Source organism: Clostridioides sp. GD02377 (assembly GCF_045899875.1).
GTDB lineage: Bacteria > Bacillota > Clostridia > Peptostreptococcales > Peptostreptococcaceae > Clostridioides > Clostridioides difficile_A.
The window spans coordinates 57672-173014 of record NZ_JBJODA010000007.1 but is presented as its reverse complement, the minus strand read 5'-3'; the positions used below and the strand labels follow the sequence as shown (position 1 = coordinate 173014).

The 115343-nt window shown below is 28.6% G+C and carries 103 protein-coding genes, 1 pseudogene and 4 riboswitches (2 of these 108 cut by a window edge); of the genes and pseudogenes, 94 read left to right on the top strand and 10 right to left on the bottom strand.

What is annotated here, in order from left to right:
- From Q3304_RS08055 to Q3304_RS07970, 18 genes are all read left to right on the top strand, one after another.
- Positions 1–103, top strand: the final stretch of a protein-coding gene (locus Q3304_RS08055) for a N(4)-(beta-N-acetylglucosaminyl)-L-asparaginase (protein WP_054268716.1). Its footprint begins 857 nt before the window's first position; only the last 103 of its 960 coding nucleotides appear in the window; its start codon lies off the left edge, out of view; its stop codon occupies positions 101–103.
- A gap of 46 nt (positions 104–149) precedes the next feature.
- Positions 150–1202 (top strand): Sapep family Mn(2+)-dependent dipeptidase, encoded by a 1053-nt coding sequence (locus tag Q3304_RS08050; protein ID WP_074179935.1) that lies wholly within the window; start codon positions 150–152, stop codon positions 1200–1202.
- Positions 1203–1204: 2 nt separating this feature from the next.
- Positions 1205–1879, top strand: a complete 675-nt coding sequence (locus Q3304_RS08045; RefSeq protein ID WP_054275590.1) for a copper homeostasis protein CutC — start codon at positions 1205–1207, stop codon at positions 1877–1879.
- 550 nt (positions 1880–2429) lie between these two features.
- Positions 2430–2981: a ribosome hibernation-promoting factor, HPF/YfiA family gene (gene hpf, locus Q3304_RS08040; RefSeq protein WP_054268719.1), complete on the top strand. Its 552-nt coding sequence runs from the start codon at positions 2430–2432 to the stop codon at positions 2979–2981.
- Between the two features lie 131 nt (positions 2982–3112).
- On the top strand, positions 3113–5788 hold the full coding sequence (gene secA / locus Q3304_RS08035) for a preprotein translocase subunit SecA (RefSeq protein ID WP_407814234.1): 2676 nt from the start codon (positions 3113–3115) through the stop codon (positions 5786–5788).
- Between the two features lie 14 nt (positions 5789–5802).
- Positions 5803–6910 (top strand): peptide chain release factor 2 gene (gene prfB, locus Q3304_RS08030; RefSeq protein ID WP_407814233.1). Its coding sequence is split into 2 segments (ribosomal slippage): positions 5803–5877 and positions 5879–6910, totalling 1107 coding nucleotides; the frame shifts between segments, so codons are not numbered across the junction.
- 146 nt (positions 6911–7056) lie between these two features.
- A complete protein-coding gene (locus Q3304_RS08025; protein ID WP_407814232.1) occupies positions 7057–9198 on the top strand; it encodes a Tex family protein in 2142 nt (713 codons plus the stop codon).
- A 144-nt stretch (positions 9199–9342) separates the two neighbouring features.
- The gene (locus tag Q3304_RS08020) at positions 9343–10509 is read left to right on the top strand and encodes an amidohydrolase (RefSeq protein ID WP_407814231.1); all 1167 of its coding nucleotides are present in this window, start codon (positions 9343–9345) and stop codon (positions 10507–10509) included.
- Positions 10510–10568: 59 nt separating this feature from the next.
- Positions 10569–10686, top strand: a riboswitch (FMN riboswitch).
- Between the two features lie 123 nt (positions 10687–10809).
- The gene (locus tag Q3304_RS08015; protein ID WP_054268724.1) at positions 10810–11415 is read left to right on the top strand and encodes an ECF transporter S component; all 606 of its coding nucleotides are present in this window, start codon (positions 10810–10812) and stop codon (positions 11413–11415) included.
- A 336-nt stretch (positions 11416–11751) separates the two neighbouring features.
- The gene (locus Q3304_RS08010; RefSeq protein WP_407814230.1) at positions 11752–12792 is read left to right on the top strand and encodes a DUF4116 domain-containing protein; all 1041 of its coding nucleotides are present in this window, start codon (positions 11752–11754) and stop codon (positions 12790–12792) included.
- A 137-nt stretch (positions 12793–12929) separates the two neighbouring features.
- The gene (gene tsaE, locus Q3304_RS08005) at positions 12930–13382 is read left to right on the top strand and encodes a tRNA (adenosine(37)-N6)-threonylcarbamoyltransferase complex ATPase subunit type 1 TsaE (RefSeq protein ID WP_054268726.1); all 453 of its coding nucleotides are present in this window, start codon (positions 12930–12932) and stop codon (positions 13380–13382) included.
- Positions 13382–14098: a tRNA (adenosine(37)-N6)-threonylcarbamoyltransferase complex dimerization subunit type 1 TsaB gene (gene tsaB, locus Q3304_RS08000; RefSeq protein WP_054275593.1), complete on the top strand. Its 717-nt coding sequence runs from the start codon at positions 13382–13384 to the stop codon at positions 14096–14098. The genes tsaE and tsaB overlap by 1 nt, the downstream gene beginning before the upstream one ends.
- Positions 14088–14564: a ribosomal protein S18-alanine N-acetyltransferase gene (gene rimI / locus Q3304_RS07995; RefSeq protein ID WP_054268728.1), complete on the top strand. Its 477-nt coding sequence runs from the start codon at positions 14088–14090 to the stop codon at positions 14562–14564. The genes tsaB and rimI overlap by 11 nt, the downstream gene beginning before the upstream one ends.
- Before the next feature lie 5 nt (positions 14565–14569).
- Positions 14570–15586: a tRNA (adenosine(37)-N6)-threonylcarbamoyltransferase complex transferase subunit TsaD gene (gene tsaD / locus Q3304_RS07990; protein ID WP_054268729.1), complete on the top strand. Its 1017-nt coding sequence runs from the start codon at positions 14570–14572 to the stop codon at positions 15584–15586.
- A 296-nt stretch (positions 15587–15882) separates the two neighbouring features.
- Positions 15883–18591 (top strand): 4-hydroxyphenylacetate decarboxylase large subunit, encoded by a 2709-nt coding sequence (gene hpdB, locus Q3304_RS07985; RefSeq protein ID WP_407814229.1) that lies wholly within the window; start codon positions 15883–15885, stop codon positions 18589–18591.
- Positions 18592–18594: 3 nt separating this feature from the next.
- Positions 18595–18852, top strand: a complete 258-nt coding sequence (gene hpdC, locus Q3304_RS07980) for a 4-hydroxyphenylacetate decarboxylase small subunit (RefSeq protein WP_054268731.1) — start codon at positions 18595–18597, stop codon at positions 18850–18852.
- Positions 18845–19795, top strand: a complete 951-nt coding sequence (gene hpdA, locus Q3304_RS07975; RefSeq protein WP_407814228.1) for a 4-hydroxyphenylacetate decarboxylase activase — start codon at positions 18845–18847, stop codon at positions 19793–19795. Before hpdC ends, hpdA begins: the two co-directional genes overlap by 8 nt.
- A gap of 391 nt (positions 19796–20186) precedes the next feature.
- Entirely contained in the window at positions 20187–20654 is a 468-nt protein-coding gene (locus tag Q3304_RS07970) for a VOC family protein (protein ID WP_054268733.1), read from the top strand.
- 85 nt (positions 20655–20739) lie between these two features.
- Here Q3304_RS07970 and Q3304_RS07965 read toward each other — a convergent pair whose 3' ends face one another.
- The 3 genes from Q3304_RS07965 to Q3304_RS07955 form a co-directional block, all read right to left on the bottom strand.
- On the bottom strand, positions 20740–22089 hold the full coding sequence (locus Q3304_RS07965) for an APC family permease (protein WP_054268734.1): 1350 nt from the start codon (positions 22087–22089) through the stop codon (positions 20740–20742).
- 36 nt (positions 22090–22125) lie between these two features.
- Positions 22126–23346, bottom strand: a complete 1221-nt coding sequence (locus tag Q3304_RS07960) for a M20 family metallopeptidase (protein ID WP_407814227.1) — start codon at positions 23344–23346, stop codon at positions 22126–22128.
- Between the two features lie 367 nt (positions 23347–23713).
- Positions 23714–25726, bottom strand: coding sequence for a sigma 54-interacting transcriptional regulator (locus tag Q3304_RS07955; RefSeq protein WP_167640133.1), 2013 nt, complete (start codon positions 25724–25726; stop codon positions 23714–23716).
- 466 nt (positions 25727–26192) lie between these two features.
- Between Q3304_RS07955 and Q3304_RS07950 the strand changes: the two genes are divergently transcribed.
- Complete coding sequence (locus Q3304_RS07950) at positions 26193–26843, top strand: Crp/Fnr family transcriptional regulator (RefSeq protein WP_407814226.1); 651 nt, start codon at positions 26193–26195, stop codon at positions 26841–26843.
- A gap of 99 nt (positions 26844–26942) precedes the next feature.
- Here Q3304_RS07950 and Q3304_RS07945 read toward each other — a convergent pair whose 3' ends face one another.
- Together Q3304_RS07945 and Q3304_RS07940 are read right to left on the bottom strand one after the other, a co-directional pair.
- Positions 26943–28319 carry an MATE family efflux transporter gene (locus Q3304_RS07945; protein WP_407814225.1) on the bottom strand — a complete coding sequence of 459 codons (1377 nt, stop codon included), beginning with the start codon at positions 28317–28319 and terminating at the stop codon, positions 26943–26945.
- Between the two features lie 15 nt (positions 28320–28334).
- Positions 28335–30248 (bottom strand): ABC-F family ATP-binding cassette domain-containing protein, encoded by a 1914-nt coding sequence (locus tag Q3304_RS07940; protein ID WP_054275603.1) that lies wholly within the window; start codon positions 30246–30248, stop codon positions 28335–28337.
- A gap of 135 nt (positions 30249–30383) precedes the next feature.
- Here Q3304_RS07940 and Q3304_RS07935 point away from each other — a divergent pair, with 135 nt between their 5' ends.
- A complete protein-coding gene (locus Q3304_RS07935; protein ID WP_021382595.1) occupies positions 30384–31016 on the top strand; it encodes a redox-sensing transcriptional repressor Rex in 633 nt (210 codons plus the stop codon).
- A gap of 140 nt (positions 31017–31156) precedes the next feature.
- The gene (locus Q3304_RS07930; protein ID WP_407814224.1) at positions 31157–31696 is read left to right on the top strand and encodes an FmdE family protein; all 540 of its coding nucleotides are present in this window, start codon (positions 31157–31159) and stop codon (positions 31694–31696) included.
- A 170-nt stretch (positions 31697–31866) separates the two neighbouring features.
- On the opposite strand, the gene Q3304_RS07925 is transcribed toward Q3304_RS07930, so the two are convergent.
- Complete coding sequence (locus Q3304_RS07925) at positions 31867–32037, bottom strand: DUF362 domain-containing protein (RefSeq protein ID WP_009888017.1); 171 nt, start codon at positions 32035–32037, stop codon at positions 31867–31869.
- Between the two features lie 284 nt (positions 32038–32321).
- On the opposite strand from Q3304_RS07925, the gene Q3304_RS07920 reads away from it, so the two are divergent.
- The 4 genes from Q3304_RS07920 (at position 32322) to Q3304_RS07905 (ending at position 37124) form a co-directional block, all read left to right on the top strand.
- A complete protein-coding gene (locus Q3304_RS07920) occupies positions 32322–33386 on the top strand; it encodes a CapA family protein (RefSeq protein ID WP_407814223.1) in 1065 nt (354 codons plus the stop codon).
- Positions 33387–33555: 169 nt separating this feature from the next.
- A complete protein-coding gene (cooS, locus tag Q3304_RS07915; RefSeq protein WP_407814222.1) occupies positions 33556–35457 on the top strand; it encodes an anaerobic carbon-monoxide dehydrogenase catalytic subunit in 1902 nt (633 codons plus the stop codon).
- Complete coding sequence (locus Q3304_RS07910; RefSeq protein WP_054268743.1) at positions 35450–35923, top strand: 4Fe-4S dicluster domain-containing protein; 474 nt, start codon at positions 35450–35452, stop codon at positions 35921–35923. The genes cooS and Q3304_RS07910 overlap by 8 nt, the downstream gene beginning before the upstream one ends.
- Positions 35898–37124, top strand: a complete 1227-nt coding sequence (locus Q3304_RS07905; RefSeq protein WP_054275606.1) for an NAD(P)/FAD-dependent oxidoreductase — start codon at positions 35898–35900, stop codon at positions 37122–37124. The genes Q3304_RS07910 and Q3304_RS07905 overlap by 26 nt, the downstream gene beginning before the upstream one ends.
- Before the next feature lie 130 nt (positions 37125–37254).
- Here Q3304_RS07905 and Q3304_RS07900 read toward each other — a convergent pair whose 3' ends face one another.
- Positions 37255–38442, bottom strand: a complete 1188-nt coding sequence (locus tag Q3304_RS07900) for a class I SAM-dependent methyltransferase (protein WP_407814221.1) — start codon at positions 38440–38442, stop codon at positions 37255–37257.
- Positions 38443–38718: 276 nt separating this feature from the next.
- Here Q3304_RS07900 and Q3304_RS07895 point away from each other — a divergent pair, with 276 nt between their 5' ends.
- The 10 genes from Q3304_RS07895 (at position 38719) to Q3304_RS07850 (ending at position 49925) form a co-directional block, all read left to right on the top strand.
- Complete coding sequence (locus tag Q3304_RS07895) at positions 38719–39543, top strand: hypothetical protein (protein ID WP_054268746.1); 825 nt, start codon at positions 38719–38721, stop codon at positions 39541–39543.
- A gap of 127 nt (positions 39544–39670) precedes the next feature.
- Entirely contained in the window at positions 39671–40936 is a 1266-nt protein-coding gene (gene gluD, locus Q3304_RS07890) for an NAD-specific glutamate dehydrogenase (protein ID WP_054268747.1), read from the top strand.
- 548 nt (positions 40937–41484) lie between these two features.
- A complete protein-coding gene (locus Q3304_RS07885) occupies positions 41485–42477 on the top strand; it encodes a M56 family metallopeptidase (RefSeq protein WP_407815419.1) in 993 nt (330 codons plus the stop codon).
- A gap of 85 nt (positions 42478–42562) precedes the next feature.
- Positions 42563–43702 (top strand): M56 family metallopeptidase, encoded by a 1140-nt coding sequence (locus Q3304_RS07880; RefSeq protein WP_407815418.1) that lies wholly within the window; start codon positions 42563–42565, stop codon positions 43700–43702.
- 557 nt (positions 43703–44259) lie between these two features.
- Positions 44260–45282: an NlpC/P60 family protein gene (locus tag Q3304_RS07875; protein WP_054268749.1), complete on the top strand. Its 1023-nt coding sequence runs from the start codon at positions 44260–44262 to the stop codon at positions 45280–45282.
- 290 nt (positions 45283–45572) lie between these two features.
- Positions 45573–46493, top strand: a complete 921-nt coding sequence (pyrB, locus tag Q3304_RS07870; RefSeq protein ID WP_407815200.1) for an aspartate carbamoyltransferase — start codon at positions 45573–45575, stop codon at positions 46491–46493.
- Between the two features lie 38 nt (positions 46494–46531).
- Positions 46532–47224: a dihydroorotate dehydrogenase electron transfer subunit gene (locus Q3304_RS07865; protein WP_074178105.1), complete on the top strand. Its 693-nt coding sequence runs from the start codon at positions 46532–46534 to the stop codon at positions 47222–47224.
- Positions 47217–48119, top strand: coding sequence for a dihydroorotate dehydrogenase (locus tag Q3304_RS07860; RefSeq protein WP_054275610.1), 903 nt, complete (start codon positions 47217–47219; stop codon positions 48117–48119). Before Q3304_RS07865 ends, Q3304_RS07860 begins: the two co-directional genes overlap by 8 nt.
- An 84-nt stretch (positions 48120–48203) precedes the next feature.
- A complete protein-coding gene (gene pyrE, locus Q3304_RS07855; RefSeq protein ID WP_054268753.1) occupies positions 48204–48788 on the top strand; it encodes an orotate phosphoribosyltransferase in 585 nt (194 codons plus the stop codon).
- A 210-nt stretch (positions 48789–48998) separates the two neighbouring features.
- Entirely contained in the window at positions 48999–49925 is a 927-nt protein-coding gene (locus tag Q3304_RS07850) for a ketopantoate reductase family protein (protein ID WP_054275611.1), read from the top strand.
- 51 nt (positions 49926–49976) lie between these two features.
- On the opposite strand, the gene Q3304_RS07845 is transcribed toward Q3304_RS07850, so the two are convergent.
- Positions 49977–50867, bottom strand: a complete 891-nt coding sequence (locus Q3304_RS07845) for a LysR family transcriptional regulator (RefSeq protein WP_054275612.1) — start codon at positions 50865–50867, stop codon at positions 49977–49979.
- Between the two features lie 187 nt (positions 50868–51054).
- Between Q3304_RS07845 and Q3304_RS07840 the strand changes: the two genes are divergently transcribed.
- From Q3304_RS07840 to guaA, 8 genes and pseudogenes are all read left to right on the top strand, one after another.
- On the top strand, positions 51055–52086 hold the full coding sequence (locus Q3304_RS07840) for a YeiH family protein (RefSeq protein ID WP_054268756.1): 1032 nt from the start codon (positions 51055–51057) through the stop codon (positions 52084–52086).
- 290 nt (positions 52087–52376) lie between these two features.
- On the top strand, positions 52377–53252 hold the full coding sequence (locus Q3304_RS07835; RefSeq protein ID WP_054275613.1) for a DNA-3-methyladenine glycosylase: 876 nt from the start codon (positions 52377–52379) through the stop codon (positions 53250–53252).
- Positions 53253–53270: 18 nt separating this feature from the next.
- A complete protein-coding gene (gene cls / locus Q3304_RS07830; protein ID WP_054268758.1) occupies positions 53271–54761 on the top strand; it encodes a cardiolipin synthase in 1491 nt (496 codons plus the stop codon).
- A gap of 192 nt (positions 54762–54953) precedes the next feature.
- Positions 54954–55238, top strand: a complete 285-nt coding sequence (groES, locus tag Q3304_RS07825) for a co-chaperone GroES (RefSeq protein WP_003420907.1) — start codon at positions 54954–54956, stop codon at positions 55236–55238.
- A gap of 32 nt (positions 55239–55270) precedes the next feature.
- A complete protein-coding gene (gene groL, locus Q3304_RS07820) occupies positions 55271–56899 on the top strand; it encodes a chaperonin GroEL (protein WP_054275615.1) in 1629 nt (542 codons plus the stop codon).
- A gap of 164 nt (positions 56900–57063) precedes the next feature.
- A complete protein-coding gene (larB, locus tag Q3304_RS07815) occupies positions 57064–57804 on the top strand; it encodes a nickel pincer cofactor biosynthesis protein LarB (RefSeq protein ID WP_054268761.1) in 741 nt (246 codons plus the stop codon).
- 91 nt (positions 57805–57895) lie between these two features.
- Positions 57896–59079: pseudogene (gene larC, locus Q3304_RS07810) on the top strand (nickel pincer cofactor biosynthesis protein LarC).
- Positions 59080–59138: 59 nt separating this feature from the next.
- Positions 59139–59240: riboswitch (purine riboswitch) on the top strand.
- Between the two features lie 221 nt (positions 59241–59461).
- Positions 59462–60997 carry a glutamine-hydrolyzing GMP synthase gene (gene guaA / locus Q3304_RS07805; protein WP_407813950.1) on the top strand — a complete coding sequence of 512 codons (1536 nt, stop codon included), beginning with the start codon at positions 59462–59464 and terminating at the stop codon, positions 60995–60997.
- Positions 60998–61302: 305 nt separating this feature from the next.
- Here the strand turns inward: guaA and Q3304_RS07800 are convergent, their stop codons facing one another.
- On the bottom strand, positions 61303–61479 hold the full coding sequence (locus Q3304_RS07800; RefSeq protein WP_021382611.1) for a hypothetical protein: 177 nt from the start codon (positions 61477–61479) through the stop codon (positions 61303–61305).
- 53 nt (positions 61480–61532) lie between these two features.
- A riboswitch (cyclic di-GMP riboswitch) is annotated at positions 61533–61629 on the bottom strand.
- 470 nt (positions 61630–62099) lie between these two features.
- Here Q3304_RS07800 and Q3304_RS07795 point away from each other — a divergent pair.
- Positions 62100–63491, top strand: a complete 1392-nt coding sequence (locus Q3304_RS07795; RefSeq protein WP_407813949.1) for a metallophosphoesterase — start codon at positions 62100–62102, stop codon at positions 63489–63491.
- A gap of 152 nt (positions 63492–63643) precedes the next feature.
- Here Q3304_RS07795 and Q3304_RS07790 read toward each other — a convergent pair whose 3' ends face one another.
- Positions 63644–64516, bottom strand: a complete 873-nt coding sequence (locus Q3304_RS07790) for a LysR family transcriptional regulator (protein WP_407813948.1) — start codon at positions 64514–64516, stop codon at positions 63644–63646.
- Positions 64517–64632: 116 nt separating this feature from the next.
- Between Q3304_RS07790 and Q3304_RS07785 the strand changes: the two genes are divergently transcribed.
- The 50 genes from Q3304_RS07785 to fliI form a co-directional block, all read left to right on the top strand.
- On the top strand, positions 64633–65199 hold the full coding sequence (locus Q3304_RS07785) for a chromate transporter (protein WP_407813951.1): 567 nt from the start codon (positions 64633–64635) through the stop codon (positions 65197–65199).
- Positions 65196–65762 (top strand): chromate transporter, encoded by a 567-nt coding sequence (locus tag Q3304_RS07780; RefSeq protein ID WP_407813947.1) that lies wholly within the window; start codon positions 65196–65198, stop codon positions 65760–65762. The genes Q3304_RS07785 and Q3304_RS07780 overlap by 4 nt, the downstream gene beginning before the upstream one ends.
- Before the next feature lie 489 nt (positions 65763–66251).
- Positions 66252–66833: a sugar O-acetyltransferase gene (locus tag Q3304_RS07775; RefSeq protein WP_407813946.1), complete on the top strand. Its 582-nt coding sequence runs from the start codon at positions 66252–66254 to the stop codon at positions 66831–66833.
- A 510-nt stretch (positions 66834–67343) separates the two neighbouring features.
- Complete coding sequence (locus Q3304_RS07770) at positions 67344–69422, top strand: EAL domain-containing protein (protein ID WP_407813945.1); 2079 nt, start codon at positions 67344–67346, stop codon at positions 69420–69422.
- Positions 69423–69681: 259 nt separating this feature from the next.
- On the top strand, positions 69682–71682 hold the full coding sequence (locus tag Q3304_RS07765) for a BglG family transcription antiterminator (RefSeq protein ID WP_407813944.1): 2001 nt from the start codon (positions 69682–69684) through the stop codon (positions 71680–71682).
- A complete protein-coding gene (locus Q3304_RS07760) occupies positions 71679–72131 on the top strand; it encodes a PTS sugar transporter subunit IIA (RefSeq protein ID WP_407813943.1) in 453 nt (150 codons plus the stop codon). The genes Q3304_RS07765 and Q3304_RS07760 overlap by 4 nt, the downstream gene beginning before the upstream one ends.
- Before the next feature lies 1 nt (position 72132).
- A complete protein-coding gene (locus Q3304_RS07755; RefSeq protein WP_407813942.1) occupies positions 72133–73188 on the top strand; it encodes a PTS fructose transporter subunit EIIC in 1056 nt (351 codons plus the stop codon).
- Between the two features lie 83 nt (positions 73189–73271).
- Entirely contained in the window at positions 73272–73580 is a 309-nt protein-coding gene (locus tag Q3304_RS07750; RefSeq protein ID WP_054268773.1) for a PTS fructose-like transporter subunit IIB, read from the top strand.
- Between the two features lie 91 nt (positions 73581–73671).
- Positions 73672–74937 carry a class II D-tagatose-bisphosphate aldolase non-catalytic subunit gene (locus Q3304_RS07745; RefSeq protein ID WP_407813941.1) on the top strand — a complete coding sequence of 422 codons (1266 nt, stop codon included), beginning with the start codon at positions 73672–73674 and terminating at the stop codon, positions 74935–74937.
- Between the two features lie 87 nt (positions 74938–75024).
- Positions 75025–75732, top strand: coding sequence for an HAD family hydrolase (locus Q3304_RS07740; protein ID WP_407813940.1), 708 nt, complete (start codon positions 75025–75027; stop codon positions 75730–75732).
- Positions 75733–76101: 369 nt separating this feature from the next.
- The gene (locus Q3304_RS07735) at positions 76102–76827 is read left to right on the top strand and encodes a sugar phosphate nucleotidyltransferase (protein WP_407813939.1); all 726 of its coding nucleotides are present in this window, start codon (positions 76102–76104) and stop codon (positions 76825–76827) included.
- A 17-nt stretch (positions 76828–76844) separates the two neighbouring features.
- Complete coding sequence (locus Q3304_RS07730; RefSeq protein ID WP_407813938.1) at positions 76845–78908, top strand: sulfatase-like hydrolase/transferase; 2064 nt, start codon at positions 76845–76847, stop codon at positions 78906–78908.
- Positions 78909–79278: 370 nt separating this feature from the next.
- A complete protein-coding gene (gene purE / locus Q3304_RS07725) occupies positions 79279–79755 on the top strand; it encodes a 5-(carboxyamino)imidazole ribonucleotide mutase (protein ID WP_003425290.1) in 477 nt (158 codons plus the stop codon).
- Positions 79756–79758: 3 nt separating this feature from the next.
- Positions 79759–80457, top strand: coding sequence for a phosphoribosylaminoimidazolesuccinocarboxamide synthase (gene purC, locus Q3304_RS07720; protein ID WP_054268779.1), 699 nt, complete (start codon positions 79759–79761; stop codon positions 80455–80457).
- A gap of 11 nt (positions 80458–80468) precedes the next feature.
- A complete protein-coding gene (gene purF / locus Q3304_RS07715; RefSeq protein ID WP_054268780.1) occupies positions 80469–81836 on the top strand; it encodes an amidophosphoribosyltransferase in 1368 nt (455 codons plus the stop codon).
- Positions 81830–82906 carry a phosphoribosylformylglycinamidine cyclo-ligase gene (gene purM / locus Q3304_RS07710; RefSeq protein WP_054268781.1) on the top strand — a complete coding sequence of 359 codons (1077 nt, stop codon included), beginning with the start codon at positions 81830–81832 and terminating at the stop codon, positions 82904–82906. Before purF ends, purM begins: the two co-directional genes overlap by 7 nt.
- A complete protein-coding gene (gene purN, locus Q3304_RS07705; RefSeq protein ID WP_054268782.1) occupies positions 82900–83493 on the top strand; it encodes a phosphoribosylglycinamide formyltransferase in 594 nt (197 codons plus the stop codon). Before purM ends, purN begins: the two co-directional genes overlap by 7 nt.
- Entirely contained in the window at positions 83486–85018 is a 1533-nt protein-coding gene (gene purH, locus Q3304_RS07700) for a bifunctional phosphoribosylaminoimidazolecarboxamide formyltransferase/IMP cyclohydrolase (protein ID WP_407813937.1), read from the top strand. The genes purN and purH overlap by 8 nt, the downstream gene beginning before the upstream one ends.
- Before the next feature lie 10 nt (positions 85019–85028).
- The gene (gene purD / locus Q3304_RS07695) at positions 85029–86279 is read left to right on the top strand and encodes a phosphoribosylamine--glycine ligase (RefSeq protein WP_074178090.1); all 1251 of its coding nucleotides are present in this window, start codon (positions 85029–85031) and stop codon (positions 86277–86279) included.
- Between the two features lie 24 nt (positions 86280–86303).
- Complete coding sequence (locus Q3304_RS07690) at positions 86304–90110, top strand: phosphoribosylformylglycinamidine synthase (protein WP_407813936.1); 3807 nt, start codon at positions 86304–86306, stop codon at positions 90108–90110.
- A gap of 204 nt (positions 90111–90314) precedes the next feature.
- Positions 90315–91187, top strand: coding sequence for a dTDP-4-dehydrorhamnose reductase (gene rfbD, locus Q3304_RS07685; protein WP_407813935.1), 873 nt, complete (start codon positions 90315–90317; stop codon positions 91185–91187).
- A 111-nt stretch (positions 91188–91298) separates the two neighbouring features.
- Positions 91299–92168 (top strand): glucose-1-phosphate thymidylyltransferase RfbA, encoded by an 870-nt coding sequence (gene rfbA, locus Q3304_RS07680; RefSeq protein WP_243193842.1) that lies wholly within the window; start codon positions 91299–91301, stop codon positions 92166–92168.
- 49 nt (positions 92169–92217) lie between these two features.
- The gene (gene rfbC / locus Q3304_RS07675; RefSeq protein WP_243193843.1) at positions 92218–92778 is read left to right on the top strand and encodes a dTDP-4-dehydrorhamnose 3,5-epimerase; all 561 of its coding nucleotides are present in this window, start codon (positions 92218–92220) and stop codon (positions 92776–92778) included.
- Positions 92779–92800: 22 nt separating this feature from the next.
- On the top strand, positions 92801–93784 hold the full coding sequence (rfbB, locus tag Q3304_RS07670) for a dTDP-glucose 4,6-dehydratase (RefSeq protein WP_407813934.1): 984 nt from the start codon (positions 92801–92803) through the stop codon (positions 93782–93784).
- 38 nt (positions 93785–93822) lie between these two features.
- Entirely contained in the window at positions 93823–94491 is a 669-nt protein-coding gene (locus Q3304_RS07665) for a lytic transglycosylase domain-containing protein (RefSeq protein WP_407813933.1), read from the top strand.
- 8 nt (positions 94492–94499) lie between these two features.
- A complete protein-coding gene (locus tag Q3304_RS07660; protein ID WP_054268786.1) occupies positions 94500–94928 on the top strand; it encodes a YaaR family protein in 429 nt (142 codons plus the stop codon).
- Between the two features lie 25 nt (positions 94929–94953).
- The gene (locus Q3304_RS07655) at positions 94954–95268 is read left to right on the top strand and encodes a FliM/FliN family flagellar motor switch protein (RefSeq protein ID WP_054268787.1); all 315 of its coding nucleotides are present in this window, start codon (positions 94954–94956) and stop codon (positions 95266–95268) included.
- Positions 95269–95420: 152 nt separating this feature from the next.
- The gene (gene flgM / locus Q3304_RS07650) at positions 95421–95696 is read left to right on the top strand and encodes a flagellar biosynthesis anti-sigma factor FlgM (protein ID WP_407813932.1); all 276 of its coding nucleotides are present in this window, start codon (positions 95421–95423) and stop codon (positions 95694–95696) included.
- Between the two features lie 4 nt (positions 95697–95700).
- Complete coding sequence (locus tag Q3304_RS07645; protein WP_054268789.1) at positions 95701–96117, top strand: flagellar protein FlgN; 417 nt, start codon at positions 95701–95703, stop codon at positions 96115–96117.
- A gap of 17 nt (positions 96118–96134) precedes the next feature.
- Positions 96135–97445 carry a flagellar hook-associated protein FlgK gene (flgK, locus tag Q3304_RS07640; RefSeq protein WP_407813931.1) on the top strand — a complete coding sequence of 437 codons (1311 nt, stop codon included), beginning with the start codon at positions 96135–96137 and terminating at the stop codon, positions 97443–97445.
- Positions 97446–97463: 18 nt separating this feature from the next.
- The gene (gene flgL, locus Q3304_RS07635) at positions 97464–98396 is read left to right on the top strand and encodes a flagellar hook-associated protein FlgL (RefSeq protein ID WP_074178085.1); all 933 of its coding nucleotides are present in this window, start codon (positions 97464–97466) and stop codon (positions 98394–98396) included.
- 15 nt (positions 98397–98411) lie between these two features.
- Positions 98412–98804, top strand: a complete 393-nt coding sequence (locus tag Q3304_RS07630; RefSeq protein ID WP_074178084.1) for a flagellar assembly protein FliW — start codon at positions 98412–98414, stop codon at positions 98802–98804.
- The gene (gene csrA, locus Q3304_RS07625) at positions 98798–99010 is read left to right on the top strand and encodes a carbon storage regulator CsrA (RefSeq protein WP_054268793.1); all 213 of its coding nucleotides are present in this window, start codon (positions 98798–98800) and stop codon (positions 99008–99010) included. The genes Q3304_RS07630 and csrA overlap by 7 nt, the downstream gene beginning before the upstream one ends.
- 21 nt (positions 99011–99031) lie before the next feature.
- On the top strand, positions 99032–99427 hold the full coding sequence (gene fliS, locus Q3304_RS07620) for a flagellar export chaperone FliS (protein ID WP_054268794.1): 396 nt from the start codon (positions 99032–99034) through the stop codon (positions 99425–99427).
- Entirely contained in the window at positions 99427–99783 is a 357-nt protein-coding gene (gene fliS / locus Q3304_RS07615) for a flagellar export chaperone FliS (RefSeq protein ID WP_054268795.1), read from the top strand. The genes fliS (Q3304_RS07620) and fliS (Q3304_RS07615) overlap by 1 nt, the downstream gene beginning before the upstream one ends.
- A 21-nt stretch (positions 99784–99804) precedes the next feature.
- Positions 99805–101328, top strand: coding sequence for a flagellar filament capping protein FliD (gene fliD / locus Q3304_RS07610; protein WP_074178082.1), 1524 nt, complete (start codon positions 99805–99807; stop codon positions 101326–101328).
- A 2-nt stretch (positions 101329–101330) separates the two neighbouring features.
- A complete protein-coding gene (locus Q3304_RS07605; protein WP_074178081.1) occupies positions 101331–101666 on the top strand; it encodes a flagellar protein FliT in 336 nt (111 codons plus the stop codon).
- 86 nt (positions 101667–101752) lie between these two features.
- Positions 101753–102625 (top strand): flagellin, encoded by an 873-nt coding sequence (locus tag Q3304_RS07600; RefSeq protein ID WP_074178080.1) that lies wholly within the window; start codon positions 101753–101755, stop codon positions 102623–102625.
- Between the two features lie 69 nt (positions 102626–102694).
- Positions 102695–104857 (top strand): glycosyltransferase, encoded by a 2163-nt coding sequence (locus Q3304_RS07595; RefSeq protein WP_227832365.1) that lies wholly within the window; start codon positions 102695–102697, stop codon positions 104855–104857.
- 712 nt (positions 104858–105569) lie between these two features.
- Complete coding sequence (locus Q3304_RS07590) at positions 105570–106172, top strand: HAD-IB family phosphatase (RefSeq protein WP_074178128.1); 603 nt, start codon at positions 105570–105572, stop codon at positions 106170–106172.
- Positions 106145–106789 (top strand): NTP transferase domain-containing protein, encoded by a 645-nt coding sequence (locus Q3304_RS07585; RefSeq protein ID WP_407813930.1) that lies wholly within the window; start codon positions 106145–106147, stop codon positions 106787–106789. Before Q3304_RS07590 ends, Q3304_RS07585 begins: the two co-directional genes overlap by 28 nt.
- 12 nt (positions 106790–106801) lie before the next feature.
- Positions 106802–107542 (top strand): class I SAM-dependent methyltransferase, encoded by a 741-nt coding sequence (locus Q3304_RS07580; RefSeq protein WP_407813929.1) that lies wholly within the window; start codon positions 106802–106804, stop codon positions 107540–107542.
- 37 nt (positions 107543–107579) lie between these two features.
- The gene (locus Q3304_RS07575; protein ID WP_407813928.1) at positions 107580–109055 is read left to right on the top strand and encodes a CDP-glycerol glycerophosphotransferase family protein; all 1476 of its coding nucleotides are present in this window, start codon (positions 107580–107582) and stop codon (positions 109053–109055) included.
- Between the two features lie 463 nt (positions 109056–109518).
- A riboswitch (cyclic di-GMP riboswitch) is annotated at positions 109519–109609 on the top strand.
- 402 nt (positions 109610–110011) lie between these two features.
- Positions 110012–110329: a flagellar basal body rod protein FlgB gene (flgB, locus tag Q3304_RS07570; RefSeq protein ID WP_054268805.1), complete on the top strand. Its 318-nt coding sequence runs from the start codon at positions 110012–110014 to the stop codon at positions 110327–110329.
- 7 nt (positions 110330–110336) lie between these two features.
- Positions 110337–110741 carry a flagellar basal body rod protein FlgC gene (gene flgC / locus Q3304_RS07565; RefSeq protein WP_021382740.1) on the top strand — a complete coding sequence of 135 codons (405 nt, stop codon included), beginning with the start codon at positions 110337–110339 and terminating at the stop codon, positions 110739–110741.
- 9 nt (positions 110742–110750) lie between these two features.
- Positions 110751–111068 (top strand): flagellar hook-basal body complex protein FliE, encoded by a 318-nt coding sequence (gene fliE / locus Q3304_RS07560; RefSeq protein WP_407813927.1) that lies wholly within the window; start codon positions 110751–110753, stop codon positions 111066–111068.
- A gap of 24 nt (positions 111069–111092) precedes the next feature.
- On the top strand, positions 111093–112643 hold the full coding sequence (gene fliF, locus Q3304_RS07555) for a flagellar basal-body MS-ring/collar protein FliF (protein ID WP_407813926.1): 1551 nt from the start codon (positions 111093–111095) through the stop codon (positions 112641–112643).
- 12 nt (positions 112644–112655) lie between these two features.
- A complete protein-coding gene (gene fliG / locus Q3304_RS07550) occupies positions 112656–113726 on the top strand; it encodes a flagellar motor switch protein FliG (protein WP_074178075.1) in 1071 nt (356 codons plus the stop codon).
- Positions 113710–114450: a FliH/SctL family protein gene (locus tag Q3304_RS07545; protein WP_407811994.1), complete on the top strand. Its 741-nt coding sequence runs from the start codon at positions 113710–113712 to the stop codon at positions 114448–114450. Before fliG ends, Q3304_RS07545 begins: the two co-directional genes overlap by 17 nt.
- Before the next feature lie 3 nt (positions 114451–114453).
- A protein-coding gene (gene fliI / locus Q3304_RS07540; protein WP_074178073.1) for a flagellar protein export ATPase FliI crosses the window boundary here: on the top strand, positions 114454–115343 show its 5' portion. The gene runs 430 nt beyond the window's last position; 890 of the gene's 1320 nt are visible here — the first part of the coding sequence; the start codon lies at positions 114454–114456; the stop codon falls past the right edge of the window.

The following is a 115343-nucleotide window of genomic DNA, read 5'->3' as shown; positions in this document are numbered from 1 at the left end:
TTCAAATAGAGTAAATGGGAAAACTATACATAAGGTTATATCAAATGAATGGATGGAAGCATATGAAGCTAGAATAAAAGCTCCAATAGAAGTGAAAGAATAAATCAGTCATATAATAATGTAGAGTTTTTTATAATAAGGAGATTTTTATGAATATCATAAATAATAAAGTAGATGAATTAAGAGAAGACTTATTAAGTGATATTATAGATATTGTAAAAATACCTAGTGTTAAAGGGGAGTCAGAAAATGGCTTCCCTTTTGGCGAAAAAGTAGGTAAAGCACTTAATAAAGCATTAGAAATATCAAAAAAATTGGGATTTAAGGTTAGAAACTTAGATAATTATATTGGTTACGCAGAATATGGAGAGAGTGAAGATTACATTTGCGTGATTGGTCATGTAGATGTTGTACATGAAGGTGAAGGTTGGGAGTATCAACCTTATAAAGGAGAAAAAGCCGATGGAAGAATTTATGGTAGAGGAGTATTAGATAATAAAGGACCTATAATATCTGCTTTATATGGATTGTATGCTATTAAAGAATTGGCTTTAGATTTAGATAAAAAAGTTAGAATAATCTTTGGTACAAACGAAGAGAGTGGATTTGAAGATATACCATATTATTTAGAAAAAGAAAAAGCTCCTCTTATGGGATTTACACCAGATTGCAAGTATCCTGTTGTATATGGTGAAAAAGGAATGGCAAAGATTAGAATCAAAAGCAAAAATACCTATGAAGAAGACACATTTTTAGGTTTTATAGAAAACATGTCTGAAAATGTGCTTGTTATATATAAAGAGTTAAATAAAGAGAATAGTGATATTATATTGGATATAAAGGTAAAATACGATTTTAGTTATAAACTAAAAAATGTATTAGATGAAATAAAATTTAGTTTTCCAAATAGTATTGAAGTAGAAGTAATTTCTAATTTTAATCCTGTATATTTTGATAAAGAGAGTGAGCTTATTAAAAAACTTCAGATAGCATATGAAAGAGTTACATTATTAGATGGAACTCCAGTAACAACCAATGGAGGTACATATGCAAAAGTAATGCCAAATATAGTTCCATTTGGACCTTCATTTCCAGGACAAAAAGGAATAGCTCATAATCCTGATGAATACATGGATATAGAAGATATAATTTTAAATGCAAAGATATTTGCAAATGCAATATATGAATTGGCGAAGGAGTAATTATGTTAGAGATAATAGGAATGACAGTAGAAGACGCTAAAATTATAGAAGATTGTGGCGCAGATAGAATAGAGCTGGTTAGTGCTTTAACTGAAGGTGGATTGACACCAAGTTTTGGTCTTATAGAAAGAGTTGTTAACAGTGTAAAGATACCTGTGAATGTAATGATAAGACATCATGCAAAAAGTTTTACTTATAGTGAAGAAGATATAACAATCATGCAAAAAGATATAAGCATAATTAAAGATATTGGTGCTAATGGAGTTGTATTTGGTATGTTAGATAAAAACAATAACATAGATGAAAAAAATTTAAATGTTTTGTTAGAATGTTGTGATAATCTTGATGTTACATTTCATAGAGCTATAGATGAATCAAGTATAATGGATAGTATTAAAATTTTGAAGGATTATAATAAAATTACAAATATATTAACATCAGGTGGAAAGGGCAATATAGTTGATAACATACAAACAATAAATAATATGATACTTAATTCTAATCATATAAAAATTCTTTTAGGTGGAGGACTTAATTTCAGCAATATAGAGAAGATAAAGGAATTAACTAAAGCAAGCAATTTTCATTTTGGTACAGCTATTAGAATAAATAACAGTCCTTTTGAAGATATAGATAAACAAAAACTTAAACAGCTTGTAAATATAATTTCAAAATAATACAAACATTAAATATTTAATCTAAATAATGAGTGTGAGTTAATTATAATTTGGGTATATGCATGATAATAGGTATTAAGTATGAAATTATTGTTGGAGGTGCTTTACTACTTTTATATAGTCTTGAATACTAATAATGAAAGAAAAAATAAAATATGGAGGTTTTAGAGGGTTTATATTTATAAAAGATTTATAAAAGTCGAACGGCATATAATACATATAATTTCCTAAAATTACCAACTTATGACATGAATTCACATATTAATAAACAATTAATGGAGATATTTGTGGATATAAACAGTAGCAAAAATAGCTTTAAATAAACAAATACAAGAGTTATTAACAATTTTATCCACATTATCCACAGGTAGTTGTAATAATATTAATCCACATAAGTTTTTAAATAACTAAAAATGATAAATAATTCTATCAATTGAATATAAAAAATCATAAAAGTTAATAATAAAAAGAGGATTATGAAAGTTCGTGTAGAATATATTATTAAAGTATAAATTTTCTTATACTGGCATAATTGAAGGGAGATGTACTTATGAACATAATTATATCTGGAAAACAAATCGAATTAACTGATGCAATAAAAAGTAAAATCGAAAACAAACTAAGTAAGTTAGATAATTACATTCATCCAGACACTGATGTAAAAGTTACAGTAAGTGCTAAAAAAGCAAGACAAAAAATAGAGGTAACAATAGCTACTGTAAATGGTCCTATAATTAGAGCAGAAGATATGCAGGAAAATTTATACACAGCTATAGATGTTGTATATGATAAATTAAGTAAACAATTAAAAAAATATAAAAAGAGATTACAAGATAAACATAAAGACAACAAGAGCATAAGATTCCAAGATGCAGAAATAAATCTAGCTGATGAGCAAGAAGATTATGGGGATGAAAATCAAGAATTAGTAATTCAAAGACGTAAAAAATTTAGTGTTAAACCAATGAGCGAAGAAGAAGCTGTATTACAAATGGAGTTAATAGGACATGACTTTTATATGTTCAAGAATATAGATTCAGATGAAATAGCAGTAGTTTATAAGCGTCATAATGGTGGATATGGTATAATAGAACATGAATAAAGCAATTTAGATTTAATCATATTAGCTATCGATAAATAAATTATCGATAGCTTTTTAAATTAATATTAAAAGTATAGTTTTTATGGTAAAATGAATAATAGTACAATAAAGAACGAGGAGAGATGTAAAATATGAGCTTTATGGATAATTTATTCAACATGGCAGATAAAAAAGAATTAAAAAAGTTCAATAAAACTGTTGATATAATAGATTCATTAGAACCTAAATTTGAATCTATGGCAGACTCGGAACTTAAAAATATGACAAATATATTTAAAGAAAGATTAGCAAATAATGAAAGTATAGATGATATACTTCCAGAAGCTTTTGCAGTAGTTAGAGAAGTTTCTAAGAGAGTGTTAGGACTTAGACACTATAGAGTCCAAATGGTTGGAGGTATAGTGTTACATCAAGGAAGAATAGCCGAAATGAAAACAGGTGAAGGTAAAACTTTGGTTGCAACTGCTCCTGTTTATTTGAATGCCCTTACAGGAAAAGGTGTACATGTTGTAACAGTAAATGATTACCTTGCAAAACGTGATAGAGACCAAATGGCAAAAATATATGAATTTTTAGGAATGAGTGTAGGTGTTATTATACATGGTCAAAATCCAAAAGTTAGAAAAGAGCAATATGATTGTGATATAACTTATGGTACAAATAATGAGTACGGATTTGACTACTTAAAGGACAATATGGTAATACACAAAGAGCAAAGAGTTCAAAGAGGATTAAATTATGCTATAGTGGATGAGGTTGACTCTATACTAATAGATGAAGCTAGAACACCACTTATCATATCTGGGCCTGGCGACAAATCAACTCACTTATATTCAGATGCAAATACATTTGTGTTAACTCTAAGACCAGATGATTACGAATTAGAAGAAAAAGACAAGGCAGTATCTCTAACAGCATCAGGTATACAAAAGGCAGAAGTATATTTTAATGTTGATAATATAACTGATATATCTCATACAGAGTTATACCATCATATAAATCAGGCTTTAAGAGCGCATGTAATAATGAAGAAAGATGTTGACTATGTTGCTAAAGATGGAGAAATAGTAATAGTTGATGAGTTTACTGGTAGACTTATGTTTGGTAGAAGATATTCAGAAGGTTTACACCAAGCAATAGAAGCTAAAGAAGGTCTTAAAATACAAAGAGAATCTAAAACACTAGCTACTGTAACATTCCAAAACTACTTTAGAATGTATAAAAAACTTTCTGGTATGACTGGTACAGCAAAAACAGAAGAAGAAGAGTTTAAAGCAATTTATAAAATGGACGTTTTCCAAGTACCTACCAATAAGCTTATGGTAAGAGAAGATTTACCAGATTCTGTATACAAAAGTGAAATAGGTAAATTTAATGCTGTAGCACAAGAAATAATTGAAAGACATAAAGTTAATCAGCCAATACTTGTAGGTACAGTATCGATAGAAAAATCAGAATTATTATCACAAATATTAAAGAAAAAAGGCATTAAACATGAAGTATTAAATGCTAAGCATCATGATAAAGAGGCAGAGATAATAGCACAGGCTGGTAGATTAGGCGCTGTTACAATAGCTACAAATATGGCTGGTCGTGGTACAGATATAGTTTTAGGTGGAAACCCAGATTTCTTAACTAAGAGAGAAATGAGAAGAAATGGATTTAAAGAGGAAATAGTAAATAGGGTAGATACTCCAATAGAAGGTATACCTGTAAAAGGTAATGAGACTCTATTTGAAGCTAGAGCGGAGTATGAAAGACTATTTGAAAAGTTTAAACAACAAACACAAGAAGAACAAAAACAAGTTGTAGAAGCAGGTGGACTTGCTATAATTGGTACAGAGAGACATGAATCTCGAAGAATAGATAACCAGTTGAGAGGTCGTGCTGGTCGTCAAGGTGACCCAGGTAGTTCAAGATTTTATATAGGTCTTGATGATGACCTTATGAGATTGTTTGGAAGTGATAGGATATCTGGAATTGTAGATAAAATAGGTCTTGAAGAAGATATGCCAATAGAACATAGAATATTATCTAAATCTATTGAAGGAGCACAAAAGAAAGTTGAAGGTAAAAACTTTGGAATAAGAAAGCATGTACTTCAATACGATGATGTTATGAATAAACAAAGAGAAATAATATATGCAGAAAGAAAGCGTGTATTAGAAGGCGAAGATTTACAAGAGCAAATACAGTCAATGACTCATTCTATAATAGAGGAAGCTGTGACTCTTTATACACAAGATAAAGGGTTTGATGAAGATGGATTTAAAGAGCATATGTATAATCTGTTCTTACCAAAAGGTAGCATAGAGATACCAGAAATAGAAAAACTTAATCCAGTTGAAATAACAGAAAAAGTTTATGAAATAGCTATGAAGATATACACTTCAAAAGAAGAACAAGTAGGCTATGAAAGAATGAGAGAGGTTGAGAGAGTAATCTTACTTCAAGCTGTTGATAACCATTGGATAGACCATATAGATGCTATGGACCAATTACGTCAAGGTATCGGTCTTCGTGCTGTAGGTCAACAGGACCCAGTTATTGCTTATAAAATGGAAGGTTTTGACATGTTTGATGAAATGAATAAACATATCAAAGAAGATACTGTAAGATATTTATTTAATATAACAATAGAAACTCCAGTGGAAAGAAAAGCAGTTGTAGATGTTGAAAATCTATCTTCACCGTCAGATGGGACACTTCCAACAAGTAAAACAGTTAAAAAAGATGAAAAAGTTGGAAGAAATGACTTATGCCCTTGTGGAAGTGGTAAAAAATATAAAAACTGTTGTGGTAGATAATCTTGGAGGATTAAATGTTAAAGATACAAGAGTATAGACATAGCGTGGAGCAAATAGCTTCAAATTTAGAAGAATTGAGGGTTTCTCTTTGACATAGCTTCATTGATGGAAAAGATGCAGATTAATGAAGAAAAGATGAACAAACAGGATTTTTGGAATGATAATGAGTTTGCTCAAAGAGTACTTCAAGAAAATAAATCTTTAAAAGAGACACTAGAAGAATATGAAAGCTTAAAAAATTTATTAGAAGATATAGAAGTATTAATTGAAATAGGTCTAGAAGAAGAGGATGATTCTGTAGAAAAGGATATAGAAAAGTCCATAGAATCAATAGAAGAAAAATTATCTGAAATTAAAATAAAAACTCTTCTAAGTGGAGAGTATGACAAAAATAATGCCATATTATCTATAAACGCTGGAACAGGTGGATTAGATGCCCAAGATTGGGCTCAGATGCTTTTGAGAATGTATATAAGATGGTCAGAAGGCAAGGGCTATAAAGTTAAGCTTTTAGATATAATATCAGACACTGAAGCAGGAATAAAGACAGCTACAATTCTTGTAGAGGGAACAAATGCTTATGGATACTTAAAGAGTGAAAAAGGTGTTCATAGGTTGGTAAGAATATCTCCTTTTGACCCATCAGGAAAAAGACATACTTCATTTGCATCTATAGATGTAACACCAGAGCTAGATGAGAACATAGAAGTAGAAATTAATCCATCAGATTTAAAGATAGACACATATAGAGCATCTGGAGCTGGAGGGCAACATGTAAATACAACTGATTCAGCAGTTAGAATAACACATATCCCTACAGGTGTAGTAGTTCAGTGTCAAAATGAGAGGTCTCAACATCTAAATAAAGATAGAGCTATGAGATTTTTGATGGCAAAATTGATAGAATTAAAAGAATTGGAACAAAAAGAAAAAATAGAAGACATACAAGGGAAATATTCACAAATAACATGGGGTAGTCAAATTAGGTCATATGTTTTTCAACCATATAAATTGGTTAAAGACCATAGAACAAATGCTGAGTTTGGAAATGTAGATAGTGTAATGAATGGAAATATAGACCTATTTATTAATGAATACTTAAAAATGAATAAAACAGTTTAATAAATATGCACTGTAATTAAGAGATATGTATAAGAAGGTTAGTGCTTACTATGCACTTACAGCACTTAGGCTGAGGACGACAACCCTCAGCCTTCGTTCTGTTTATTATTATACTTATGAAAAAAATAACATTAGGAGTGAAAAAATTGGATATAAATCAAATCTTAAAAAAAGAATTTAATCTTAGAGATGAGCAAATAAACAATACATTAAAACTTATTGATGAGGGTAATACAATACCATTTATAGCTAGGTACAGAAAAGAAATGACTGGTGAGATGAGTGATGTCACACTAAGAGAATTTCATGAAAAATTGATGTATTTAAGAAACCTTCAAAGTAGAAAAGATGATGTAGTTAGACTAATAGATGAGCAAGGAAAGCTAACAGATGAAATAACAAAAAATATAGAAAAAGCAAAGACATTACAAGAAGTAGAAGATATCTATGCTCCATATAAACAAAAGAAAAGAACTAGAGCAATAATAGCTAAGGAAAAGGGATTAGAAAACTTAGCATTGTCAATACTAGAGAATAGTCTAGATAGTATAGAAATAGAAGCAAAGAATTATATTGATGAGAAGAAAGAAGTTCTCTCTGTTGAAGATGCATTAAAAGGTGCGAGAGATATAATTGCAGAATTAGTTTCAGATGATGCTAAGATTAGAAAATATATAAGAGAATTAGCTTTAAGAGAAGGCATGATAGTTAGCAAAAGTTCTACTGATGAGAAATCAGTTTATGATATGTATTATGATTATAATGAAGCAGTAAAGAGTATGGCTCCACATAGAGTTTTGGCGATAAATCGAGGAGAAAAAGAGAACTTCCTAAAAGTTAAGTTAGAAATAAATAATGATAAAGTTTTAAATTACATAATAAATGAATATGTAAATGATAAAAATTTCAAAAATAAAGAAGAAATCGTAAGCTCAATAGAAGATTCTTATAAAAGATTAATTTTTCCATCAATAGAAAGAGAAATAAGAAATCATTTAACAGAAATAGCTCAAGAAAGAGCTATAAGTGTATTTGGAAAAAATGTTAAAAGTTTATTGCTTCAACCACCAGTTAAAGACAAGGTAGTTATGGGATTTGACCCCGCATTTAGAACTGGATGTAAAATAGCTATAGTAGATAAAAATGGTAAACTATTAGATTATACAACAGTATACCCAACAGACCCACAAAATGATGTAGAGGGAGCAAAGAGAGTTTTAAAAGGATTGATTGAAAAATACGATATAGATATAATCTCAATAGGTAATGGGACTGCATCTAGAGAATCAGAAACTTTTGTATCAGAAATGATAAAAGAGATAGATAGGGAAGTGCAATATGTTATAGTTAGTGAAGCCGGAGCCTCTGTTTATTCGGCATCTGAACTTGCGAACGAAGAACATCCAGATATAAATGTATCAATAAGGGGAGCTATATCTATAGCTAGAAGATTACAAGACCCATTAGCAGAGCTTGTAAAAATAGACCCTAAAAGTATAGGTGTAGGTCAATATCAGCATGATTTAAATAAAAAGAGACTAGAAGAAGTACTAGATGGTGTTGTTGAAGATTCTGTAAACAGTGTTGGAGTAGATTTAAATACAGCATCATACTCTCTACTAGAGCATATTGCAGGAATAAGTAAGGCCATTGCAAAAAATATAATAGCATATAGAGAAGAAAATGGAGACTTCACATCAAGAGTACAACTTAAAAAAGTAAAAAGACTTGGACCTCAAGCATTTACTCAATGTGCTGGATTTATGAGAATCTTAGATGGTAAAAACCCACTAGATAATACAGGTGTGCATCCTGAAAGTTATGATATATGCAAAAAAATGATTGAGATAATAGGATACTCTTTAAATGATATAAAAAATAAAAATATAGAAGAAATAGATGAGAAAATAAAAGAGATTGGATTGAGAGAATTAAGTGAAAAACTGGAAGTAGGTCAAGTCACTTTAAGAGATATTATATCTGAAATTAAAAAGCCAGGAAGAGACCCAAGAGAAGAAGGAATAAAACCTATTCTTAGAACTGATGTCTTAAAAATTGAAGACATACAAGAAGGAATGTCTTTAAAAGGTACAATAAGAAATGTTGTAGATTTTGGTGCATTTGTAGATATCGGAATAAAAAATGATGGATTAGTCCATAAATCAGAAATGAGTAATAGCTTTGTAAAAGACCCTATGAGTATTGTTACAGTAGGAGATATAGTCGATGTAAAAGTTATTGGAATTGACTTAAATAAAAAGAGAGTAGCTCTATCAATGAAAAAATAAATAAGCTTATGTATGTTTGTTTTTGATACTATATTTGTAAGTATGATTTATAGAATATATAAGTATTAAAAAAGTGTAAAATTATATTGTAAAAAACAATGTTAGAAAGAAGTACGAGAGTCTTGAAAATCAGGAGGAAAATGAATGATTTTTATAAAAAATGGTAAAATAAATACCGTAACAAATGGAATAATTCAAGGAGATATCCTTATAGATGAAGGAAAAATAATAGAAATAGGGGAAAATCTAATAGCACCTTTAGATGTTGATATAATAGATGCAAGTAATAAACTTGTGTTCCCTGGATTTATAGATGCTCATACTCATTTGGGGCTATGGGAAGATGGCATAGGTTTTGAAGGGGCAGATGGAAATGAAGAAACTGACCCAATAACACCACAACTAAATCCTATAGATGGTATTAATCCAATGGATAGAACATTTAAAGAAGCTTTTGAAGGTGGTATAACTTCTGTATGTACAACACCTGGAAGTGCAAATGTTATGGGCGGTCAATGTATAGCCATAAAAACATATGGAAGAAGAATTGACAAAATGGTAATAAAAAATCCAGTTGCATCTAAAATAGCATTTGGAGAAAATCCAAAAAGTTGTTATGGTCAAGATGATAAATCTCCACAGACTAGAATGGCTATAGCGGCTTTGCTTAGAGAGAACTTAAAAAAAGCAGAAGAATATCTAGAGGATATTGATGTATATGAGAACCATGATGATGAAGACTGTGAAAAGCCTGAATATGATATAAAAATGGAAAGCTTAATACCTGTATTGAGGAGAGATATTCCATTTAAGGCACATGCTCATAGAGCTGATGATATGTTTACAGCAATAAGAATTGCAAAAGAATTTAACTTAAAACTTACATTAGACCATTGTACAGAAGGTCATCTTGTTGTAGAAGAATTAGTAGAAGAAGGATTTCCTGTAATAGTAGGCCCATCTTTATCAGAAAGGTCTAAGTTTGAACTTAGAAACTTGACATTTAATACAGCTGGAATACTTTCAAATGCAGGTCTTGATGTATGTATAATGACAGACCATCCAGTGATACCAGTTCAATATCTTCCAATATGTGCAGGCATAGCTGTTAAACATGGTATGAAAGAAGAAAAGGCAATAGAATCAATTACAATAAATCCAGCTAAGACTTTAGGAATAGAAGATAAAGTAGGTTCTATAGAAGTTGGTAAAGATGCAGACATAGTAATATGGGATAATTCCCCACTAGAGATTCAAAGTAATGTGCTTTACACTATAATAAATGGAAAAATAGTATATGAGAAAAAATAACTTGACAATTATTAAAAAATTAACTAATATAAGAGTGTAAGGAAAATTAAAAAATCAAAGAAGATCTTCGGGGCAGGGCGAAATTCCCTACCGGCGGTATAGCCCGCGAACTACTTAGGTGGTTGATTTGGTGAGATTCCAAAGCCGACAGTAAAGTCTGGATGAGAGAAGATATTTATGGAATATAAATAAGTTTATTTTAGTTTGTTTAAACTATGTCCATAAAAACTCGAAGATAGGATCTTCGAGTTTTTTGTTTTTCCTAAAAAATATAAACTATTGATTAGGAGGAAAGTAGTTATGCAAAATACAGTAAAAAGAGGAAATATGATTTCAACAAGAACTTTGGTGGTTATGTCAATTTTATCTGCAATATCTTATTTATTGATGTTTATTCAAGCACCAATACCAGGTATTTTTCCAGATTTCTTAAAAATTGACTTATCAGATATCCCAGCAATATTTGGCGGAATGTCTTTAGGACCATTAGTTGGATTTGGTGTAGTTGTAGTAAAAAATATACTACAAATGATAACAGCGACAACAACTGGAGGAGTAGGAGAATTTGCAAATATATTAATTGGTGGCTCTTATGTACTTATACTTTGTTATTCATATAAGAGAAGTAAAGATTTAAAAGGTGTAGTAATTGGATTTGTATTAGGGACAATAACTATGACTATAATTGGTTCATTGGTGAATTATTTTGTAATGTTACCACTTTATGGGCAATTAATGGGACTAGATGCTATAATAGGTTTAGGTTCAGCTATAAACCCTCAAGTTCATGATTTATTTACTTTTGTAATTTGGATGATAGCTCCATTTAATGTATTAAAGGCTGTTGTAATATCCTTAGTAACGTTACCACTTTACAAAAAAATGGGTAATGTAATAAAAAAATAATTAGACAAGAAAATATAAAATTTTAAAATTAAACGCATTGAATAGCCATAATTTATTTGTAACTTCAGTCCTACGCTGTGATTGATATATTAAATATATTATGGCTTTATTAATTTATCAAAAATTGTATATAAAATAAGAAATATTTAGACAAGTTTAATTTTTGAAATAAAGGAAGAATTAAAACGATTAACTATTAAAATACTAAAAAGGTATCTATAATACACAGAGCGAATTTATAATAAACAAAAAATAAAGATATTATTAAAAATAAATAAAGATTTATGCTTTATTTTTTAATAATATCTAATTTAATAATGATAGGGGTGTATATAGATGAACATATCTAAAAAATTGAAAAATTTATTTTTAGATGATAAAGGGTATTATTTTAATAGTAATTGGGAAAATATTCATATAGGTATTGATAACTCAAAATTGGAAAAGTCTTTAAAGTATATTACAAATGAATATATTGAAAATATGGAAAGTGTAAAGTATGATTATCGTGAATTAAAAAATATAAAAAATCAAACTGATGGGATGTGTATACTAGCAATAAGGCAGAATTATAAAGCACTAGAGTATATAAAAGAACAAACAGAAGAATTATGTTTAGAGGCGATAAGATATAACTATAAAGCACTAGAATATGTAAAAGAACAGACAGAGTATATATGTCTTGAAGCCATAAAAAAGGACTGTAAAGCACTTAAATATGTAAGAAATAAAACTGATGAGCTTATTATAAAAGTAATAAGGTGTTCTTCTAATATAGATGTTGTAAGTATTTTAAAAGCTTTAGAAGTTCAAACAAGAAGTATATGTTTAGAAGCAATTAAAAAAGATGGTAGATGTCTTGCATATGTTAGAGAGCAGGGTGAAGAATTATGTATGGAAGCGATTAGGCAAAATTATAAAGCACTACAATATGTAAAAAAGCAAACAGATAAAATGTGTATAGAAGCTGTAAATCAAAATGGTATGGCATTGCAATATGTAAATAAGCAAACAGATAATATATGTATGGAAGCTGTCAAACAAGATGGAAGAAGTCTACAGTTTGTTAATAATAAGACAGAAGCAATATGTATAAAAGCCATAAGATATTTAGATAAAAGATATAATATTAAAGATGTGTTAAGTTACATAGATAACTATACAGAAGATATATGTATAGAAATTGTAAGGCTAAATGGAAAGATGTTAATGTATATAAAAAATCAAACAGAGAGAATGTGCATTGAAGCAGTAAAGGAAAATTATAAATCTCTCAAATATGTAAAAGAACAATCTGAGAAAATATGTAGAGAAGCCTTAAAGCAGAATTGCAAGGCAAAGGAATATGTGAAGATTTATATTGAAGAATGTATATAAGATTTAGATAGGATTATTAATATTGAAAGATAAAAAAGATAAATAGAAGTACTTTATAATAATTGAGGCTTATACTATAATTAATTAAGCAGTGATATAAATTCACATGACGATTATATCAAAATGGAGATGAATTAATGGCAAAAATATATTTGGAAAATGAAAGCAAAACTAGAGAAATAGGATATAAATTAGGTAAACTCTTAAAAGAAGGTAGTGTTATCTGTTTAGTAGGAGATTTAGGGGCTGGGAAAACTACAATGACACAAAGTTTGGCAGATTCATTAGGCATAAAAGACTATATAACAAGTCCAACTTTTACTATAATAAATGAATATGAAGGCAAAGTACCTTTGTATCATTTTGATGTATATAGAATAGGTAGCAGTGATGAAATGTATGATATTGGATATGAGGAATATGTAAATTCAAATGGAATTTGCATAATTGAATGGGCTAATCTAATAGAAGATATACTTCCAAAAGAATATTTAAATATAGAATTAAAATATAAAGATGAAGGAAGAGAAATGATATTAACTCCAAAGGGAGAGTTTTACAAAGAAATAGTTGAGGAGTTGATTAAATAATGAAAATACTAGGTATGGATACATCTTCTATGGCAGCAAGTGTGTCAGTTGTAGAAGATGATAGCTTAATATGTGGGTTTACAGTAAATAACAAAAAAACTCATTCGCAAAAACTTATGCCAATGATAGAAAGTATGTTGAACATGAGTGATTTAAGTATAAAAGATATAGATTTATTAGCTATATGTATAGGTCCTGGCTCATTTACAGGTCTTAGAATAGGTATGGCTACAGTAAAAGCTATGGCTCATGTAAATAATATACCAATAATAGCAGTGAATTCTTTGGAATCCCTAGCAAATAACATGAATCTATGTGAGAGGAAGATATGTTGTATATTAGATGCACAGAAGAATCAAGTCTATTCAGCTAAATATAAACTTGAGAATGGAGAGCTAATAGAATTAGAGGGTGTTAATGTTGTAGAATTTGATACTTTATTAGAGGAAATAGTATCAAGTGATGAAGAATTTATAGTAGTTGGAGAAGCTGTATATAAATATAAAGATAGGTTAGAGAATGTAAAAAATATAAAAATACCTTCGCCAGTTAACAATGTGTCTAATGCAGGAAGTTTATGTTCTTTGGCATTAAGTAAATATAATAAAAATATAGATGTACATACTTGTTATACAATAAATCCTATGTATATCAGAAAATCTCAAGCTGAAGTACAATATGATGAAAAAATGAAGAGGCTAAATGATGAAAGATAATACAAAACTAATAGTAGACGATATAAAAATAGAAGAAATGACTATTAAAGATATAGATGAAGTTTTTGAAGTAGAAAAAAATTGTTTTGAAGATTATTGGTCAAAAGAATCTTTTAGAAAAGAGTTATCTAATGAAGTAGCAAGGTATATAGTAGCTAAACTAGATGGAAAAGTTGTTGGATATGTGGGAATTTGGCTTATACTTGATGAAGGGCATATAAATAATGTGGCTGTTCATAGTGACTACAGAGGCAAAAAAATAGGAGACAAGTTGATAAAAGGTATAGTTGATTTGTGCAAAGACAATAATATTGTGTCTATGACATTAGAAGTTAGAGCATCAAATAAAATAGCACAAAATCTATATAGAAAATATGGATTTAAAATGGGTGGAATAAGAAAAGAATACTACAGTGATAATAAAGAAGATGCAATTATAATGTGGAACCAATTAAAGGAGGTGTAGAGTTTATGAGTGATATAATAACATTAGCTATAGAAAGTAGTTGTGATGAAACAGCTGCATCAGTTTTAAAAAATGGTAGAGAAGTACTTTCAAACATAATCTCTACCCAAATAGAAACACATAAAAAGTTTGGTGGTGTAGTGCCAGAAGTAGCCTCAAGAAAACATGTGGAAAATATTGATATAGTTGTCCAGGAGGCTTTAGATAAAGCAAATATAGGATTTAATGATATAGACCATATTGCAGTTACATATGGACCTGGGTTGGTAGGAGCTTTACTAGTAGGCTTATCTTATGCTAAAGCACTTGCATATACTTTGAATATACCACTTGTAGGAGTAAATCACATAGAAGGTCATCTAAGTGCAAACTATATAGAGCATAAGGATTTGAAACCTCCTTTTATAACATTAATAGTATCTGGAGGTCATACCCACTTGGTTGAGGTCAAAGACTATGGTAAGTATGAAATCTTAGGAAAAACTAGAGATGATGCATCTGGAGAAGCATTTGATAAGATTTCAAGAGCGATGAATCTAGGTTATCCAGGAGGACCTATTATTGATAATCTCGCCAAAAAAGGAAATAAGCATGCTATAGAATTTCCAAGAGCATATTTAGAAGAAGATAGCTATGATTTTAGTTTTAGTGGATTAAAATCTTCTGTGTTAAACTATCTAAATGGAAAAAGAATGAAAAATGAGGAAATAGTAGTTGAAGATGTAGCAGCATCTTTTCAAGAGGCTGTGGTAGAAGTTTTATCTACTAAAGCACTAAAAGCAGCAAGAGATAAAGGCTACAATATTATAACTCTTTCTGGTGGAGTTGCTTCTAATTCAGGGCTCAGAGCTAAAATAACAGAGATTGCAAAAGATAGTGGTATCACTGTTAAATATCCGCCTTTAATTTTATGCACAGATAATGCAGCGATGATTGGGTGTGCAGGATATTATAATTTTATAAATGGTAAAACACATGATATGAGTTTAAATGCAGTTCCAAATTTAAAAATAAATCAGTAATATGAAATAAATTTATAAATATATTAAAGAATTGTTTCAGAAAAATAAATATAAGTAAAAATAAATACAATCAAAATAAATATAGTATATGTTAAAACTTGAAGTAAAACGATGTATAACCTTTATATTCTAATGAATTGCAATACATTTAGGATATAAAGTTTATCTTTGGTGTGAATTTACTTCAAGTTTAATTTTTTTGTAGAAAGATTATTTTAAAAAGTGGGTAATATACCCTTTTTTTTCCTTATTAAAAAGTTTTATACTAATTATAGAAAGATTAAGGAGGGGAAGAAATGAGTCAAAGTAAAGAAGACAAAATAAGAAGTATTTTAGAAGCAAAAAATATTAAGGCAAATTTTCAAGATAAAGAAAATTTAGATGAATTTAGTGAAAAAAAAGCAAGTAAAAGGGCTGATGATTTATTAAATGTATATTATAATACATTGTCTACAGCTGATATGGAATTTCCATATTGGTATAATAGAGAATATAGAAAATCAGATGGTGATATACCTGTAGTTAGAAGAGCTAAAGCTCTTAAATCTGCTTTTTCTCATATGACACCAAATATAATACCAGGCGAGAAGATAGTAATGCAAAAAACACGCCACTATAGAGGGTCATTCCCAATGCCTTGGGTAAGTGAGAGTTTCTTCGTAGCTCAAGGGGAACAAATGAAAGAAGAAGTAAATAAGTTAGCTAGTAACACAGCAGATGAACTTACAAAATTTGGTTCTGGTGGGGGAAATGTAACTGAGAGTTTTGGAAATGTTGTTTCAATAGCTGGTAAATTTGGAATGAGAAAAGAAGAAGTACCTGTACTTGTAAAAATGGCTAAGGAATGGGTTGGAAGATCAGTTGAAGATTTAGGCTTTCATTATGAGAAAATGATGCCAGATTATGATTTAAAAGAAAAATTAATGAGTACACTTATTTGTATGTTTGATTCAGGATATACACTTCCTCAAGGTAGAGAAGTTATAAACTATTTTTATCCTTTGAATTATGGGCTAGATGGAATCATAGAAATGGCAAAAGAATGTAAGAAAGCAGTTGCAGGAAACGCATCTGGAGATGGACTTATTGGAATGGACCGTCTATATTTCTATGAAGCAGTTGTTCAAGTTATTGAGGGTCTACAAACTTGGATTTTAAATTATGCAAAACATGCAAAATATTTAGAAAGTATAGAGAAAGATTTAGAAGCTAAAAAAGAATATTCAGATTTAGTGGAGATATTAGAGCACATTGCACACAAACAACCTCGTACATTTAGGGAAGCGCTTCAATTGACTTATACAATCCATATAGCATCAGTAAACGAAGATGCTATATCTGGTATGTCTATAGGGCGCTTTGGTCAAATCTTATATCCTTGGTATGAGCAAGATATAGAAAAAGGAATAATCACAAAAGAAGAAGTAATTGAATTATTAGAACTTTATAGAATAAAGATTACTTGTATTGACTGTTTTGCTTCAGCAGGAGTAAATGGAGGAGTATTATCAGGAAATACATTTAACACATTATCTATAGGCGGACTAAGAGAAGATGGCTCTACAGGAGCAAATGAATTAGAAGAATTACTATTAGAAGCAAGTATGAGATGTAGAACTCCTCAACCTAGTTTAACTATGTTGTATGATGAAAAACTTCCAGAAGATTTCTTGATGAAGGCTGTTGAATGTACAAAGCTTGGTTCTGGTTATCCAGCATGGGTAAACAACTCAAATGGGACGACTTTCATGATGAGACAATTTGGCGATGAGGGTATGACTGTTGAAGAAGCTAGAGCTTTTGCATTAGGCGGATGTCTAGAAACATCTCCAGGATGTTGGAAACAATTAACTTTAAATGGGAAAACATATTCTATAGCAGGTGGAGCAGGTCAAACAGCTGGTTCTGGAGTGCATTTTTTAGCTAATCCTAAAATATTAGAACTTGTTCTTATGAATGGTAAAGACCATCGTATGAATGTGCAAGTATTTGAACCTCATAATAAACCTCTAAATACATATGAAGAGGTCGTAGAAGTATTTAAAGATTATTATAAACAAGCAATAAATGTCCTTGAAAGAGCAAATAATATTGAATTAGATATATGGAGAAAGTTTGATACTTCTGTAATAAATTCGCTATTAAAACCAGATTGTTTAGACAAGGGTCAACATATAGGAAATATGGGATACCGTTATAATGCGACATTAAATGTAGAAACTTGTGGTACTGTTACTATGGTTAATTCATTTGCTGCACTTAAAAAACTTGTATATGATGATAAAGAATTTACACTTGAAGAAATGAAAGAGGCTATTTTGAATAACTTTGGATTTAAAGATGCTTTAGAGGTTGGAAACTATTCTATGGCAGACCAAGTAAAAGTAGATAAAACTGGTAAATATGATGCTATCTACAAGGCCTGTCTTGATGCACCTAAATACGGAAATAATGATTTATATGCAGATAGCATTCTTAAAAACTATGAAGTATGGCTAGCAAAAGTGTGCGAAGAAGCACAATCTTTATATGCTAAAAAAATGTATCCTTGTCAAATATCTGTTTCTACACATGGACCACAAGGTGCTGCCACTTTAGCTACTCCAGATGGGAGACTAAGTGGAACAACATATTCAGATGGTTCAGTCTCTGCATATGCAGGAACTGATAAAAATGGTGTCTATGCATTATTTGAGTCTGCAACTATTTGGGACCAAGCAGTAGTTCAAAATTCTCAGATGAATTTAAAACTTCATCCAACAACAATTAAAGGACAACAAGGTACTAAAAAATTATTAGATTTAACAAGAAGTTATTTAAGAAAAGGTGGTTTCCATATTCAATACAATGTCGTGGATTCTAAAACATTAAAAGAGGCACAGAAAAATCCTGATAATTATCGTCAATTGATGGTGCGTGTTGCTGGATTTACTCAATACTGGTGTGAATTAGGAAAACCAATACAGGATGAAGTAATTGCTAGAACAGAGTATGAAGGGGTGTAAAATATGAAAAAACATAGTGATTGTATGAATTTTTGTGCAGTAGATGCTACAAAAGGAATTTGTAGACTATCAAAACAAATGCTTAACTTAGATGATGAAGCTTGTGAAGAATTAAAAGTGATGCCAAAATGTAAAAATTGTAAAAATTTCGTTGATATTAATGATGAAGGTATAGGTAAATGTGTTGGTCTTGAAAAGGAAGACTGGGTATATTCAACATTAAATGCAATTACTTGTGAAGGACATATGTTTAATGAGTAGACAAAATCAACTAGCAGGTATGATTTTTGATGTACAAAGCTTTTCAGTTCATGATGGACCAGGTTGCAGAACAACTGTATTTTTAAATGGATGTCCACTTAGTTGTAAATGGTGTGCAAATCCTGAAAGTTGGACTGTAAGACCCCATATGATGTTTAGTGAGTTATCTTGTAAATATGAAGATGGGTGTACTGTATGTCATGGTAAATGTAAAAAAGGTGCATTGAGTTTTAATCTTGATAATAAGCCAATTATAGATTGGAACATATGTAAAGACTGTGAAAGCTTTGAATGTGTCAACTCATGTTATTACAATGCGTTTAAGTTATGTGCAAAGCCTTATACTGTAGATGAACTTATAAGAGTAATTAAACGTGATTCTAATAATTGGAGAAGTAATGGAGGAGTAACATTTAGTGGGGGAGAACCACTACTTCAACATGAATTTTTACATGAAGTATTATTGAAATGTCATGAGATAAATGTACACACTGCTATTGAGACGAGTGCATGTGTTTCCAATGAAATTTTTAATAAAATATTTAAAGATATTGATTTTGCATTTATTGATATAAAGCATATGGATAGAGAAAAACACAAAGAGCAAACAGGTGTGTATAATGATTTAATATTGGAAAACGTATCAAATCTTGTTAACTCTGACTGGAAAGGAAGATTGGTACTTAGAGTTCCAGTTATAGCAGGATTTAATGATAGTACTGAAAATATAAGTGATATTATATCTTTTATGCACAAAAACAATTTGGTAGAGATTAACTTATTACCATTTCATAGGCTAGGAGAATCAAAGTGGATTCAATTAGGTAAGGAGTATGAGTATTCTGATAAGGGAGATGTTGATGAAGAGCATCTTGAAGAGTTACAAGATATATTTTTGGATAATGGTATAGCTTGTTATGTTGGTCATGAGACAGCTTTCTAAAAGTAAATAATATAAGGTTAATTAAAAAGGATGTTACACTAAAAGCTAGAGTGACATCCTTTTTATATAGTTTAAATTATGATTAGAAGATATATTACGTTTACTTTATTGTAGTAAATGTAATATGGTAAAGCATGAATATGAAAAAATTTAATAGAATCTATTTTATAAACAACTAAAATAAATTATCAATGAAAGGTACAAAAAGTATAGAGAGTATTATAGATGTCCGTTTTTTACAAGATTAAAATATGTACTATATGATACAATCAACTATACTATTTCAATAAGGTTTGTAATTTCTTTATTTATATAATATCCTATTGAAATCTATATAGTTTAATTTTATTTATAAGATATAAATAAAATATATGTATATCAAGGAGGTAATATGAAGTTTGTAAATGCTTTAATAGTGGTTAAAGATATTGAGAAATCAAAAAAGTTTTATTATGATGTTTTAGGATTAAATGTAACCTGTGATTTTGGAGAAAATGTTGTGTTAGAAGGTAATATATCATTACAAGAAAAAAAACTTTGGTTAGAGTTTATTAATAAGAGTGATAATGAAGTACAATTCAATGGAAATGATGCAGAGTTATATTTTGAAGAAGAATATTTTGATACTTTTGTTGAAAGATTGAGTACAATGAAAGATATAAATTATATTCATCTGGTTGTAGAACATAGTTGGGGTCAAAGAGCAATTAGATTTTATGATTTAGATGGTCATATTATTGAGGTTGGGGAAACTATATCATCTGTATGTAGACGTTTTTTAGATAGTGGACTTTCAATGAATGAGGTGGCTAAAAGAATGGATGTAACTATTGAATATATTGAATCAGTTTTAAACTAGGTGATAGATTATATTAAAATAAAGGCGTTAGCAAATCTATGCTTTCGCCTTTATTTATTATATTCTCTAAATAATCTATAAAATGTTATTGAATTTTTTCTCTAGAAATATATAATTTTGAATTCTCTGTTTTATCTTCAAACTCAATTCCCTTGTTTTTTTTCATAAATATGTATAGAGGGGCTATTAATAACATTGCTCCTAATCCTATTAAAACTCTATTTTGAGTTATAGGTTTTGCCATATCTTCTGCCCAAGCTTGTTGTAACAGCCATAAACTACCTAAAATAGCTACTATTGGTATAACTGGACCAAATGGAATCTTAAAAGAGCCTTGAATATCTGTTCTTTTTCTTAAAACTATTACTGACAAACAAGTTGGGATATACTGAGCAAATCTTGCAATTACGCTCATTACTGCAAGTTGTTCAAAACTTCCAGTCAATACAAGTGGTATACAACAAATTAAAGATATAATTATTGCTACATACGGAGCATCATATTTATTTGTTTTTCCTATAAATGCTGGAAGAGAACCTTCTTCTGCTAGAGAAGAACCACATTTAGGAGTTACTATTGAAGAACCTATATTTATACCAAATATAGATATTAATGTAGCTACAGATATAAATACTTTACCATAGTTACCTAAAAACACACTTGAAGCATCTGCAATTGGAATACTATTTTCAAATAGTTTATCTCCAAGTATACCCATACAGACAACTTGAATTAAAATATAAATTATTGCACATATAAATATTGTAGTTATTAAGGCAATTGGAAGATTTTTTTTAGGGTTTTCCATTTCTCCACTTGCTACGATAAATGATTCAAATCCAGTAAATGCGTAAAATACCAATATGATAGCTGGTCCCATGCTAGAGTTAACTACGTTACCTGAAGGGGCAATATTTTCAAATTTTATAAAGAATATTCCGACTATTACAAAAACTATTAGTGGTACTAATTTAGCTATAGTTATTACATTATTCATTATCTTTGTACTTTTAATTCCAAATAAGCTATTTATAGAAAGTAGTGTTACTAATACTGCTGCTATATAGCCCTTGTATTCAGTTGCAGCTTCTGGCCAAAATGAACCTAAAGCTGTTGCAAATCCTACTGCTAGAGTAGACCATGATATAATTCTTATAACCCAAGACATGGTACCAACTTCAAAGCCTATAAAATCTCCAAATGCTTTTTTGGAATATAGATATGCACCACCATTTTTATCAAACATACTTCCAACTTCTGCAAAACATAAAAGTATTGATAGAACTAAAATTGTAGCAAAAATGTATATAAATATACTGTTTTGACTTGCTAGGTTATAAACTTTACCTGGTAGTAAGAATATACCTGAACCTATTATACTATTAATTCCTAATAATATCATACTAAATAACCCTAATTTTTTAGCCTTTTCCATATTAATTTATCTCCTATTCTTTTATTAATTACTGTATTAATTAAAATATAAAGTATTCATTACATGCATCATAACACCTATTGGAAGACAATTCTCATCTATATTAAAGCTAGATGTATGTAGAGGTGAAATTAATCCCTTTTCTTCATTTTTACAGCCTAAATGAAAGAATGCCCCCTTGCAATGTTCTGTATAAAAAGAAAAATCCTCACCACCTAAAGAAGGGTTTGGTCTTAATATAAATTTTTCTTCTCCAAATAATTCTTTAGTACTTGAGATAACAGTATTTACTAATTCCTTTTCATTTATAACAGCTGGATAATTTTCATCACTTACATGCAATGTTCCAACACATCCAAATGCAGATGCAGTGTCTTCAACAATCTTAGATATCTTATCAATCATAAAGTTTCTTGTTTTGCCATTTAAAGTTCTTAAAGTGCCTTCTAGTTTTACATCTTCACATATTACATTGTGTGCATCACCACCATATATTTTACCTATAGTTAAAACAGCAGCATTATTTGGTTCTAAGTTTCTACTTATTATAGTTTGTAAGGATGTAACAATTTGTGATGCTGTAACTATTGCGTCAATACCATTTTCAGGGTATGCACCATGAGCTCTTTTGCCTTTAACATTTATCGTTATAGTGTCAACACTAGCATTTAATGTGTCATACTTTGTCTCAATAAATCCTGTCTCAATATGTGGCATAACATGAAGTCCAAATATATAATCAGCTTTAGGATTTTCTAGACATCCATCTTCAACTAAGAATTTTGCTCCTCCAAAGCCTTCTTCTGCTGGTTGAAATAAGAACTTTACATTTACGTTTAATCTATCTTTTATTGAATTTAAAACTTTACACGCTCCAAGTAGCATAGTTGTATGTGCATCATGACCACAAGCATGCATTTTTCCAGAATGTATTGATTTATAAGGTATATTATTTTCTTCTTCTATAGGAAGGGCATCCATATCCGCTCTTATACAAATAGTTTTATCTGCATTTTCTTTTAAAATATATGCCATAATCCCATTGTGTTTTGTAAATTCAATATAATCAATTCCTATTTCTTCTAAATAAGAAATGACTTTTTGCTTGGTAAGGTTTTCTTCAAGAGCCAATTCTGGAATTTTGTGCAATTCTCTTCTTACATTTATTAGCCAAGGTTTTATAGAATTACAATTTTCTATTACAAAATCTTTTTCTAATTCTTTAGTTTGATATTCTAATTTTAAAGCCTGTTGCATTTTTATTCCTCCAATTACTTTTTATTGTTTGGTTAATTATAGTAGCAATTATTGTGCCATAATTTTTAAGGAATAAATTTTGTTTTTTATAAGAATTTTGCAATAAAATAATCATTTATTTATTGGCAAAATATAAAAATGATTATTTTATTGCAATTTTCCAAAAAAAGTATTGTTTTAAATAAGAATAAGCTTATATATTAGCCTATATAAAAATAATAGGAACTATTAAATTTATCCTATTCCTATTAATTCCTATTGATTACACATGAAATAATGTACTATATTTACACATTTGAAAAATAAAAAATCTATTGAGGAAGCGTCTTGCACCTGAATAGATTTCTTTGTTTAATATATTATACGTTTATAAACTTTCATATTTTAATTTATTGTAAAAGTCTTCTCCTTGTTGAGTTATTTTACTCCCATATCTCCCTGAACCACAAATTATAAGTTCTTCTTTTTTCAGATATTCAAATATTTTTTTAATTTTACCTTCTGTGATTTGGATATTTTTATCTAGTAATGTCTTTAAAATTAGTCCTCTACCAATTCCAACATCTGATTCCTTATTTAAAATTAATATCTCAAGTATATTTAATATATCATTTTTATTATATTTTAATTTTAATGATGAATTTTTGTTATTTAAAGTTCTTAAATTTGGGGGTAAATCTTTTTCTAGTATAATATCATCACACATAATATTTAAATAAGATGTTACGTTTTGGAGTTCTCTTATATTACCTTTCCACGTATAGTTTTGTATAAGCTTTTTGGCCTCTGGTGTAATTACTAATTTCTTATTAATTAAATCTTCCATGATAATTAATATATCTTCTTTTCTTTCTCTTAGAGGAGGGATGTTTATTGGAATTGTATTTAATCTATAATATAAATCCTCCCTAAACTGGCTCTTATCAATCATTTGTTCTAAGTTCTTGTTTGTAGCAGATATAATTCTAACATCTATATTAATTACATTGTGAGAGCCAACTGGCATTATTTGTTTTTCTTGAAGAACTCTAAGTAGTTTTGTTTGTAATTCTAAAGGCATATCGCCTATTTCATCTAAGAAAATTGTCCCATTATTAGCAAGTTCGAATAATCCTTGCTTTCCATCTTTTAGACCTCCAGTAAAAGTTCCCTTATCATATCCAAATAACTGACTTTCTAGTAAATTCTCAGGGACGGCCGCACAATTTACTGCTATAAAGGGCTGATTTTTTCTATTTGAATTATTATGAATAGATTGAGCTATTAGTTCTTTACCAGTTCCACTTTCGCCTCTGATAAGTATACTTAGGTCAGACTTAGAAACTTTCTTAGCTAAATCTATGCATTCAATCATCTTAGGGCTATCTGTTTTTATATCTTTAAATGTATATTTTGCTATTTGTCCCTTTTCCCTTAATTTCTTAGTAAGATTTTGTTCTAATTTTTTTATATATGTTATTTCTTGCAAACTATAGTATGTACCCATCTTTTCATCTCTATTGTATATATTTTTTTTATTTACATTTATATATTTTTTATTGAATATAATAACTTTGTCCAGTATTTCTTTTTCATTTAATAAAACCTTTAAACTATCTGTAAATATTTCTTCAATATGCTTTCCATATATATCTTCTTTTATGTCTAAGATGTCTTTTACTTTACTATTATATGTATTTATTTCACCATCTTTTGAAGTAAATAGTATGCCATCCTTTGACAAGTTTAATATTGTATCTAATTCTTCTATTTTTAAGAACAGTTCTTTATATTTATCTTTTATACCAGTATCCAGACTTATTATCTCCTCTGAATATTTTACTAGCTTAGATTGTATTTCTTTTGAATCAATTTGTAATAAGTTTATTATTTCTATAAAAGTTGATATATCTATATATCTATGGCCTAAATCAAATATATCTGAGATAAAGCTAGGTACTTTTTCTGGAACTCCTGGAGTTATAGCTATCTTTATATCTTTATAAGTATTGTCATTCATATATGGGATTGGTCTGATATTAGTTACTCCGATTTTATAAAATAAACTTATAGTTTCTAGAGTAGTTTCATCGGAATCATTTACGATTAGAGCATTTGTTCCCTGTGGTAAAGATAATAAATTATATATTTTATCTTCCTTAAAAGTTCTTCTTATCACAATAACTTTTTTCTTATCTAATATATTATTTATGATTTTATCTAATCTTTCTACTGACATTACTAATATCACATCATCATTTATAATGTCATTATCATTTATTTCATCTATAAAGTATCTGTTAATATTTATATAATCTCCAAAAACTAATTTTAAATTATTTTCTAAAAAATCTATTAAATCTTTTCTACTATCATTTACCAACGCAACTGATTTTTTCATTAACTTCTCCTTATATAATAGATAGCCTCTAATAAAATGCTTGTATAGGGCTATATAATTTTTATAATTTAAATTTATCAAATAAAAAAGAAAGTGTCTATCCATGACTTTATAAAAGTCACCTTAAGACACTTTCTTACTTATAATTAAATCTTGTCACCAAATCCCCCTAATTGTTGCTTAAAATTAAAACTGTATGTATATTTTTCATTTCTATTCGATTAAATTATAATATACACCTAAAAAATTTATTTTAATAAATTCTATTGATAAAATAATTTCATAAATATAGAATTGTATTAAAATAAATAATGTATGAAAATATATATGTATAAGTTTATTCTGCGTGAGTAGAATAGATTTGTCAAGATTAATTTAATAGTAATAGTGTCTTTTATTAAAAATAATATAAATTTAAATATATAAATAAAACGTTTTATACAATATACTATAAAGGAGAACTTTAATGAAAGCAGAAAAAACAAGCATATACCCAATTATTAAAAATAATTTAAATCAAGTATCAATTGTTGAATATAAAAAAGGTCAGAGATTTGTAGCATCAGATAAAGATTTACAAGAAGTATTTTTCATAATAGAGGGAGTTGCTTTAGTAGAATGTACGACTAGAGGGGGAAATAAATTTCTTGTTGACATTGTACCTGAAAATGAATTTATAGGTAAAATTAGTTATATATATGAACATAATTTGAAATGCGATATATTTGCAAAGACCAATATAAAATTATTTCGATTTGAGAAACATATCTTTGAAGAATTTTATCTTAAACCAGATTTTATTGCACTATTTCATAACAAATGTACAAGAAGGATATATGAGCTATATAAAACTAGAATGGTAAGAGAGTTATTTTCTTGCACAGAAGTTATTGCATATTGTATTTTTAAAAAACAAGAAAATAGTGTCTGCAATATAAAAGCTATTCGCCATTTTAGTGAAATATATTCTATTAGTAGAAAAAGTAGGTATTATTCGCTATTAAAATTAACTGAGAAGGGGATAATAAAAAAAATAAGCAATACATATGAGATTTTAAATTATGATGAATTACATAGGTTGTCATTTGAAGTAAAAGAGTTTTTGGAAGATGAATAGAGGATATAGAAATAGTCTCATTGAAAATAAAAAATATCTTAATTGTTTTCAATGAGACTGTTTATAAATATTATATACTTATAAGGTATAGTATCGTTATTAGTCAATTTCCTTTACTATATTAATAGCCCACTTTTTAGATAAGGCTCTAGGAACACCAAATATAAATTTAACTACTTCTTCACTATAAGTGAGTAGAACAAGAATAAATATAGGAGCTCCTTTAAATGCAGCTATAAAAGTTAAAGGGATAGAAGCTAACCACATACATCCTAATTCTAAAAATAGAGCATATTTAGTGTCTCCACCACTTCTTAAAATACCAATTATGACTAATGTATTAAAGGATTTAAGAGCCATTAGTACTCCCATTATGAAGAATATCTTAGTTATATCAGAAGATAAACTATCAGAGACACTAAACATCTTTAATAATAATGGTATATTTAAAATTAAAATAATTCCAAGTATTAAGCCAGCTAAAAATACCAGTATAGAAAACTTTTTAGCATACTCAATAGCTCTTTTAATATGGTCAGCCCCAAGTTCATTTCCAAGCATAATAGATGCACCAGATGCAATACATACAGCTGTCATTATGAAAAAATTACCTGTGCTGGTTGCTATTTGACTTGCTGCTATGGCTGATGTACCTGCTCTTGCATATGCAACAGAATACAGAACAGTTCCAACTGCCCATACAGAGTCATTTACAAATATAGGAAAGCTTTTTGATGAAAAAGATTTTATAAAAATCTTATCAATAGCTTTTAAATTTTTCAAACCGAATTTTAATATATAGTCCTTTTTGTAAAAATAAACGTAAGTAATCATTAAAATTAGTTCACATATTCTAGCAATAACAGTTGCTAATGCTGCACCTTTTACACCCAATGCAGGAAGACCAAAATTACCAAATATAAATCCATAATTTAAAACAACATTTGTTACAAGAGCAAATGCGCTACAAATCATACCTAACTTAGGATTTCTAACACCTCTGGAACCAGTACTAAATACTGTACTTATAGCTATTAATGGATAGCTAAATACTGCAATACTAAAGTAATCTATACAAAGTTTTACAACTTCTGAATCATAAGAAAATATGTGTATAATTGGTTCTGGTGTTAGTAAAGCAGGAATAACAAATACAAAACTTAGGACAATGGCCAATACACAAGTAAGACCTGTAACTTTTCTTATATTACTGATATCTTTCTTTCCATAAAATTGTGAAATAAAAACTCCAGCTCCTCCTGTAATACCAGATAAGGACATATTAAAAAGAAAGAAAAACTGGTTTGCAACTCCAACTGAAGCTACAGATACCTCCCCCAAACTACTTATCATAACTGTATCTATTACATTTACAGAAGTAGAAATTAAGTTCTGTATGATAATAGGTATACATAAAGATAGAAGTATTTTATAAAATCTTTTATTTTCGTCTTTTAAAGAAAATAGTTCTTGCAAATAATCCTCTCCTTTTTACATAAATTCTTCCCACTCATCATATAGAGAGGCAAGGTTATTTTCTAAATTAATTTTTTCTTGGCTAACTTCCTTAGCCTTATCTGGATTAGAGTATACTTCTTCTTGACATAAAAGTATATCTAATTCTTCAATTTTAAGTTCTAACTTTTCAATTTCTTTTTCTATATTTTGTCTTTTTATTCTATTCTTTTTTTCTACTTCTCTTTGTTCTCTTTCTTTTCTTTTTTCATCTTTTATTTGAGTTCTAGTTTTTTCTTCTTTTTCTTCTATAAGACTCATCTCTTGGATTTGCCTTTTTTTATCAATATAATAATCATAATTTCCTAGGTACTCAGTAACTCCATTTTCATCTAAAACTAAAATCTTATCAACAACTGTATTTAGAAAATATCTATCATGTGATATTGTAAATATGGTCCCATCATAATTAGTTAATGCCTCTTCAAGAACTTCTTTAGAATCAATATCTAGGTGGTTAGTAGGTTCATCTAATAATAATAGATTTGCATTTGATAATATAAGTTTAAGTATGGCAACTCTAGCTCTTTCTCCACCACTTAATGTAGAAATCTTTTTAAAAACTTCTTCATCAACAAATAAAAATGCTCCTAACATATTTCTCAAAGTAGTTTGAGTAAGATGCGTATTATTTTCCCAAATCTCATCAATTATTGTGTTATCTAAATTAAGGGTTTTTTGTTCCTGATGGAAGTAAGAAACGTGTACATTAGTCCCAAATTTAATATTACCACTAAGAGGTTGTAATTCGTTAGTTATTATTTTAAATAATGTAGATTTACCAATACCATTTGCACCAATAAGAGCTACCTTTTCTCCTCTATATATATCTAAATCCAAATCTTTAAAAAGTATTCTTTCTCCATAACCCATGGATACATCTCTGATTTGAAGAACATCATTACCACTCTGGACAGAAGGCGTAAATTGTATACGAGCTTTTTTTCTATAAGCTTCTGGCTTATCTAGAACATCTACTTTATCCAATGCTTTTTCTTTACTTCTTGCACGTTTTAGATGTTTTTCTCTACCATAAGCTTTAAGTCTTTCTATTGATTCTTCCTGCTTTTTTATTTCTTTTTGCTGGTCTTCAAATTTTTTAAGTTCTAATTCTTTTTCTACTTTAGATAACTCAACAAATTTAGAGTAGTTACCATTATATACTTTAAGTCTTTTATTATGAACCTCAAAAATTCTATTTACAGATTGGTCTAGGAAATATCTATCATGAGATATTAACATAACAGTACCTTTATATTGTTTTAGAAATACTTCCAACCATTCTATAGCTTCGGAATCTAAGTGGTTAGTCGGTTCATCAAGTAACAATAAAGTTGGTTTTTTAAGAAGTAATTTTCCTAAAAGAACTCTAGTTTTTTCACCACCAGAAAGTATACTTATTGGTTTATCCATATCATTTTCACTAAATCCTAATCCTTTTAAAACACCTTTGGCTTCAGATTTATAACCATATCCATTTAAATCTGAAAATAATTCCAGTTTATGTGAATATTCATCCATTATTTTTTCTAGAATTGGAGAGTCTGTCTTTGTGCTTTCTTCTGAGATTTTGACCTCTAATTCTCTTAGATAAGATTCCATTTCTATCAAATTTTTAAAAACTTCTAACACTTCTTCTAAAATAGTATTATCCGAATAAAAATTGGTATTTTGTTCTAAATATCCGATTTCACAATCTTTAGAAGTGTAAATATCTCCGCTATCATAACCATAAATTCCTGAAATTATTTTAAATAAAGTAGTTTTTCCAGTACCATTAACCCCGATTATACCAATTTTATCGCCTTCATTTACTGTAAAACTAATATTTTCTAATATAGAATCTATACCAAAACTTTTATTTAAGTTATTACATGACAAAACAATCATAAATTTCTACCTCCTTGAACTATCTAAAATTATAATGTTTTGATATAATATAATCAAGGTTATATGTATTAGTTTTGAAAAAGAAATATTTTATTGTGAATCAAACAAAAAAGAGGACACTTTTAGGAGGTGAAGATGTTGGGAAATAAAAATATATCAATGGCAGTTATAAGAAGGCTCCCAAAATATCATAGATATCTTGGAGACTTATTAGATAGGGATATACAAAGAATATCTTCTAAAGAATTGAGTGATATAATAGGTTTTACTGCTTCTCAAATAAGACAAGACCTAAACAACTTTGGTGGATTTGGACAACAAGGATATGGTTATAACGTGGAGGCTCTTCATACTGAGATAGGTAAAATTCTTGGATTGGATCGACCATACAACGCAGTTCTTGTAGGAGCAGGTAACTTAGGACAAGCCATAGCCAATTATGCAGGATTTAGAAAAGCTGGATTCGAGATAAAAGCTTTATTTGATGCAAATCCTAGAATGATAGGTTTAAAGATAAGAGAATTTGAAGTATTAGATTCAGATACTTTAGAAGACTTTATAAAAAATAATGATATAGATATTGCTGTATTATGTATACCTAAAAATGGAGCGCAGGAAGTTATTAATAGAGTTGTAAAAGCTGGAATAAAAGGGGTGTGGAATTTCGCGCCATTAGACTTAGAAGTTCCGAAAGGTGTTATAGTTGAAAATGTAAACCTAACAGAAAGCTTATTTACCTTATCATATTTAATGAAAGAAGGAAAGTAGACAACTTAAACATATTAATAATCAGTAGTTATGAGAAGTATTGAGAAAGTCAGACGATTTAATATTAAATCCTCTGGCTTTTTGAAGTATTAGGATAAAATAAAGATTTAAATAATTTATATAAATAATATTTAAGGAGAGTGATTTTAGTGGAGGAATTATGGTCAAAGGCTATTGAATTTCATGGGCATGAATGTCCAGGTTTGGCTATAGGATTTAAAGCAGCACTTGCAGCAAGAGAATACTTAGGATGTAAACAATCAGGAGATGAGGAAATTGTATGCATTTCTGAAAATGATGCCTGTGGGGTAGATGGTATACAAGTAGTGCTAAGCTGTACAATGGGCAAAGGAAATTTACTACTTAGGCTGACTGGAAAATCGGTATATCATTTCTTTAATAGAGAAAATGGAAAATCTATAAGAATATATGTAAAAACTAAACCGTTTGACATGGACAGAGAAGCGTATAAAAAATACTTATTAGAAAGTGATTTTGAAGATATCTTTGAGATTACAGATACAAAGCTAAAACTTCCTGAAAAAGCAAGAATATTTAAATCTCTTAAATGTGAAGTATGTGGTGAATTTGCACCTGAGCAGTATATAAGGATTCAAGAAAATAAAAAAGTATGCCTTGATTGCTTTGATAAATATGAAAGATTTTATGAAGAGGATTAAATTTATATTAAATTAAAAGTATCTAAATGTAGATTAATAGTATATGTAAGAAGAGAAATATATAGAATATAACAAATTATATAAATTATGATACTTGAATTATACATAATTAAAAAGAGACTGATTAATATTGATAAAATAAAATCAGTCTCTTTATGAATAACGAATTATTATTCTGGTTGAGGTGCATCTACAGGACAAGCTCCTGCACAAGAACCACAGTCTATACAAGAACCAGCATCTATAACATATGCGTCGTCTCCAGCTGATATACAGCTAACAGGGCATTCAGCCTCACAAGCACCACAGCTTATACAAGCGTCAGTAATTTTATATGCCATTTTGAAATCCTCCCTTTTATATGTATTGTAATTCAATAACATTATAACAAATATTATTGAATATAACAATTAAATTAATTCTACAACAAAAACTTTATTGTGATATTCTTGTTTGAAAGTTTTACAATAAAGTTTAATCTGCTTATATTTTTATTTATCTTAAAGGGGATTATTTTAAAAATAAAATTAAAGTTAAAGAATAGGGTATCGATTCTATTTAAAAATGTTATACTCTAAAAAAGTATATTTTATCTTAAAAACTATTAATACAAAGGGGGTTTAATATGAAAAATAAATTAGTTTACATATGTATTATGAGTATAGTGTTATTTGTAGTAGGATGTTCTAATAATCCAAATAAGGAAAGCAATATTAAAAAGGATTCTGAGAATAGCCAAAGTAAGGTTGAAGAAAAAAAAGAGCCTGTAAAAAAAGACATAACTATAAGTTTTGCTGGTGATGTAACTATGGGAAACTATAAAGGGTCATCTTATTATGGTAGTTTCGACCATGAATTTAAAAGACAAGGAGAAGATTATGATTATTTTCTTAAAAATGTAAAACCTGTATTTGAAAAAGATGATTTAACAGTAGTTAATTTGGAAGGACCACTTACTACTGCATCAAATGCAAAAGAAAAGAAATTTGCATTTAAAGGGACTCCAGGGTATGTAAATATTTTAAAATCTGGAAGTGTAGAGGCAGTAAGTATCGCAAATAACCATTCAGAAGATTATTTTGAAGAAGGAATGAAAGATACACAGTTTATATTAGATGAAAATAAAATAAACTATTTTGGTCTGGGTAAAGATGCTGTTATAGATGTTAAAGGAATTAGGGTAGGCTTATTAGGATATAATGGATTATCAACTGAATATAATGAAAAGAATTTAAAACAAATGGAAGATGATATTAAAGCACTAAAGAAAAAATCAGATGTTGTTGTGGTGTATTTTCACTGGGGTATAGAATTAGATTATTATCCAGATAAGAAACAAAAAGATTTTGCCCATTATGTAATAGATAAGGGAGCTGATTTAGTTATGGGTTCTCATCCACATGTCATTCAAGGTATAGAAAAATATAAAGATAAGTACATAGCTTATAGTTTAGGAAATTTTTGTTTTGGAGGAAATAAGAATCCTTCTGATACAGATAGCTATATATATCAACAGACTTTTTCTTTTTCAGATGACAAATTAATTTCAATTAAAGAGCCAAATATAATACCAACATCAATAACATCTATTAGTTCTAGAAACAATTATCAACCAAAAGTGCTGGATGGAAGTGAGAAAGATAGAGTTTTAAATAAATTAGAAAAAATAAGTAAAGATTTGAATAAATAAAATGTAAAAAAAAATAAATACATATATTTATTTTAATAATTTATATTTTGTTTAGGATATGGTAAAACGTGGTATTAAATAAGTAGATTTTAATAGTTAAATTATAATCAATTATAATAAAGCTATCTAATCTACTTTTTTAATATAAAAATATAAGGGGGAATTTGTAATGGCTTGTAACACTTGTAAAATGTGCGAAAGCGCAGACAAGAAATTAGAAAGTTTTGTAGCTTCAAAGGATGTTGAAACAGCATTTCATAGAACAGAAGATCAAAAAGTTAAATGTGGTTTTGGACTTCAGGGGGTTTGTTGTAGACTCTGTTCAAATGGACCATGTAGAGTAACTCCTAAATCTCCAAGAGGTATATGTGGAGCAGATGCAGACACTATAGTAGCAAGAAACTTTTTAAGAGCTGTAGCATCAGGAGCAGCTTGTTATTTACATGTGGTAGAAAATACAGCTAAGAATTTAAAGAATGTTGGAATAACTAAAGGTGTTATTAAAGGAGAAAAAACATTAAATCAATTAGCAGAGATGTTTGGAATTGAAAGTGATGAAAAATATGATAAATGTATAAAAGTTGCTGATAAAGTTATTAATGATTTATATAAATCAAGAGATGACAAAATGGAATTGGTAGAAAAAATAGCTTATGCACCTAGAGTGAAGAAATGGAAAGAGTTAGGTATAATGCCTGGTGGTGCAAAGTCAGAAGTTTTTGATGCAATAGTAAAATCATCAACAAATTTAAATAGTGATCCAGTAGATATGTTAGTTAACTGTTTAAATCTAGGTATATCAACAGGATTATATGGTCTTACACTAACTAATCTTTTAAATGATGTTATGTTAGGGGAACCAGTTATAAGAATGGCTCCTGTAGGATTTAATGTAATAGACCCAGACTACATAAATATAATGATAACAGGTCATCAACATTCAACATTTGCAAATTTCCAAGATAGATTAAAAGATGAAGATGTTATAAAATTAGCTCAAGCTGCCGGAGCAAAAGGCTTTAAGTTAGTAGGATGTACTTGCGTTGGTCAAGATTTACAATTAAGAGGAGAACATTATCAAGAAGTATTTGCTGGACATGCAGGTAACAATTTTACAAGTGAAGCAGTTTTATCAACTGGAGCAATAGATATAGTTCTTTCAGAGTTTAACTGTACTATACCAGGTCTTGAGCCAATAGCAGATAAATATAAAGTGAAAATGGTTTGCTTAGATGATGTTGCCAAAAAAGCAAATGCAGAATATATAGGATTAGACAGAAGTAAATTAGATGAACTTAGTAATACATTGATAGAAAAAGCATTAGAATCTTATAAGGAGAGAAGAGGAAGTGTTGAAATAGACATACCAAAAGACCATGGATTCGAACAATCTTTAACTGGTGTAAGTGAAAAGAACTTGAAAGCGTTTTTAGGAAATTCATGGAAACCCCTTATTAATTTAATTGCAGAAGGAAAAATTAAAGGTGTTGCAGCTGTTGTAGGATGTTCAAATATGACAGCAGGAGGACATGATGTAAATACTGTTGAGCTTACTAAAGAATTGATTAAAAAAGATATCATAGTACTTTCTGCAGGATGTTCTACTGGAGGATTAGAAAATGTTGGTCTTATGTCACCTGGAGCAGAAGAATTAGCAGGGGAAAACTTAAAAGAAGTATGTAAGACTCTAGGGATACCACCAGTATTAAACTTTGGTCCATGTCTAGCTATAGGAAGACTAGAAATAGTAGCAACTGAATTAGCAGCTGAGCTTGGAATAGACTTACCACAATTACCATTGGTACTTTCAGCTCCACAATGGTTGGAAGAACAAGCATTAGCTGATGGGGCTTTTGGTCTTGCTCTTGGTTTACCTCTTCATTTAGCTTTACCTCCATTTATAACAGGAGGAAAATTAGTAACAGAAGTATTAACAGAAAAATTAAAAGACTTAACAGGAGGACATGTTATAGTGAATCCAGACCCTAAATCTTCAGCTAATCAATTAGAAGAAATAATAATAGACAGAAGAAAAAATTTAGGGTTAAAGGATGTGGAATGTAATGCATAGAATTTTTATAAATAAAGATTTATGTACAGGATGCAAGAGTTGTGTATTAGCATGTATGCTAAAACACAATAAAGACTATGATATGTATACTCTTGATTTAGAAAATATAGATAATGATAGTAGAGGACATATAGAGTTAGATAGCAAGCATAATAATCCAGTTCCAATTCTTTGTAGACACTGTGATGAACCTGAATGTGTATTAGCATGTATGAGTGGTGCAATGCATAAAGATAGCGAAAGTGGAATCGTTTCTTATGATGAAGAAAAATGTGGTTCATGTTATATGTGTGTAATGTCTTGTCCATATGGATTATTAAAGCCAGATGACAGAAGCAAGCAAAACATACTTAAATGTGATTTATGTAAAGATGAGGAGTATCCTAGATGTGTAGCTAATTGCCCAAGTGGAGCAATTGAATTACAGAAGGAGGAAAACGATGAATTATGTAGTATTAGGAGCTAGTGCTGCTGGTATCAATGCAGTAAAAACATTAAGAGAATTAGATAAAGATTCAAATATAGTAGTAATTTCTAAAGATGAAAATATATACTCAAGATGTATGTTACATCATGTTATATCTGAACACAGAACTTTAAAACAAATAAATTTTGTTGATGAAGATTTTATGGAGAAAAATAATGTAAATTGGATTTCAGGTGAAACTGTTAAAGGTATAGATATAAATAAAAAGGTAGTTCAGACAGAAGATATTACTGTAAATTATGATAAGCTTTTAATAGCTACAGGTGCGTCTTCTGCTATTCCTCCAATAAAAAATTTAAGAGATGGAAATTTTGTATATTCTGTGAGAAACATAGATGATATTTATAAAATAAAAGAAAAAGCAGCAAACTCTAAAAATGTAGTTATAATAGGTGCTGGGCTAGTTGGTATAGATGCATTAGTTGGATTATTTAAATATGAGCAGTTAAATATTTCTGTAGCATTTATGGAAAAGTACATTTTAGATAGACAATTAGATGAATATACAGCTTCAGTATATGAAAACAAGTTTAAAGAAAAGGGCGTGAAATTTTACCCAAGTGCATCAATCCAAGAAATTGTCTTGGATGATAATAAAAATGTTAAAGGTGTTGCATTTTCAAATGGAGAGATTCTTGATGCTGATATGGTAATTGTGGCTACAGGAGTTAAACCAAATGCTGATTTTCTAGATGGAACAGGAATAGAATATGATAGAGGTATAGTAATAGATGATATGTGCCAAACAACACAAAAAGATATATATGCAGCTGGTGATGTTGTTGGTAAAAATGCTATTTGGCCTTTAGCAGTAAAGCAAGGAATTGTAGCTGCGTACAATATGGTTGGAAAAGATAAAAAGATAGAAGATGAATTTGCTTTTAAAAATAGCATGAATTTCATGGATATACCAACCATTTCTATAGGTATGAATACACCAGTAGATAATAGCTATAAAGTATTAACTAGAGATGGGATTAATGATTATAAAAAATTTGTTTTTAAGGACAATATAATTTATGGAGCTGTTGTACAAGGCGATATTTCATATGTTGGTGTATTAACGTATTTGATAAAAAACAAAGTTGAAATATCTGATTTAGAAAATAGGATATTTGATGTATGTTATGCAGACTTTTTTAATATAAAAGAAAATGGAGAGTTTTGCTATAGTGTATAAAGATATATGTAGAGCAATGCTTACAATATAATGAATTAATCAATAGAGCTATTCTAGAATAAGTAATCTTGTTTAGAAATAGCTCTATTTTTATAACTAAGTTTAGATTATGTTATAGTTTGTAAAGATATTATTTTGAACAAGTATACATATATTCTCTAGTAAGAGGTAAATCGTTTTTTATACCTTTGGTGAAAAGTATCTGATGTATGTCTATAATACCAGTGTTGAAAGCAGCAGCACAAGAACAAAGGTATAAGTCCCACATTCTTATAAACTTATCATCAAACATCTCTTTAATCTTTGGAAGATTTTCATAGAAATTTCTTTGCCAGTATAATAAGGTTTTTACATAATGTAATCTTAAATTTTCTACATCTATAGTATGATATTTGTAATCACTACAGATATGTATCATTTCTCTTAGACTAGGAATAACCCCTCCTGGGAAAATGTATTTTTTTATCCAAGGGTCTCCATAAGACTCTTTAAGACCACTTATATAGTGAAGTAAAAATAATCCCCCATCCTTTAGAACAGCATTTACATTTTTAATAAAAAGCTCATAATTTTCTCTACCAACATGTTCAAGCATACCAACACTTACAACTCTATCAAACATAAGGTCTGAGTTTTTAAGCTCTCTATAGTCCATAAGCTTTACTTCGAGATAATCTTGAAGATTTTCTTCCTGAATTCTTTTATTAAATTCTTTATATTGTTCTTCACTAAGTGTAATTCCAACACCATGAATCTTATATTTCTTTGCTGCTTCTATTAGTAAGAATCCCCAACCACAACCAATATCAAGAAGACTCATACCTTCTTTTAAATTTAGTTTAGTTAATATGTGGTGAACTTTATTGACTTGAGCCTCATAAAGAGTATCATTATCATTTCTAAAATATGCACAAGAATAACTAAGTGTATTGTCTAACCATAAACTATAAAAATCATTACCAATATCGTAGTGAGCATGTATTTCTTTCTTTTGATGTCTCATTGAATTTGATGAGTGTAATAGATGTTTTACAGCTGAATTATCAATATTGAATTTGTCTATTTGTCTTAAAAGTAGATTTAAAGTTAAGAATAAATCTCCTTCAATTTCAATATCTCTATTTATGTAGGCTTCTCCAAGTGCTAAAGATGTACTTTTTAGTAGTTCAGATTTGCTAATATCATTATTTACAATAACTTTAAACTGAGGAGAGCCATCTCCAATTAGAAATTCTTCTCCATCTTTAAGCCTAACTAGAAATGGTGTTTCGCCAAATCTTTCTAAATAGTCTCTTAAAAAATTTTTTGTAATATTCATATTACCAGCTCCTTCTAATGTAAATCCAGTAAGTTTTTCTTGCTTTAAAATATATTATATTCCTTTTTTTAAAAAAGTAAAATTTTTTCAATAAATTTTTTGTTTGAAGGAAATCTGTCTTTTGTAAGAGAATTTCATATTGTGGTATATTTTTTGCTTATAAAATTTCGTATTGGATATAATATTCAACTGTTAATGATATAATAATTTTAATCAATAAAGTGTAATAAAATTTTGAGTAAATAGCTTAAAGCTGTTTTATGAAGGAGATGTAAAATGGAAGTATATGCCTTGGTTGGGTCAAGTGGTACAGGAAAGAGTTTTAAGGCTTTAGAGTTTGCATATGAAAATGATATAGATTATATAATTGATGATGGAATTTTAATATATAAAAACAAGGTTTTAGCTGGAATATCAGCAAAACAAGCAAATACTACTATAGAAGCAGTTAAAAGAGCTATTTTTTATAATTTGGAGCATAGGAAAGAAGTTAGAGATACAATTAAAAATGAAAATATAAGCAAGATTCTTATTATTGGTACATCAAAAAAAATGGTTAATCAGATTGTAGATAGATTGTCAATTGAAGGAATCGATAAGTTTATAAATATTCAAGATATAAGCACTAAATATGAAATAGAAATAGCAAAACAATCTAGAAAAGAAGGAAATCATGTAATTCCTGTTCCAGCAGTTGAGATAAAAAGTATGGCAAGTGGTCTTAGTATAAATCCATTAAAGAGGCTTTTTAGAAAAGGAAATAATAGAAGTATGGTAGTTTTAGAAAAAACAATAATAAGACCAACCTTTAGCTATATTGGAAAATTTTATATCAATGAAGATGTAATTAAACAGATTATTGAATATGAAGTATACAACTTTGAAAGCATTGATAGAATAAATAAAATCAATATAGAGAATTGCAATAATTTTATGAATATTTTTGTAAGTATAAATATCAATGATTTAGAATTTATAAAAAAAATTGAAGGTATGCAACAGATAATAAAAAAGTCTATTGAGAAAATGACTTTAGTTAATGTACAAAAAATAGATATTAACATTCATAAAATTAAAAAAATAAACTTCCTCCCATGTTAAAAAATAAACTGAAAAAATGATATACTAATTTGCAATAAAGTGTGCTATAATTAAACTGTAAATTTAGGAAATGGTTTTTCTAAATGGAGTATACATAATTATAACGTATTTATAAGGGGGCTTTCAAATGTCAGGAAAAGATGTAAATGTCTTCGAGATGGCGCAATCTCAAGTAAAAAATGCATGTGATAAATTAGGTATGGAACCAGCAGTTTATGAATTATTAAAAGAACCTATGAGAGTTATAGAAGTTTCAATTCCAGTTAAAATGGATGATGGATCTATAAAAACTTTTAAAGGATTTAGATCACAACATAATGATGCAGTAGGGCCAACAAAAGGTGGAATAAGATTCCATCAAAATGTTTCAAGAGACGAAGTAAAAGCTTTATCTATATGGATGACTTTCAAGTGTTCTGTAACAGGTATACCATATGGTGGAGGTAAAGGTGGAATAATAGTAGATCCATCAACTTTATCTCAAGGTGAATTAGAAAGATTAAGTAGAGGATACATAGATGGAATATATAAATTAATAGGTGAGAAAGTTGACGTTCCTGCACCAGACGTAAACACTAATGGACAAATAATGTCTTGGATGGTTGATGAGTACAATAAATTAACTGGACAAAGTGCTATAGGTGTTTTAACTGGTAAGCCAGTTGAATTTGGTGGTTCTTTAGGAAGAACAGCTGCTACTGGATTTGGTGTTGCTGTTACTGCAAGAGAAGCTGCTGCTAAATTAGGAATAGATATGAAAAAAGCTAAATTAGCTATCCAAGGTATAGGAAACGTTGGTTCTTACACAGTTCTTAACTGTGAGAAACTTGGTGGAACTGTTGTAGCTATGGCTGAATGGTGTAAATCAGAAGGTTCTTATGCTATATACAATGAAAATGGATTAGATGGTCAAGCAATGTTAGATCATATAAAAGAGCATGGTAACTTATTAAACTTCCCAGGAGCTAAGAGAATATCTTTAGAAGAGTTCTGGGCTTCAGATGTTGATATAGTAATACCAGCTGCATTAGAAAACTCTATAACTAAAGAAGTTGCTGAATCTATAAAAGCTAAATTAGTTTGTGAAGCTGCTAATGGTCCAACTACTCCAGAAGCTGATGAAGTATTTGCTGAAAGAGGAATAGTTCTTACTCCAGACATATTAACTAATGCTGGTGGAGTTACAGTTTCTTACTTCGAGTGGGTACAAAACTTATACGGATACTACTGGTCAGAAGAAGAAGTAGAGCAAAAAGAAGAAGTAGCTATGGTTAAAGCATTTGAATCTATTTGGAAAATCAAAGAAGAGTACAATGTTACAATGAGAGAAGCTGCTTACATGCATTCAATTAAGAAAGTTGCTGAAGCTATGAAGTTAAGAGGATGGTACTAAGATTTACTCTTAATAAATAATAGGATATAATTATTTAAGATATAAAGGGGCTGTACATAGTACAGCCCTTAAATTATGTGGCTCAGATAATATGGGCCATTTTTTATTTTAATTTATAAATAACTTTATAAATTGTGCAATATAAAAATTAAAGTGTCATAAGTAAGATGGGTGAGAATTTATGGTTGATTTAATTTTAAAGGGATTTTTTAGAACTCTTATAGTAAATAGCTTATGTATTTTTTAATATTAGCTTTTAAGAAAAGTATTTTTGTTCTATTATAACTTCGACTTTATATATTTCTAACTGTCAAATTTATAGATGATTAAATTAATTAATTATGTTTAATGCACAGTAATCATTACTAAGCTATAATTAAATATAAGGATGTCTCAATAAATTATACTTTAAAATAACTATAAGATAATAAAACATAGTTATTTATTAAAGAAAATATATATTTTAATTAATAAATATGATATGAAAGTATTAAGAGATAACTAAAATTAGCTATAAAACACTATTAAATAAGATAGGGGAAAAATATATGTCTAGTTTTATTCTAAATGGGATTTTTAGAACTGTTATAGTGAGTAGTTTAAGTATCCTTCTAATATTAATATTCAAGAAAAGTGTATTTAAAAGATTTAGCAAAAAATTTAACTACTATATATGGATGATAGTTGTTGTTAAATTATTTTTACCATTTACATATTATACTTTTACAATAAATATATTGAGAAGCAAAAAAGACATTAATATTGATAACATAAACTTAGAGGGGTTTAATAATATCTCAACTATAATTAGTAGTATTTTACTGTATACTTGGATTACATTTGTAGTAATATATTTAATTTATACTATATTCAAATATATAAAACTTAAAAATTTAATAAGTGATTTATCTTATGAAGTTTATGATAAAGAGATAGTAAATCTTTATAAAAATATATTGAAAGAATTTGATATAACAAAAGATATAAAGCTCAAGTACTCATATGAAGTTGAAACACCAGCATTTTTTAATTCATGTGTGCTTTTGCCCCCACATGATTATAAATTGGAAGAATTAGATTGGATTTTTAGGCATGAACTTATGCATTTTAAGAGTAGAGACCTTTATTTAAAATATGTAATGTTACTTTTAAAAATAGTATATTGGTTTAATCCATTTGTATATATAATGGATAAATTAATAGACCTGGATTGTGAATTTTATTGTGATGAAAGAGTTTTAAAAAACTGTACTACCCAACAAAAACAAGAGTATGCATTAACAATTATAAATGCGATGAAAAAGAGTTCACATTTTTCAAATAAATTTATAGCTGGACTATATAAACAATCTGATATTAGAAAAAGAGTAACGAATATGTTTAATGAAAAATATAAAAATGGTGTATTGATAGCTTTAGTTTTGTGTATATTATCATTAGTTACTTTCATAAAATTTGATTCATCTAGCATTATTGAGAGTAGTATTTCTTTAGATAGACCTGGAAGTGCATTTGAAATAATGAAAAGAATAATGCACTAAGTTAAAATCTAAAATATATTATTGAAAACTCAAAATAATTAAATTAAGGTGCAAAATAATATTAAATAGGTTAAGGAGGGAATATATGTCTAACTTCATTCTAAATGGGATTTTCAGAACTGTTATAGTGAGTAGTTTAAGTATCCTTCTAATATTAATATTCAAGAAAAGTGTATTTAAAAGATTTAGCAAAAAATTTAACTACTATATATGGATGATAGTTGTTGTTAAATTATTTTTACCATTTACATATTATACTTTTACAATAAATATCTTGAGAAGTAAAAAAAATATTAATATCAACAACATAAATTTAGAGGGATTTAATAATGTCTCAACTATAATTAGTAGTATTTTACTATACTTTTGGCTTGTATCTGTAATGATATATTTAATTTATACTACATTCAAATATATAAAACTTAAAAACTTAATAGGTGATTTATCTTATGAAGTTGATGACGAAGAGATAGTAAATCTTTATAAAAGTGTATTAAACGAATTTGATATAACAAAAAATATAAAGCTCAAGTACTCATATGAAGTTGAAACACCAGCATTTTTTAATTCATGTGTGCTTTTACCAGCACATGATTATAAGCTAAAAGAACTAGATTGGATTTTTAGGCATGAACTTATGCATTTTAAGAGTAGAGACCTTTATTTAAAATATGTAATTTTATTTTTAAAAATAGTATATTGGTTTAATCCATTTGTATATATAATGGATAAACATATAGATTTAGATTGTGAACTTTATTGTGATGAAAGAGTTTTAAAAAATCGTAGTTCAGAGGAAAAGAAGGATTATGCATTAACAATTCTAAATGCGATGAGAAAGGGTTCAAATACTTCAAATAAATTTATAGCTGGTCTACATAAGCAATCTGACATTAAAAAAAGAGTGAAGAATATGTTTAATGAGAAGTATAAGAATGGTATATTAATGGCATTAACTTTATGTCTATTATCTTCTATTACTTTTTTGAAAGTTAATGCAACTAGTATTGTCAATTTTAATGTACTGCCTAAGTATGATATGGAGAAGCTACACCTTTTTAGAGGAAACGTTACACTTTTAGAATTTACATATGCAGATGCTCCTAAAAGTGTGAGAGAACAATATAAAAGAAATTGTGAAGAAGTAGGTACGATTCCAAAAGATTCTGATAAAATAGGCTTTGGTGTAAAATTTTATGACAAGTTGGATAGTTTGGCAAGATGATTAAGGTATGGGTATTTTACTTAATTGTAATTTATAACAATCCTAAATAGCTACCTATTTTTAGATAAATATATTTTTATCAAGATAGATGCTCATATAATAACAAATAGCTGAAATCTAAAAGAATTTAGAAGTAAACATTTACAAAATTCCTAAAGAAAGCATTAATGATTATATTCGATTGTAAAAAAATTCACAAAATGACCAACTTTGTATTTATTCCCTCAAAAAATATATGCCACATAGAAACGCATAAAAAAACACATAAAACAATATTTATGCGTACTTTAGCCTCTAAGGGTACAAAATTCTTTACTTTTACAGACTCGTATTATATAATTAAGTAAATAATGTATATTTAGGTGACATATTGGATAAACTAATTGATTTATTTTATTAATATAATGATACTATAAAAGTTATATAAAGTGGTTTACAAAAAAGTTACAGATAGAGCTTTTATTAATGTATTGTGTATTAATATTTTATCCTTAGGTACACTTCACCTACAAAATAGAATCATAAGATAATTATGGGAAAATTTTAGGAGGTTTATCGTGAAGAAAAAGATATTAATACCAGTATTTGCATCAGTTATGGCATTATCAGTAAGTTCAATTGTAAATGCGGATGAAGTAAATGATTCATCTCAAAATAAGGATGATAAAACAAATACTGAATTAAATTTAGGCGAATATAAAGAAGTAAAATATAAAGTTGCAAAGATAAAAGATGGAGTAGCTATAAAGATAAGAGAAGAAGGTCAAGTTCAAAACATAGCTTATTCTGGAGATGAATTTACTGTTCTAGGAATTCAAGGGGAATGGGTTAAGGTTAAAGTTGAAGATGGAGAAGGTTGGTTAGCTACTAGATATGTAGATATATCTGAAGGTGTAGGATATACTAACGCTGATAAAGTAAATTTAAGAAAAGATAAGAGCGAAAGTTCAGAAGTAATCGAAGAGCTAGAAAAAGGAAGCTCTTTATTGGTGTTGGAAGAAAGTGGAGAATGGTTGAAAGTTAAAGATGGAGGAACCGAAGGGTATGTAAAAGCATCTTATATATCAGATAAAGCTCCAGTAATAGAAGAACCAGAAGTAAATCCAAGTGTTAATCAAAATGGAAATTCTACAAATAACAATCAACAAAATAATGCAAATGACACTCAACAAAACAATAATTCAAATGTGCCAACAGCTAACTCTAATGCAGTTCAAGCTGTACTTAACTTGGCTTATTCTAAGCAAGGTTGCCCATATGTTTGGGGAGCAGAAGGACCAAACACTTTTGACTGTTCTGGATTTACACAATATGTATATAGAAATGCAGTAGGAAAGAAAATACCAAGAACATCTAAAGCACAATCTAATTATGGACAAACTGTAAGTAAAGCAAATTTACAGCCAGGAGACTTAGTATTCTTCACAACTAATGGTTCTGGTTCTGTTAGCCATGTTGGTATATATGTAGGTGGAGGTAATATGATACATTCTCCATCAACAGGGAAAACAGTTCGTGTGACTAGTATAAATTCAGCATACTATACAGCAAGATTTGTTACAGCAAAAAGAATATTATAATCAACTTGTAATATGACAAATTGATAAATACATAAATATAAACGCTCTATACTATATTTAATTTAATCAGGTAACAAAAAATGATTATATTTTAAATGTAATATAGAGCGTTTTTGTATTGGTTTACATTTGACCAATATTAAGGCTGATATTACTATTAAATAGTAGTCTTTCCATATAATGATTATTTGTGCAATCCCTTGACAGGATAAGGCAAAGGTGGTAAGCTACTAACAGTACAAAAATACTTTTAATTTTAGTTCAGAGAGGCTAAAAAAGGAGGACGAAAGATGTTAAAATCAAGAAATTTAATCCAACCAGAAGACTTTTCAATAGAAGAAATAGATAAAATATTAGAATTAGCTCAAAAAATAATTGACAATCCGTCAAAATATTCTCGTATATGTGAAGGCAAACTATTAGCTACATTATTTTATGAACCATCAACAAGAACAAGATTAAGCTTTGAATCTGCAATGAACAGACTTGGAGGTCGTGTTGTAGGTTTTTCAGAGCCTAGTTCATCATCTGCATCAAAAGGTGAAACTTTAGGTGATACGATGAGAATAGTATCTGGTTATGTTGATATAATAGCTATGAGACATCCTCAATCAGGTGCAGCTTCAGAGGCTGCTAGATTTACGGAAGTGCCATTTATCAATGCAGGAGATGGCGGGAATCAACATCCAACCCAAACACTTACAGATTTACTTACTATAAAATCATTAAAAGGAACTTTAGAAAACCATACAATAGGATTATGTGGTGATTTAAAATATGGAAGAACTGTGCATTCTTTGGTTAAGGCTATGGCCAGATATAAAAATACAAAGTTTGTATTTATAGCGCCTGAAGAATTGAAAATGCCAGACTATATAAAAGAAGCTATAAAAGGACATGCATATTATGAGACTAATAATTTAGATGATGTTATAGGAAGTTTGGATGTTTTATATATGACTAGAGTTCAACAAGAAAGATTTGAAGATAAATCAGAATATGAAAGACTTAAAAACTATTATATTTTAAATAAATCTAAATTAGAAAAAGCATCTAAAGACATGTTAGTAATGCATCCATTACCAAGGGTAAATGAAATAGATATAGATGTAGATGATGATGATAGAGCTGTATATTTTAAACAAGCTAAATATGGAATGTATGTTAGAATGGCTTTAATAATAAAGCTTTTAGGTATAAATGAAGATTAATAACTCTCATATAATAGTAAAATAAAGGAGATTTTGGGATGTATAAAATTCTGGAGAATATATACATAGGCGAAGATATGTATAGAATGAAAGTAAAAGGTAATTTTGAAGGTAAGATGGGACAGTTTTATATGCTAAGAGCATGGGATACTTATCCAGTACTTTCAAGACCTATAAGTATACATGATATAGATGAAGAAGGAATAACTTTTCTTTATAAAGTAGTAGGAGAAGGAACTCAAATTTTAAGTAACCTAAAAGTAAATGATACTATAAAGTTAGAAGGACCTTATGGTAATGGATATACTAAGGTTGATGGAAAAGTAGCTTTAGTAGGAGGCGGAATCGGTGTGGCCCCACTATACTTAGTTGCTAAAAATATAAAAAACTGTGACGCATATCTTGGATTTAGAGAAGATGTTATATTAGAAGATGAGTATAAGCAAGTGTGTAACGAAGTCCATACAACAGTAGGTAATACTTTTGTAACAGATATAATTGATGTGGAGAAATATGATTACATATTAACATGTGGTCCAACTCCAATGATGGAAAAATTAGTTAAGATGGTAGAAGGTACTAAAACAAGAATTATGGTATCTCTTGAAAACCATATGGCATGTGGAATCGGTGCTTGTTTAGTATGTACATGTAAAACTAATGAAGGAAATAAAAAGACTTGTAAAGATGGTCCAGTGTTCTGGGGAGAGGACGTGATTTTTAATGGCTAATTTAAGTGTAAAATTTGGAAATATAGAATTTAAAAATCCAGTAATAATGGCGTCTGGAACTTTTGGATTTGGAAGAGAATATAATGACATTTATGATATACAAAAACTTGGTGGTATAAGCAGTAAAGGACTAACTTTAAATAAAAAGCCTGGAAACAATGGTATGAGAGTTCATGAAACACCATCTGGCATGATGAATAGTGTTGGACTTGAAAATCCTGGAGTTCAAGGATTTATAGATAATGAATTACCTTTCTTTAGTGAATTAGACTTGGTTAGAATAGCTAATGTTGGAGGTGGAACATTAGAAGACTATTTATTAGGTGTTCAAATGTTAAATGACAAACCTATAGATATTATTGAATTGAATATATCTTGCCCAAATGTTAAAGCTGGGGGGATGGCTTTTGGTATAAAAAATGAAGTAGCAAGAGAAGTTGTTCGTGAGGTAAGAAACATAACGAAACTACCTTTAGTAATAAAACTATCACCCAATGCAGAAGATATTGTAGGAATGGCAAAAGTTTGTGAAGAAGAGGGTGCTGATGGAGTATCTCTAGTGAATACTTTTAAGGCGATGGCAATTGATATAAAAAATAGAAGACCAGTATTTGAGAATGTCTATGCAGGATTATCTGGACCAGCTATAAAACCTATAGCTCTAAGAATGGTACATGAAGTGTGTAAAAATGTAAATATACCTGTAATGGGAATGGGCGGAATAACTAAGGCTACAGATGCTATAGAATTTATAATGGCAGGAGCTACTTGTATTCAAGTTGGAACTGCAAACTTTATGAATCCTAAAATCGGTCTTGAAATAATAGATGGAATTAATGACTTTATGGAAAAAGAAGGAATAAAGAGTTTGAAAGAAATCAAAGGAATTATATAATATAGTATAAATAGTACTTAAAAAATAAAAGATATAGATTAAATAAACAATAATTTTATAACATTAATATGGAGGAAAAATAATATGAGTAAAGTAGATGTAGTAGATATATTAAAGAAGAGTGATGCATTATTAGAAGGACATTTTTTATTATCTTCAGGAAAGCATAGCAATAGATATGTACAATGTGCAAAGGTATTAAGATTTCCAGAGTATGCTGCTGAAGTACTAAGTACAGTTGTTGAACAAATAAAAGACTTAGATATAGACTTAGTAGTAGGGCCAGCAATGGGAGGAGTAATAGTTTCTTATGAGTTAGGAAGACAGTTAGGAAAAGAAGCTGTATTTACTGAGAGAAAAGACAATACAATGGAGTTAAGAAGAGGATTTGAAGTTAAAAAAGGTGCAAAGATAATAATTGCTGAAGATGTTGTAACTACTGGTAAATCAACTATAGAAACAAAAAGAGTATTGGAAGCATTAGGTGGAGAAGTTATAGGTGTTGCATGTATAGCAGATAGAACTAATCATGATATAGGTATGCCTATATATAGTGCTATAAAGCTTGATATACAAGTTTATGAATCTGATGAATGTCCTTTATGCAAAGAAGGAAAATTACCAGTTGTTAAACCTGGAAGTAGAGAATTTAAAGAATTAGGGATGTAATAACTCAATTAAGTTTAGTGGTATTTAAAGAATGTAAATTTTTTAGAGTAAAACTAATATTATATAATATAAATCAAAGATAAAAACAGTTAGCCTTGCAAATAAGGCTAACTGTTTTTTTGTTAAAAATATATTTACAAAAAAAGAGATAATAGCAGTACAATATAAGTATAATATAAAAAAATTATTATATATTGAGGAGGGGTAAGTATGAAAAATCAATTGAATGAAACTCAGAAAAAGGTTGTATTTTTTGGAGTAGGGGCTGTAGGAGCTACTTTCGCAGAACAATTTTTAAATTCTAAATATGATTTTAAAATTCTTTGTGATGAGAAAAGAAAGAAAAGATATTTAGAAGATGGATTCATAATAAATGAGAAAAGGTATGATTTTGATTATGTAACTAGGGATGAGTATAAACAAGAGGCTGATTTTATAATTATAGGCTTGAAATATAATAATTTAAGGGAAAATATAAGAGAATTAGACGGATTAGTTGGAAAAAATACAGTAATAATGTCTTTATTAAATGGAGTTGATAGTGAAGATATAATAGGAGAAAGATTTGGAATTGAAAAAATGGTATATTCATATGTCACTAATATAGATGCTAAGAAAATTAATAATAATATTATACATACTACTAATGGAATAATTGTATTTGGGAACAAAGATAATAGTGAAGATAGAAAAACTAATATAATAACAGAAGTCTTTAATAGTGTAAATATAGAATATGTTTTATCAAAAGATATTCAAAGAGATATGTGGTGGAAATACATGGTTAACATTGGTGTAAATCAAACCTCAGCTATACTTGGCGCATCTTATGGGGTATTCCAAAGCTCTGAGCATCTAAGAGAATTGGCAAAATCTGCAATGAGAGAAGTAGTTGCTATAGCTCAGGCAAAAGGGATAGGTCTTACAGAAGATGATGTGGAAAATTCGTTACATAGAATACTGGAACATTCAAAAGAAGGAAGAACATCAATGCTTCAAGATGTAGAAGCTCATAGACTTACAGAAGTAGATATGTTTTCTAAGAATATTTGTGAACTTGGAAAGAAATACAACATATCTACACCTATAAATCAGACTTTTTTTTATATGATAAAAGTAATTGAAAGTAGATTTTAAATAGTCTTTATAAATAACTTTGGTAATTGTTGATTTTAAATCTAGATAATATTATAAACTATTTAAATTACTAAATATTTTTAATTCATCAATAAAAATATTTGCTGCTTTTGATAAAGTTATATCCTTTGGATATATATATGAGAAGTGTCTGTTGTAGTTGCTTCCAAGCTCTATGACAGACAGTTCATTATTTAAAACTGGTAAGCTTGTCACTAGATTAGATACTATTGTAATTCCTAAATTATTTCTAACAGATTCTTTGACAGCATAGTTACTTCCAAAGACCATCATACTTTTTGGAATAATCTCTTTAACACTTAAAAACATATCTAAATAATCTCTAGTGCCAGAGCCATCTTCTCTAACTATCCACTTCTGGTCTTGTAGCTTTTCAAAGCTGAAGTCTTTTAACAAAGGGCTATTATATGGAAGTGCTAAAACCATCTTATCTTCAAAAAAATATTCTTGAATAAATGAAGGTGAAGAGCAAGTGCCTTCAATAAGTCCAATATCTAAAACATAATCTTTAACATGAGAAGACACAATTGATGTATTTTCTATGAAAATTTCTACATCTATGTCAGGATATTTTTGTGAAAATAATGCTAAGAAATTAGGCAGAATATACTCACCAATAGTTAAACTTGCACCAATCTTTAAGCGACCAGTTATAGCATCTGAAACCTGACTTACATCATGATAGGTAATGTTTAAAAGATTTAATATTTCCTTAGCTCTTTTATACAATATTTGTCCACTTTCTGTTATAAAAATAGTCTTTTGTTTAATAGACCTGTTTATAAGTACGACTTTAAAATAATTTTCTAGATTTTTAATGTGTTTACTTACACTTGGCTGAGATAAATTTAAGTATTCACCAGCTTTAGTAAAATTTTTATATTCAACAACAGCCACAAATGTTTTTAATTCTTCAAACAATTTTATACCTCCCTTACTTAATGAAAGTTTACATTTTTTATATGTTTTCTACAAATAATTATACTAGATGTAATAACCATCAAAAATATTAATCATTACGATATTATATATTTATTTTACTTATGGTTATTACAATTATATACTATTATTGTAAAGAAAACTATATTAATTATAAGGTAGGTATATTATGTTAAAGAATAAAAGCTGTCTAACATTAAAAAATATAAAAGAAATATTACCAGGGCTATTTGTATCAGTATTAGTAGGTTATATTAGTATATTTATTTCTACTCTAATTCCTAAAGTAGGAGCCGCATCAATTTCTATATTTTTGGGTATGTTTGTAGGAAATTTATTCTTAAATCAAAAGGTGTTTCAAAAAGGTTATAAATTTTCAGAGACAGATTTGCTATCATATTCAATAGTACTATTAGGAGCGACACTCAGTGTATCTACTCTAATAGACTTAAAAGTTTCAGGAATCTTATTTATAATGTTACAAATGACAATAACAATAGTAGCAGCACTTTATATAGGTAAAAAATTAGGTTTTGAAGAAAATTTTAGATTTCTAATGGCAAGTGGAAACGCAGTATGTGGTTCTTCTGCTATAGGAGCAACAGTTCCAGTAGTTAATGCTACAGACAAAGAGAAGGGAATTGCAATAACTATTGTAAATGTTACTGGTATATTTCTTATGTTTTTACTTCCAATAATATCTCAATTTTTATATAGCCATGAGCTAGTAAAAACATCAGCAATGATAGGAGGAACTTTGCAGTCAATTGGTCAAGTTGTAGCAAGTGGGGCGATAGTTGGAGAAAATGTAAAAGATTTGGCAACTATTTTTAAAATAGTAAGAGTAATATTTTTGGTTGTTGTAGTATTAGTATTTGGGCATATGAAAAATCAGTCTAATAGTGAAATATTTGAAGAAGAAAAGGATGAGATAAAAAAGAAAAAAGTAAATATACCATGGTATGTAATTGGATTTTTTATAACTTGTGCACTTTTCTCAATGAATATTATACCAAAAGATATATCTGTATTATGCAAAGAAATAAGTAACAAATTTGAAATAATAGCTTTAGCAGCAATTGGTTTAAAGGTTAATGTAAAAGACTTAGTGAAACAAGGTAAAGAAGTTTCTTTATATGGTTTATTTGTAGGTATAGTGCAAGTTGTATCAGCTATAGTTTTAATAAAAATATTTATATAATATAAAAAACATTTTTAATATTAGCTTGATTAATTAAAATAATATGATACTAATAATTTATAATATAAATAAAAAATGAATTTCTATAAGTTTAGATGGGTATAAACTTATAGAAATTCATTTTTTATTTTAAGTGAAAATTTAAAGTAAAATATTATTTTACATAATAATAACATTATAAATTTTGAAATTGCTTATCTTTGTGTTAAAATAAGTAAAATACACATATTAAAGTTAAGTTTTTAAATAAATAGACAAAGCAAAAATATAAATATTAAGGAGATTTAGTTATGAATGTTTATGAAAAGGATAATGGAGTTATACTAGAAGGGGTAACAGATTTTGATCCAAAACATATATTTGAGTGTGGTCAATGTTTTAGATGGCACAAACAAGAAGATGACTCATACACTGGCGTTGCAAAGGGTAGAATATTAAATGTAAAAAAAGAAAATGATAAGATATATTTAAATAATACAAATTTAGAGGAGTTTAATAGTATTTGGTATAATTACTTTGATTTAGGAACTGATTATACAGAAATAAAAAATAAGCTAAAAAATATGGATGAATATTTAAATAAGGCTACTGAGTTTGGATGTGGAATAAGAATACTAAGACAAGATGGATGGGAAATGCTTATATCATTTATAATTTCTTCTAATAATAGAATTCCTATGATACAAAGAGCTATAGAAAATTTATCAAAAAAATTTGGCAAGTACATAGGTGAGTACGAAGGTAATGAATACTACGCATTCCCAACACCAGAAGAGCTAAATAAGGCTTCACAAGAGGAAATAAGAGCATGTCAAACAGGCTTTAGAGATAAGTACATAAAAAGTACTACAGAGGCGGTTATAGAAAATAATGATAAGGTATCTGAATATACAAATTTAACTACAGATGACTGTAGAAAAGAACTTTTAAAATTCAATGGAGTAGGACCAAAAGTATGTGATTGTATTGCATTATTTGGCATGCAAAAATATGATTCTTTTCCAGTTGATGTTTGGGTTAAGAGGGTTATGCAAGAGTTCTACATAGATGAAGATATGAGTCTACCTAAAATGAGAACTTATGGCATTGATAAATTCGGAGATATGTCTGGATTTGCTCAACAGTATTTATTTTACTATGCAAGAGAACTTGGTATAGGAAAATAAAATTAAGGGGGAGGAATTATGGGAGTAATAGGCACAATATTTCTGTTCTATTTAATTATATCATATCTAGCTGGAGCCATAATTTCTGTGATTATATTACTTGAAAATAGAGATCCTGCAAAAACCATGTCCTGGTTATTGATGTTTATTATATTTCCAGGAATCGGTCTAATTGTATATGCTATTTCAGGTAGAAATATTAGAAAGCGAAAATTATTTAAGACTCAAAAACTAGCTAACAATATAAAAGAAAAGAAACTTTTTGATACGTTAGAAAAGATAACAGAAATCGTTGAACTAGAAAAAGAATCTATAAAGCAAAATAAGCTTTTAAGAGACGAAGAAGATGGTAGTTACAGAAAAAGAGTAATAAATATGCTTTTAAAGACTGGTATGTTTCCATTTACTAAAAATAATAAAGTAGATGTCTTTGTAGATGGAAATGAAAAGTTTAAAAGGCTTATAGAAGATATAAGAGAAGCAAAAGACCATATCCATCTAGAGTACTTTATTATCAAAGATAGTGATATAGGTAGGGTGTTAAAAGAAGAGCTTATAAAAAAAGCCAAAGAAGGAGTCAAAATAAGAATTTTATATGATGATGTAGGATGTTGGAGATTTTGGTTTAATAGAAAATTCTTCCGAGAAATGAGAGAAGTTGGTATAGAAATAGCAGCATTTTTACCTACAAAATTTCCTATAATAGGAGGAAAATTGAACTATAGAAATCATAGAAAAATTGTTGTTATTGATGGAATAATTGGATATACAGGTGGAATAAATATAGGAGACGAATATTTAGGCAAAGATGATAAGTTTGGGTATTGGAGAGATACTCACATTAGAATTAAAGGTATTTCTGTATATATGCTTCAAATGACATTCTTGATTGACTGGTATTATACAACAAAAGAAGTTTTAGTAACTAAAAATTATTTTCCAAGTGTTGGAAATGTAGGCGAAAGTATGATACAAGTTGTTGCAAGTGGTCCAGATAGTGATTGGGAAGATATTCATTATGCTTATTTTTCTGCAATATGCCAAGCTAGGCAAAATGTTTATATAGAAACACCGTACTTTATCCCAGATGAGAGTTTACTAAAAGCTATAAAAAGTGCTGCACTTAGTGGAGTAGATGTTAGAATAATATTTCCAAAAATTGCAGACCACAAGATAGTAAACATAGCATCCTATTCCTATTTTGAAGAAATATTAAGAGCAGGTGGTAAGGTTTATTTGTATAATAAAGGATTTATACATTCTAAAGTCGTAATAATAGATGATAAAATTGCTTCTGCAGGGACAGCTAATATGGATTTAAGAAGTTTTATGCTTAACTTTGAAGTAAATGCATTTATCTATGATGAAGAAGTTATTGGAGTAATGACAGATGATTTCTTTGAAGATTTAAGTCACTGTGAAGAACTTAATCTGGAGGTATTTAAGAATAGAAGTATTATACAAAAAATTAAAGAATCTGTAGCCAGATTATTTTCACCAATATTATAAAAAATTATTAAAAAAGGTATTGAAAATTATGTGTGATTGGTATATTATAATAATTGTTAGCACTCTATTGAATAGAGTGATAATAAATAAAAAGTATATATATAAATCTACATATAAAAGTAGTATTAATTTAAAAATAACTAAAAACATAGGCGAACTAGTCTATACTTAATATTTTAGGAGGCGTAAAGAATGAAAATAAGACCATTAGCTGACAGAGTAGTAATTAAAAAAGTAGAAGCAGAAGAAAAAACTGCAAGTGGAATAGTTTTACCAGGAGCAGCTAAAGAGCAACCTCAAATAGCTGAAGTTGTAGAAGTTGGACCAGGTGGAATAGTTGAAGGAAAAGAAATAAAAATGGAATTAACAGTAGGAGATAAAGTTATATTCCAAAAATATTCTGGAACAGAAGTTAAGATAGAAGGACAAGAGTATACAATACTAAGACAAAGTGATGTATTAGCTGTTATTGAATAAATATAGAATAAGTTTATTAGGAGGGGTTTAAAATGGCTAAAGAAATTAAATTTTCAGAGGAAACAAGAAGAGCTTTAGAAGCTGGTGTAAATAAATTAGCAGATACAGTAAAAGTAACATTAGGACCAAAAGGAAGAAATGTTATATTAGATAAAAAATTTGGTTCTCCACTTATAACTAATGATGGTGTAACTATAGCAAAAGAGATAGAGTTAGAAGATAGATTTGAAAATATGGGTGCTCAATTAGTTAAAGAAGTTGCAACAAAAACTAATGATGTAGCTGGAGATGGTACTACAACTGCTACAGTTTTAGCACAAGCTATAATAAGAGAAGGTTTAAAAAATGTAACAGCAGGGGCTAACCCAATATTATTAAGAAAAGGGATACAAAAAGCAGTAATAGTAGCAGTAGAAGAATTAAAAAATCAATCAAGAATAGTGGAAACACAAGAAGCTATATCTCAAGTTGCTTCTATATCTGCTGGAGATGAAGAAGTTGGAAAATTAATAGCAGAGGCTATGGAAATAGTAGGGAAAGATGGAGTTATAACTGTTGAAGAATCTCAAACTATGAATACTGAATTAGATGCTGTTGAAGGTATGCAGTTTGATAGAGGATTTGTTTCTGCATATATGGTTACAGATGTAGATAAGATGGAAGCAGTTTTAAATGACCCATATATATTAATTACTGATAAAAAGATATCTAACATACAAGAATTACTACCAGTTCTTGAGCAAATAGTTCAACAAGGTAAAAAATTATTGATAATAGCTGAAGATGTAGAAGGTGAAGCATTGTCTACATTAGTAGTTAATAAATTAAGAGGAACATTTGATGTAGTAGCAGTTAAAGCTCCAGGATTTGGAGATAGAAGAAAAGAAATGCTTCAAGATATAGCAATACTTACAGGTGCTCAAGTAATATCAGAAGAATTAGGTTATGATTTAAAAGAAGCTGATTTATCTATGTTAGGTAGAGCTTCATCTGTTAAAGTAACTAAAGAAAACACTACAATAGTAGATGGTTCTGGAGATAAAAAAGCTATAGAAGATAGAGTAGCTCAAATTAAACATCAAGTAGAGCAAACTACTTCAGATTTTGATAGAGAAAAACTAATGGAAAGATTAGCTAAGCTTGCTGGAGGAGTAGCGGTTATAAAAGTTGGGGCTGCTACAGAAGTGGAGTTAAAAGAAAGAAAGCTAAGAATAGAAGATGCTCTTAATGCAACTAGAGCAGCAGTAGAAGAAGGAATAGTAGCTGGTGGAGGAACTGCTTTTGTTAGTGTTATACCAGCAATAGGCACACTAGTTGATAGTTTAGAAGGAGAAGTTAAACTAGGTGCTCAAATAGTTAAAAAAGCATTAGAGGAGCCATTGAGACAAATAGCTATAAATGCTGGTCTTGAAGGTGCTGTAATTGTACAAAATGTTGTTAATTCTGAAGCAGAAACTGGATTTGACGCATTAAATGAAAAATATGTAAATATGATAGAAGCTGGTATAGTTGACCCAACTAAAGTTAGTAGAAGTGCTTTACAAAATGCTGCATCAATAGCAGGTACTTTCTTAACTACTGAAGCTGCTGTTGCTGACCTTCCTGAGAAAGAAGATGCAGGAATGCCAGGAATGGGTGGCGGAATGCCAGGAATGATGTAATTTAAAAAATTTAGAACATAAATCTTAATATAAAGAACTATTCTGACTTAGTTTTAATTTCTAAGTTGGAATAGTTCTTTTATGTATAAGTAATGTTACATAAATACTAATTGAGGTATAATTGTTATTAGATAAAAAATCAAAATTAAAAAGGATGCGAGATTATGGACTTAAGAAAGTTGCTTGAAGAAGTTAAAAATGAGAACATAGATATAGATGTTGCATTAGATAGATTAAAAGATTTACCATATGAAGACCTTGGCTATGCAAACATAGACCATCATAGAGAACTAAGAAATGGATATCCAGAAGTTATTTATTGTGAAGGAAAGAGTGACGAACATATTTTAGGAATTATTGATAAAATGAATCAAAAAGGCTCTAATATATTGGGGACAAGATGTAGAAAAGAAACCTTTATAAAAATTAAAGAAATATATAATCATGCTGAATATGAAGAGTTATCTAAAATTCTCAAAATTCAAAATCATGCTATAGAGAATATAGGAAAGGGCAAAATTGTGATTGCTACAGGAGGAACTTCTGATATACCAGTAGCAGATGAAGCATATTATACAGCTAAATTTCTGGGTAATGATGTTGATAGAATCTATGATGTAGGCGTGGCAGGCATACATAGGCTTTTAAATAAAAGACATAAAATAGATAGTGCTAGAGTAATAGTGGCTGTTGCAGGAATGGAAGGCGCTCTTGCAAGTGTAGTTGGAGGATTGGTTGATGTCCCAGTAATAGCTGTCCCAACTTCTGTTGGATATGGAGCAAATTTTGGAGGGTTAGCAGCATTGCTGGCTATGTTAAATAGCTGTGCATCTGGAATATCTGTTGTAAATATTGATAATGGATTTGGCGCAGGATATTTAGCGGCAATGATAAATAAGCTATAATAAATAAAATATATTGATATAAATTAAACATAAATTATATAATAAAATCTAATTTCTATTATATTTTACTATTAAAATTGAGGAGACATATATGAGTGAAAAAATACTTTATTTTGATATAATAAGCGGTATATCAGGGGATATGACCCTTGCAAGTTTATTAAATTTAGGTGTGCCTAAGGAAATTTTTTTGGAGGAAATTCATAAACTAAAAATGAGCGATGAATTTAACATAAACATCAGCTCAAAAAATGAGAATGGAATAGTAGGTACAAAAGTAGAAGTAATTACAAAAGAAACACACACACATAGAAATTTAGTGGATATATTTGAGATTATAGATGAAAGTGGTCTAAATGAAAATGTAAAATCTAATGCAAAAAAAATATTTATGGTAATTGGCGAAGCAGAGGCTAAAGTTCATGGAACTACAATAGATAAGATACATTTTCATGAGGTAGGGGCTATAGATTCAATTGTGGATATAGTAGGAGCTTCTATATTAGTTGATTTACTTTGTATAGATAAAGTTTGTGCTAGTACAGTGACTGTTGGTTCAGGTTTTGCAAAATGTGAGCATGGAATTATACCTATACCTGCACCTGCAACTATGGAAATTTTAAAAGGTGTGCCAATTAAATTAAATAATGTAAAAGGAGAATGTACAACTCCAACAGGAGCTGCAATCATAAAAGTTTTATGTGATGAGTTTGTAGATGAGTTTGAATTTTCTCCAAAACAAATTGGATATGGTATAGGTCATAAGAAATTTGAAGTACCAAATATGTTGAGAACTGTATTAGGTGAAAAAAAAAAGAAGAATTAATTTATGAAATTAGTGCAAACATTGATGATATGTCTTCAGAAATCTATTCTTATTTGTATGAAAAAGTATTAAATGAGAAAGCATTAGATATTTATACAGAGAGCATTTATATGAAGAAGAATAGACCTGCAACAAAAGTATCAATTTTATGTAATGAATCAGATTTAGAAAAATTTATTAAAATATTACTTTTAGAAACTAGCACATTTGGAGTGCGATATAATTTCTACAATAGAGAAATTCTAGATAGAAAATTTGTAAAATTGGATACAAAATATGGAGTAGTTACAGTAAAATTAGGATATTATAAAGATAAACTAATAAAGGCTACTCCAGAATACAATGAATGTAAAACTATAGCAAAAAATGAAGATATTCCTATAAAAAAAGTGTTTGCTGATATAAATTTTAGAATAAAAGAAGAATTTAGTGAAAACTTATTGACATAAGCAATAAATTTTGATAAATTAATACTCAGCTTTATTAAATAAAAGCAAACAGAAAAAAATATATAAAATATAAACTCACTCGTATATGCTCAGAAATATGGTCTGAGAGTCTCTACCAAGATACCGTAAATATCTTGACTATGAGTGAAATTATTATACCAAAAGACCTAGTTAAGTAAATGTGTAGGCTGAGTTATACTCCCTATGTGTTGGCTATAAGATAAAGGGCATTTTGGAAGCCTGTATAGTAATTTCACTTTTGTTAGAAATTATGGAAGTTACTATACAGGTTTTTTGTGTAAAAAGATTTAATATAATTTAGACTGTATTGTGTTAAAATAAATATATAAAAACTATATTATACAAGGAGAGATGTAAATTTATGAAACATGAATTAGTACTTGTAATAGATTTTGGAGGACAATATAATCAGTTGATAGCTAGAAGAGTTAGAGAAAACAACGTATATTGTGAAATACTTCCATGTACTGCAAGCATAGAAAGAATAAAAGAAAAAAATCCTAAAGGGATAATATTTACAGGTGGACCAAATAGCGCATATTTAGAAGATTCACCAACAATATCAAAAGAAATATTTGAACTAGGAGTTCCAATACTTGGAATATGCTATGGTATTCAAATAATGTCTCATGTCTTAGGCGGAGTTGTAAGAAAAGGTAATAAACAAGAAAAAGAGTATGGAAAAACGGCTATAACTTATGGAAAATCATCATTATTTGAAGGTATAACTACAAATAGTGTATGGATGAGTCATACAGATTTAATAGAAAAAATTCCAGAAGGATTTAATATAGTTGCAAATACTAACGATTGTCCAGTAGCGGCTATGGAAAATGTAGAACAAAACTTATATGGAGTTCAATTCCATCCAGAAGTAGAACACTGTTTAGAAGGTGATAAGATACTTACAAATTTCTTATACAATATTTGTAAGGTAAAAGGTGACTGGACTACAGATTCATTTATAGAAGATAAGATAAAAGAATTAAAAGAAAAAATAGGTGATAAAAAAGCTTTATGTGCTTTAAGTGGAGGAGTTGATTCTTCTGTTGCTGCAGTTCTTATTCATAGAGCAATTGGGGACAATTTAACTTGTATATTTGTTGACCATGGATTACTTAGAAAAAATGAAGGAAATGATGTAGAAAGAATATTTAGAGAAAAATTTGATATAAATCTAATAAGAGTTAATGCAGAAGATAGATTCTTATCTAAGTTAAAAGGAGTATCTGAGCCAGAAGCTAAGAGAAAAATAATAGGTGAAGAATTTATAAGAGTATTTGAAGAAGAATCAAATAAATTAGGAAAAATGGATTTCTTAGTTCAAGGAACAATCTATCCAGATGTTATAGAAAGTGGACATGGAAATGCTGCTACAATAAAATCTCATCACAATGTTGGTGGAATTCCAGAAGATGTAGACTTCCAAGAAATTGTAGAACCATTAAGAGAGTTATTTAAAGATGAAGTTAGAAAAATAGGATTAGAGCTTGGTATAGAAGAAGGATTAATCTTTAGACATCCTTTCCCAGGGCCAGGTTTAGGAATAAGAGTTATAGGTGATGTAACTAAAGAAAAATGTGACATCTTAAGAGAAGCTGATGCTGTTTATATGGACGAGCTTAGAAAAGCAGGTCTATATAGAGAAATATGGCAAGCTTTTGCAACATTACCAGATGTTAAAACTGTTGGAGTTATGGGAGATGAAAGAACATATGCTTATCTAGTTGGTTTAAGAGCAGTTACTTCTTCTGATGGAATGACTTCTGACTGGTATAAGATGCCTTATGATGTATTAGAAAGAATTTCTAATAGAATAATAAATGAAGTTGATGGAGTAAATAGAGTAGTTTATGATATAACTTCTAAACCACCAGGGACTATCGAGTGGGAATAATAAATAAAAAAGCTATAAACTTTGTAATTACAAGGTTTATAGCTTTTTAAATTTATCTAATAATAAACTTACCTAGACTTGTTTATCTATATTAATCAAATTTATTTAAATAATAGATTTTCAAATCCTTTTATTATTTCTTCGATTTCATAACTACTTAATTTATAATAAATTTGTCCAGATTTTTTTCGATATTGACCAAGTTTAATTGTAGTAGAACTAATATATGATATTAAAATTTTTTACTATAAGATTATTTAAATGTAGATAAAACTAAAAAGGTCTTTCTAGAAAATAAAACCTACCTAATTATACTTACTTACCAATATCATCACCTGATGTAGGCAAGATTCTACCACATTTTCTCCGTACTCTAGTATAAAATCATCTAGTTGTGTATCTATAAAATCACAATAATCATATGGACTACCAATATAAGCAGTCAATATATGTGTACATCTATCCATTTTATCTCCAAACATAATATATTTATCCCCCTAAAAAACTTTCATGAAAAACAAAAAGAATATATCTTTTTGGCAACTGGCTGACATAACTTATAATTGATTTTATAAGTCTTAGTCCCTATAGCTTTGCGTCACTAAATTTCTCTAGCTTTGCCGATTTAGTTTTATTCTACAACTACAATAATACAACAGAATTAGTTATTATTCAACATGATTATTTGAAAATTGAATAAATTTATGCATATTAATGTTATTTTACTTCAAAAAATGGACTAGACGTATTGATTAAGTTAAATTGAGAAGATGGCATAAATTAGAGTAAATAGAAGTAGTTAATAAATTAAGTAGATAGAAATTAGGTAATTCTGGGATATATTGTAGAGGAGATGAGCTAAACTTGACAGTGATAAGCATATAAATTATACTTATTAGCAACGATTGGATAATGTTGAAAACGATATTAAGTAAGATAAGATAAAGGAGATTGGATATGAAGTTATCAAGTTTTTTATTTTTTAACATTTTATGTATATGAAAATAAATATGATTTCTGTACATAATGTATTAATATTAATACTATAGAATAACTTGGTAGTTAGTATATTAAAATGAATATTTTAGAATATGGAGGGATTATGAAAAATAAAACAATTATAGTAGTTACTTTTCTATTTGCAGCACTTATGTCTGGGTGTGCCTCAAAGAAAACAACAGAAATAAATGTGTTAGCGACTACTGATTTACATGGTGTGATACCTTATGAATTAACTTCTTATGTAAAAGAAGAAAGAGAAAAAGATAAAAATCTAACTTTAGTAGATGCTGGAGATTTTTTTGATAGTGGGGAAGTATCAGGTAGCAGTATGAATGATTATTTTAGCGCTAGACAAAAAAATAATGATGGAGGTTCTGAAAGTTATATTGAAACACCTATTTCAAAAGATATGAAAGAAGTAGGTTATGATGTTGCAGTTCTTGGTAATCATGAATTCATATCTAATAATAAATTCTATTTAGATAATATGATATCTGATTTTGAAAAACAAAAGATAAATATATTATCAGCAAATACGTATAATAAAAATGGAGAAAATTATACGAAACCATACATAATAAAAAATATTAATACGCCTGAAGGAAATGTAAAGCTTGGGATTTTAGGGCTTACTATAAAAGAAGTTGGTGAGAGAAAACAATGGAAAGATGGAGCGCTTGTAGATACTAAATCATTAGAGTTAAAAGACCAAGAAGGATATAATGGTGAACTGTATATGAATGATTTGGTAGAAGATGCTAAAAAATGGGTTAATATAATGAAAAAAGAGAAACCTGACATCATAGTAGCTGTTGCACATACAGGTGAAAAACCTAAAAAACCTAGAAACCCAGGAAATAGAATACAAGACTTAGCGCAACAAGTTGATGGAATTGATGCTATAGTTGCTGGACATAATCATGTTCAAATTGAGCAGCATGATTATAAAAATGAATCAGGGGAAAATGTTATAGTTACTGAACCAGGGAAACATGGAGAATGTATTTCTAAGATTAATTTTAAATTAGAGAGAAATAATGACAAATGGAATGTGATTGATAAAACTAGTAAATTAGTTAAATTTGAAAAAAATCAAGAAGATGAAAAATTTGGAGAGTTCATTTCTTCAGTTAATAAAGTCAGTAAAGATAAGAGCGAGATAAGATTATCAGAAGTAACGACTCCTGAATGGGATAAAATATATGTTTTTAAATCTGGGACATCTGCAGAGGATATATATAAAACAGTAGGATATAAATGGAGGAATATATCATCTCCAAAGGGTGATGGCATGGTACAGATTGTTGTAATGAACAAAGATAAGCCTGTTACCTATCTATGTGCAGAATCTGAAGTTATGCCACTTAATATAAAATATGATGAATCAGAGTATAAAGATAATGTTGTGACTATTTATCCTAACAAAAACGATAAGTTTAGAGTTGAGAGAGGTAAAAAAGAATATATTATTAATTTAAAACATATACAATAGAGACTATCATCTTATTTCAGTTTAGATGATGTCTAAAATAAAGTGTGTATTTATTCTAGATAATGATGATAATTAAAATATCACAATATCAAAGAATAGTACACACTTTTTTCATTTAACAAAAATTGATGTTAAGAAATTAAATCTTTAAACTAAAGTATATTGGTTATATTGTCTAATATTATTTTCAAAGGTTGTGTGATATTTTTATCTTTATGTAAGATTGCTAACATTTTATTTTCCATATCTGTACCATTTAATTTAATCAATCGTAATTTATTATGTAATAGAGAATCTGATAATAAATTTTCTGGTAAAATGGTTATACCTAATCCTGCCTCTGCGGCTTTAATAAGTGCAAAAGAATTAACACTTTCCCAAACGGGATAAGCCTTTTGGTTGGAAAGAGATAATACACTATCTAAAGTATCACGAATAGCACTTCCTTTTTCACGCAACAACAATGGAAACGTGCATAATTGGTGTAGAGATATTACATGTTCTGATAAAGGAAAAGTTGGAGCACATGCAACACATAATTTATAGGAGCCTAATAGAATTGTGCGAAATGCCCCTTGTGGTTCTATACCTTCCCAAAAAGCTATATCGGCTTCTCCACTTTTTAAAATGTCCATAGCTGAATTAGCACTTTCAACACGTACATTCACTTTAAGAGATGGAAATGAATTCTTCAATCGACTTAAGATTGGTGGAAGTAAAAAAGAAGCAATTGTAATGCTAGATACAATATTTATGGGTGTACTTTCCTCTAAATGGCTAATTCTTTTATCTAAATTGCGACAAGCGGTTAGTATACTGCGTGCTTCTTCTAAAAGAGAAATACCACAACTAGTCAAACATACTCCTCTTGGAAATCTATCAAATAGTGCCGTGCCAGCCTGTTGTTCAAGTTCAGCTATAGCATGAGATACTGCAGATTGTGTAATATGTAATTTTTTTGCAGCACCTGTGAATGTTCCTGTTTGCTCAATTGCTTCTAAAATCTCTAAATATCTTATGTTCATAATAAATATCCTCACTAGACATGAATAAAATTAATTGATTCTATTAAATTCTATCATTTTACAGATTGCAGGGCAAGAGATATACTAAATAAGAGAAGGAAGAAAGAAGGAGGTAGATTTTGAAGAAAAGTGAAAAACCATATTTTTGGCTTCTAACTATCAATTTATTCATTAGTACATTCACTTTTGGAGGGGGGTATGTAGTTGTACCTATGGTTAGACGTTATTTTGTAAAACAGAAGCAATACTTTACAGAGGATGATTTGATGGGTATGGCTGCAGTTGCACAATCAACTCCTGGAGCAATTGCAATCAATTTATCTGCTTTGGCAGGTTATCGAGTAGCAGGTACTTTAGGAGCTGTTATTAGTTGTATATCTGCTATAATACCCCCACTTGCTATTCTTGGATTAGTATCAATATTTTATACAACTTTTATATCCAATGCCATCGTTAACGCAGTATTAAAAGGAATGCAGGCTGGTGTTGCTGCACTAATCGTGGATTTGATTGTTGACATGTGTTCTATGATACTAAAAGAAAAATCTATATTTTTATCAGTTATGATACCTGTCACTTTCTTTGCAAATTTCATTATGGGTATAAATGTAGCTCTCATATTATTTGTTTGCTGTTGTGTGTGTATAGTGAGAGTGTTCTGCAAGAAGAGGAAAAATAAATGAATATAATTTGGAACTTATTTCTCATATTTTTAAAAATAGGATTGCTTAGTATTGGTGGTGGTTATGCAATCATACCTTTAATTCAAGAGCAAGTAGTAAGTCAAACTGAATGGATAAGCGAAAAGATGTTTACAGACATTATAACTATTTCACAGATGACACCAGGTCCATTAGCTGTTAATACTTCTACTTTTGTTGGACTTCAAATTGGAGGTCTATGTGGAGCTATTGCGGCTACCTTAGGTTGTGTATTGTGTGGAGTAGTGATATCTCTATTTTTATATAATTTTTTTCAAAAGCACCAGAATTCTACTTACATATTTGAAGTGTTAAATGGTCTAAAGTCAGCATCATTAGGTTTAATTATTTCAGCCGCAGCTACAATTATAATACTTGCATTATTTGGGACAAGTACATTAGATATCAACTCTATACTTAATAAATTAAATTGGGTTGCATTAATGATATTTTGTGTTATGTTATTGATAGTGCGTAAATGGAAAATCAATCCTATCATAATCATGCTAATAAGTGGTATAGTGGGGATATTTTTTTATTTGTAATGTCATCACTCAAACACAATATACAAGTTTAGTGTTTGGGTGAGTTCTCGTATATATGTAACAATGTAATTTAAATCTTTTTCATTTCCACCACTTTTTCCTGTTTCCGAAAAGTCAAAAGCGAAGATATTTACATTTTAAATAGATAGAAGGTTTATTATCATCTATTATTCACCTCTCTGAATGCATGATATACCCTAACATGGTGTCAGATTCAATGGTAATTTTAAATTTTTAATGGGACAATAAGTACTGTTCAATTTAGGTACTAAAATTCAAATATAAATAAAGAAGCAATACAGTGGTGAATTGTAATACAAATATAGTTTGTGTTATATTTGTGTAGTGAATATACAGTATAGAGTTAATTTAGGTAGAGGTTATAGTTACTTACTATCTTTGTATTTACTTTTTTATTGTACTGATATACATGGGATAATATTAAATATTATGTCTGATTAAAATACTTAAATATTGTAGGAGGATGAAATGACAGAACGCGAAAAGATGTTAGCAGGAGAATTGTATGATTGTGGAGATAAAGAATTGTTGCATCAATGGCATAAGGCAAAAGATTTAACTAGAGAGTATAATAATTTGAAATCAGATGACAATATTAATAAAGAACGTATTTTAACTGAGCTTTTGGGGAAAAGAGGGCAGAATATATGGATTACTGCACCTTTTTATGTTGACTATGGAAATAATATTTATTTTGGTGATAATTGTGAAGTAAATATGAATTGTACTTTTTTAGATGATAATGAAATCATAATAGGTGATAATGCGTTAATTGCCCCTAATGTGCAAATATATACAGCTTTTCATCCAACAAATGCTAAAGATAGATTTGGAGAAAGAACTGATGATGGATTTAAATTTTGTAAAACTATAACTGCTCCAGTTAAAATTGGGAATGATGTTTGGATTGGTGGAGGAAGTATTATTTTACCAGGTGTAACGATAGGAGATAATGTAACTATTGGTGCAGGAAGTGTTGTGACGAAGTCAATACCATCCAATACCATAGCTTATGGGAATCCATGCCATGTTATTAGAGAAAATAAATGAGAACTATTATAATATATCTATTTAGTAAACATCAAAGGTATTATTAAAATGAAGAGCTATCTCAAAATTAGGGATAGTTTTTTATTAATAGATAATAGTGTCTAGTAAATTTAATTAATAAGATGTTAGACATTGTATTTATTATATTTATGCACATAAAAGATTATATCTCATATGATTGATTAATAAAGTTATTATTTACAATTTATTAATGAAATATTAAAGTAGTATTCTTGAATATTAAGAAATAGAATAATATAATATAGTGTGAATAGATTAGTAGCAGTGAATTTCGTAGGTTTCAATATACATTTAAAAAATAGATTTATAACTTGGAGGACAAAAAATGAAATTATCAAGGTATAAGAAAAATAGTTTGTTTCTGTCTATAATTTTATATCTACTTATTATTTCAATCCTTGTAATTACTATTTCAATACCATAAAACTTCATAATATATCTAATAAACAAACTGAGAGCTATTTAAAAGATGTATCTACACAAATTGTAATGAATGTTGATTCTAAAATAAAATTTATCTTATCTGATTTAAGAATAATGGCAGATTTTATCAAACAATATGAGGGAGATAGTCGATATGAGTACTTATCTAAAAGAAAGACTAGTTATAAGTATTATGATATTGGAATAATTGATTTAGAAGGGAAGGCAGGGTTTTTAAGTGGAAAAAAGTTTGACTTAAAGAATACTGTTTCATATAAAAAGGGAATAGAAGGTAAAGAATACTCAGAGGTAATAGAGTCATTAGGTGTTGTTCTCTATACTGTCCCTATATTTGATGATAAACATGAGGTGTCTAGCCTTTTAATAGGTGTTGCTGATAAAGAAAGTATGAATGATATTCTTAACATAGATAATTTTAATGGGAAAGGAACTATTGAAATTATTAATAGCAAGGGAAGACCACTTTTTATTGGTAAAAATAGTGAATTAATAAAAGACCTTAGTTACAAGTATAAAGATTCTGTGAATGAGCCCTGGGCTCAAAAAATGCTTGAAGATTTTAAAAATGAAAGGTCAGGAGATACTGTAATAACCTCATCAAAAAACATAAAATGTTTATTAACTTATTATCCAATTACAAAAGATTTAAATGATTGGTATTTTGTTCTTATAGTACCTGAGGAAGCTGTACTTGGTGAACTTAATAAGTTAAATTCTTTTACAGTAATAATGACATTCATAGTTACATGTATTATTGGAATTATAACATGGCTTTTATATACAATAAGAAAAAGATATGTAAATCAAATAGAAAATATTGCATATTTGGATAATATAACGAATGGCATTAACCAAACCAAATTTAGCATGCTAGTCAAACCCTTAATTTCAGAGTCACCAGATAGTACCTATATGATGATTGCAATAAATATAAAGGAGTTTAAGTTAATAAATGATTGTTTTGGTAGTGATAAAGGAAATATGACACTCAAACATATTTATAATGTTTTATCTAAAAATATTACTAAAAATGAAGAGTTTGTATGTCGTCATGATGCAGACCTTTTCTATTTATTTATTAAAAATAGACCAGTATTAGAGGTTTTAGAGTTATTATCTAAAATAGAAGCTGATATAAATTATTTTAATGAAAACAGAGAAAATCCATACTTTTTAAGAATATCAGTAGGTATTTATACAATTGAAAATTGTAATGAAGATTTAATTACAATACAAGATTATGCAAATACAGCAAGAAAAAGCTTCAATAAAGCTCATCAAAGTGATTTTTCTTTTTATAGTGATATAGAAAGAAAGCGATTAATATCTGAAAAGGAAATTTCAAATCTAATGGAAAAAGCCCTTGAAGATAAAGAGTTTTTTATATGTTTACAACCGAAAATTGATATAAAAAATGGTAAAATTAGTGGAGCAGAGTCTCTTGTGCGTTGGAGAAATTCAGAAAAAGGTATAATTTACCCAAGTGATTTCATTCCACTTTTTGAGAAAAGTGGATTTATATGTAAGTTAGATTTATATATACTTGAAGAAACATGTAAATTGATTTCTAAATGGATAAAAGAAGGTAAAGAAGTGTTGAGAATTTCTGTTAATGTATCTAGACAACATTTAAAGGATAAGTTGTTTTTAGAAAAATATGAGCTTATATGTAATAAATACAATATACCAACATATCTAATAGATTTAGAACTTACAGAATCTATCTTCTTAGAAAATCCAGAAGCTATAGATGTAATAAAGGATATTCATTCTAAAGGATTTAAGTGTTCTATAGATGATTTTGGATTTGGATATTCATCATTAGGGATATTGAAAGATTTTAAAGTTGATATAATTAAACTCGACCGTTCATTCTTTATCAGTAAAAACAATATAGAACGTGGTAAGGTAGTTATTGAATCTATTATTGAACTTAGTAGAAGACTTGGCATGAAGGTAATTGCTGAAGGAATTGAAGAATTAGAGCAAGTAGAGTTTCTACAAAATGTAGGATGTGATTATATCCAAGGTTATGTTTTCTCTAAACCACTATTAATATCTGAGTTTGAAGAGTTCACATATGAAAATAATAAAATAAAAACTTTAAGAATATCTAGTGATTAAATATAAAATAAAAAATTTAGACAGGTTATATAATTAAAAATATAACTTGTCTTTTTTATTTGTGTATTTACTAAAAAAATGTAGCTACAAATTTTGTAAAAACAATTTTCAAATATTGTAAGTTGTAGTCAAAGCCCTATTGTATTATTCTGAATATAGAAAGATAGTTACTTCTTTAGACACAAAAGAATGAAAATATACAGAATAATATAAAATTTGCAATATTGATAACTCTAATTATTTTGAAAGGAGGGAAAATATGATAAGTGGAAGAATGTTAATCATTATGAATTTTCTAAAAGGAAAAAATAAGACAAGTTACAAGGAGATTAGTAAACAACTAAATATAGAAGAAAGAAAGGTTAGATATGATATAAATAATTTAAATATTGTTTTACAGTCATTGAACAAACCTGTAATACAAAAGATGAATAAAGGTGTATTAATTATTCCTAATGACTTCCAAGTAGTATTAATAGATAATAATGAATATGTATTTTCTTTAACTGAACGAGTATCCATTATGAAGATTATATCAATGTTTAAAATAGATAACTTAAATTTAGAAAAATTGAGTAAAGAATTTCAAGTTTCTAGAAGTTCAATTAAAAATGATCTTAATGTTTTGTCGAGTGAATTGGAAAGAAATCAAATAATTATTACTTATGATAAAGCTTTCAAGATAAGTGGGGATGAAGATACTATATATAAACAACGATTGAATATATTAAAATTATATTCCTATCTTTTTGGCAAGGAAAAATCTGATTTAAGTGTATTTGAGAAGTATATAGTAAATATAATTGAAAAAATATTTAAAGGTATTTCTTTGAGTGATATATATAATTGGTCTACAAATTTATTATTGCAAATGGGATGGACTTTAAACGATGAATCTTTTACATGGTATATACATTCAGATGAAAAACATCCTTTAGAATCTTCTTCTTTAAGTGAACCATATTTTGAAAATAAGTTTGACCAAGACTTTGAACAAATAATACAAAAAAAATTAACTAAAGAACAAATTTTGTTGTTAAAGAGTTTTGTATTTTTTACAAATAAATATGCAAGTTTAAATGAAGATATGGATTTGATTAGTACAGAAATGATAGTTCAAGACTTAATTTACAATATGTCAGAGATATTGGAAAGTGACTTTAAGGAAGATATGATTCTTTATAAAGGATTACTTAATCATATTGCTCCATTGATAGAGAGAATCAAACAGAATATACAGATTTATGAAGAATTATTTCATGTCATACCAGACAAATACCAGTATGTACTAGAGGCCACTAAGGCTTCTATTCAAAAAAATAGAGTATTAAATCAAATAAAGAATGAAAACGAAATAATACTTTTAGCAATACACTTTTTAGGAAGTATACATAGAAATGAGAGAAATAATTATAAAAATATATTGTTAGTTTGTGGATTTGGTTATGGCGTAATTGCTATGTTAAAGGATACTTTAATAAATGATTACCAAATAAATATAGTGGATAGTATTCCATCATATAAGTTACAAGATTATAAAGAATGGGAAAGTATTGATTTTATTGTAACAACATCAAAGATAATAGTAGATTTACCTAAAACAATTATTGAGCTAAATCCATTTTTACAAGAAGAGGATTATTTAAAGCTTGAAGAAAAAGGGATAAAAAGGAAGAATGTATTAACTAATTATATGTCAATAAAAAAAAGGTTGGATTTTTTAGAAGAAGATGCACAAAAAAGAGTATTGAGTATTATATGGCAAGAGCTTGGATACAGTGATGAGAGAATATTATCTAGACAACTTAACTTAGGGGATTTAATAGGAATCGATACTATAAGTATAATTGATGAAAAGTTAAAATGGGAAGATGCTGTAAAGATTAGTTCAAATATACTTGCTGATTGTGATTTCGTATCAGAAAAGTATTCTGACAATATTATAAATATTTTAAAAAATGTGGGTTTTTATGCTATAAAAGATAATGAGTTTGCTCTATTACATGGGAATGATAATTCATTAGTTAAAGTAAGTTCCATAAGTTTATTGATATGTAAAGAAGCAATTAATTTTGGAGATAAAAAAGTCAAAATTATATTTTGTCTAGCAAGTAGAGATAAAAAGGAGCAAATTCCTGCAATAATTAATTTAACTAAAATGGTTTATAAGACTAATTTCATTACTATGTTAGAGAAAGCGAAGACAAAAGAAGAAGCAGAAAGTTTAATTCATAAATACGAAAAGGAGGTCACTGTATGAGTAAATTAGTCAATGTAAAATGTTCATTTAAAATACATGCTAATTCAAAAGAAGAAGCCATTGTATCATTAGTAGATGCAGTATCAAAAGAGGGTTATCTAAAAGATAAAAATCAATTTTTAGAAGATGTTTTAAAGAGAGAGGAAACATTATCGACTTATATTGGACATGGAATAGGTCTTCCTCATAGCCAAAGTGTAGGAGTTAAAAGCTCTTGTATTACTATAGGAAAGCTTGATACCCCTATCGTATGGACAGAAGAAGGCGAAAAAGTGGATTTAATATTTCTGATATCTGTAACAAAAGACAATGAAAATAATCTACATTTAAAGATTTTGTCAAGACTCGCACGTTCATTGATGCATGAGAGCTTTAGAAATCAAATTAGAAATTCAGATGAACAAACAGTCTATAATCTTATAAAAGAAAAAATAGGGGAGGAAGATTAAAATGAGGATTTTAAAGTTTTTACAGAAACATCTTATGACAGCAACATCGTATATGATTCCATTTGTAGTTGCTGGGGGAATACTATTTGCATTATCAGTTACTTTAAGTGGACAAGCCGCTGTCCCAGAAACTGGATGGTTGGCTAAACTGAATCAAATTGGAGCTGCTGGTCTAGCTTTATTTATTCCTATATTAGGTGGATATATAGCATTTAGTATGGCAGATAAGCCAGGATTGGCTCCAGGAATGATAGGTGCATATTTAGCAAAAGAAGTAAATGCTGGTTTTATAGGTGGTATCATAGCAGGATTTATAGCAGGATTTGTTATTTTACAATTAAAGAAAATTAAATTAGCTCCAACAATGAGAACTTTAGGTTCAATATTTATTTATCCTTTGCTTGGTACATTGATTACAGGAGGTATAATTGTATTTTTAATTGGAGAGCCTATAGCTTCTTTTATGACATGGATGACTAATTGGTTAAATGGAATGTCTGGTGTTTCTAAAATTCCTTTAGGTGGAATCTTAGGAGGAATGATAGCTTCAGATATGGGTGGTCCTATAAACAAAGTTGCTGCAACCTTTGCCCAAACTCAAGTTGACACACTTCCATATTTAATGGGGGGAGTTGGTGTGGCAATCTGTATACCTCCAATAGGGTTAGGACTAGCAACATTATTGTTCCCAAAAAAATTTAGTAAGGAAGAAAGAGACTCAGGAAAAGCTTCTCTATTAATGGGTTGTGTTGGAATTACAGAAGGAGCTATTCCATTTGCAACAGCAGACCCTGTTAGAGTAATTCCTTGTATTATGGCTGGGTCTATTATTGGAAACATTATGGCTTTCTTATTAGGGTGTTTGAATCATGCACCTTGGGGTGGTTTGATAGTACTCCCAGTTGTCGATAACAGGTTGGGATATATAGCTTCTGTATTAACTGGAGCAGTTACTGTTGCGATATTGATGAAATTAGTGAAGAAAGATGTAAAAGAAGATGAAGAAGTCGAAGAAGATATAGAGGATTCTATTGAACTAGTATTTGAAGAATTATAAAAATATATAAACACTGTTAATTTATATAAAATTTATTATAAAAAATAATCATACAAAATTATAACTTTAAAGGAGATAAGAATATGAAAATTGTAGCAGTAACATCTTGCCCTAGTGGTGTAGCACACACTTATATGTCAGCTGAATCTCTTGAATTGTCAGCAAAGAAATTTGATATAGAAATAAAAGTTGAGACTCAAGGAAGTTCTGGAATAGATAATGAATTATCACCTAAAGAGATTAAGGAAGCAGCTTGTGTAATACTAACTAATGATGTTGAAATTAGAAATATGGATAGATTTAAAGGAAAAAAAGTTGTAAGAATGAGTGTGTCTGACATAATTAAAAAATCTGATGCATTAATCAAAAAGATAAAAGATACTTTTCAATAGAGTTTAATTTATTTTACATATAACAAGAAGATGTATTTAATAGTATTACTATTAAATACATCTAAAAAATAGAATAAAAGGAGATATAGTCATGAAAAAGTTACCAATAAAAACTGTCGTACAACGACTACTAGACTTACAAGAAGAGGGGAAAAGTGCAACACTTTTAGGGATTGGCCCTATGTCACCAAACTTGTTACAAGCGAGTTTTGAACTAGCAAAAGATGATGATTTTCCTTTAATGTTTATTGCCAGTAGAAATCAAGTAGATGCAGATGAATTAGGTGGTGGTTATGTAAATGGTTGGAATCAAAAAACTTTTACAAAGGATATTAAGCAAATAGCTGATAAAGTTGGATTTGATGGTCTATATTACTTATGTAGAGACCATGGAGGACCATGGCAAAGAGATAAAGAAAGAAACGACCATTTGCATGTTGATAAAGCTATGGAATTAGGAAAAAAATCTTATTTAGCTGATATTGAGGCAGGTTTTGATTTACTAATGATTGACCCTACAAAAGACCCATTTGAAATGGGAAAGGTAATTCCATTAGATATAGTACTAGAAAGAACTGTAGAATTGATTGAATATTGTGAAAACGAGAGAAAAAGACTCAATATGCCAGAAATAGGATATGAAGTTGGGACAGAGGAAACAAATGGAGGATTAACTTCAACTGAGACATATGAGACATTTATAACTAAATTAAAAGTTGAGCTTGAAAAGAGAGATTTACCAATGCCAACATTTATAGTTGGTCAGACAGGGACTTTAACTAGAAAAACAGAACAAGTAGGTACTTTTAATTTTAAGAATGCTTATGATTTAGCTCAAATGGCTAAAAAGTATGGAGTGGGATTAAAAGAACATAATGGAGATTATTTGGATGATGTGACTTTATTAGAACATATACCATCTCAAATTATTGCAACAAATGTTGCTCCTCAATATGGAACTGAAGAGACGAGAGCATACTTAAAGTTAGCAGAAGTTGAAAGAAAACTAAAGGAAGAAGGATTAATTGAAAAAACTTCAAATATTAGAGATGTTCTTCTTGTAGATGCTATTGAATGTGGACGTTGGAGAAAGTGGGTAATGGGAGAACAGAAAGATTTAACTATTGAAGAAATATTTAAAGATGAAGTTTTATCTAATGAGATATTAGATATTGCAGGTCACTATACATTCAATAATGATAGTGTTAAAAGAGAGATAGAAGTACTTTATAGTAATTTAAGTAAAAATAATATTGATGGTCAAAGATTTGTTGTAGACCACATTAAGCGCCCTTTACGTGAGTATGCAGAATGTTATAATTTAAAAGGTGTTACTACAAGAATTTTAAATAAATAATAGGACTTATAGTGGCAAGTATTGTTATACTAGGTATTTATAGATATAATTATACTTACCACTACTAAATTTGGGAGGACTAATATTTTGATTAATTTAATTTTTGATGTAGATGATACTTTATACAATCAATTGACACCTTTTTATATTGCATATGATAAGATATTTTCTTCAGTAAAAGGTATTTCTGTTGAAGATTTATATATAAGCAGTAGAAAGTATAGTGATGAAGTGTTCCATTTGACTGAGAGTGGAGATATGCCAATTGAGAAAATGCATGTATATAGAATAATGAAGGCCTTTGAAGAATTAGGAAATCCTATTAAAGAAAAGGATGCCCAAAATTTTCAAGATGAATATATATATCAGCAATCACAAATTACTTTAATACTAGAAATTGAGCAGGTTTTGAATTTTTCTAAAGAGAGAAATATTAATATAGGAATCATAACGAATGGACCATCAACACATCAAAGAATGAAGTTAAAGCAGTTGAATGTTGAAAACTGGGTTGACAAAAATCATATTTTTATTTCTAGTGAAGTTGGTTTTTCTAAGCCAGATATCAATATCTTTAGAATGGCTGAGAATGTTATGAATTTAGATAGAGAAAATACATATTATGTAGGTGATTCTTATAAAAATGATGTAGTAGGTGCTAAAAAAGCTGGATGGAAGAGTATTTGGATGAATCATAGAAGTCATGGAGTAGAAGAATTGTTTTATAGGCCAGATTTTATAATCTCAGAATATAAGGATTTATTGTTTTTGATTATAAAAATATGTAGTAAATAAAATGTTAGTGATAGAATTACATAAAATAGTTAAGAGTAGCTATGTAGAATTAAGGATTTAAATTATAAGAAATTTATTTCGCATTAAAAAATAAATCATTTAGAAAAAGAACTTTAATGTTTAAAAGAATATTAAAGTTCTTTTTAATTTAAAAAACTTTCTGTGTTGATAATATAAATTTTTTAACAAATTGTCCGATAAATAAAAGGATAGATAGTTATTAATCTAAGTTAAGTAGGTTTTGATGAATTATACTGAGAATGATAAGTTAAAATTTATATTATATTTAAATCATTAAAATAACAAAAATAAATACTAGATTAAATTTTATAAACAAGTACAATATTCAATTGGAAGGTAGGATTAGATATGAAAGCAATAATTTTAGCAGCTGGAATGGGAACGCGATTGAGACCATTAACTTTAGAATCGCCTAAACCATTAGTTAAAGTTAATGGAAAACCAATGATAGAAACTCAAATAGAATGTCTATTAGAAAAGGGGATAAGAGATATAAAAATAGCTGTAGGATATCTAAAAGAAGAATTTTACTATCTAGCAGAAAAATATAATGTGGAATTAATACATAATGATAAGTACGATATGTACAATAATATTTATACTATGTATTTATTAAGAGAGCATTTACCTGATAGTTATGTTATAGAAGGAGATGTATATTTATATAATAATTTTATAGATCCAGATATAAATAAATCTACTTATTTTACTTTTTATAAGGAAAATTTCAATAATGAGTATATATTTAAGTTTGATAAAAATGACAAGGTTTATGATATGTATGTGGGTAATAATAGTGGATACATATTATGTGGAGTGTCCTATTGGTCATTAACAGATGGAAATATTATAGTAAAAAAATTAGAGGAAACAGTAGATAGTGGAGATTTTGAAAGTCTATTTTGGGATGATGTTGTAATGCAAAATAAAGAAAATTTAAATATGTACATTAAGAAAATAGATTCTAAGGATTGCTTTGAAATAGATACAGAAGAAGATTTGAAGTTTTCAGAAAGATGTATAATTCAAAATAATAATTTTATAATGAATAAGTCTTTACAATACTCTAAGTAGATTAGAAAGGAGCTTATATGGGAATTTTAAATAAAATAATGAACCAAGAATCTTTTGATGTAAAAACATCACTAGATTATATTAAGGAATATGAGCAAGTATTACCTTTTGACAGTGAGATTCACACTGCACGTGCAGTTACATATTTTTTTGCAGAAGAATATGAACTTGCAGAAGAACATATTAGAAAGGCCTTGAAATTTAGACCTAATAATTATGATAATAACTTTTATTTAGCAAATATTTTGATTGCTAAAGGTAAATATTCTGATGCTATTAAAGCAGCTATGCTGAGTGTAACATTCTTAAAGCATTTTGCTAAGATTTCGGGCTATGATTATGTAAATGAAAAACTAGTTTATGCCAATGAACAAGTAAAAAATATCATTGATTATTGTATTGAAAGTATAAAAGATACAAGAGTGCTTGAAGACTTAAAGAGATTTTTGGGATTCATTGAATTAAGCATTGCCAAATTTCCTGCATGTTTTTACAATAATAAATGGAATGTTATAATAGAAGAATATTTAAATAAAAATTCAAGTAGTAAGTACAATGATTATCTATGCTTTTATTCTGATAAATATAATAATCTTTTAGCAGATTTTCAAAAAAAATTATGTACTGTTGTTAACAATCCTGAGATATATTCAATATGTCCAATAGAAGGTTTTAAATCTATGACTACAAAAGAATTTAATTTGGATAATGGTAAATATATTATTCCAATTGCTACAACTGAATATAATCAAGTTATTGACTTCAAAATTAGAACTGATAATTTTAAATCACAACAAGTAGATCCACCAGGTTTTTTTAAATACTATAGGGTAAATAATGGTGTTAGTTTAAAGTCAGATAAAGATGTTATAGTTGGAAAACCAATCGAATTAGGATTCAAAGAAAATAATAAAAAATTAGTTTTTACTATATTTATAGATGCTTTATCTCAACAATATTTATCAGAAACAAAATATAAATCAATGCCTTACACAAAAGCTTTTTTTAAAAAAGGAATTATATTTAAAAATTGTTATTCTACAGGGGAGTGGACATATCCATCCTTGACAAGTGTGCTTACAGGATTATATACAACTAATCATCACTTTTTACATTCTAGTGCAGGATATAAATATCCTGAGGATATAGATTTATTTAGTGAGATTATGAAAAAAAATGAATATTTTACTGCAAATATAAGCGGTACATATGCATTTGCCTCATATAGTAGTGGTTTTAGAGGATTTGATAGAACAGTTTTTAAGAATAGTTTAGGATTTTCTGACTCACAAATAATTAATGATGCAATTGAACATATTGAATCATTTAAAGAAACAAATCAATTTGTATTTATCTCTTTAAGTGATGTTCATAAAATATTAGATGATATTGAAAATTATAGTGTTAATTATAGTATTGTTAATCAAACATCTTTGGATATAGAGACATCTTTATCAAAAAGGAGTCCATTTGTAAGTGCATGGCAAAAATATGATGAGGAAGCTATTAAGAAATATGATGTAGCACTTAAGGAATTAGATCGTCAGCTGAAAGGAATTTATGATTATATATTACAGAATTACTCTGAAGAAGAGTATTTAATTAGTATTTTCTCAGATCATGGAGCTTCATTTTTGGGCAAAGATGATTTTTTATTAAAATCAAATATAACTAATAGCGTATTAATGGTTAGAGGGTCTGGAAGTGTATCCAATGATGATACTGAGTATATAAGTAATATGGATTTAATTCCTATAACTCTGAAGTTGGCAAATATAGAACATGATCTATCGAAGTATGATTGTGTACTTCCAAAGACACTAGGAGGTAAGGGTCGTGAGTTCACTTATAGTGAATCAATATATCCTGGTCAAACTTATAAAGCTATGGTTAATAATGATAAATATTGTTATATACTAGAAACAAAAGATATTACTAATATAGATGGAACCATTAATTTTGATGAATATAGTGATTCTATCTTTGATAAAAAAGAAGGCAAAGAGGTTAAAGATAATGATATTTTAGAATACTATAGAGAAATAGTATATAATCACATAAAGAGAAATATTAAATATTGAAATTAGAAGTTATTTAGACATCAAATATATACAGTCTATTGTATTTTAATAAATATTCTACTTTTAAAATATAACTATTTAATTTATGTAGTAAGAATCTTTGGATATCAAAGTTAATAAAAGGGGTTGAGCTTAAAATTTGATTAAAGAAATCAATTTTGAGACAATCCTTTTTTATTTCAACAAAAAAATAAAAATAAAGTTCGTAACATAACGAACGAAAAAAATGCCAGTAATATTTTTTTTAAAAAATTTCAAAAAAGAGTTGATAATATATGTATATTAATATAAAATTTAATATATATAATTCGTATAATTATACGAATGATTTAGAGTGTAAAATAACTTATAAACGGAGAGGGGAAGTCTAATGAAAGTAGCAGTAGTTATGGGTTCAAAATCAGATTATCCAAAATTAGAAGAAGGGATAAAACTGCTTGAAAAATATGGAATAGAAGTTGTAGCAAGAGCATTATCTGCTCATAGAACACCAGAACAACTTTCAATATTCCTAAAAGAAATAGAAGATGATACTGATGTAATAATAGCAGCAGCAGGAAAAGCAGCACATTTACCAGGAGTAATAGCATCACAAACATTAATTCCTGTAATAGGATTACCTATTAAATCATCAACTATGGATGGACTAGACTCACTTTTATCAATAGTTCAAATGCCAAAAGGAATACCAGTTGCAACAGTTACAATAGATTTAGGTTTAAATGCAGCTTTATTGGCATTACAAATAATGACTTTAAAATACCCAAAATTAAAAGAGGATTTGAAATCATATAGAGAAGAGATGGCACAAAAGGTGCTAGAAGACGACAAGAATTTAAGGGGGTAGCAGATGTTATTATATGAAGGAAAAGCAAAACAAGTATACTCTACAGATAATGAAAATGAATATGTTGTTTACTATAAAGATGATGCAACAGCATTTAATGGAGAGAAAAAAGCAGAAATATCTTCAAAAGGGATATTAAACAATAAGATATCAACAATAATCTTTGAAATGTTAAAAGAAAATAATATAAATACACACTTTATAAAAAGTTTATCAGATAGAGAGATGCTAGTTAAAAAAGTAGAGATTTTACCATTAGAAGTAATAGTGAGAAATATCGCTGCTGGTTCTATTTGCAAAAGAGTTGGTCTTGAAGAAGGTGAAGTTTTCGATGAGCCAATCTTTGAAATAAGCTATAAAAATGATGCTTATGGTGACCCAATGTTAAATGACGATTATGCAGTAGCAATGAAATTAGCAACTAGAGAAGAATTAAAATTCTTAAGAGAAGAAACTTTAAAAATAAATGAACTACTAAAAGCATTTTTCTTAAAATTAAACCTAAAGTTAGTTGACTTTAAAATAGAATTTGGTAAAGATTCAGAAGGAAACATAATATTGGCAGACGAAGTATCACCAGACACTTGTAGACTTTGGGATGTAAATACAAATGAAAAGCTAGATAAGGACAGATTTAGAAAAGACCTTGGAGACCTTGTAGAAGGTTATACGGAAGTACTTTCAAGAATGAATAATAAATAGGAGGCAAATGTATGTGTGGAGTTTTAGGGATTTACTCTAATAAAGATGTAACTAAAGAACTATATTATTCTTTATATTCTATGCAACACAGAGGGCAAGAAAGCTGTGGTTTAGCTCTTTTAGATGATGGAGAAATTAAGTACAAAAAAGATATGGGATTAGTTGGAGATGTTTTTAAAGAAAGTGAACTATCTAAGTTAAAAGGAAATATAGGTATTGGACATGTTAGATATTCAACAGCTGGAGGGAGTCATGTTTCTAATTGCCAACCTTTAGTTGGAAGCTGTAGAAAAAGACAATTAGCCATAGCTCATAATGGAAATTTAGTTAATGCAAATTATTTAAAAGACATGTTAGAAGAAGATGGATATATGTTCCAAACTAATTCAGATACAGAAGTGATTTTATATATACTTGCAAGATATTACAAAGGTGATATAGTAGAAAGTTTAAAAATGACTATGGATTATATCAAAGGTGCATATGCTCTTGTAATAATGAGTCAGGAAGAATTGGTTGCAGTTAGAGACCCACATGGATTCAGACCTCTTGTACTTGGTAAAAAGGGTGATGAATATATATTTGCATCAGAAAATTGTGCAATAGATATACTTGGCGGAGAAGTTATAAGAGATGTAGAGCCAGGAGAAATAATAATAGTTAAAGATGGAGAATTAAAATCATATTTTTATTCAGAAAATTATAAGCCAGTTAAGAAGAGTTGTATATTTGAACACATATACTTTGCAAGAAACGATGCAACTATAGACAATGTAAATGCATATGAATTTAGAATTAAATGTGGTGAAAGATTAGCTCAAAATGAAAATGTAAATGCAGATATGGTAGTTCCAGTTCCAGATTCAGGTTGGCCAGGAGCTATTGGTTATGCAAATGCTAGTGGATTAAAAATAAGTGAAGGCTTAGTTAAAAATAGATATGTAGGAAGAACATTTATAAAACCTACACAAGAAGAAAGAGAAATAGCAGTAAAAATAAAATTAAACCCTCTTTCAACAATAATAAAAGGAAAATCTATAATTTTAGTAGATGACTCAATTGTAAGAGGGACTACATCTAAACAGTTAGTAAAATCTTTAAGAGAAGCAGGAGCAAAAGAAATTCATCTTAGAATAACATCTCCTCCAGTAGCTTACTCTTGTTACTATGGAATAGATACTCCAAATCGTTCTAAATTAATTGCATCAAGTAACAATGTAGAAGAAATGAGAGAATATATTGGATGTGATAGTCTAAAATTCCTAGATATAGAAGGAATGTTAGATGCAGCAGAACACAAGTCTACTTTCTGCAAAGCTTGTTTTGATGGAGAATACCCAGTTAAGAAAATTGATAAGGAGGAATTATTTTCATGTTAACATATAAAGAATCAGGTGTAGATATAGATGAAGGAAATAGAGCAGTAGACCTTATAAAAGGTAAAATAAAAGGAACTTATGATGGAAATGTAGTTGGAGATTTAGGTAACTTTAGTGGATTATACAGTTTAAAAGATTTTGTAGGAATGAAAGAACCAGTTTTGCTTGCATCTACAGATGGTGTTGGGACTAAGTTAAAAATAGCTCAAATGATGGACAAGCATGATACTGTTGGAATAGATTTAGTTGCAATGTGTGTAAATGATTTGATTTGTCAAGGAGCAAAGCCATTATTTTTCCTTGATTATATAGCTCTTGGGAAATTAATTCCTGAGCATATAGAAAAAATAGTTGGTGGAATTGCAGATGGTTGTAAAATGTCTGGTTGTGCACTAATTGGTGGAGAAACTGCTGAGATGCCTGGTATGTATGGAGATGATGATTATGATTTAGCAGGGTTCTCTGTAGGTATAGCAGACAAAGAAAAGATTGTTTCTGGAAATAGTGTTAAATCAGGAGATGTATTAGTTGGTATATCTTCAAGTGGAGTACACAGTAATGGTTTTTCTTTTATAAGAAAGATATTTTTAGAAACTTACAACTATAAGATGGAACAGTATGTTGAAGAACTAGGAATGACAGTTGGGGAAGCGCTTTTAACACCAACTAAAATATATGTTAAATTAGCTTTAGATGTATTAGCTAAACATGATATAAAAGCTATAGCTCACATAACTGGTGGAGGGCTTATAGAAAATATAACAAGAGTTATACCTAAAGGATTAGGATTAGACATTAATAAAAAATCTTGGGAGAAGCCTCCTATATTTAAAATGATAGAAGGTTTTAATGCTGTTGATGAGAGAGAACTTCATAAAAGTTTCAACATGGGTATTGGACTAGTTTTAATAGTAAATAAAGAAGATGCTAACAATGTTGTAGACTTTATAAACAATAGAGAAAATGACAATGCTGCTTATGTAGATAAAAAATACAGTGAGTTATTAGAAGATAAAGCATATATAATTGGTGAAGTAGTAGATAGTCATGAAGGTGTAGAATTATGTTAAATATAGGAGTTTTAATATCTGGTGGAGGAACAAATTTACAAGCAGTTATAGATGGAACTGAGTCTGGAAAAATAAAAGGTCAGGTTAAAGTAGTTATCTCAAGTAAGCAAGATGCTTATGGTTTAGAGAGAGCTAAAAATCATAACATAAAGGCAATTTGTGAAACTAATGAAGACAAGATAATAGAAATTCTTAAAGAAAATAAAATAGATTTAGTAGTTTTGGCTGGTTATTTAAAAATAATCAGCCCAAAGCTGGTTAATGAGTTTAGAAACAAAATGATAAACATACATCCATCATTAATTCCTTCATTCTGTGGAGCTGGATTCTATGGAGAAAGAGTTCATCAAGGTGTTATAGATTATGGTGCTAAAGTAACTGGTGCTACAGTTCATTTTGTTGATGAAGGTGCTGATACTGGACCAATTATAATGCAAGATGTAGTTAAGGTGAATCAAGATGATGATGCAAAGACACTTGCAAAAAGAGTGTTAGAAGTTGAACATAGGATTTTAATAGAAAGTTTAAGTCTTTTTTGTGAAAATAAATTAAAACTTCAAGGTAGGAGAGTGTTTATAAATGAGTAAGAGAGCTTTAATAAGTGTAACTGACAAGACAGGTGTAGTAGAATTTGCTAAAGAGTTAAACAAGCTAGATTATGAAATTATATCTACAGGAAATACTTTTAAAACATTAAAGGAAAATGGCGTTAATGTAATGCAAGTTGAAGATGTTACAAACTTCCCAGAAATATTAGATGGAAGAGTAAAAACATTAAATCCATATATACATGGTGGGATACTTTACAAAAGAGACAAAGATTCTCATGTGGAAACTGTAAATGAACACAAAATACATTCAATAGATTTAGTAGCTGTAAATTTATATGATTTTGAAGGAACTTTAAAGGCTGGAAAAAGTCATGATGAAATGATAGAAAACATAGATATTGGTGGACCATCTATGATACGTTCTGCTGCTAAAAACTATAAAGATGTAATAGTAGTAGTAGATATAAAAGATTATGATTCTATAATAGAAAAATTAAAAACAGACACAATGACATTAGAAGATAGAAAAAAATTATCATATAAAGCTTTCTCAACTACAGGAAGATATGATGCGTTAATATCTAGTTATTTTGCTGGAGAAGTTGGAGATACATATCCTGACATATTAAATTTAACTTTCCAAAAAGAACAAACTTTAAGATATGGAGAAAATCCACATCAAAATGGTTTCTTATATTCACAATCAAATGCAAAAAATCCAATCTTAAACTATGAGCAATTAGGCGGTAAAGAACTTTCTTTTAACAACTTAAACGATTTACATGGATGTTTAGAAGTAATGAGAGAATTTAAAGATAGTGAAGAAGTAGTTTCAGTTGCTATAAAACATGCTAATTCATGTGGAGTGGGATTAGGTAAAGATGCTTTTGAAGCATATACAAAATGTTATGAAGCAGATAAAGTTTCAATATTTGGTGGAATAGTAGGAATAACTTCTACTGTAGACAAAGCTACAGCAGAGAAATTAAATGAAATATTCTTAGAGATAGTAGTAGCATATGATTTTGAGCCAGAAGCTTTAGAAATACTTAAACAAAAGAAAAATTTAAGAATATTAAAATTAGCTAAGATAGAAGATAGTTTACAACCATATGAAATGAAATATTTAGATGGAAAATTATTAATACAAGATAGAAATAGTACTTTAGCAGAGAAAAGTGAAAATGTAACAAAAGCAAAGCCAACAGATGAACAACTTAAGGATATGGAATTTGGTATGAGAGTAGTAAAAAATATGAAATCAAATGCAATTGCAATAGTAAAAAATGGTCAAACTTTAGCTTTAGGTTGTGGACAAACATCAAGAATTTGGGCATTAAAAAATGCTCTTGAAAATAACAAAGATAAAGACTTTACAGGAGCTGTTTTAGCATCAGATGCATTTTTCCCATTTGATGATTGTGTAACATTAGCTCATGAATATGGAATATCAGCAGTAGTTCAACCAGGTGGTTCTATAAAGGATAAAGATTCAATAGAAACTTGTGATAAGTATGATATGGTTATGGTATTTACAGGAATAAGACACTTCAAACACTAAGGAGGATATTATGAAGATATTGGTTGTAGGCGGTGGCGGAAGAGAGCATGCTATATGCTGGAAACTAAGCAAAGAAAAGAATATAGAAAAAGTTTATTGCGCGCCAGGTAATGCAGGAATTGCAAATGTAGCAGAATGTGTAAATATAAGTGATACTAATATAGAAGAACTTTTAAAATTTGCAAAAGAAAATGAAATAGGTCTTACAATAGTAGGACCAGAAGTACCACTAGTTATGGGTATAGTAGATGAGTTTGAAAAGGAAGGTCTAAGAGTTTTTGGGCCTAATAAAAAATGTGCTCAACTTGAAGGAAGTAAAGCTTTTTCAAAAGATTTTATGATAAAACATAACATACCTACTGCAAAATATAAAGAATATACAAACTTAGAAGAAGCTATATCAGAAATAGATAGCTTTGGATATCCAGTAGTAATAAAAGCGGACGGATTAGCTGCTGGAAAAGGTGTTGTAATACCTGAAAATAGAGAAGATGCTATAGCAACTTTAAAAGAAATGATGTCAGATAAGAAGTTTGGAACTGCTGGAGATAAAATAGTACTTGAAGAGTTCTTAAAAGGAATAGAAACTTCAATCTTGGCATTTGTAGACAATGACACAATAGTTCCTATGGCAAGTGCAAAAGACCATAAGAAAGTAAATAATTATGAACAAGGACCAAATACTGGTGGGATGGGAACTTTTTCTCCTAGTGAAATATATACAGAAGAATTAGCAAATAAAGTAAAAGAGACAGTATTAGAAAAAACTTTAGAAGGATTCAAAAAAGATGGTCTTAACTTTAAAGGTATTTTATTTGTTGGTCTTATGATAACTGAAGATGGAGAGAAAGTACTTGAATACAATGTAAGATTTGGAGACCCTGAGACACAATCTGTTTTATTTAGATTAGAAACAGATTTACATGAGATAATGGAAGCTATATTGGATAATAAATTAAAAGATATAGAAATAAATTATAGTGATGATGAAGCAGTATGTGTTATGCTTACATCAGGAGGGTATCCAGACAGTTATGAAAAAGGAAAAATTATAACTGGTCTTGAAAATCTGGATGATGATATAGTAGTATTCCACAGTGGTACTAAGATGCTTGATGGTAATTTAGTTACTAATGGAGGAAGAGTAATTGGTATAACTGCAAAATCGACTACAGTTAAGGACGCAGCAGAAAAAGTTTATGAGAATATAAAGAAAATAAACTTTGAAGGAATGCACTATAGAACAGACATAGGAAGATAATTTTTCTAAAATGGAGGATAAGGTATGTTGAATACTGAAAATAAAGACTCAATGGTTAGAAGAGTATTAGTTGAAAAAAGAGAAGGTTTTGACCTTGAGGCTAAAGCTTTAAAAAAAGACTTGTTGGAAAGTTTACACATAAGCAATATAGAAAATTTAAGAATATTAAATAGATATGATGTAGAGGGAATATCAGAAGAAGTTTATGAAAATGCAGCAAAAACAATATTTTCTGAACCAAATCTAGATGTAGTATATTATGAAGAAATACCAGAGTTAAATGGTGAAAGAGTATTTGCGATAGAATTTCTTCCTGGTCAATATGACCAAAGAGGTGATTGGGCAGCTCAATGTATCCAAATCGTAAATCAAGGTATAAGACCTGCTATTAATACAGCAAAGGTTTATATATTATCAGGTCAAGTAACTGATGAAGAGTTTTCTAAAATAAAAGATTACTGTATAAATCCAGTAGATAGTAGAGAAGCATCTTTAGAAAAACCAGAAACATTAAAAATGGAAACTGAAATACCAACAACAGTTGAAGTATTAGATGGATTTATAGATTTAGATGAAGATGGATTAAAAACATTTGTAAGTGAAAAAGGATTAGCAATGACTTTAGGAGACTTACAACACGTTCAAAAATATTTTAAAGATACAGAAAAAAGAAATCCAACTATAACAGAAATAAAAGTTCTAGATACTTACTGGTCTGATCATTGTAGACACACTACTTTTATGACTGAAATAGAAAATGTAAAAATAGAAGATGGTAAGTTTAATGATATAGTAAAAGAAGCGTATCAAATGTATCTTAACTCAAGAGACAATGTGTATGTGAACAGACATAAAGATATATGTTTGATGGATATAGCTACAGTTGCAGTAAAAGAATTAAAGAAAAATGGAAAATTAAATGATTTAGATGAAAGTGAAGAGATAAATGCATGTAGTATAAATGTAGATGTTGAAGTTGATGGTAAGATGGAAAAATATTTAGTAATGTTTAAAAATGAAACTCATAACCATCCAACTGAAATAGAACCATTTGGTGGAGCAGCTACTTGCCTAGGTGGAGCTATAAGAGACCCATTATCAGGAAGAAGTTATGTTTACCAAGCAATGCGTGTTACAGGAAGTGCTGACCCAAGAACAACTTTAGAGGATACTTTACCTGGAAAACTTATGCAGAGAAAAATTACTACAGAAGCTGCTCATGGTTATAGTTCATATGGTAACCAGATAGGTCTTACAACTGGACAAGTTGCAGAAGTATACGATGAAAATTTCGTTGCAAAGAGAATGGAAATAGGTGCAGTTATAGCAGCAGCACCAAAAGAAAATGTAGTAAGAGAAAGACCAGAAGCAGGAGATGTGATAGTTCTTCTTGGAGGAAAAACAGGAAGAGATGGTTGTGGAGGAGCAACTGGTTCATCTAAAGAGCATAGTGAAGAATCAATCTTAACTTGTAGTGCAGAAGTTCAAAAAGGAGATGCTCCTAACGAAAGAAAAATACAAAGATTCTTTAGAAATAAAGAAGTTGCTCAAATGATAAAAAGATGTAATGACTTTGGAGCAGGTGGAGTTTGCGTTGCTATAGGTGAAATTGCTGATAGTTTGGACATAAACTTAGATTTAGTGCCTAAAAAATACGATGGGCTTGATGGAACTGAACTTTCAATTTCAGAATCACAAGAGCGTATGGCTGTGGCTATAAAAAAAGAAAATAAAGATAAATTTATACAATTAGCAGTAGAAGAAAACTTAGAAGCTACACATGTAGCTACAGTAACTGATACAGGATATTTAAGAATGTTCTGGAATGGAAAAGCAATTGTAGATATAAATAGAGAGTTTTTGGATACAAATGGAGTAAAACAAACTACTGATGTCCATGTTACTAAAGTAGATGAAGAAAGCACATTCTTTAGCTCTAATGAAATAGTGAAAGATGTTAAGTGTGCAAGTATGAAAGATAAATTTACAAAGGTATTATCTGACCTTAATGTTTGTTCTCAAAAAGGATTAGTTGAGATGTTTGATAATACAATTGGTGGTAATACAGTACTTATGCCATTTGGTGGAAAGTATCAAGCTACTCCAACTCAAGGTATGGTTGCTAAGATACCAGTACTTGGTGGAGAAACTAATACTTCTACAATAATGACTTATGGATACAATCCAAAGGTAGGAAAATGGAGTCCATTCCATGGTGCTTTATATGCAGTAGTAGAATCTGTGTGTAAATTGGTTGCTATTGGAGGAAATTACAGTACGACAAGACTTACATTCCAAGAGTATTTTGAGAAACTTGGTAACAATCCAGAAAAATGGGGCAAACCATTCTCAGCACTTTTAGGAGCATTCTATGCACAAAGTAAATTTGAGATACCTGCTATAGGTGGAAAAGATAGTATGTCTGGTACATTTAAAGATATTGAAGTTCCGCCAACATTGGTTTCATTTGCTATTGATACAGTAGATGCTAGAAAAGTAGTATCTCCAGAATTTAAAAAAGCAGACTCAAAAGTAGTAATGTTATGTGTAAATAAATCAGAAAATGATGTTATAGATTTTGAAGAATTAAAGAAAAACTTGGATAAAGTAAGAGAACTTATACATGGAAATAAAGTTTTATCAACATATGCATTAGGATTTGCAGGTGTAGGTGAAGCAATAAGTAAAATGTCTTTTGGTAATAAAGTAGGATTTAAGTTTAGTGAAGAAGCTGAAAAGGCACTTACAGATGATAAATTATTTGAGGCTAGTTATGGAAATATAGTACTTGAATTAGCAAATGATGATTTAAATGTGTTAAATGGATATAATTACATAGTGCTTGGAAGTACAGTTAAAGAAGCTAGTTTATTCATCAAAGGTGAAGAACTTTCATTAGATGAATTATCTAAAGCACATTGTAGTACTTTAGAGTCTATATTCCCAACTAAAGCAGAAGAAGTAAAATCAAAGATAGAGACTATAAGTTATATATCACAAGGAGAGGCTAAAAAATCATCATTAAGTATAGCTACTCCAAGAGTATTTATACCAGCATTCCCTGGAACAAACTGTGAATATGACTCTGCAAGAGCATTTGAAAGAGCAGGAGCTAATGCAAATATAAGAGTATTTAAGAATTTAACTTATAAAGATATAGAAGATTCTATAGATACAATAGTGAATGAGATAAAATCTTCTCAAATAATAATGTTACCAGGTGGATTTAGTGCAGGTGATGAGCCAGATGGTTCTGGTAAATTTATAGCTACTGTATTTAGAAATCCTAGAGTACAAGAAGCTATAAATGAGTTTTTAACTAAAAAAGATGGTCTAATGCTAGGTATCTGTAATGGATTCCAAGTATTAATAAAATTAGGATTAGTTCCTTATGGAGAAATAAGAGTTCAAAGTGAAAATGCACCAACACTTACTTACAATAATATTGGTCGTCATCAGGCTAAGATTGCTAGAACTAGAATTTCTTCTAATAAATCTCCTTGGCTAGCTCAAACTAATGTTGGTGATATTCACAATATAGCAGTTTCTCATGGAGAAGGTAAGTTTGTTGCTAGTGAAGAGGTTATGAGAGAATTAATCGCTAATGGACAAGTGGCAACTCAGTATGTTGATTTTAATGACGAAGCTACTTATGATATTGAATTTAATCCAAATGGTTCATTCTATGCTGTTGAAGGTATAACTAGTGTTGATGGTAGAGTGTTTGGTAAGATGGGACATTCTGAGAGAATTGGTGAGGCAGTATATAAGAATATTATAGGTGAAAAAGACCAAAAGATATTTGAATCTGGAGTTAAGTATTTTAGATAAGGTCTTAATATTTAATTGGTAATTACAATTTATATTTTGGATATTTAAACTTAGAGAGATGTAATAATATGATTATAATCATTCAATATTACATCTCTTTTTTATTTATATAAAAATAATATATTCTACTCAAGTCAAAATATAAGCTATGTTATAATTAATTATTAAGCAGAATTGAATATTTATTGGAGGTAAACACGATTAATGAAAATATTAATAACAGGGTCTAATGGTCAATTAGGAAAAGAATTGGTCAACCAATTAAAATCAATCAATCAAAGTACGAATCAACTAAAATATACTATATTAGCTACAACAAGAGATGATTTAGATATATCTAATCAAATTAGTGTAGATGATTTTATATTGTATAATAAACCTGATGTAGTTATAAACTGTGCAGCATACACAAAGGTTGATGCATGTGAGGATAATGTAGAGATTGCATATAAAATAAATGCATTAGGAGCAAGAAATCTAGCTATAGCATCAGAGAAAATTAATGCAAAACTTGTTCACATATCAACTGACTATGTGTTCAATGGTTTTTCTAAATATCCATATATGGAAGATAATAAAACTGAACCCAAGTCTGTGTATGGGAAAAGTAAGCTTATGGGAGAAAAGTTTGTGGAACAATTTTCACATAGGTACTTTATATTAAGAACAGCATGGTTATATGGTGATGGGAATAATTTTGTAAAGACTATGATAAGACTTTCTAAAGAAAACAAAGAAATTAATGTCGTTGATGACCAATTTGGAAGTCCAACAAGTACAGTAGACTTAGCAAAAGTTATAATAAATATTATGGAAACAGAACATTATGGGGTTTATCATGCGACATGTAAAGGGGAATGTAGTTGGTATGATTTCGCCAAAAAGATATTTGAATTAAAAAATATAGATATAAAAGTAAATCAAATTAAAAGTAAAGATTTTAAATGTAAGGCTCAAAGGCCCACCTATTCTGTATTGGATAATTTTATGTTGAAATTAATTGGATTAAATTCATTTGGGAAGTGGGAAGAATCTATTGAAGAGTATTTAAAAAACTATGATATTAGTATAAAATAAATGAATTATTTTTATAAAACGAAATAAGATATTATATAAAATATAAATATTTTTTTCATTTATACGATAATCATAATATAATAAAAAAAATAAATGTAAGGATGGGAGAAAATGAAAGGAATTATTTTAGCAGGAGGGTCTGGAACAAGACTATATCCTATAACAAAATGTATATCAAAACAAACACTTCCAATATATGATAAACCAATGATATATTACCCTATGTCAGTTCTTATGTTAGCAGGGATACAAGATATACTAATAATATCTACACCAAGAGATATAACAGCATTTGAGGAATTATTTGGAGATGGAAGTTCATTAGGACTTAAAATAACATATAAAATTCAGGAAAAACCAAATGGAATTGCAGAAGCATTTATAATAGGAGAAGAATTTATAGGAAATGATAGTGTATCTCTTGTATTAGGTGATAATATATTTTATGGGTATGGGTTTAGTGAAAGATTAGAGAATGCAGTTAAAAGAAGTGGTGCAACTATATTTGGATATCATGTAAGCAATCCAAATGAATTTGGAGTTGTAGAATTTGATAAAGATTTTAATGTATTATCGATAGAAGAAAAACCTAAAATACCTAAATCTAATTATGCTATACCAGGATTATATTTTTATGATAATGATGTTGTAGAGATAGCAAAGTTTGTTGAACCATCAGCTAGAGGTGAACTAGAAATAACTTCGATAAATAATGAATATTTAATAAGAGGAAAATTAAAGGTAGAACTTTTAGGAAGAGGTATGGCTTGGCTTGATACTGGTACACATAAAGGTCTATTAGATGCTTCTAACTATGTAGAAGTGGTTCAAACAAGACAAGGATTGTACATAGCATGTTTAGAAGAAATTGCATATACAAAAGGATATATAAACAGAGAACAGCTAATGAAATTAGCTAAACCACTGATAAAAACTGACTATGGTCAATATCTATTAAATTTAGCTAGTGAAAATATGTAACTATGGTAAATAAAATTTATTATAAATTTTATTAAAGGAGTTTGTTATAATGGGAAAATTTAATTTTATAAAGACAAAAATAGAAGGGTTATATATAGTTGAACCAAATGTGTTTTGTGATGAAAGAGGATATTTTATGGAAAGTTACAATAAAAAGGATTTTATGGAGTTTGGACTTGATATGTGTTTTGTTCAAGATAATGAATCTAGCTCAAGGAAAGGCGTATTAAGGGGAATGCATTTTCAAAATAGATATCCTCAAGGAAAGTTAGTCAGAGTTACAGAGGGAGAAGTTTTCGATGTTGCAGTTGACTTAAGAAAAGATTCACAAACATTTGGAGAGTGGGAAGGAGTAATACTGTCTGATAAAAATAAAAAGCAATTTTATATTCCAGAAGGATTTGCACATGGATTTTTAGTTTTATCAGAAAAAGCAGTATTTAGTTATAAATGTACAAATTATTATCATCCAGAATTTGAAAGTGGTTTTCTGTGGAATGATAAGCAAGTATCAATTGATTGGCCTTTAGAAGAAATTGAAAAAATATTATTGTCAGAAAAGGACAAAAAACAGAAAAGTTTTAAAGAGATTTGTATAGAGGTTTATTAAAATTAAAATTTAGGAGAAAAATATGAAAAAAATATTGATAACTGGAGGAGCAGGATTTATTGGGAGTAATTTTGTACATTATGTGCTTAATAAGTATGTAGATTATTTTATTGTTAATTTAGACTTGTTGACTTATGCTGGTAATTTGGAAACATTAAGAGAAATACAAGACAATCCTAACTATAGGTTTGTTAAAGGGGATATTTCAGATAGAGAACAGGTATATAAGTTATTTGAAGAAGAAAGGTTTGACATGGTTATCAACTTTGCTGCTGAATCCCATGTAGATAGGTCAGTTAGGAATCCTGAATTATTTATACAAACAAATATTATGGGAACCCAAGTGCTTTTGGATGCATCTGTAAAATATGGAGTAAAAAGATACCATCAGATTTCTACTGATGAAGTATATGGGGATTTGCCAATTGATAGAAAGGATTTATTTTTTACTGAGAAATCTACTGTCAATCCAAGTTCACCTTATGCTGCTTCTAAAACATCAGCAGACTTATTAGTAAATTCTTACTATAGAACATATGGATTGCCAATAACAATTTCTAGATGTTCAAACAATTATGGGCCATATCATTTTCCTGAAAAATTAATCCCTCTCATGATTTTAAATGCTTTAGAGGATAAGAAATTACCAGTATATGGTAATGGAGCAAATGTAAGAGATTGGTTACATGTATATGACCATTGCACTGCTATAGACTTAATAATTCATAAAGGTAATATAGGCGAAATTTATAATATAGGTGGTCATAATGAAAGAAGTAATATAGAAGTAGTAAAAATTATATTAAATCTTTTAGGTAAATCTGAAGATTTAATATCCTATGTAAATGATAGACCTGGTCATGATTTAAGATATGCTATTGACCCATCTAAAATAGAGAATGAGCTAGGTTGGAAGGCAAAATATGATTTTGATTTAGGTATAAGAGAAACGGTTAAATGGTATGTAGAACATGAATATTGGTGGAGAGCTATTTTATCAATTTAATTTTGAAGTTTATAAAATTTAGAAAGGGGAGTTTTATATTGAATGATATAAGTTCGCTAATTAATATATTGGCATTGACTCAATTATCTGGTAGCAACACTACAAATCAGTGTAATTGTACATATAATAATTCATCTGGATTTGACATGATTATGATGACTTTGTTAAAAGCAATATCACAAAATAATCAACAGACTTCTAATGGATACAATTTATCATCTAATTCTGAAAATTTATTTAATGAGCTTGATAATGTAGTAAATAATACAACTAGTAGATTTATAGATGTTGATACAAAAGATAAAAGTGTAAAGACAAGAATTGAAAATGCTGTAGAGCAAGCATCAAAAAAATATAACATAGATGCAAATCTTATAAAGGCAATAATTAAAGTTGAATCAGATTTTAATCCTAATACAGTTTCCTCTGCTGGTGCTAAGGGTCTTATGCAACTTATGCCAGAAAATTGTAGAGATTTGGGTGTTACAGACCCTTTTAATATAGAGCAGAATATAGATGCTGGAACTAGACACATTAAGGAATATATTGATATGTTTGGAGGTAGTATAGAAATGGGACTGATGGCATATAATGGTGGTCCTGGAAGGATGAAAAGTAGAGGGGTAGAATCAATTTCTGACTTGTATAAAATGCCAAAAGAAACGCAAAATTATGTTCCCAAAGTTATGAAATATTATAGAGGGTAGGCTTTATTATGGGTATAAATATAGATAAGCTAAATATAGGTCCAAGTAGAAATATAGAGGTAAAGAAAACAAAGGAAAATAATAAATTTTCTGATAGTCTAAACTTTGTAAAACAATCTTCTTCATTAGAGGATATAAAAAAGAATCTAGAAAGTGTAAAAAGGGCTGGAGAAAGGCTTGTACTTACTCAAAATTATGGAGATATTAGTAGGTATAAAAATGCTATAAAAGAATATCTAAAATCTGTTGTAGATAATATGTATTCACTTGATAAAAATAGTAGCTTTTGGGAGCATCAGTATTATAAGAATGTAAAGATTGTCGATAATAAACTTGAGGATATGACTAATCAGTTACTTGGTGAAGAAAAAGAAAACATAGATATTGTTTCTACTGTTGATATGATACAAGGATTGTTAATAGATATGTATAGGTAAGATTTTATATGAGGAGAAAAGTTTTATGAATAGTAAAAAAGAAGATATATATGAATTAAATTTTGGACAACTAATAGAAGAAAAATCTGGAGTTATAGAAGAAAATCAAAATGTTTTTAATGCAAAAGTAAATGTAGCTGTTTCTATAGGAAATACAACAGAAATAATAAAAAATATATTAGAGTTGAAAGAAGGATCTATAATAAAACTGAATAAAAATATAGATGAAAAATTAGATATCTATGCAAATGATAGATTATTTGCTTATGGAGAAAGCATTATTACAAATGAAAAATTATCTGTAAGATTATCTAAAATAGAAGATTCAGATATAAATTAAAGCTTTAAATAGCATCCCCTTAGGTTATTCTATACGAGTTTAGCTAAAAGGGGTATTTTTATGAAAAATTTAAAATATGTTTGAATAATATAAATATTTTTCTTTTTTGACCGATAACTAAAATATAAGGTTGTAATTTTGGAGGTGAAACTATGGATATTAAAAATGTGAGTTCAAATATTGTAATAAATAATTATTTAAAGAATACATCTGATGTAAAAAAAGTGCAAGAAGTTCAAAAAACTAATAAAACAGACAAGATAGAACTATCTAAATTTGCAAAGGAAATGGCGAGCGTATCAAATATGAATGATGAGACTGTTAGAAATAAAAAAATAGATGAAATAAAAAATGCATTGGAAAGTGGAACTTACAAAATAAAACCAGAAGAAATTGCTAAAAAAATGATAGAGGATATGCGAGGATAAAGCCATGATTACAGACTTAAAAGTTATAATATATGAAGAAAAAAAGATACTTAGTAATATGATGGAGTTATTAAAAGAACAATTTGATTATATAGTTGTAAAAGATATAGAAAATCTAAATAGGTTAAATCCTAAATTAGAAGATATCAGTAGAGAACTTGCATCTATAGAGATAAAGAGAAGACAACTTTTTAATGATGATGTTCCAATGAGTGAAGTTATTGAAAATAGTAATGATGAATATTTAAAAGAAATATATACAGAGTTAAAGCATATCATTGCTTTGGCTAAGAATCAACAAGAGTCAAATGATTCCTTAATAAAGAAGGAACTTATTTTTACTAAGAAAATGATTAATTTTATAAAACCAGTTGATAAACAAACTACAACTTATAATTCTTATGGAAATATTAGAAAATAGATATTGGGAGGAAAAATATGGCGGGATTATTTTCCATTTTAAATACAGCTAATTCAGGTATGAATGCTCATCAAAAGGCAATACAGACAATTTCTCATAACATAAGCAATCTAGATACAGAAGGATATTCTAGGCAAAGGACAGAATTTGCCACAAATAGTCCAATGTATATGCCTAGCCTGAACAATGCAATTGGGAGAGGTCAATTAGGTACAGGTGTACATGTAACAGATGTAACAAGAGCTAGAAATAGCTTTTATGATTATCAATTCAGGTCAGAAGCTCATAAATATGGAAAGACAGTTTCAAAGTATGACTATTATAATACTATAGAAACTATAATAAATGAACCATCAGATTATGGTATATCTACAGGTATAGATGACTTTTTCAAAGGATGGGAATCATTAGCAAAGGATATAAATAGTGATAGTAAAAAAAGTCTAGTGGTAGAAAATGCATCAAATTTAGCAACTTTAATAAGTGAAAGTTATAAAAAACTTGATAAGTTAAAAGGGGAAATAGATGATAATATAGACTCTGAGATAAAACAGATAAATGACATGTTAAAGAGTCTTGAAGATTTAAATAAATCTATTGATGTTATATCTGGTTCTGGCTCTACACCAAATGATTTACTTGATGAAAGAGATAGAATATTAGATGACTTAAGTTTTAAATTAGACCTTGAAAATCCTGATGTTAAAAATATGCTCGCAGATGGTAAATTAGAACTTAATGAATTAAAAAATGCAGATGGAACTTGGAAAATAGGTGTATCAGGAACTTTACAAGGATTGTTTGAAATGCATGGCAAAATTGATACATATAAAAGTGATTTAAAAGATGTATCTGATGGATTAGCTAAACAGATAAATGATGTTTATAATACATCTGCTGGAATAACAGTAAACGATTTTTTTATAACTTCGAATGTAGCTGGTGAAGATATCATAAAAGTAAACCCAGACATAAAGAGTAACTCAAATGAATTAAAGCTTACTGCTGATGAGGCTTCAAAAATTGCTAAACTAAAAGATGAAAAAATAGATATTGGAGCAGTTGGTGGAAAAGTAAGTACAATAAGTGATCACTATAAAGCTTTTGCAGAATCAGTAGGTTTAGACTCTCAAAAAGTGAATCAAGATGAAGTTAATCAACGTAAAATTATAAATAATATTGATAGCTCACGAATGAGTGTTTCAGGTGTATCTTTGGATGAAGAAATGACAGAGCTTATAAAAGTACAACGTTCATATCAAGCAAGTGCAAAAGTTATGTCTACAGCTGTGCAACTACTGGATGTTGTAATAAATGGAATAATTTAATAGAAGGGGGAGTCTATAATGAGAGTTAGTACAGGTATGATGTCAAGTAGTTATCTAAATTCATTACAAGATAATTTACAAAGATTGGACAAGGTTAATAGGCAAGTTAATACAACTAAAGAAATAAATAAGCTATCTGATAATCCATATAAAGCAATAAAGATATTAAATTCAAAAAGTGAAATAAAAACTATGGAAACTTATATTGAAAATTGTAAAGATACAGCAGATTGGTTAGAAACAACTGATACTTCATTAGATCAGCTTGGGAATTTATTATCAGACATAAAGAAGGGTTTGGTGTCAAGTGGTAATGGTTCGTATTCAGATGACGAAATAAAAACTATTAGCAATTCAACTAATGAGAAAATGAAAGAAATAGCAAATGCTTTAAATGCAACGCATGAAGGGAAGTACATATTTTCGGGTTCAAATACAGGAACACCACCTGTTGAGTGTATAGAGAATGCTGATGGCTCAGTAAGTTTGAAGTTTAATTCTAGTATAAATCTTAATAAATTAAAAGATTCTTTGAGTATGGATATAGCTCAAGGAATAAGTGTAGATTATAATGTTAAATTGGGTAGTCTTGGATTTGACCCAACAAAGGCTGATCCATTTGAAGATTTAAATAATATATCAAAGAAGCTAGCAAATCCAGATGATGCTGCTATAAAAGAGTTGACAACAACTTGTTTAGGTGATATGGAGAAATTAATAGAAAATACAGTAAATGTTAGGTCTATTTATGGTACAAAAGCGAATACAGTAGATGCTATGAAGGAAAAAAATGATGATAGTTTGATACAGTTAAAGGATGTTCTGTCGCAAAATGAAGAGATAGATTATGGAGAAAAACTTGTTCAATTAAAAGCTGCAGAACTAACCTATCAAGCTTCACTACAAACAGGAGGAAAGTTATTTAATGTATCTATATTAGATTACATATAGTAAAATAACGAAGATATGATGAAAGTTACATTAAAAAAAGGAATACTAGGTTTTGAAAATTTAAAAGAATATGAGCTTTTAGATATAGAAAATGAAGATATTTTAAAAGAGTTTAATTCTACTGAAGAAGATTGTATAGGATTTATTGTTGTATCACCATTTGAAATTATTAAGGAGTATGAAATAGTCCTAAATCAAGAAATAATAGAAAAACTTGAAGTAAAATCTCCAAATGATATTATGTTACTTAATATAATCACTATTGGGCAAACACTTGAAGAATCAACTGTGAACATGAAAGCTCCTATAGTAATAAATGTAAGAAATAATTGTGGTATGCAAATAATTTTACAGGATGAAGAATATTCAATATGGCATCCATTATTGAGAGGTGATGGTGGATGCTAGTAATTTCAAGAAAAAAAGATGAAGCAGTACTTATAGGAGAAAACATAGAAGTAAAAGTTGTAGGTGTAGATGGAAATAACATAAAATTAGCCATATCTGCTCCTGATAATATAACCATATTAAGAAAAGAAATATATGAAAAAGTGAAAAGTGAAAATGTAAAAGCTACAAATAAAAATATAAAAATTCTAAAATCATTAAAATAAAACACTTGGAGGAAGTAATATATGTATGGAGAGAATCCTTATAATTCTTATAAGCAAAATGCTATTTTTATGGCATCCAAAGAGCAATTGTTGCTTATGCTTGTTGATGGAGCATTAAAATATACAAAAATAGCTAGAGGAGCTATTTTAGATAAAAATACACAAAGGGCACATAGAGAGCTTATAAGAGTTCAAGATATATTTACAGAGCTAATGGTTACATTGGATCAGAGTGCAGGGCAATGGGCTAAAGATATGTATAGGGTTTATGATTTTGTAAGATATGAACTATCAAGAGCAAATGTTAGGAAAGATGTACAAATAATAGATAATGTATTACCTGTAATAGAACAAATTAAAGATACATGGCATGAAGCTGATAAAAAAAGTAAAGAAGAAAGAAGTAGGTATAAATAATGGCTTTAAATCTAACTGAATTAAATAAGTTATCAAAAGAGGAATTACTGTTGATGCTTGTAGATGGAACAGTAAAATATACTAATATATCAAAAACTGCACTTTTAAACAAAGACTATTTAAAAGCTCATAATGAACTTGTAAGAGTTCAAAATATATTTACAGAATTAATGAATACATTAGATCAAAATGCAGGACAATGGGCAAAAGATATGTATAAAGTTTATGAATTTATAAAATATGAATTAATAAGGGCTGATATAAATAAAGATATCAAAATAATTGATGATATATTGCCAATAGTAGAACAAATAAGAAATACATGGTATGAAGTCTATAATAAATTAGAAATATAATTATGATAGGAGGATAAATATATGTCAAGTATAAGTCCAATAAGAGTCACAGGCCTTTCTGGAAATTTTGATATGGAAGGTATAATAGAAGCTAGTATGACAAGGGATAAAGAAAAAGTTAATAAAGCGAAACAAGATCAGCAAATAGTTAAATGGAAACAAGAAATATATAGAGATATTATAAAAGAATCAAAAAGTCTTTATGACAAGTATCTTAATGTAGATTCTCCTAACAGTATAGTAAGCAAAAAAGCATACTCTGCTACAAGCATAACTAGTTCTGATGAAAGTATTATAGTAGCAAAAGGTTCCGCAGGGGCAGAAAAGATAAACTATCAATTTGCAGTTTCTCAAATGGCTGAACCAGCAAAAGTGACTATTAAATTAAACTCAAGTGATCCTGTTGTTCAACAGTTTCCTCCAAATGCTAGTGGAGCTAGTTCTTTAAATATAGGTGGTGTAAATATACCAATATCTGAGCAGGATACTACAAGCACCATTGTAAGCAAAATAAATTCACTTTGTGCAGAGAATGATATAAAAGCTTCTTATAGTGAAATGACAGGTGAATTGATTATTTCAAGAAAACAGACTGGTTCATCATCAAACATTGACTTGGAGGTAGTTGGAAATGATAATTTAGCTGACCAAATTGCTAATGATAATGGTATTACTTTTGCAACTGATGCTGGTGGAAATAAATCTGCGGTAGTACATGGAAAAAATTTAGAAGCTGATGTGACTGATGAATATGGAAGAGTAACGCATATAAACCAAGAACATAATTCATTTAATATAGATAACATTGATTATAATGTAAATTCAAAGGGGACTGCTAAATTAGTTTCTGTTACTGACACTGAAGAAGCTACTAAAAATATGAAGGCATTTGTAGAGGATTATAATGCATTAATGGATAAGGTATATGGGCTAGTTACTACTAAAAAGCCAAAAGATTATCCACCTCTTACAGATGAGCAAAAAGAAGATATGACAACTGAAGAAATAGAAAAATGGGAAAAGAAGGCCAAAGAGGGAATACTCAGAAATGATGATGAATTGAGAGCTTTTGTTGAGGATATTCAATCTATGTTTTTTGGAAATGCAGATACTATTCTTGCTTTAAGAAAATTGGGTATTAATGAATCTGAAAATTATAACAAAAAAGGGCAAATATCATTTGATAAAGATGTTTTTTCAAATGCACTTATAGATGATAGTGATAAGGTATATAAAACTTTAGCTGGATATTCTTCAAATCATGATAATAAAGGACTGTTTGAAAAATTAAAAGATATTGTATATGAGTATTCTGGAAGTTCAACTTCTAAACTGCCAAAAAAAGCAGGTATAGAAAAGACTGCTTCTGCCAGTGAAAATGTATATTCAAAACAGATTGCAGAGCAAGAAAAAAATATAAGCAGGTTAGTTGAAAAAATGAATGATAAAGAGAAAAGGCTTTATGCTAAATATTCAGCCTTGGAGTCTTTGTTGAATCAATATTCTTCACAAATGAACTATTTCTCACAAGCTCAAGGTAATTAATTATGGATAAATTAGAAGAAAAAATAAATCTATATAAAGACATATCTTTAAAAATTATAAATTTGATTGAAAAAGAGGAATATAAAAATATAAGTAATAGATTAAATGAGAGACAAGATATTATAAATAGTATAAGTGAAGTTGATAAAAATGACTTTATACAGTTTTATAATAGTATGGAATTAATTGAAATCGATAATAAAATAAGAGTTACTTTACAAGAACAATTATTAGAAGTAAAAAAAGAGTTGCATGAGTACAAATTTACTAAACAGGCAAATACAATGTATTCTAGTCTGAATAGAGAAAAAGTAAATATTTTTAATAAAAAAGTATAAAGTTATAGATTAACTTGTCCGATTATATGAGTGAAGATAAAAGTAAAAATGACAAGGATGTCAACTATACTAAGGAGGGTAAAATAATGAGAGTTAATACAAACGTAAGTGCTTTGATAGCAAACAATCAAATGGGAAGAAATGTAAGTGGACAAAGTAAGTCCATGGAGAAGTTGTCTTCTGGGGTTAGAATTAAGAGAGCTGCTGACGATGCTGCTGGACTTGCAATATCTGAGAAAATGAGAGCTCAAATAAAAGGATTAGACCAAGCAGGTAGAAACGTTCAAGATGGTATATCAGTTGTACAAACAGCAGAGGGTGCATTAGAAGAAACTGGAAATATACTACAAAGAATGAGAACTTTATCATTACAATCTGCAAATGAAATTAATAAGAAAGAAGAAAGAGAAAAGATAGCTGACGAGTTAAAGCAATTAAAAGATGAAATTGAAAGAATATCAAGTTCAGTAGAGTTTAATGGAAAGCAACTGCTTGATGGAAGTTCTACAACAATAAGATTACAAGTTGGAGCAAACTATGGAACTAATGTTGCAGGTACATCTAATAATAACAATGAGATAATAATAGAGTTAGTAGATACTTCAGGTATAATGAGTGCAGCTGGAATAACAAGTAGTTCAATATCAAGTATGAATGCAGATGGTGCTTCAGGAACAGATGCAGCTAAAAATATGGTATCTAGCTTAGATTCAGCTCTTAAGAAATTAAACTCATCAAGAGCAAAATTAGGGGCACAACAAAATAGACTAGAATCAACACAAAACAATTTAAATAATACTCTAGAGAATGTTACAGCAGCTGAATCAAGAATAAGAGATACAGATGTAGCTTCAGAAATGGTTAACTTATCTAAAATGAATATATTAGTTCAAGCATCACAATCAATGCTTGCTCAAGCTAATCAACAACCACAAGGTGTTTTACAATTATTGGGATAAAATAATTTAGTGTATTGGATATAAAAGAAAGGATAAGGCTTTGCTTTATTCCTTTCTTTTTTTAAAAGTATGGATTTGAAAGGAAAATATATGTTACTTAGTATAGTTATGATGGTCAAAAACGAAGACAAAATACTTGATAAAACTTTAAAATCATTATCAACATTGAGAAATTCTATAGAAAATGAACTTATCATAGTAGATACAGGTTCTACTGATGATACTATAAGAATAGCAAAAGAGCATACAGAAAAAGTATATTTTCATAATTGGAATGATGATTTCTCTAGTATGAGGAATATATCAATATCCTATGCCAAGGGGAAATGGTTACTTATATTAGATGCAGATGAAATATTAATTGATTGCTCAAATATTATAAGGTTTTTTGAGGATGGTCTTGATAAAAAGTTTAATTCTGCTTCTGTAAGACTAAAAAATCTTTATTCATTTGATAAGAAATCATATGGACATTGTTCAGTGTTGAGACTCTTTAAAAATGTTGATTTTAAATATTGTGGTAAAGTTCATGAACAACCAATGTATAAAAATCCTATATTTAATAATATTGCTGACTTTGAACATTATGGATACTTATTGGAAGATGAAGAAGTAAGAATAAATAAAGTAAAAAGAAATGAAAAATTATTATTTGAAGAATTAAAAGAAAATGAGAACTCTCCATATATAAATTACCAGCTAGGAAAAAATTTCATTATATTAGGAAAATATAGAGAGGCTCTAGATTATTTCGAAAAATCTTACAAATTATACTTAAAATTAGAAGTAGTACCTGGTTATCTAATAACGAATATTGCAAAAGTATATTTATATTTAGGAAAACATAAAAAGTGTGAAAAATTATGTTTAAAATATATTAGTAAAGACAGAAATAATATTGATATATACTATTATATTGGACAAGCACAAGTTGGTTTGGGTAAGTATGAAGATAGTATATATTCATATAAAAGATATATTTATTTGTTAGATAATTATGAAATAAGTACACAAGCAAATAGTTTATTTTCAGATACAGATACTATAGGGCTTAGAGACGAAGCTACTATTACATTGATAAAAATTTACTATAAGCTTGAGAAATATGATTTAGTAATTTCAGAGTATGATAATATTAAAAACATGGAAAAAAAGAAGAATGTTTATTTTAATTTGTTTATGTCCTTATATAAATTGGATAGATTTGAAGATATAAAAAGCTATTATAAAGAGGTTCCAAACTCTAAGGTTGAAAGAAATAGCTTTTATAGAAATATAGAAGAATTTATAAATAATGTGAAAGATGATGAGAAGGATAGTATATATAGAAGCCTTTGCGCTATTGAGGGTAATTATGGTCTTCTGAATAACATAAGAATAAATAAACATGTATCTATAGATATGTGTAAAAAAATACTTGATGAAGAGAAAGACGTAATTTATGCAGGGATTATAAAAATAGCTTTTGAAGAAAAAGTTGATTTACTAGATATTTTTTACGATATGGACTATGTTTGGATAGAAAAATATTTAAACCATCTTTTAGCTTTAGAAAGAAGTTCCAATTTATCAATATATAAATATATTATTGGTCGTCCTAATACATCGAAAATAGAGAAGATAAGAGTGTATAAAGTTATATCTAAAGTAGTTTTACAAAATGTTAGTTTAAGTGATGAAAAATATAAAGAACTTTTTTATATTTATATAATGTACTCTTATAAATACATAAAATACATATATAGTAATCTAAATGATTTTGAATTAATGAAATTTGTTTGCAATGATATAGATAAATTTACTCTAGAATTTAAGCATTTACTTGATGGTAAAAGTAAGATAAATGATGTTAATGAAAAATTAGAGTATATACATAATATGAGGAAATTACTAAATGAATATCCTTTTTACAATAAGATAATAAAAATATTTATAAGCGAATTAGAAGAAAGTATAAAAGAAAGTGAAGAGTTTAACCTATTAAAAGATAGCTTTATTATTCATATAGAAAATATGATTGAGAATGGAAAAATAAATGATGCAAAATTATTGATTGAAGACTATTCAAAATCATTTATAGATGATGTTAATATTTTAAATATAAAGGGAATTTTATTTATGTGTGAAGATAAATTTGAGGAAGCTGATTTTATGTTTAAAAAGGCATTGTCATTAGATATAGAAAATGAGGATACTATATATAATATAGAATACTTAAAAAACTTAAAATAAATTGAAAAATAGGATATTTAGAAAATAAGCATATCAATAACAGTTAATGAAAAATTTAAAAATCTAGTAAAAGATTAAGGATATAGATACGAAAATAATGATACAAAATTTACTAGTACAATGATATTCAAATACAATAAAATGGAATATACTCAATGGTTTTAGTATATAGACAATTTGATTTAAGGGAAACTAATTTTATCATACCTACTTATAATAATAAATGGACAAGGATATCTAAAAATTAAGCAGCAAAAAACAATATAAATGAAAATTATATATATTTTATCTTAATTTTTTTCAAAATTAGACGATAATATGTATGTAATTAAATCAGGCAATATCCTAAAAATGAATTTTTTGCACGTTAAGACAATATTTTAGCAATTTCAATATTTTATTGTTTCTAAGTAATTAACTTAACTTAACATAAAACAACAATATTTATGACAATCAAATTTTATCAAATTATTTTAATGCTTAAAAACCATTTATAGAGTATTTTTGTTAGTCAATAATCCAAAACTTATTTATTTTGATAAAATCTAGTTTTTAGCATTTTTGATTAAACTATATATTATTTTATAATAAAATTTAGAATTTTGCTAAAATGATATAAATTTTGTAAAACTATTTAAATTTCTAACTTAATCTTGTTTGGCGTACTTATTACTCAAAAATAGGATTTTATGCTTCAATGAAAGGGAATAAAATGGAAAATTATAAATTTGTTTTTGATTTAGACTCAACATTAACTAAAGAAGAAATACTTCCTGAGATTTCTAAGTGTATAAATAAATATGAACTTATGCAAAATCTTACAAATGAAACTATGCTAGGGAATTTATCTTTTGAGGAAAGTTTTAAGAAAAGAGTTGATTTATTAAAATGTATTCCTATTTCTAAAGTTAAAAGTATAGTTGCTAAGATTAATCTTAACGAAAAAATTGTAAAGTTTATAAAAGAAAATCCAGATAGATGTACTATTGTAACAAATAATTTAGATCTTTGGATTTGTGATTTAATGAAAGAGCTTTCTCTAGAAAATAAATATTATTCATCTATAGCTCATTCAAATGGCGATTTCATTGATAAAATTAAAATTGTAATAAAAAAAGAAGATATTATAAAAAAAATGAAAAGGCCTATAGTTGCGGTTGGTGATGGTAGTAATGATATAAAAATGATAGAGTGTGCTGATATTGGAATTGGCTTTGGAGGGGTAAGACCTATAGCTCCTGGAATATTGAAAGTATGTGATTATGCATTTTATGAGGAGGAAAGATTATGCCAACTACTAAAACAATTGTTATAAACAGTGCAGGTACAGGAAGTAGACTAGGATTAAATTCAAATAAGTCGTTAATAGATATAGATGGAAAACCGCTAATAATAAGGCAACTAGAATGTCTTGATGATTATGATGATATACGTATTGTAGTAGGATTTCAAGCAGAAAAGTTAATCGAAACTGTATGCTCTTATCGTAAAGATATAATGTTTGTATTTAATCATGATTACTTAAATACTAAAACTGCTGCAAGCCTATCTTTAGGTAAAAAATATTCTAGAGAAACTATTGTATCACTTGATGGTGATATACTTTTTTTCAAAGAAGATTTTGATAAATTTATTAATACTGATGGAGAAATTATTGGCGTATGTGAACCTTACACTAATAATCCTGTCTATGTTAAAACAAAATTTGTCAATAATGAAGAACTTGCTACAGGCTTTTCAAGACTAGAGGGAGATTATGAGTGGACTGGTCTATTTAAAATATCTTCTAGAAGTTTAAAGTCTGGTATAGATCATGTATATAAAATGATTTCACCCAATTTACCACTTAAGATAGCACATATCGATTTGAGAGAAATTGATACTTTTGAAGAATACAATGATGCTTTAGAATGGTATAGAAATAAAAAGTAAAGGAGCTTCTATATGGATGATGCAACAAGAATTTATGAAAAATATATAGATATAAAAAAAGATAATGTACAAAACTTTTGGAATGAGCGAGCTAAAAAATATGTTCCAGAGAGTCCTTATGCTTCAGTAAAATGTAATGATCAGAATCCTAATTATGCTGACACTTTAGATAAATATGAAAAAGAAATAATAATTCCTAAACTAAATATAATTAGAAATTCAAATATATTGGATATAGGATGTGGTGTAGGGAGATTAGCTGATGATATAGTTCCTGTATGTAATTATTATCTTGGAACAGATTTTGCTGAAGATTTAATAGGTATTGCTAAAAAAAGATTTTCCAATGATAACTGTGATTTTCAAGTATGTGATTTTATTAATATCTTACATGATAAAAAAATTAAATCTAAAAAGCCATTTAACATGATTCTGTTGGCAGGAGTCGCAATGTATATCAATGATGATGAATTAAAAATAGCATTGAAAAATTTATTAGAAATATTAGATGAAAAAACAACCATATATATGTCTGGACCTATTGGAATAAAAAAAAGATTAACTTTAAAAGAATTTTATTCCAAAGAATTAAATTCAGAATACAATGTTATATATAGAACTATAGAAGAATATAAAGAGATTCTAAAACCACTATTAGATGAAGGATTTAAAATTATTGAAAGCAAAAGCTTTTTGACAGATATAAGTCAATATTCTGATACAGAAAGGCATTACTTTATACTAAAGAGATAGTTTTAATATAAATAAAATTAAGATTAAGGTGAATCTAATGAACTATAATAAAAAAAATGAAGTTTTAAATCTTATACAAATGCTTATAGAAGGTATTGATTATATAAAAAATAACAATTTAAGTGAATCAATAGTTGATTCATCTCTTGAAGCTGTTAATTATATGAAAAAATATATAAATAACTCTGGAAGAAGTAATAATAGCTTGTTAAATTTAATTGATGAAATTTATGTGAAGATTTTAAGACTCTCTATATATAAAAATATAAAACTTATTGAGGATTGTGAATTTATCATAAATAAATTAAATTATTTATCAAATATAATAGAAAATAGTTTGAATAAAAAGTTGAAAATTGTATTTATGCCTTATAATGCAAAAATGTGGAATAGCTTGGAAAGTATCTGGAAATCTGCAGTTTTAGATAATCAGTGTGATTGCTATGTAGTTCCTATACCATATTATAAATTAATTGATACGCCTGATGGTATGACTCAAATATATACATATGAAGGTAATGATTTTCCTGAAGATGTCCCAATAATACATTATGATGATTTTGATTTATCTAAAGAAAGACCTGATATAATATACGTTCATAATCAATATGATGATTGTAACAATGCTACTATGGTAGATAGTAACTATTTTTCTTATAACTTGAAACAATACACTAACATGCTTGTATATGTTGCTTATGGCATACTTGGAACTTATCCTGTTAGTTTTTACTTAAATTTTTATGAAATGATAGCATCTAGAAACTTTGATAAAGTTGTTGCACAATCCCCAGCATTTGAAATTATAGCAGAATGTAGTGGTATAAACAAGAATCAAATATTAACAATAGGATCTCCGAAATTTGATTCTTTAATTTATAATCTAAAACAAAATAGTATAAATAAAGATTATGAATCTAAATTAAAGGACAAGATTATTTTCTTATGGACAACTAATCTAATGAAAATACCTAATGGTAAAGAGAGTGTAATTGATGAGATTGAAAATGTATTTGATATTATTGAAAATAGTCAAGAGTATGGTCTTATATATAGACCACATCCATTAGAGCTTGAATATGTAAAATCTAAAGCTCCAGAATGTTTTAATAGATATAAAACTTTGTTAGATTCAATATCTACAAAAAATAATATTATTTTAGATGATTCTATATCTTACTATGAATCATTCAACTTATCTCATGCTTTAATAACAGATAGGTCTTCCATATTAATAGAATACATTCAAACAAAGAAACCTATATTAATTTATGATATAAATATGAAACATGAATATTATGATTCAAGAATATTTGATATATTTTCAAATTATGTAGTGGGAGAAGAAGAAATGGATTTAATAAAATTTATGAACTTGGTGAGAAATAATAAGGACTATAAATTAAATCAAAGATTAAACTCTCTAAGTAGTGTATTATCAAATACTGATGGAAGCTGTGGTGAAAAAATACATATTAATATACTAGAATATGTTTTAAATAATCATATTTAATTAAAAACAATTCATAAGTAAGCAAATTTGGGGTTAGAAAATATTAAAAAAAGTTTGGAAATTTTAATACATATAAAAAATGATAAAAAGGCAAATTAATTAAGTTTGACCTTTTTTTATTTATTCTTAAAGAAATTAAATAGAGACTAAAGGAAAATTCTAAGGAAAATAGAGTTTTAAAATTAGGAATAAAACATATATGTAAATATAGGTATTCAAGTATATCGATGGAAGATAATGTTATAATAGATAATTTCAATGCAATAGTATAAAAAGGGGAATTTATGATAAATTTAATTTATATTGTAAACTTTTGTATACTATAAATATTATGTGCTATATTAGTTAAATATTATAAATATAAATATAGTAAGAATATTATAAATATAAATATTAGAGATTAAATTAAAAAATTATATAAAATATATTTAAAAAAATTGTTATTTATTGTATACTTAAAGTAAAACTAAATAGGCAAAACTAGAGAAATCTAGTGACGCAAAGCTATAGGGGCTAAAGTTTGTATATACGAACTATGCTAGCCAGTTGCCAAAAAGAGTCCTAAGTATAATTGTATACATAGGATTAGTCGAAGTGACTGCTTTTTTGGCGGTCATTTTATTGTGGAAAAATTACTTTATTACAGTAGAAAATACATATAATAACATATTTTACCAATTATAACAAAAAATAAAGAAAAACTGTCTGAAAAAGTTGCTATTTTACAAGAAAGGTAACTTTATGAAGAAAAAATTAAATACATATTAAAATTTTTTTTTATTTTCATTGGAGTTAATCGAACTTAAATTAGATTTCTTACTAAAATGATACATTATTATATTAATGTAATAGAATTGTAATAGATTTAAATGAACAAAGAAGTCATTTTTTGTAATATAGCAACTTCATTTTTTTATTAAATATAGTAAATAAATATATTTTGAGGAGGGATGAGTATGAATACATATGACATTATAAAAATGGGACTAGATGCAACTAATCTGAGAAGTCAAACAATAGCAAATAATATAGCAAATATAAATACTGAAGGTTACAAAAAACATTATGTAACTTTTGAAGAAACATTAAATGATGCCATGCCAAAAATAGAAGAAAAAACAGACAATTCAAAAGGTTTAAGAGTAGATGGCAATAATGTGGATATAGAAGAAGAAAAAGTAAAGCAAGCAATGACAACGTTGCAATATAATGCTTTAATAGGTTTTGCAAATGGCAAAATAGCAATGACCAAATCAATAATAACTGGGAGGTAACTAGAAGATGAGTGTGTTCAGTGGAATGGAGATATCTGCTAGTGGATTAACAGCAGAAAGTTTGAAAATGGATATCATATCATCAAATGTAGCTAATATAAATGCTACAAGAGGTCCAAATGGAGAAGCATATAGGAGAAAAATTGTTTCCTTTGAAGAAAACTATGATAATAAATTAGGTATGTTAGGAGTAAAAGTTACATCTGTTGAAGATGACAAATCACCTCTTAAAGAAGTATATGACCCATCTCATCCAGATGCGAAACCAAATGGATATGTAGAATATCCAAATGTAAATATATTGGTTGAAATGACAGATTTAATAACAGCTTCAAGAGCATATGATTCTAACATAGACACACTGAATGCTCAAAAATCTATGATATCGAAAGCTTTGGAAATAGGAAAGTAGGGATAAATTATGCCAATTACACAAATCAACAATTTAATGCAAGGTGCAAAGTTAGATAATTTGATTGGAGAAACAAAACCATTAAACCTTAATAATAAAGAAGAAAAAAAGAATTTCGAAGATGTAATAATAGATACTATAGACAAAGTTAATTTTCAACAAGTGATAGCGGATAATATGAAAGAAAAATTTATAAAAGGCGAAGATGTTTCTATGCATGAAGTTATGTTAAAAGGTCAAGAAGCACAACTATCTATGCAATATCTGATAGAAGTCAGAAACAAGATTCATGATGCATATCAAGAAATGAATAAAGTACAAATTTAGCCTTTTGAACAGGAGTAATAATCAATGATAGCCAGTTTTAAAAATAAGATTAAGGAGCAAGTTGCTAAATCTAGGACAAAAATAGGTTCTTTAAAAAAAGGAACTAAGATAGCATTAGGTATAGGGATTGTTGCTATATGTTTAGCGCTAGTATTTACAGCAATATCTGCAAGTAAAAATAAGTATTCAGTCTTATTTTCAGAACTAGATGTTCAAGATGCTGCAGATATATCAGCAGAATTAGAGTCTAGAAAGATAGATACTAAGGTAAAGGGAAGTACAATTTATGTTCCTAGAACAGAAGTCGATAAGTTGAGGCTGGAGCTAGCTCCAAGTCTTACAGGTGGTTCTAAAGGATTTGCATTAATGGATGATAGTTCGTCTATAGGACTTACTGATGAGGAGTTTCAAATTAAGAAGCAACGAATCATACAAGGTGAGATAGAAAAAACAATCAAGAGTTTTCCACAAGTGGAAGATACTAGAGTACATATAACATTTGGAGAGTCATCAGTGTTTGAGAAAGAAGCAGTTCCAGGAAGTGCAGCAGTTTACTTAATGTTAAAGCCAGGAACAACTTTAGAAAAAAATCAAATAAAATCTGTTATGGCACTTGTATCAGGAAGTGTTACAAATATACCAGAGAAAAATGTTCAAGTTATTGATAATAAGATGAATCTATTATCAGAAGGTATCTTAGATGATGAAGAAGTTGATGAAAATAATCAACCTATAAATGGTGGTATTAGTGTTGATAAAAATAAGGCATCTGAACAAGCATTGAATAAACAATTAGAAAAGTCTATTTTGGAAATGCTAGAGCCAATATTTGGTACAGGAAAAGTAAAAGCTACAGTAAATGCAGATTTAAGTTTTGATACAGCTGAAAAAACTGAAATAAAAATTGACCCTGATAAAGTTGCAATAAAAGAAACAAGGTCAAAAAATTCATCTAAATCTGCCACAAATAATGTCCAAGGTGTAGATGCTAATATGAATAATCAAGGAAATAAAAATGGCACTAACACAGAAGATAGTTTGGATGAGAGTTTTGAATATGAGACAGGAAAGATTGAAACTCATACTATAGTTGCACCAGGAGAGCTTAAAAGATTGACAGCTTCTGTCGCTATAGACGGAAAAATAGCTAAAGGAGTTCAAGCTGATGTGGAAGATATAGTCAATAATGCTATAGGTATGGATGGAGCAAGGGGAGATACTCTTAGTGTTGTTTCAATGGTCTTTGACCCTAAAGGAAAGGCTGAAGCTAAACAAGAACTGGAAGAGATTAAAAAAGAAGGCTTCAAAACTAATATAATAAAGGCAGTTATTGGAGTAGTGGCAGTTATTGCAGTAGGTGCTATTGGATACTTAATATATAAGAAGAGAAGTGAACAAGAAGATATGGATTATGAGGATGAAGTTTATAGTGCTAATTCTAGTACTGTTGATAAGAAAGACAATCCTCTATTAGGGGATGACCCAGAATTGACATTAGAAGAAGCTGTTAAAATGTATGCAGAAGAAAAACCAGACCAAGTAACAGAAATAATAAAGACTTGGTTAAATGAGTAAGGGGGATAGAATGTGTCCACAGAAATTACGAATGTTAGTGCATTTGACTTAAGTGATATAAGTGAAAATGAGAAGAGTGAGAAAGTAGAAGGTGAGGGTTTAAAAAAAGCTGCTGTACTTTTAATGACATTAGGACCAACTGTGTCTAGTGATATAATAAAAAGCCTTCCAGATAAACAGGTTCAAAAAATAGGTTTGGAAATTGCAAATATTTCTTCAATAGCTTCAAAAGAAAGAAGAGAAATATTAAAAGAGTTTGTAGAAATAAATAAAGCAAAAGATTATGTTATAGAAGGTGGTCTGGAATATGCAAGAGAACTGCTAAGTAATGCCTTGGGAAATTCTAAAGCAAATAAATTACTTGAAGGTATATCAATAGATACAAGTACAAAGCCTTTTAAACATATTATAAAATTGGATACAAAGAAAATATTAGAAATACTTAGAAATGAAAGTGCGCAGACTGTAGCTATTTTACTTGCACATATGGACCCACAAGATGGCGCAGAAATTTTAGCTCACTTAGATTTTGATTTACAAAATGAGGTAGCTATGAGAATAAGTTCAATGGGTTCAATATCTCCAGAAGTTATAAAAGTAATTGAAAGTTCATTAGAAGATAAATTACATTCAATAAGTGGTGATGATTTTAAAGATTATGGTGGAATAGCTACATTAGTTCAAATATTACTTAATTCTGATAGAAAAACAGAAAAGAATATTTTGAATACTGTTGAAGAAAAAGACCCAGCTTTAGCAGCCCAAATTAAATCTCATATATTTGTATTTGAAGATATTGTGAAACTAGATGATATGAGCATACAAAAAGTACTAAAAGAAGTAACTATGAAAGATTTAGTTTATGCTTTAAAAGGTGTGGATGATGAAATTTCAGATGCTATATATAGAAATCAATCTTCTAGAGCAGCAGAAGCGCTTAAAGAAGAAATGGAGATGGTTGGTGTAATAAAAGTTGCACAAGTTGAAGGTGCTCAGCAAAAAATAGTAAATAGCGTAAGAAAACTTGAAAGAGAAGGTGCTATAACTATTGTAAGGAATTTTGGTGATGACTTTGTCGAATAACAAAATTATTAAAAGTGAAAAAGCATCATATAAAGGAATTCTAGATTTATCTATAATAGATAAAGCTAGACTGGGAGAAACAAATATAAACGAAGAGAATGATTGTAGATTTAGGGATGAAGTAATAAAAGAAGCTATAGAGTCTGCTGAGATAAAAAAGAATGAAATATTAGAAGAAGCAAAAACAAATGCACAAAATATAGAAAAACAAGCTTATGAAAAAGGATATAGCCAAGGTCAAAAAAATGGATATGAGGATGGATATAGAGAATCCTACGATGAATATATCCAAAAAGCTAAAGGTGAAGCAGATTTTATAAGAAATCAGGCAGATTTAATTCTATTACAAGCTAATGAGAAAATGACTGAGTACATAAAGGAAAAAAACAAAGAAATTATAAGACTTGCTATCAATATGGCTAGCTCTGTTTTAAAAAAGCATTTTGAAGATGAAGAGTCTATGAGTGACTTGTTAAAGCAAATTATTCAAGATTATGAAGGAAGTAGTTCATTCATAGTAAGATGTAATTCTTTCTATAAGGATAATATAGAGAAAGAGTTTGAACTATTCAAAGAAGAGACATCATTAAAATCAAGTGTATTTGTTATTGCAGATGACAGTATAGATAAAGGAAATGCTATTATACAAAAGGAAAATGGGAGAATAATAGTTGGTGTTGATTGTGCTATGGAAAAACTAAAAGAAGAATTGCTTGGTGAATAAAGTATGTATAGAACTGATATATCTATAGATTTTGACAAAATAAATAAGAAAATAGAAAATTTAGAGCTTACTATATCAGAAGGCAGAGTTAAGAAGATAATAGGGCTTACTGTAGAAGTTGAAGGGATAAAAGCTTTTGTTGGAGAGTTATGTGTTATATACAATCAAGTTAACAAGCCAGTTAATTGTGAAGTAGTAGGCTTTAAAGACAAAGAAGTAATTTTAATGGCATTAGGAGAGTTAACATTAATATCACCTGGTTGTAAAGTTATTTCTAAGGGTATACCTCTAAGTGTTATGTGTAGTGATAATTTACTAGGTAAAGTACTTGATGGTCTTGGAAATCCTATAGATAATTCAGAAGTTGTTCTAGGAGATAGATATAACTTGAATAATGAACCTCCTGACCCAATGAAGAGAAAAAAGATACGAAATATAATGGAGACTGGCGTAAGAGCAATAGATGCATTTACTACTTGTGGTGAAGGGCAGAGAATAGGAATATTTGCAGGTAGTGGAGTAGGTAAGAGTACAACTCTAGGTATGATTGCTAGAAATGCAAAAGCAGATGTAAATGTAATTGCCCTTGTTGGAGAAAGAGGAAGAGAAGTCCTAGATTTTATTGATAAAGATTTAGGAGAAGATGGGATGAAAAAATCTGTTGTTGTATGTGCGACATCAGATAAAGCTCCTCTTGTCAGACTTAAAGGTGCTCTTACTGCTACTGCAATAGCTGAGTATTTTAGAGACCAGGGAAAAAAAGTAATACTTATGATGGACTCAGTAACTAGATTTGCTATGGCACAAAGGGAAGTAGGAATAGCAATAGGAGAGCCACCAGCTCAAAAAGGGTATACACCATCTGTATTTGCTATTTTACCAAAACTCATGGA

Excerpts from the sequence above, each read along its gene's own strand:
- Q3304_RS07950 (WP_407814226.1), top strand. The coding sequence starts at position 26,193 with ATGAAAGCAGAAAAAACAAGCATATACCCAATTATTAAAAATAATTTA.
- purC (WP_054268779.1), top strand. The coding sequence starts at position 79,759 with ATGTTATTATATGAAGGAAAAGCAAAACAAGTATACTCTACAGATAAT.
- Q3304_RS07750 (WP_054268773.1), top strand. The coding sequence starts at position 73,272 with ATGAAAATTGTAGCAGTAACATCTTGCCCTAGTGGTGTAGCACACACT.
- Q3304_RS07910 (WP_054268743.1), top strand. The coding sequence starts at position 35,450 with ATGCATAGAATTTTTATAAATAAAGATTTATGTACAGGATGCAAGAGT.
- purF (WP_054268780.1), top strand. The coding sequence starts at position 80,469 with ATGTGTGGAGTTTTAGGGATTTACTCTAATAAAGATGTAACTAAAGAA.
- Q3304_RS07925 (WP_009888017.1), bottom strand. The coding sequence starts at position 32,037 with ATGGCATATAAAATTACTGACGCTTGTATAAGCTGTGGTGCTTGTGAG.
- Q3304_RS07660 (WP_054268786.1), top strand. The coding sequence starts at position 94,500 with ATGGGTATAAATATAGATAAGCTAAATATAGGTCCAAGTAGAAATATA.
- hpdC (WP_054268731.1), top strand. The coding sequence starts at position 18,595 with ATGAAAAAACATAGTGATTGTATGAATTTTTGTGCAGTAGATGCTACA.
- tsaE (WP_054268726.1), top strand. The coding sequence starts at position 12,930 with ATGGCAAAAATATATTTGGAAAATGAAAGCAAAACTAGAGAAATAGGA.
- Q3304_RS07905 (WP_054275606.1), top strand. The coding sequence starts at position 35,898 with ATGAATTATGTAGTATTAGGAGCTAGTGCTGCTGGTATCAATGCAGTA.
- Q3304_RS07895 (WP_054268746.1), top strand. The coding sequence starts at position 38,719 with ATGGAAGTATATGCCTTGGTTGGGTCAAGTGGTACAGGAAAGAGTTTT.
- Q3304_RS07885 (WP_407815419.1), top strand. The coding sequence starts at position 41,485 with ATGTCTAGTTTTATTCTAAATGGGATTTTTAGAACTGTTATAGTGAGT.
- Q3304_RS07760 (WP_407813943.1), top strand. The coding sequence starts at position 71,679 with ATGAGTAAATTAGTCAATGTAAAATGTTCATTTAAAATACATGCTAAT.
- Q3304_RS07730 (WP_407813938.1), top strand. The coding sequence starts at position 76,845 with ATGGGAATTTTAAATAAAATAATGAACCAAGAATCTTTTGATGTAAAA.
- purE (WP_003425290.1), top strand. The coding sequence starts at position 79,279 with ATGAAAGTAGCAGTAGTTATGGGTTCAAAATCAGATTATCCAAAATTA.
- cooS (WP_407814222.1), top strand. The coding sequence starts at position 33,556 with ATGGCTTGTAACACTTGTAAAATGTGCGAAAGCGCAGACAAGAAATTA.
- Q3304_RS07655 (WP_054268787.1), top strand. The coding sequence starts at position 94,954 with ATGAATAGTAAAAAAGAAGATATATATGAATTAAATTTTGGACAACTA.
- Q3304_RS07790 (WP_407813948.1), bottom strand. The coding sequence starts at position 64,516 with ATGAACATAAGATATTTAGAGATTTTAGAAGCAATTGAGCAAACAGGA.
- rimI (WP_054268728.1), top strand. The coding sequence starts at position 14,088 with ATGAAAGATAATACAAAACTAATAGTAGACGATATAAAAATAGAAGAA.
- secA (WP_407814234.1), top strand. The coding sequence starts at position 3,113 with ATGAGCTTTATGGATAATTTATTCAACATGGCAGATAAAAAAGAATTA.
- flgK (WP_407813931.1), top strand. The coding sequence starts at position 96,135 with ATGGCGGGATTATTTTCCATTTTAAATACAGCTAATTCAGGTATGAAT.
- Q3304_RS07770 (WP_407813945.1), top strand. The coding sequence starts at position 67,344 with ATGAATGTTGATTCTAAAATAAAATTTATCTTATCTGATTTAAGAATA.
- Q3304_RS07965 (WP_054268734.1), bottom strand. The coding sequence starts at position 22,089 with ATGGAAAAGGCTAAAAAATTAGGGTTATTTAGTATGATATTATTAGGA.
- fliS (WP_054268794.1), top strand. The coding sequence starts at position 99,032 with ATGTATGGAGAGAATCCTTATAATTCTTATAAGCAAAATGCTATTTTT.
- flgC (WP_021382740.1), top strand. The coding sequence starts at position 110,337 with ATGAGTGTGTTCAGTGGAATGGAGATATCTGCTAGTGGATTAACAGCA.
- rfbD (WP_407813935.1), top strand. The coding sequence starts at position 90,315 with ATGAAAATATTAATAACAGGGTCTAATGGTCAATTAGGAAAAGAATTG.
- Q3304_RS08050 (WP_074179935.1), top strand. The coding sequence starts at position 150 with ATGAATATCATAAATAATAAAGTAGATGAATTAAGAGAAGACTTATTA.
- Q3304_RS07595 (WP_227832365.1), top strand. The coding sequence starts at position 102,695 with ATGGATTTGAAAGGAAAATATATGTTACTTAGTATAGTTATGATGGTC.
- rfbA (WP_243193842.1), top strand. The coding sequence starts at position 91,299 with ATGAAAGGAATTATTTTAGCAGGAGGGTCTGGAACAAGACTATATCCT.
- hpf (WP_054268719.1), top strand. The coding sequence starts at position 2,430 with ATGAACATAATTATATCTGGAAAACAAATCGAATTAACTGATGCAATA.
- purM (WP_054268781.1), top strand. The coding sequence starts at position 81,830 with ATGTTAACATATAAAGAATCAGGTGTAGATATAGATGAAGGAAATAGA.
- fliD (WP_074178082.1), top strand. The coding sequence starts at position 99,805 with ATGTCAAGTATAAGTCCAATAAGAGTCACAGGCCTTTCTGGAAATTTT.
- Q3304_RS07590 (WP_074178128.1), top strand. The coding sequence starts at position 105,570 with ATGGAAAATTATAAATTTGTTTTTGATTTAGACTCAACATTAACTAAA.
- tsaD (WP_054268729.1), top strand. The coding sequence starts at position 14,570 with ATGAGTGATATAATAACATTAGCTATAGAAAGTAGTTGTGATGAAACA.
- Q3304_RS07765 (WP_407813944.1), top strand. The coding sequence starts at position 69,682 with ATGATAAGTGGAAGAATGTTAATCATTATGAATTTTCTAAAAGGAAAA.
- purD (WP_074178090.1), top strand. The coding sequence starts at position 85,029 with ATGAAGATATTGGTTGTAGGCGGTGGCGGAAGAGAGCATGCTATATGC.
- Q3304_RS07580 (WP_407813929.1), top strand. The coding sequence starts at position 106,802 with ATGGATGATGCAACAAGAATTTATGAAAAATATATAGATATAAAAAAA.
- fliE (WP_407813927.1), top strand. The coding sequence starts at position 110,751 with ATGCCAATTACACAAATCAACAATTTAATGCAAGGTGCAAAGTTAGAT.
- guaA (WP_407813950.1), top strand. The coding sequence starts at position 59,462 with ATGAAACATGAATTAGTACTTGTAATAGATTTTGGAGGACAATATAAT.
- Q3304_RS07795 (WP_407813949.1), top strand. The coding sequence starts at position 62,100 with ATGAAAAATAAAACAATTATAGTAGTTACTTTTCTATTTGCAGCACTT.
- tsaB (WP_054275593.1), top strand. The coding sequence starts at position 13,382 with ATGAAAATACTAGGTATGGATACATCTTCTATGGCAGCAAGTGTGTCA.
- Q3304_RS07600 (WP_074178080.1), top strand. The coding sequence starts at position 101,753 with ATGAGAGTTAATACAAACGTAAGTGCTTTGATAGCAAACAATCAAATG.
- Q3304_RS07865 (WP_074178105.1), top strand. The coding sequence starts at position 46,532 with ATGTATAAAATTCTGGAGAATATATACATAGGCGAAGATATGTATAGA.
- Q3304_RS07585 (WP_407813930.1), top strand. The coding sequence starts at position 106,145 with ATGCCAACTACTAAAACAATTGTTATAAACAGTGCAGGTACAGGAAGT.
- purH (WP_407813937.1), top strand. The coding sequence starts at position 83,486 with ATGAGTAAGAGAGCTTTAATAAGTGTAACTGACAAGACAGGTGTAGTA.
- Q3304_RS07860 (WP_054275610.1), top strand. The coding sequence starts at position 47,217 with ATGGCTAATTTAAGTGTAAAATTTGGAAATATAGAATTTAAAAATCCA.
- gluD (WP_054268747.1), top strand. The coding sequence starts at position 39,671 with ATGTCAGGAAAAGATGTAAATGTCTTCGAGATGGCGCAATCTCAAGTA.
- Q3304_RS08010 (WP_407814230.1), top strand. The coding sequence starts at position 11,752 with ATGAACATATCTAAAAAATTGAAAAATTTATTTTTAGATGATAAAGGG.
- Q3304_RS07745 (WP_407813941.1), top strand. The coding sequence starts at position 73,672 with ATGAAAAAGTTACCAATAAAAACTGTCGTACAACGACTACTAGACTTA.
- Q3304_RS07755 (WP_407813942.1), top strand. The coding sequence starts at position 72,133 with ATGAGGATTTTAAAGTTTTTACAGAAACATCTTATGACAGCAACATCG.
- fliS (WP_054268795.1), top strand. The coding sequence starts at position 99,427 with ATGGCTTTAAATCTAACTGAATTAAATAAGTTATCAAAAGAGGAATTA.
- Q3304_RS07645 (WP_054268789.1), top strand. The coding sequence starts at position 95,701 with ATGATTACAGACTTAAAAGTTATAATATATGAAGAAAAAAAGATACTT.
- Q3304_RS07835 (WP_054275613.1), top strand. The coding sequence starts at position 52,377 with ATGAATGTTTATGAAAAGGATAATGGAGTTATACTAGAAGGGGTAACA.
- Q3304_RS07955 (WP_167640133.1), bottom strand. The coding sequence starts at position 25,726 with ATGAAAAAATCAGTTGCGTTGGTAAATGATAGTAGAAAAGATTTAATA.
- csrA (WP_054268793.1), top strand. The coding sequence starts at position 98,798 with ATGCTAGTAATTTCAAGAAAAAAAGATGAAGCAGTACTTATAGGAGAA.
- hpdB (WP_407814229.1), top strand. The coding sequence starts at position 15,883 with ATGAGTCAAAGTAAAGAAGACAAAATAAGAAGTATTTTAGAAGCAAAA.
- Q3304_RS07630 (WP_074178084.1), top strand. The coding sequence starts at position 98,412 with ATGATGAAAGTTACATTAAAAAAAGGAATACTAGGTTTTGAAAATTTA.
- Q3304_RS07960 (WP_407814227.1), bottom strand. The coding sequence starts at position 23,346 with ATGCAACAGGCTTTAAAATTAGAATATCAAACTAAAGAATTAGAAAAA.
- purN (WP_054268782.1), top strand. The coding sequence starts at position 82,900 with ATGTTAAATATAGGAGTTTTAATATCTGGTGGAGGAACAAATTTACAA.
- Q3304_RS07735 (WP_407813939.1), top strand. The coding sequence starts at position 76,102 with ATGAAAGCAATAATTTTAGCAGCTGGAATGGGAACGCGATTGAGACCA.
- rfbB (WP_407813934.1), top strand. The coding sequence starts at position 92,801 with ATGAAAAAAATATTGATAACTGGAGGAGCAGGATTTATTGGGAGTAAT.
- Q3304_RS07920 (WP_407814223.1), top strand. The coding sequence starts at position 32,322 with ATGAAAAATAAATTAGTTTACATATGTATTATGAGTATAGTGTTATTT.
- Q3304_RS07970 (WP_054268733.1), top strand. The coding sequence starts at position 20,187 with ATGAAGTTTGTAAATGCTTTAATAGTGGTTAAAGATATTGAGAAATCA.
- Q3304_RS07880 (WP_407815418.1), top strand. The coding sequence starts at position 42,563 with ATGTCTAACTTCATTCTAAATGGGATTTTCAGAACTGTTATAGTGAGT.
- Q3304_RS07575 (WP_407813928.1), top strand. The coding sequence starts at position 107,580 with ATGAACTATAATAAAAAAAATGAAGTTTTAAATCTTATACAAATGCTT.
- Q3304_RS07780 (WP_407813947.1), top strand. The coding sequence starts at position 65,196 with ATGAATATAATTTGGAACTTATTTCTCATATTTTTAAAAATAGGATTG.
- Q3304_RS07690 (WP_407813936.1), top strand. The coding sequence starts at position 86,304 with ATGTTGAATACTGAAAATAAAGACTCAATGGTTAGAAGAGTATTAGTT.
- Q3304_RS07850 (WP_054275611.1), top strand. The coding sequence starts at position 48,999 with ATGAAAAATCAATTGAATGAAACTCAGAAAAAGGTTGTATTTTTTGGA.
- fliF (WP_407813926.1), top strand. The coding sequence starts at position 111,093 with ATGATAGCCAGTTTTAAAAATAAGATTAAGGAGCAAGTTGCTAAATCT.
- flgL (WP_074178085.1), top strand. The coding sequence starts at position 97,464 with ATGAGAGTTAGTACAGGTATGATGTCAAGTAGTTATCTAAATTCATTA.
- Q3304_RS07840 (WP_054268756.1), top strand. The coding sequence starts at position 51,055 with ATGTTAAAGAATAAAAGCTGTCTAACATTAAAAAATATAAAAGAAATA.
- Q3304_RS07940 (WP_054275603.1), bottom strand. The coding sequence starts at position 30,248 with ATGATTGTTTTGTCATGTAATAACTTAAATAAAAGTTTTGGTATAGAT.
- rfbC (WP_243193843.1), top strand. The coding sequence starts at position 92,218 with ATGGGAAAATTTAATTTTATAAAGACAAAAATAGAAGGGTTATATATA.
- Q3304_RS07775 (WP_407813946.1), top strand. The coding sequence starts at position 66,252 with ATGACAGAACGCGAAAAGATGTTAGCAGGAGAATTGTATGATTGTGGA.
- larB (WP_054268761.1), top strand. The coding sequence starts at position 57,064 with ATGGACTTAAGAAAGTTGCTTGAAGAAGTTAAAAATGAGAACATAGAT.
- Q3304_RS07605 (WP_074178081.1), top strand. The coding sequence starts at position 101,331 with ATGGATAAATTAGAAGAAAAAATAAATCTATATAAAGACATATCTTTA.
- Q3304_RS08020 (WP_407814231.1), top strand. The coding sequence starts at position 9,343 with ATGATTTTTATAAAAAATGGTAAAATAAATACCGTAACAAATGGAATA.
- Q3304_RS07800 (WP_021382611.1), bottom strand. The coding sequence starts at position 61,479 with ATGTTTGGAGATAAAATGGATAGATGTACACATATATTGACTGCTTAT.
- Q3304_RS07935 (WP_021382595.1), top strand. The coding sequence starts at position 30,384 with ATGTTGGGAAATAAAAATATATCAATGGCAGTTATAAGAAGGCTCCCA.
- Q3304_RS08015 (WP_054268724.1), top strand. The coding sequence starts at position 10,810 with ATGCAAAATACAGTAAAAAGAGGAAATATGATTTCAACAAGAACTTTG.
- Q3304_RS08045 (WP_054275590.1), top strand. The coding sequence starts at position 1,205 with ATGTTAGAGATAATAGGAATGACAGTAGAAGACGCTAAAATTATAGAA.
- Q3304_RS07900 (WP_407814221.1), bottom strand. The coding sequence starts at position 38,442 with ATGAATATTACAAAAAATTTTTTAAGAGACTATTTAGAAAGATTTGGC.
- groES (WP_003420907.1), top strand. The coding sequence starts at position 54,954 with ATGAAAATAAGACCATTAGCTGACAGAGTAGTAATTAAAAAAGTAGAA.
- pyrB (WP_407815200.1), top strand. The coding sequence starts at position 45,573 with ATGTTAAAATCAAGAAATTTAATCCAACCAGAAGACTTTTCAATAGAA.
- flgB (WP_054268805.1), top strand. The coding sequence starts at position 110,012 with ATGAATACATATGACATTATAAAAATGGGACTAGATGCAACTAATCTG.
- pyrE (WP_054268753.1), top strand. The coding sequence starts at position 48,204 with ATGAGTAAAGTAGATGTAGTAGATATATTAAAGAAGAGTGATGCATTA.
- Q3304_RS07545 (WP_407811994.1), top strand. The coding sequence starts at position 113,710 with ATGACTTTGTCGAATAACAAAATTATTAAAAGTGAAAAAGCATCATAT.
- cls (WP_054268758.1), top strand. The coding sequence starts at position 53,271 with ATGGGAGTAATAGGCACAATATTTCTGTTCTATTTAATTATATCATAT.
- hpdA (WP_407814228.1), top strand. The coding sequence starts at position 18,845 with ATGAGTAGACAAAATCAACTAGCAGGTATGATTTTTGATGTACAAAGC.
- flgM (WP_407813932.1), top strand. The coding sequence starts at position 95,421 with ATGGATATTAAAAATGTGAGTTCAAATATTGTAATAAATAATTATTTA.
- groL (WP_054275615.1), top strand. The coding sequence starts at position 55,271 with ATGGCTAAAGAAATTAAATTTTCAGAGGAAACAAGAAGAGCTTTAGAA.